The 115,343-nt window shown below is 49.5% G+C and carries 99 protein-coding genes, 3 tRNA genes and 1 pseudogene (2 of these 103 cut by a window edge); 18 read left to right on the top strand and 85 right to left on the bottom strand.

From position 1 onward, the window contains the following. The 19 genes from rfbC to LK436_RS08355 all read right to left on the bottom strand — a co-directional run. Positions 1-260 carry the start of a dTDP-4-dehydrorhamnose 3,5-epimerase gene (gene rfbC, locus LK436_RS08450; protein ID WP_008395228.1) on the bottom strand. Its footprint begins 346 nt before the window's first position, so 260 of the gene's 606 nt are visible here — the first part of the coding sequence; its start codon is at positions 258-260; its stop codon lies beyond the left edge, outside the window. Positions 261-288: 28 nt separating this feature from the next. After that, the gene (rfbD, locus tag LK436_RS08445) at positions 289-1,203 is read right to left on the bottom strand and encodes a dTDP-4-dehydrorhamnose reductase (RefSeq protein WP_008395229.1); all 915 of its coding nucleotides are present in this window, start codon (positions 1,201-1,203) and stop codon (positions 289-291) included. Positions 1,204-1,224: 21 nt separating this feature from the next. Then, positions 1,225-2,298 (bottom strand): dTDP-glucose 4,6-dehydratase, encoded by a 1,074-nt coding sequence (rfbB, locus tag LK436_RS08440; protein WP_008395230.1) that lies wholly within the window; start codon positions 2,296-2,298, stop codon positions 1,225-1,227. 24 nt (positions 2,299-2,322) lie between these two features. Further along, positions 2,323-3,219, bottom strand: a complete 897-nt coding sequence (gene rfbA / locus LK436_RS08435; protein ID WP_008395231.1) for a glucose-1-phosphate thymidylyltransferase RfbA — start codon at positions 3,217-3,219, stop codon at positions 2,323-2,325. A gap of 436 nt (positions 3,220-3,655) precedes the next feature. After that, positions 3,656-4,669 (bottom strand): acyltransferase family protein, encoded by a 1,014-nt coding sequence (locus tag LK436_RS08430; protein WP_008395234.1) that lies wholly within the window; start codon positions 4,667-4,669, stop codon positions 3,656-3,658. Between the two features lie 453 nt (positions 4,670-5,122). Next, complete coding sequence (locus LK436_RS08420; protein WP_008395236.1) at positions 5,123-5,569, bottom strand: glycosyltransferase; 447 nt, start codon at positions 5,567-5,569, stop codon at positions 5,123-5,125. A gap of 122 nt (positions 5,570-5,691) precedes the next feature. Continuing rightward, a complete protein-coding gene (locus LK436_RS08415; RefSeq protein ID WP_008395237.1) occupies positions 5,692-6,201 on the bottom strand; it encodes a pyridoxamine 5'-phosphate oxidase family protein in 510 nt (169 codons plus the stop codon). Between the two features lie 74 nt (positions 6,202-6,275). Continuing rightward, a complete protein-coding gene (locus LK436_RS08410; protein ID WP_008395238.1) occupies positions 6,276-7,211 on the bottom strand; it encodes a nucleotidyltransferase family protein in 936 nt (311 codons plus the stop codon). Positions 7,212-7,293: 82 nt separating this feature from the next. Continuing rightward, positions 7,294-9,441 (bottom strand): hypothetical protein, encoded by a 2,148-nt coding sequence (locus LK436_RS08405; RefSeq protein ID WP_147594734.1) that lies wholly within the window; start codon positions 9,439-9,441, stop codon positions 7,294-7,296. A 217-nt stretch (positions 9,442-9,658) separates the two neighbouring features. Then, the gene (locus LK436_RS08400; protein ID WP_008395241.1) at positions 9,659-10,276 is read right to left on the bottom strand and encodes a hypothetical protein; all 618 of its coding nucleotides are present in this window, start codon (positions 10,274-10,276) and stop codon (positions 9,659-9,661) included. Positions 10,277-10,332: 56 nt separating this feature from the next. Beyond that, positions 10,333-11,376: an LCP family protein gene (locus LK436_RS08395; RefSeq protein WP_008395242.1), complete on the bottom strand. Its 1,044-nt coding sequence runs from the start codon at positions 11,374-11,376 to the stop codon at positions 10,333-10,335. Beyond that, entirely contained in the window at positions 11,373-12,788 is a 1,416-nt protein-coding gene (locus LK436_RS08390) for a sugar transferase (protein WP_227910190.1), read from the bottom strand. Before LK436_RS08390 ends, LK436_RS08395 begins: the two co-directional genes overlap by 4 nt. Then, positions 12,778-13,020, bottom strand: a complete 243-nt coding sequence (locus LK436_RS08385) for a hypothetical protein (RefSeq protein ID WP_008398681.1) — start codon at positions 13,018-13,020, stop codon at positions 12,778-12,780. Before LK436_RS08385 ends, LK436_RS08390 begins: the two co-directional genes overlap by 11 nt. 84 nt (positions 13,021-13,104) lie before the next feature. Next, a complete protein-coding gene (locus LK436_RS08380) occupies positions 13,105-13,806 on the bottom strand; it encodes a CpsD/CapB family tyrosine-protein kinase (RefSeq protein ID WP_008398680.1) in 702 nt (233 codons plus the stop codon). 2 nt (positions 13,807-13,808) lie between these two features. Further along, positions 13,809-14,513 (bottom strand): YveK family protein, encoded by a 705-nt coding sequence (locus LK436_RS08375; RefSeq protein ID WP_008398678.1) that lies wholly within the window; start codon positions 14,511-14,513, stop codon positions 13,809-13,811. Between the two features lie 6 nt (positions 14,514-14,519). Then, positions 14,520-15,260, bottom strand: a complete 741-nt coding sequence (locus tag LK436_RS08370; protein WP_015574488.1) for a CpsB/CapC family capsule biosynthesis tyrosine phosphatase — start codon at positions 15,258-15,260, stop codon at positions 14,520-14,522. A 198-nt stretch (positions 15,261-15,458) separates the two neighbouring features. Beyond that, positions 15,459-16,304 carry a tyrosine-type recombinase/integrase gene (locus tag LK436_RS08365; RefSeq protein WP_044931645.1) on the bottom strand — a complete coding sequence of 282 codons (846 nt, stop codon included), beginning with the start codon at positions 16,302-16,304 and terminating at the stop codon, positions 15,459-15,461. Between the two features lie 223 nt (positions 16,305-16,527). Further along, entirely contained in the window at positions 16,528-16,761 is a 234-nt protein-coding gene (locus LK436_RS08360) for a hypothetical protein (RefSeq protein ID WP_008398674.1), read from the bottom strand. Positions 16,762-16,764: 3 nt separating this feature from the next. Further along, entirely contained in the window at positions 16,765-17,598 is an 834-nt protein-coding gene (locus LK436_RS08355; protein WP_008398672.1) for a TatD family hydrolase, read from the bottom strand. A gap of 258 nt (positions 17,599-17,856) precedes the next feature. On the opposite strand from LK436_RS08355, the gene LK436_RS08350 reads away from it, so the two are divergent. Beyond that, the gene (locus tag LK436_RS08350; protein WP_044931642.1) at positions 17,857-18,750 is read left to right on the top strand and encodes an aldose 1-epimerase family protein; all 894 of its coding nucleotides are present in this window, start codon (positions 17,857-17,859) and stop codon (positions 18,748-18,750) included. 41 nt (positions 18,751-18,791) lie between these two features. Here LK436_RS08350 and LK436_RS08345 read toward each other — a convergent pair whose 3' ends face one another. The 3 genes from LK436_RS08345 to LK436_RS08335 all read right to left on the bottom strand — a co-directional run bounded on the left by LK436_RS08345 (position 18,792) and on the right by LK436_RS08335 (position 22,882). Beyond that, positions 18,792-20,183 (bottom strand): YfcC family protein, encoded by a 1,392-nt coding sequence (locus LK436_RS08345; protein WP_083794781.1) that lies wholly within the window; start codon positions 20,181-20,183, stop codon positions 18,792-18,794. Between the two features lie 122 nt (positions 20,184-20,305). Then, a complete protein-coding gene (locus LK436_RS08340; protein ID WP_008398666.1) occupies positions 20,306-21,454 on the bottom strand; it encodes an amidohydrolase family protein in 1,149 nt (382 codons plus the stop codon). 15 nt (positions 21,455-21,469) lie between these two features. Next, positions 21,470-22,882, bottom strand: coding sequence for a YfcC family protein (locus LK436_RS08335; protein ID WP_021966343.1), 1,413 nt, complete (start codon positions 22,880-22,882; stop codon positions 21,470-21,472). A gap of 291 nt (positions 22,883-23,173) precedes the next feature. On the opposite strand from LK436_RS08335, the gene LK436_RS08330 reads away from it, so the two are divergent. Continuing rightward, positions 23,174-23,920 carry a MerR family transcriptional regulator gene (locus LK436_RS08330; protein ID WP_008398663.1) on the top strand — a complete coding sequence of 249 codons (747 nt, stop codon included), beginning with the start codon at positions 23,174-23,176 and terminating at the stop codon, positions 23,918-23,920. A 236-nt stretch (positions 23,921-24,156) separates the two neighbouring features. Here the strand turns inward: LK436_RS08330 and LK436_RS08325 are convergent, their stop codons facing one another. Continuing rightward, positions 24,157-25,413: an FMN-binding protein gene (locus LK436_RS08325; RefSeq protein ID WP_049932343.1), complete on the bottom strand. Its 1,257-nt coding sequence runs from the start codon at positions 25,411-25,413 to the stop codon at positions 24,157-24,159. Between the two features lie 368 nt (positions 25,414-25,781). Here LK436_RS08325 and LK436_RS08320 point away from each other — a divergent pair, with 368 nt between their 5' ends. Both LK436_RS08320 and LK436_RS08315 read left to right on the top strand, forming a co-directional pair. Next, positions 25,782-27,923: a 5'-nucleotidase C-terminal domain-containing protein gene (locus LK436_RS08320; RefSeq protein ID WP_008398660.1), complete on the top strand. Its 2,142-nt coding sequence runs from the start codon at positions 25,782-25,784 to the stop codon at positions 27,921-27,923. Between the two features lie 301 nt (positions 27,924-28,224). Beyond that, positions 28,225-29,421, top strand: coding sequence for an IS256 family transposase (locus tag LK436_RS08315; protein ID WP_008399502.1), 1,197 nt, complete (start codon positions 28,225-28,227; stop codon positions 29,419-29,421). A gap of 469 nt (positions 29,422-29,890) precedes the next feature. On the opposite strand, the gene LK436_RS08310 is transcribed toward LK436_RS08315, so the two are convergent. The 20 genes from LK436_RS08310 to LK436_RS08210 form a co-directional block, all read right to left on the bottom strand. After that, positions 29,891-30,508, bottom strand: coding sequence for a hypothetical protein (locus LK436_RS08310; RefSeq protein WP_008395622.1), 618 nt, complete (start codon positions 30,506-30,508; stop codon positions 29,891-29,893). Between the two features lie 628 nt (positions 30,509-31,136). Continuing rightward, positions 31,137-31,523, bottom strand: a complete 387-nt coding sequence (locus LK436_RS08305) for a hypothetical protein (RefSeq protein ID WP_008395626.1) — start codon at positions 31,521-31,523, stop codon at positions 31,137-31,139. Positions 31,524-31,535: 12 nt separating this feature from the next. Continuing rightward, positions 31,536-31,760 (bottom strand): hypothetical protein, encoded by a 225-nt coding sequence (locus LK436_RS08300; RefSeq protein WP_008395627.1) that lies wholly within the window; start codon positions 31,758-31,760, stop codon positions 31,536-31,538. Next, the gene (locus tag LK436_RS08295) at positions 31,761-32,711 is read right to left on the bottom strand and encodes a hypothetical protein (protein WP_008395629.1); all 951 of its coding nucleotides are present in this window, start codon (positions 32,709-32,711) and stop codon (positions 31,761-31,763) included. It abuts the gene before it with no gap. Between the two features lie 678 nt (positions 32,712-33,389). After that, positions 33,390-34,181 (bottom strand): RnfABCDGE type electron transport complex subunit B, encoded by a 792-nt coding sequence (locus LK436_RS08285; RefSeq protein WP_008395633.1) that lies wholly within the window; start codon positions 34,179-34,181, stop codon positions 33,390-33,392. A gap of 15 nt (positions 34,182-34,196) precedes the next feature. Further along, positions 34,197-34,805 (bottom strand): electron transport complex protein RnfA, encoded by a 609-nt coding sequence (locus tag LK436_RS08280; RefSeq protein ID WP_008395634.1) that lies wholly within the window; start codon positions 34,803-34,805, stop codon positions 34,197-34,199. Between the two features lie 13 nt (positions 34,806-34,818). Further along, positions 34,819-35,673, bottom strand: a complete 855-nt coding sequence (gene rsxE, locus LK436_RS08275; RefSeq protein ID WP_021966309.1) for an electron transport complex subunit RsxE — start codon at positions 35,671-35,673, stop codon at positions 34,819-34,821. A gap of 15 nt (positions 35,674-35,688) precedes the next feature. Next, complete coding sequence (locus LK436_RS08270) at positions 35,689-36,303, bottom strand: FMN-binding protein (RefSeq protein ID WP_008395636.1); 615 nt, start codon at positions 36,301-36,303, stop codon at positions 35,689-35,691. Further along, positions 36,303-37,238 (bottom strand): RnfABCDGE type electron transport complex subunit D, encoded by a 936-nt coding sequence (locus LK436_RS08265; protein WP_015544163.1) that lies wholly within the window; start codon positions 37,236-37,238, stop codon positions 36,303-36,305. The genes LK436_RS08270 and LK436_RS08265 overlap by 1 nt, the downstream gene beginning before the upstream one ends. Positions 37,239-37,251: 13 nt before the next feature. Further along, entirely contained in the window at positions 37,252-38,577 is a 1,326-nt protein-coding gene (gene rsxC / locus LK436_RS08260; protein ID WP_008395638.1) for an electron transport complex subunit RsxC, read from the bottom strand. 356 nt (positions 38,578-38,933) lie between these two features. Next, positions 38,934-42,119, bottom strand: coding sequence for an AAA family ATPase (locus LK436_RS08255; protein ID WP_044930611.1), 3,186 nt, complete (start codon positions 42,117-42,119; stop codon positions 38,934-38,936). Continuing rightward, positions 42,116-43,303, bottom strand: a complete 1,188-nt coding sequence (locus LK436_RS08250) for an exonuclease SbcCD subunit D (RefSeq protein WP_008395640.1) — start codon at positions 43,301-43,303, stop codon at positions 42,116-42,118. Before LK436_RS08250 ends, LK436_RS08255 begins: the two co-directional genes overlap by 4 nt. Further along, positions 43,300-43,764, bottom strand: coding sequence for a hypothetical protein (locus tag LK436_RS08245; RefSeq protein ID WP_021966306.1), 465 nt, complete (start codon positions 43,762-43,764; stop codon positions 43,300-43,302). Before LK436_RS08245 ends, LK436_RS08250 begins: the two co-directional genes overlap by 4 nt. Before the next feature lie 203 nt (positions 43,765-43,967). Then, complete coding sequence (locus LK436_RS08240; RefSeq protein WP_008395643.1) at positions 43,968-44,294, bottom strand: cupin domain-containing protein; 327 nt, start codon at positions 44,292-44,294, stop codon at positions 43,968-43,970. A gap of 33 nt (positions 44,295-44,327) precedes the next feature. Continuing rightward, positions 44,328-45,341: a reverse transcriptase family protein gene (locus tag LK436_RS08235; protein ID WP_044930613.1), complete on the bottom strand. Its 1,014-nt coding sequence runs from the start codon at positions 45,339-45,341 to the stop codon at positions 44,328-44,330. 1,265 nt (positions 45,342-46,606) lie between these two features. Continuing rightward, positions 46,607-47,440: a PRD domain-containing protein gene (locus tag LK436_RS08230; protein WP_008395650.1), complete on the bottom strand. Its 834-nt coding sequence runs from the start codon at positions 47,438-47,440 to the stop codon at positions 46,607-46,609. Between the two features lie 23 nt (positions 47,441-47,463). Then, positions 47,464-49,695 (bottom strand): PTS transporter subunit IIABC, encoded by a 2,232-nt coding sequence (locus LK436_RS08225; protein WP_021966357.1) that lies wholly within the window; start codon positions 49,693-49,695, stop codon positions 47,464-47,466. A 408-nt stretch (positions 49,696-50,103) separates the two neighbouring features. Beyond that, positions 50,104-51,903 (bottom strand): hypothetical protein, encoded by a 1,800-nt coding sequence (locus LK436_RS08220; protein WP_147594797.1) that lies wholly within the window; start codon positions 51,901-51,903, stop codon positions 50,104-50,106. A gap of 160 nt (positions 51,904-52,063) precedes the next feature. After that, positions 52,064-52,573, bottom strand: a complete 510-nt coding sequence (locus LK436_RS08215; protein WP_008395655.1) for a CarD family transcriptional regulator — start codon at positions 52,571-52,573, stop codon at positions 52,064-52,066. 153 nt (positions 52,574-52,726) lie between these two features. Beyond that, complete coding sequence (locus LK436_RS08210) at positions 52,727-52,864, bottom strand: hypothetical protein (protein WP_156796955.1); 138 nt, start codon at positions 52,862-52,864, stop codon at positions 52,727-52,729. 156 nt (positions 52,865-53,020) lie between these two features. On the opposite strand from LK436_RS08210, the gene LK436_RS08205 reads away from it, so the two are divergent. Beyond that, a tRNA-Glu gene (locus LK436_RS08205) sits at positions 53,021-53,092 on the top strand. A 328-nt stretch (positions 53,093-53,420) separates the two neighbouring features. On the opposite strand, the gene LK436_RS08200 is transcribed toward LK436_RS08205, so the two are convergent. The 5 genes from LK436_RS08200 to LK436_RS08180 form a co-directional block, all read right to left on the bottom strand. Then, entirely contained in the window at positions 53,421-53,945 is a 525-nt protein-coding gene (locus LK436_RS08200) for a nitroreductase family protein (protein WP_008395658.1), read from the bottom strand. A gap of 229 nt (positions 53,946-54,174) precedes the next feature. Continuing rightward, positions 54,175-54,246 (bottom strand) — tRNA-Glu (locus LK436_RS08195). Positions 54,247-54,452: 206 nt separating this feature from the next. After that, the gene (locus LK436_RS08190) at positions 54,453-57,122 is read right to left on the bottom strand and encodes a hybrid sensor histidine kinase/response regulator (RefSeq protein WP_008395659.1); all 2,670 of its coding nucleotides are present in this window, start codon (positions 57,120-57,122) and stop codon (positions 54,453-54,455) included. A 242-nt stretch (positions 57,123-57,364) separates the two neighbouring features. Continuing rightward, the gene (locus LK436_RS08185; protein WP_008395661.1) at positions 57,365-59,989 is read right to left on the bottom strand and encodes a heavy metal translocating P-type ATPase; all 2,625 of its coding nucleotides are present in this window, start codon (positions 59,987-59,989) and stop codon (positions 57,365-57,367) included. A 374-nt stretch (positions 59,990-60,363) separates the two neighbouring features. Further along, positions 60,364-61,758, bottom strand: a complete 1,395-nt coding sequence (locus LK436_RS08180) for an MATE family efflux transporter (RefSeq protein ID WP_008395663.1) — start codon at positions 61,756-61,758, stop codon at positions 60,364-60,366. A 364-nt stretch (positions 61,759-62,122) separates the two neighbouring features. Here LK436_RS08180 and LK436_RS08175 point away from each other — a divergent pair, with 364 nt between their 5' ends. Continuing rightward, a complete protein-coding gene (locus LK436_RS08175) occupies positions 62,123-62,581 on the top strand; it encodes an Lrp/AsnC family transcriptional regulator (protein WP_008395667.1) in 459 nt (152 codons plus the stop codon). A gap of 82 nt (positions 62,582-62,663) precedes the next feature. Here the strand turns inward: LK436_RS08175 and LK436_RS08170 are convergent, their stop codons facing one another. The 3 genes and pseudogenes from LK436_RS08170 to LK436_RS08160 all read right to left on the bottom strand — a co-directional run bounded on the left by LK436_RS08170 (position 62,664) and on the right by LK436_RS08160 (position 64,685). Then, positions 62,664-63,485 (bottom strand): hypothetical protein, encoded by an 822-nt coding sequence (locus LK436_RS08170; protein ID WP_008395668.1) that lies wholly within the window; start codon positions 63,483-63,485, stop codon positions 62,664-62,666. Between the two features lie 127 nt (positions 63,486-63,612). Further along, a pseudogene (locus tag LK436_RS08165) lies at positions 63,613-64,305 on the bottom strand (ABC transporter ATP-binding protein); the annotation flags it as partial. After that, positions 64,302-64,685 carry a GntR family transcriptional regulator gene (locus LK436_RS08160; protein ID WP_044930733.1) on the bottom strand — a complete coding sequence of 128 codons (384 nt, stop codon included), beginning with the start codon at positions 64,683-64,685 and terminating at the stop codon, positions 64,302-64,304. The pseudogene LK436_RS08165 and the gene LK436_RS08160, both read right to left, overlap by 4 nt. A gap of 386 nt (positions 64,686-65,071) precedes the next feature. Between LK436_RS08160 and LK436_RS08155 the strand changes: the two genes are divergently transcribed. From LK436_RS08155 to LK436_RS08145, 3 genes are all read left to right on the top strand, one after another. After that, positions 65,072-65,659, top strand: coding sequence for a GNAT family N-acetyltransferase (locus LK436_RS08155; protein WP_008395673.1), 588 nt, complete (start codon positions 65,072-65,074; stop codon positions 65,657-65,659). A 75-nt stretch (positions 65,660-65,734) separates the two neighbouring features. Next, on the top strand, positions 65,735-66,286 hold the full coding sequence (locus LK436_RS08150; RefSeq protein ID WP_008395675.1) for an adenylate kinase: 552 nt from the start codon (positions 65,735-65,737) through the stop codon (positions 66,284-66,286). Between the two features lie 84 nt (positions 66,287-66,370). Continuing rightward, positions 66,371-66,781 carry a nucleotidyltransferase domain-containing protein gene (locus LK436_RS08145; protein ID WP_008395677.1) on the top strand — a complete coding sequence of 137 codons (411 nt, stop codon included), beginning with the start codon at positions 66,371-66,373 and terminating at the stop codon, positions 66,779-66,781. A 299-nt stretch (positions 66,782-67,080) separates the two neighbouring features. Here the strand turns inward: LK436_RS08145 and deoC are convergent, their stop codons facing one another. From deoC to LK436_RS08095, 10 genes are all read right to left on the bottom strand, one after another. After that, positions 67,081-67,740: a deoxyribose-phosphate aldolase gene (gene deoC / locus LK436_RS08140; RefSeq protein WP_021965832.1), complete on the bottom strand. Its 660-nt coding sequence runs from the start codon at positions 67,738-67,740 to the stop codon at positions 67,081-67,083. A 77-nt stretch (positions 67,741-67,817) separates the two neighbouring features. After that, positions 67,818-69,020, bottom strand: a complete 1,203-nt coding sequence (locus LK436_RS08135; protein WP_008395682.1) for a phosphopentomutase — start codon at positions 69,018-69,020, stop codon at positions 67,818-67,820. Positions 69,021-69,291: 271 nt separating this feature from the next. Next, positions 69,292-70,083 carry a uridine phosphorylase gene (udp, locus tag LK436_RS08130; RefSeq protein WP_044930621.1) on the bottom strand — a complete coding sequence of 264 codons (792 nt, stop codon included), beginning with the start codon at positions 70,081-70,083 and terminating at the stop codon, positions 69,292-69,294. Between the two features lie 510 nt (positions 70,084-70,593). Then, on the bottom strand, positions 70,594-72,045 hold the full coding sequence (locus tag LK436_RS08125; RefSeq protein WP_008395685.1) for a M20 family metallopeptidase: 1,452 nt from the start codon (positions 72,043-72,045) through the stop codon (positions 70,594-70,596). Positions 72,046-72,095: 50 nt separating this feature from the next. Further along, the gene (locus LK436_RS08120; RefSeq protein WP_044930734.1) at positions 72,096-72,821 is read right to left on the bottom strand and encodes an amino acid ABC transporter ATP-binding protein; all 726 of its coding nucleotides are present in this window, start codon (positions 72,819-72,821) and stop codon (positions 72,096-72,098) included. A 1-nt stretch (position 72,822) separates the two neighbouring features. Next, positions 72,823-73,467, bottom strand: a complete 645-nt coding sequence (locus tag LK436_RS08115) for an amino acid ABC transporter permease (protein WP_044930736.1) — start codon at positions 73,465-73,467, stop codon at positions 72,823-72,825. 111 nt (positions 73,468-73,578) lie between these two features. Beyond that, positions 73,579-74,517, bottom strand: a complete 939-nt coding sequence (locus tag LK436_RS08110) for a transporter substrate-binding domain-containing protein (protein WP_021965836.1) — start codon at positions 74,515-74,517, stop codon at positions 73,579-73,581. Between the two features lie 341 nt (positions 74,518-74,858). Further along, entirely contained in the window at positions 74,859-75,242 is a 384-nt protein-coding gene (locus LK436_RS08105; RefSeq protein ID WP_008395691.1) for a VOC family protein, read from the bottom strand. A gap of 27 nt (positions 75,243-75,269) precedes the next feature. After that, positions 75,270-76,658 carry an MATE family efflux transporter gene (locus LK436_RS08100; RefSeq protein WP_044930740.1) on the bottom strand — a complete coding sequence of 463 codons (1,389 nt, stop codon included), beginning with the start codon at positions 76,656-76,658 and terminating at the stop codon, positions 75,270-75,272. A gap of 125 nt (positions 76,659-76,783) precedes the next feature. Next, on the bottom strand, positions 76,784-78,433 hold the full coding sequence (locus LK436_RS08095) for a putative polysaccharide biosynthesis protein (protein ID WP_008395694.1): 1,650 nt from the start codon (positions 78,431-78,433) through the stop codon (positions 76,784-76,786). 447 nt (positions 78,434-78,880) lie between these two features. Here LK436_RS08095 and LK436_RS08090 point away from each other — a divergent pair, with 447 nt between their 5' ends. The 3 genes from LK436_RS08090 to LK436_RS08080 all read left to right on the top strand — a co-directional run bounded on the left by LK436_RS08090 (position 78,881) and on the right by LK436_RS08080 (position 82,788). Beyond that, positions 78,881-80,518: a Na/Pi cotransporter family protein gene (locus LK436_RS08090; RefSeq protein WP_008395697.1), complete on the top strand. Its 1,638-nt coding sequence runs from the start codon at positions 78,881-78,883 to the stop codon at positions 80,516-80,518. Positions 80,519-80,561: 43 nt separating this feature from the next. Further along, a complete protein-coding gene (ytvI, locus tag LK436_RS08085) occupies positions 80,562-81,692 on the top strand; it encodes a sporulation integral membrane protein YtvI (protein WP_008395698.1) in 1,131 nt (376 codons plus the stop codon). Positions 81,693-81,879: 187 nt separating this feature from the next. Then, the gene (locus LK436_RS08080) at positions 81,880-82,788 is read left to right on the top strand and encodes a DUF4397 domain-containing protein (protein WP_008395699.1); all 909 of its coding nucleotides are present in this window, start codon (positions 81,880-81,882) and stop codon (positions 82,786-82,788) included. A gap of 76 nt (positions 82,789-82,864) precedes the next feature. Here LK436_RS08080 and LK436_RS08075 read toward each other — a convergent pair whose 3' ends face one another. Both LK436_RS08075 and LK436_RS08070 read right to left on the bottom strand, forming a co-directional pair. Further along, positions 82,865-83,980: an FUSC family protein gene (locus LK436_RS08075; protein WP_008395701.1), complete on the bottom strand. Its 1,116-nt coding sequence runs from the start codon at positions 83,978-83,980 to the stop codon at positions 82,865-82,867. Then, positions 83,967-84,500, bottom strand: coding sequence for a MarR family winged helix-turn-helix transcriptional regulator (locus LK436_RS08070; RefSeq protein WP_008395702.1), 534 nt, complete (start codon positions 84,498-84,500; stop codon positions 83,967-83,969). The genes LK436_RS08075 and LK436_RS08070 overlap by 14 nt, the downstream gene beginning before the upstream one ends. 485 nt (positions 84,501-84,985) lie before the next feature. Here LK436_RS08070 and LK436_RS08065 point away from each other — a divergent pair, with 485 nt between their 5' ends. Genes LK436_RS08065 through LK436_RS08055 form a run of 3 tightly spaced genes read left to right on the top strand, consistent with a single transcriptional unit; the run spans position 84,986 to position 87,618 of the window. Next, a complete protein-coding gene (locus LK436_RS08065) occupies positions 84,986-86,119 on the top strand; it encodes an ABC transporter substrate-binding protein (protein ID WP_008395705.1) in 1,134 nt (377 codons plus the stop codon). A 16-nt stretch (positions 86,120-86,135) separates the two neighbouring features. Beyond that, positions 86,136-86,906, top strand: coding sequence for an ABC transporter permease (locus tag LK436_RS08060; RefSeq protein WP_416207815.1), 771 nt, complete (start codon positions 86,136-86,138; stop codon positions 86,904-86,906). A gap of 55 nt (positions 86,907-86,961) precedes the next feature. Continuing rightward, positions 86,962-87,618 carry an ATP-binding cassette domain-containing protein gene (locus LK436_RS08055; protein WP_008395708.1) on the top strand — a complete coding sequence of 219 codons (657 nt, stop codon included), beginning with the start codon at positions 86,962-86,964 and terminating at the stop codon, positions 87,616-87,618. Between the two features lie 96 nt (positions 87,619-87,714). Here the strand turns inward: LK436_RS08055 and LK436_RS08050 are convergent, their stop codons facing one another. The 3 genes from LK436_RS08050 to LK436_RS08045 all read right to left on the bottom strand — a co-directional run bounded on the left by LK436_RS08050 (position 87,715) and on the right by LK436_RS08045 (position 89,786). Beyond that, complete coding sequence (locus LK436_RS08050) at positions 87,715-88,329, bottom strand: HAD family hydrolase (protein WP_015574453.1); 615 nt, start codon at positions 88,327-88,329, stop codon at positions 87,715-87,717. 151 nt (positions 88,330-88,480) lie between these two features. Next, positions 88,481-88,720: a sodium-dependent symporter family protein gene (locus tag LK436_RS18525; RefSeq protein WP_416207814.1), complete on the bottom strand. Its 240-nt coding sequence runs from the start codon at positions 88,718-88,720 to the stop codon at positions 88,481-88,483. 28 nt (positions 88,721-88,748) lie between these two features. Next, positions 88,749-89,786 carry a sodium-dependent transporter gene (locus tag LK436_RS08045; protein WP_021965848.1) on the bottom strand — a complete coding sequence of 346 codons (1,038 nt, stop codon included), beginning with the start codon at positions 89,784-89,786 and terminating at the stop codon, positions 88,749-88,751. A gap of 322 nt (positions 89,787-90,108) precedes the next feature. Between LK436_RS08045 and LK436_RS08040 the strand changes: the two genes are divergently transcribed. Then, complete coding sequence (locus LK436_RS08040; protein WP_008395716.1) at positions 90,109-90,444, top strand: cyclic-di-AMP receptor; 336 nt, start codon at positions 90,109-90,111, stop codon at positions 90,442-90,444. 86 nt (positions 90,445-90,530) lie between these two features. On the opposite strand, the gene LK436_RS08035 is transcribed toward LK436_RS08040, so the two are convergent. The 14 genes from LK436_RS08035 to LK436_RS07970 form a co-directional block, all read right to left on the bottom strand. Further along, entirely contained in the window at positions 90,531-90,857 is a 327-nt protein-coding gene (locus LK436_RS08035; protein ID WP_021965849.1) for a hypothetical protein, read from the bottom strand. A 199-nt stretch (positions 90,858-91,056) separates the two neighbouring features. Continuing rightward, positions 91,057-91,129: transfer RNA gene (locus tag LK436_RS08030), tRNA-Thr, on the bottom strand. Positions 91,130-91,291: 162 nt separating this feature from the next. After that, positions 91,292-92,080, bottom strand: a complete 789-nt coding sequence (gene phnX / locus LK436_RS08025) for a phosphonoacetaldehyde hydrolase (RefSeq protein ID WP_044930742.1) — start codon at positions 92,078-92,080, stop codon at positions 91,292-91,294. A 145-nt stretch (positions 92,081-92,225) separates the two neighbouring features. Beyond that, positions 92,226-93,326, bottom strand: a complete 1,101-nt coding sequence (phnW, locus tag LK436_RS08020; protein ID WP_015574449.1) for a 2-aminoethylphosphonate--pyruvate transaminase — start codon at positions 93,324-93,326, stop codon at positions 92,226-92,228. Positions 93,327-94,009: 683 nt separating this feature from the next. Continuing rightward, the gene (locus tag LK436_RS08015; RefSeq protein ID WP_008395722.1) at positions 94,010-94,864 is read right to left on the bottom strand and encodes an SseB family protein; all 855 of its coding nucleotides are present in this window, start codon (positions 94,862-94,864) and stop codon (positions 94,010-94,012) included. Between the two features lie 142 nt (positions 94,865-95,006). After that, complete coding sequence (locus LK436_RS08010) at positions 95,007-95,984, bottom strand: penicillin-binding transpeptidase domain-containing protein (RefSeq protein ID WP_156796956.1); 978 nt, start codon at positions 95,982-95,984, stop codon at positions 95,007-95,009. A 437-nt stretch (positions 95,985-96,421) separates the two neighbouring features. After that, positions 96,422-98,110 (bottom strand): recombinase family protein, encoded by a 1,689-nt coding sequence (locus tag LK436_RS08005; protein ID WP_044930627.1) that lies wholly within the window; start codon positions 98,108-98,110, stop codon positions 96,422-96,424. A 30-nt stretch (positions 98,111-98,140) separates the two neighbouring features. Then, positions 98,141-99,145 carry a virulence RhuM family protein gene (locus LK436_RS08000; protein WP_008395728.1) on the bottom strand — a complete coding sequence of 335 codons (1,005 nt, stop codon included), beginning with the start codon at positions 99,143-99,145 and terminating at the stop codon, positions 98,141-98,143. Positions 99,146-99,208: 63 nt separating this feature from the next. Next, the gene (locus LK436_RS07995; protein WP_008395730.1) at positions 99,209-99,394 is read right to left on the bottom strand and encodes a hypothetical protein; all 186 of its coding nucleotides are present in this window, start codon (positions 99,392-99,394) and stop codon (positions 99,209-99,211) included. A 266-nt stretch (positions 99,395-99,660) separates the two neighbouring features. Next, positions 99,661-101,019: a virulence-associated E family protein gene (locus LK436_RS07990; protein WP_008395733.1), complete on the bottom strand. Its 1,359-nt coding sequence runs from the start codon at positions 101,017-101,019 to the stop codon at positions 99,661-99,663. Beyond that, a complete protein-coding gene (locus LK436_RS07985; RefSeq protein ID WP_008395736.1) occupies positions 100,979-101,632 on the bottom strand; it encodes a CHC2 zinc finger domain-containing protein in 654 nt (217 codons plus the stop codon). Before LK436_RS07985 ends, LK436_RS07990 begins: the two co-directional genes overlap by 41 nt. 48 nt (positions 101,633-101,680) lie before the next feature. Continuing rightward, on the bottom strand, positions 101,681-102,925 hold the full coding sequence (locus LK436_RS07980; RefSeq protein ID WP_044930629.1) for a hypothetical protein: 1,245 nt from the start codon (positions 102,923-102,925) through the stop codon (positions 101,681-101,683). A gap of 494 nt (positions 102,926-103,419) precedes the next feature. After that, the gene (locus tag LK436_RS07975) at positions 103,420-103,725 is read right to left on the bottom strand and encodes a hypothetical protein (RefSeq protein WP_008395740.1); all 306 of its coding nucleotides are present in this window, start codon (positions 103,723-103,725) and stop codon (positions 103,420-103,422) included. Beyond that, complete coding sequence (locus LK436_RS07970) at positions 103,709-104,002, bottom strand: hypothetical protein (RefSeq protein ID WP_044930631.1); 294 nt, start codon at positions 104,000-104,002, stop codon at positions 103,709-103,711. Before LK436_RS07970 ends, LK436_RS07975 begins: the two co-directional genes overlap by 17 nt. Positions 104,003-104,364: 362 nt before the next feature. On the opposite strand from LK436_RS07970, the gene LK436_RS07965 reads away from it, so the two are divergent. Together LK436_RS07965 and LK436_RS07960 are read left to right on the top strand one after the other, a co-directional pair. Then, the gene (locus LK436_RS07965) at positions 104,365-105,213 is read left to right on the top strand and encodes a helix-turn-helix domain-containing protein (RefSeq protein ID WP_008395743.1); all 849 of its coding nucleotides are present in this window, start codon (positions 104,365-104,367) and stop codon (positions 105,211-105,213) included. Positions 105,214-105,286: 73 nt separating this feature from the next. Beyond that, positions 105,287-107,383 carry a hypothetical protein gene (locus LK436_RS07960; protein ID WP_008395744.1) on the top strand — a complete coding sequence of 699 codons (2,097 nt, stop codon included), beginning with the start codon at positions 105,287-105,289 and terminating at the stop codon, positions 107,381-107,383. A 109-nt stretch (positions 107,384-107,492) separates the two neighbouring features. On the opposite strand, the gene LK436_RS07955 is transcribed toward LK436_RS07960, so the two are convergent. The 5 genes from LK436_RS07955 to rlmD form a co-directional block, all read right to left on the bottom strand. Then, positions 107,493-110,498: a type I restriction endonuclease subunit R gene (locus tag LK436_RS07955; RefSeq protein WP_008395745.1), complete on the bottom strand. Its 3,006-nt coding sequence runs from the start codon at positions 110,496-110,498 to the stop codon at positions 107,493-107,495. A 1-nt stretch (position 110,499) separates the two neighbouring features. Beyond that, positions 110,500-111,807 carry a restriction endonuclease subunit S gene (locus tag LK436_RS07950; RefSeq protein WP_008395746.1) on the bottom strand — a complete coding sequence of 436 codons (1,308 nt, stop codon included), beginning with the start codon at positions 111,805-111,807 and terminating at the stop codon, positions 110,500-110,502. Further along, positions 111,801-113,939 carry a type I restriction-modification system subunit M gene (locus LK436_RS07945; protein WP_008395747.1) on the bottom strand — a complete coding sequence of 713 codons (2,139 nt, stop codon included), beginning with the start codon at positions 113,937-113,939 and terminating at the stop codon, positions 111,801-111,803. Before LK436_RS07945 ends, LK436_RS07950 begins: the two co-directional genes overlap by 7 nt. Beyond that, positions 113,936-114,355, bottom strand: coding sequence for a helix-turn-helix domain-containing protein (locus LK436_RS07940; protein WP_044930634.1), 420 nt, complete (start codon positions 114,353-114,355; stop codon positions 113,936-113,938). Before LK436_RS07940 ends, LK436_RS07945 begins: the two co-directional genes overlap by 4 nt. A 157-nt stretch (positions 114,356-114,512) precedes the next feature. Then, positions 114,513-115,343: the 3' portion of a 23S rRNA (uracil(1939)-C(5))-methyltransferase RlmD gene (rlmD, locus tag LK436_RS07935; RefSeq protein WP_008395749.1), read on the bottom strand. 852 nt of this gene lie beyond the right edge of the window; only the last 831 of its 1,683 coding nucleotides appear in the window; the start codon falls outside the window, past its right edge; it ends in the stop codon at positions 114,513-114,515.

The following is a 115,343-nucleotide window of genomic DNA, read 5'->3' as shown; positions in this document are numbered from 1 at the left end:
ACATCGAATACAGAGCCCTTAATCACCCGAACCAGCTTGGTCTGCGGAAAGTTCTTCTGGAAGTGAAGTCCACGGAGCACACCTTTCACACTCATGGACTGGTTGTCCTGAACGAAATTGATGTTGATTCCGTTCTCTTCCATATCCCTCTGGCTATAGGTCTCCATGAAATAACCACGAGCATCGCCGTGGACAGCCGGAGTAATCACACACAGCCCCTCGATGCCACCTACGTTCTTTTCAACACTTATCTGTCCCATTGTCTTTATCTCCAAATCTTTCTATCGTTTACAGCTGTGCTTCCTTCAGGTAACGGCTTACTGAATCCTGCCATGTGGGCAGCGGTTGGAAGCCATTCTCCACCAGTTTGCTCTTGTCCAGTCGGCTGTTGAATGGCCGGGCGGCTTTGCTCAGGCCATACTCCGCAGTAGTCACAGGTGTTACCTTCGTTTTCAAGCCATACTGCTTGTAAAACTCACAGCAGAAGTCATACCAGCTAATATAACCGCCCTCATTCGTAGCGTGATAGTAGCCGTACTTCTCTGTCTCGCACATATCCACCAGAAGCCGCGCCAGATCAAAGCAATAGGTCGGCGTGCCAATCTGGTCGTTAACCACCCGGACCTCATCATGGGTCTTACCCACATTGATCATCGTCTTGATGAAGTTCTTGCCATTCAGACCGAACACCCATGCAATACGAACGATGAAGTACTTCTCCAGTGTGTTCGCCACCGCCAGCTCGCCTTCCAGCTTGGTCTGACCGTAGACGTTCAACGGCTTATAGTCCTTACAGTCCGGCTGCCAAGGCTCCGTTCCCTGCACATCAAACACATAATCTGTGGACAAATAGAGCATTTTGCAGTCGATGGCTTTACAGGCCTCTGCAATATTCTGAGTTCCACCTGCATTGACGGCACGAACCTTCTCCACCTTGTCGTCGTCTTCTGCCATGTCCACTGCTGTCCACGCTGCGCAGTGGATGACGGCGTCCGGCTTAATCTCAGAAATAACCTTCAGCACGGCTTCTTTGTCAGTAATGTCGAGGCCGACATAGGGCATGCTGGTTACAGCCGATCCGTCAGCAATACCGGCATAAGACCCTGCAATGTCGGAACCAACACCTTCATGACCTCTTTTATTCAATTCATTCATCACGTCATGGCCAAGTTGACCATTGACGCCAGTTACAAAAAACTTCATCCTTCCCACAACCTCAACCCTTTAGATTTCCACTTTTGCTTTATACATTGCCTCGTAGTATTTCTGGTAATTGCCGCTGGTCACATTGTTCATCCAGTCCTCATGCTCCAGATACCAGTCGATGGTCAGGACAATGCCCTTCTCAAATGGAGTCTCTGGATACCACCCAAGGTCATTCTTAATCTTAGTAGGGTCGATGCCATAACGGCGGTCATGACCCAGACGATCCTCCACATGCTTAATCAGGTCTTCAGAGATGCCCTCATCCTTCAGGCGGTCATGAAGCTGCTGGATAATGGTCTTAACGATGAAGATGTTGGGGCGTTCGTTGTGTCCGCCCACGTTATAGACCTCGCCGATCTTGCCATCGTTTGCCACCATGTCGATGGCCTTGCAGTGATCCTCCACATACAGCCAGTCACGGATCTGCATACCGTCACCGTACACAGAGAGCTGCTTGTGATGCTTGACATTGTTAATCATCAGGGGAATCAGCTTCTCCGGGAACTGGTAAGGACCGTAGTTGTTGGAGCAACGGGTGATATTCACCGGCATACCATAGGTGTCATGGAACGCCTGCACAAAGTGGTCCGCGCTGGCTTTGGAGGAAGAATAGGGGCTGTGGGGAGACAGCGGAGTGGTCTCAGTAAAATAGCCTTCTGTACCCAGCGCGCCGTAAACCTCATCGGTAGAAACCTGAAGGTACTTCTTGCCTTCTTTCCAGGCTTTTGTCTCCGGGTTATACCAGGCTTCCTTCGCCCGCTGAAGAAGATTGATCGTCCCCATCACATTGGTCTGGACAAAGATTTCCGGGTTGGCAATGCTGCGATCTACATGGCTCTCCGCAGCAAAGTTGATTACATAATCAAAGTCATATTTTTCAAACAGACTGGCGACCAGGTCTTTATCGCAAATATCGCCCTGCACAAAGACATGGCGTGGGTCTCCCTCAACGCCTTTCAGATTTTCAAGGCTTCCGGCATAGGTCAGCTTGTCCAGATTGACCAGCAGAATGTCCTGATATTTTTTCAGCATATAATAAACAAAGTTGGAACCAATAAAACCGGCACAGCCAGTGATCAAATACTTCTTCATACTCTCTTTTCTCCTCTATCTATTTCAGTGCAGCACATCCAGGTATTTGCCGTCCAAGACATCTTTCAAATACTGGCCATACTGATTTTTCTTCAATACCTCATAGACGGCCAGAACCTCCTCTTTGGTAATCCAGCCGTTCAGATACGCAATTTCTTCCAGGCAGGCGATCTTACGATGCTGGTGCTGCTCCATCGTCTTGACAAAATTGGTTGCGTCTACCAGGCTCTCATGGGTGCCGGTATCCAGCCAAGTAAAGCCCTGGCCCAACAGTTCTACATTCAGTTTTCCAGCTTCTAGGTATATCCAGTTGAGGTCGGTAATTTCCAGTTCACCGCGTGCGGAAGGTTTCAGGCTCTTGGCATAGTCCACGACCTGATTGTCATAGAAGTAAAGGCCAATCACGCAGTAATTGCTCTTTGGATGTTCCGGCTTTTCCTCGATACTGACGGCCTTGCCGTTCTTATCAAACTCTACGATGCCGAATCGTTCGGGATCGTCCACATAGTACCCAAACACCGTTGCACCCTTACCGGATTCTGCATTGGCAACAGCCGCTCTCAATCTTTTCTTCAGGCCGTGTCCGGCAAAGACGTTATCGCCCAAGACCATCGCCACAGGCTCGTTCCCAATGAAATCTGCTCCGATAATAAAAGCCTGGGCAAGACCGTCCGGAGAAGGCTGAACCGCATAGGTGAGGTTGACGCCAAACTGATGGCCGTCACCCAACAAGTCCTCGAAACGGGGCGTGTCCTGTGGAGTAGAGATAATCAGAATTTCCCGGATGCCTGCATTCATCAGAACGGACATCGGATAGTAGATCATTGGTTTGTCATAAACAGGCAAGAGCTGTTTGGAAATAACCTTCGTCAATGGATATAATCTTGTGCCGGAGCCTCCGGCGAGTATGATCCCTTTCATTTTGTTTCTCCTCGTCATATTTTTGTCCTGGCTTACCTTCACTGCTCATGAAACCAGCTCTGATTTCATCAACGCTAAAGACAAACACGACAACAAGCCCATACCAGACACTTTCGTGCCTGGCATAGGCTTGCCTCAAACCTCCTATTCAAATTTTTACGCTCTCATGGTTGGGTCAAATAGAGCAGCCAAGAAGCCATCCACTGTTATAGCTTTTATCGTCTCTAAACCCTCTCTGCATAAAAATTTAGATTTGAGATTCGGGTCAAGCCGTCAAAAGCCTTGATTTTACGTGGTTTTTCTTGGTTGTCCCTATTATATCTCCATCACCAAACATTGCAATTTTCAGTTTTTTACTTTCTCCCATCTTAAGTCCACTCCCGCACATTTATAAAATAAAAACACCTTTATTATCGACGCAAAATTATTCTGCATGCTAGAATTTCATTTTTATCAATTTCCCTGGGTAAAGAAAGAATTCTAGCCATTTAGATTTATGCATTATAAACGCTGCTATTATAGGGCCAGCAAAACTTATACCTATTCCTAAAATGAAATGCGGCACAAGATTATATATTCCCAATCTAAGTAATACAATTCGCATCATTGCAGCAAACGGAGTATGCATTACGAAAATTGGCATCGTATATTTCGAGAGAAAGGCAAACAGTACGGATTGATTTCTATTTTTATATATGATATAAATTCCTACAATAATAGAACCACAAGCTAATAAGCCTAGTAAAAAACCTATTAGTCCGTTATCAATTTCCAGAAGATAAACAACTATGCTCAAAGCGAGAAATACAATCCCTGTAACAATCGAGACCTTAATTTTACCAACATCCCATACCTCAAAGTTTACTGCATTTAAACACATCCCGATTACAAACCATATCTCATTTGATAAAACATAAGATATTGCATTTACTCCAAATCCGCCACAGATGATTGAGACAAATTTTAAAATCAATGCTATGACGAATCCTACAAAATTCATTCTTCTATTTCTAAAAGTTGGTGTAATCAAAAAGATAAAGAATAGCGCATACAAATACCAGTAAGCTCCTGTTGGTTTAAAAAATAACGTCTCACCTAATCCACTTATTGAACTATTAGTAGAACCCGAAAAAATAGTTTTCATTGCCCAAGTAAGAAATGAAAATGTAAAGTATGGAACCCCTAAATTTATTGCTTTCTTTAAAATATTATGAGCCCAGCTGGTTATATTGTTCACTTTGCTCAATTTCTGATATAAATAACCAGAACAAATAAAGAACAAGGGTACATGAAAATAGTAAATTGTTTGATTAAACCATTGATATAAATCATTGGCAGGCATTAAATTTGCCGAAACCATACTCTGAAAAAAATGTCCCAACAGAACAAGTGTACATGCGATAACCTTAATATTATCTACCCATATTTCTCTTTCTTTATTTTTTATCATCGATTCACACCTCAACATTTTTTCATATAGCAGGTCACCAGGTAACCTAACTTCACCATCCGAGTGCTGAGTTCTTCGACTACCCCCTCGAAGCCACTATTTCGGCTTCACCTTTTCTGGCCGAACATTGCAATTCTCAACTTCTTTGTATTCTCGCCCATCCTTACTTCACTCCCCCAGTAAGTTACTTTTTCTTCTCCCCTTATTCAAATATCTTCCTTTGCCTTCACTGCTCATAAAACCAATTTTGATTCCATTAACACTAAAGGAAAACACGACAAATAGCCTGTCGGGGACTCCCTACTGGGAGTCCCTCGGCAGGCTCGACTGACCTCCTTCTTATTCAATTTCTGTCCTTACATTTTGGGTAAATGATGATGGAACAGCACCGTAAAACCGCTATCAAGGTCTGGCTGACCGCTGATCACCCGTTCGAACAGAAATTGAGATCAATCAGTCAAGCCGCCAAAACCCTTGATTTATCAGGCTTTTTCCGGTTGTCTCTATTATTTCACAAGCTCCGTGTATCGTTGCGATACAGCGTTTACCAAACAGTTTCGGCAGCCACATCATGGCGCAGGGACCCTCTGCATGGAAATGAACCACATCGTATCTTCCAAGGGCAGCACAGATCGCTCCAAAGAATGAGGACGACATTGCTGCAAGCCCTTTGCAGTTAACCGTTAAGACTGATTTTAGCTTCACTCCCTTGTATGCTTTATGTACATCTCTGTCAAATTCCTTACCGCTGACATGGTGGCCTGACCGGTTGTAACAAGTCACAGAGTGACCCATCTTTACCATCCGCGTGGACAGTTCCTCAACGACAATTTCTATACCGCCTTCCCTTGATGGAATGCGCTTATGTCCCAGCATTGCAATTTTTAGTTTATCCTTCATTCTCTGCGCATCCCTTCCTAAGTATCTTCTGAAAAGCTGTTGTTTGTGGCTGCAGCGTTCACCACCAAACCCGCACCACTATATGCCCCTCTTTGGCGTCCAGCATGATCCTCCGGCTTCCTCTACATCTCCACCGTCTGCCTGACCGAATACCCCAGCTCCAGAAACTCCCCAAACACCCCTTCCATCTTCTCAGGGTGAATCACCAGAAGATAAAGTCCCTGCGGAATCATTGCTCCCTCCCCTTCTTTTTCCTTCCTGTGAATCTGATACTCTTTAAATTCCCTGCTTCCCGGCTCCGCCACCTGGGCGGTTCCGGTTATCTGGATGCCTTTCATGGAGTCAAATCCTGTATAGGGCTCATAGACTGCCGCACTGACCCGGCTGTTGTCTCTCAGTGCTGCAAATTTCAGCCCTCCCTCTGTGAGAATCCACATCCGTCCCCTGAAGTATTCGTACTCCAGCGGAGTACACCGGACGAAACTCCCGCTTCCCGTTGCCAGGGCGCAGGTATTGTGGGAAGTTAGGAATTCCTCCATCTTTGAAAGGAGCTGTCCCGGCTCCATCCGTTTAAGTTCCGATTCCCGGCTTGTCCAGAATGAGGCTGCCCTGTCATATTCCTGTCGGTTCATGGCTTCTCTCCCTCCCGCAGAGTGTACCTGTCTCCGTTCCTCTTTCCTTCTTCTGTTCTTTTCTCCTGCCTCTGCTATCTGCCCGTTTCCTGTACCAATTTCTCCGGATACTGGCCTTCGTCAATCAGCCTCCGGATGGCCTCTTTCACCGCAGGTACATCCTCCTGGTAAGTCATTCCAAACCACCGGTCTTCCGTCTTTAAAACCATGACTGTGCATCGGCCATTCCGAATTTCCCGGTCCACGATATCGGGAAGCAGGTACTCGCTCTTTAAAGGATCCAGCTTAGCGGAGGAGAGGAACTCCGAAAATCCCTTTTCCAGAATTCCCAGAAAATCTTCTGAAAATCCCCACATGTTCATAGATACCAGAGATTGCTGATTCAGGATAACCGGCTCGCCCTTCTGAACTCCCTGGGCAATGCTCCCCATTTCTTTGCGTATCTCATAGGTTTCTATGACCTGTCTTAGCAGTCCCTCCTCTGTCACCCGGCAGATTCCCCTTGTGACGGTTCCGCTGTCACTTAAAGTATTTTTCAGAACAAAGCCTGCCATACATCCGTGCAGAACTCCGTCCTGGGTCCTGAGCTTTTCTGCAGTAAGGAAGGCTGCCATTTTTCGAAAGGCCTCTTTTCCGTAATAGTCATCTGCATTGATCACTGCAAAGGGCTCATGAATCACTTCCCGGCAGCATAAAAGGGCGTGGCCTGTTCCCCAGGGCTTCGTTCGTCCCTTCGGAAGCAAAAAGCCTTCCGGCAGATCCTCCAGCTCCTGAAAAACATAGACTGTCTCTGCCTGCTTCTCAATCCGTTTTCCGATTCGCTCCCGGAAATCCTGCTCCATGCTTTTTCGAATTATGAATACTACCTTGCCAAAACCTGCCTCCAGGGCATCATGGATGGAATAGTCCACGATAAGCTCCCCCTTGGGTCCCACCGGCTCCAGCTGTTTGATTCCTTTTCCGAATCTGGTCCCCATGCCGGCGGCCAGAATAACTAACGCTGGTTTCATTCCTGTTTCCTCCCTTTTGTAAGGATGATGTATCTTCTGCTCACGGCTTCTGATTTTTTGCCGGATCTTTGGTTATCCTCCGCTAGCCTTCGTATGGTACTGTCTCCGGCTCTGTAATCTCTGCCACATAGTCGGAGCCAAATTCCTCGATGGTTCCGCTGGAATTTACCTTCCATCTGCACTTGTCACCGTCAGTCACTTTTCTGCCCTTTACCACCTTGCCGTTTGAGTCAATCAGCCGCAGCCCTTTTCCCGGTACCCGGAATACTTCGTACTTTGCATTCCGGTCTGCAGTCTGGAGTCTTCCCTTATAGTAAAAGCGTCCGTTCTTAATACCTGTCGTCCCTTTTCCGCTTGCTTCAAAATAGTAATCTGCCTTTTCTCCAGTGTCATCAGTAAGCTCACAGGCTCCGGTGACCATGGAATAGTCGCCGTCCGGCTCTCCAAAGTAATAAACTTCCCCATCAATTTCCAGAAGACCGGTTCTGGCGGCTCCCCTGTCGTCGAAGGCATACTTCTTTCCGTCAATTTTCTGAATCACGTACCTTCCTGCCGGAGCACACACAGGGGCTCCATTTCCCTGAAAATACCGCCATTTTTCCCCGGATGCCCCGTCAATATCTTCCGGAAGCTCCGTCATCAGCCAGCAGTCTTCTGCCTTCTGTCCCTGTATAAATCCTTCCAGCCCCGCATATGGAAAATAGTACCGGTACCCGCTCAGAGCCGGGGAAGCTCCCCTCATTTTGACCCAGCCCATCTGCATAATCCCATAGGTGTCAAAGCAGTAAGTAGTTCCGTCTACCCGGCTTTCCTCGAAGCCGGAGCCGCTTTCCCTCTTCCTGCCGTTTTCCGGCGAGAAGTAAAACCAGCCCCACTCCCCGTTCCGATCTGCATATTTTTTTACATTATCGTTGTCGTCAATCCAGTCCTCGTCCAATTGGATCCAATCCCAGCCATGCCTTCTGGCTCCGTCGTCACCGCAGTAGTATTTATCATCATCCAGCCATCCGGTGGAAATATTGCCTCCCGTGTTAAAGTAATAATCTTTTCCATTAATATTCTTCCAGCCGCCGGTCAGAACATAACCGTTCTCACCGGCGTAATACCAGTTGGTATATTCGCTGCCGTCCGCCCGCTCTCCGCTGATGGAAAACCACTGATTCCGGCACATGGCTCCGTTTTCTCCGAAATACTGTTTTTTTCCCTTCTCATCGGTGTACCATCTCTTTTTATACATCGTGCCGTTGGCATCAAACCGGTACATGGCTCCGTCTATTTCATACGCTCCGTCTTTTTTTGCGGAACCAGCCGCATCTGCCCAGTACCAGTTTTCCGTGGTCACTCCTGTGGAAGCGTTGGTGTTTGAGATTCGGAACCAGCCATTCTGCTGAAGGATTCCTTCTTCATCCAGATAGTATCGGTTTTTATCACCGTCCACATACCAGCGTTTCCGATAGGACAATCCATTTGCATCCAGATAATACCGATGGCCCTCCAGATCCTTCCAGCCGTTTCTCGCCAGTTTTCCATCCGGCTCGGCATAGTACCAGTTTTCGTATGCCTGTCCATTTCCGTTTACGCCGGAGACAGAGAACCAGCCCGTCTGCTTTCCGCCCCGTTCGTCCACATGATACCGGGCGTCCTCAATATTTACCCAGTTATTTCTCGGTGATCTTCCATTGGCGTCAAAGTAATACTCCACACCGTCAATCACCTGCCAGCCTCCTGTCCTCAGGCTTCCGTCCGGGTTTGCATAATACCAGCTGACAGAAGAAACGCCGGTAGAAGAATTGACGGTCGTGACAGAAAACCAGCCCTTTTCCGCCCGGGCTCCCGTCTCATCCACGTAGTAGCGCTTTCCGTCCAGATTGAAGAAAACATTTCTGGGTGAATTTCCTCCTGGGTAGAAATAATAATGTTTCCCCTCTATTTCATGCCATCCATTGGTGAGGACGGCTCCGTCCGGCCCGGCATAGTACCAGGTCACCGTCACCTTTGCCAGAGGATTTGCAGGTACGCTTTCTATCGAAAACCAGGTATTTTCATACCGGGATCCGTCTTCCTTTATGTAATATTTTTCTCCTTCTGCACTCTGCCACCGTCCGGCTGCAAGGGCGGGGAAGGAGGCCAGCAAAAGCATACCGGCAGCCAGAGAGACCAGTCGTCTTTTCCATGTTTTTGCTTCCAGTCCGGACAGACACTCCGGTAAATTTAAAAAACGCTTCTTCATACTCGTATTTTTCCTTCTCAGAATATTTTTTCCTTTTGCCTTCTCTATCTCAAAAGCAGCTTTCCCAGTCTGCACATCTGCTGCTCCTTCTTTTCAAAATTCATGCATATATCAATATTTTTTCATCTTTTATATTTATTTTTTTATTTTAACCAGGCCAGGCAGAAAGGCAGCACTGCCTTTCATCAAAACACTGCTGCCCTTCCCTTCCTGTCTCTTAGTTCTTGTATACGACTGTAAGCGGTCCTGCATAATTAAGAGATACCGTTACTGTCTTTGTACCGGTGCTGACAGCTGTAGGCGCTACCAGCTCCCATTTCCCGGTACTGGGATTCTGTATCAGAATCTGAATATTGTTCAGTCCCTCTACCAGGTTCGGCACATAGATGCTGAACTGGATCGGCTGACCGTCAGTGGATGCAGTTGTCTCCATGTTCTGAATTCTGACTAACGGGTTGTACCCTGTCAGATCTGTGTCAGAAGGCAGAGACTGGATAGTGGAAAGCCCCGCATTCACCTGCGCGATCTGGTTGTCTGAAATCGAAGCTCCGAAGTTTTCCGTGAAAGTCACGCTAACTCCGGTATTCGTATTGCCAGACAGCGCCCCGCTTCCTCCGGAAGCCTCAGGCGTGCTGCCGTCTTCGATGGTCGTGAGTCCAGGGCCTCCCGGATTGTAGCTTCCGCCGCCAATCGGTCTGGGACCTGAACTTGAACTGGAGCCGCCTCCGCCGATCGGCCTGGGATTTGTGCTGGGACTTCCGGCCGCAAATGCCATGGTCATTACAGACAGTGACAGCGCTGCTGCCAGAATTCCGGCCTGATACCTGATTTTCATCGTAGCTCTCTCCTTTCTTTTTTATTTCTGTTCTGCAGGCGTCCGGCATTTCTGCCCTACGTTTCCCTGTAGAACAGCTCTATAATCATTTCCTCAAATGCCTCTCCGTCAGGGTAAAACTCGTCATAGACAAGCCCTTCAGTTCCCTCGCCGGGCACTGTGAAGAAGTGATCTCCGCCAAACAGATTTTCTGTACCCATGGCTGCCAGACCTGCATCCAGATATGCATCCTTGTTCAGATCTGTAACCATATACTCCTGCAGCGCGTCAAAGGTTTTTCCAAGAAACTGGCTGTCTTTCTGCTGTTCCTTCTCAGCCTGTTCCATCCATCCCTTCGCGTAGGTCCTGTGGCGATCCATTCTTGAAATGGCGCTCTGTGAAACATCGGTGTCTCTGTAGCGCACATAGGTCTCTGCCTGCTTTCCGTGAAGGGTAACGGTCTCACCATAGGGGAGGCTGGGATCTCTTCCCTCCATGCCAGGATCGTCAATGGTAACCGTAACTCCTCCCACCAGATCGTTCAAAACAGGGATTGCGCTCATATTGACGGAAACATACCCGTCTATCTCCACTCCCCCCAGCAGATTTTCCACTGCCTCTGTGAGAAGCTCACAGCTCTCCTGCTCTCCGTCTCCGTAGCCGTAGGCCAGGTTCAGGTGCTGTACATCCGTTCCCAGATAATTTCCATTCAGATCAAACAGCCTGATCTCTGTCATGGTGTCTCTCGGAATGGTGAGAATATTTACCTCGTCTGTCGCCCGGTTCTGTATCAGAAGGGCCATCACATCTGCCTGCCCTCCCGCGCCGGAAACCTTCTGCTGCTCTACAGCCCCGCTTGTGTCAACTCCCACACAGAGAATCACAGTGTTCAGAGTATTCTGTCTGTATTCCTTTCCGTTATAAACTCTGACAGCCTCCCTGTCTCCTGTCTGGAGGCCATTTTTCTCTCTTTCGCTTTTCCGCATTTCAGCCGTCATCTCTGCTTCCTTTTTTTTCTGATAAGACTGGACTGAAAAGGTGACAAACCCTACCGCCGCGGCAAACACGAAAATTCTCAGAATTGCCGCCAACCATCTCTGCCTTTTTTTATTTTCTGTCATTCTGCCCCCCTGTGGAGAAGGACAACAAAGACTGTCTGAAAGAGGATCTTAATATCCAGCCAGACAGACCAGTTGTCTATGTACTCCAGATCCAGCCTCACCACATCCTCAAAATTCTGGATGTCGCTGCGTCCGCTTACCTGCCACATGCCTGTAATCCCAGGCCGGAGCGAAAGGCGCCTTTTGTGATGCTCCTCATAGCGCTCAAACTCGTCCACGGTCGGAGGCCTCGTTCCCACAAGGCTCATATCTCCCCGCAGCACATTAAAAAACTGCGGAAGCTCGTCTATACTCGTTTTCCTGATAAACTTTCCTACCTTCGTAATTCTCGGGTCGTCCTTCATCTTAAACATGAACCCTTCCATCTCATTCTGCTTCATAAGTTCCTTCTTTCGCTCCTCCGCATCCATGTACATGGAACGAAACTTATAAATCGAAAACTTCCGGCCGTTTTTCCCAATGCGGGTCTGCTTAAAAACAGCCGGCCCAGGAGACTCCAGCTTGATGGCCGGAACGACGAAGAGTCCGATTAAAACGGTCAGGCAAATCCCCACAGCTGCTCCCAGAATATCCATGGCCCTCTTTAATATCAGTTCAGAGGGACGGAAAATTCGGGGGCCGTAGGTCAGAACCCGGTAGAGTCCAAGCTCTCCTATCTGCTTTTCCTCCTCTGAGAGTCCCAGGCTGCTGGCCGCCACATGGACGACAATCCCCATACACTGCAGCTTCTCTAAAAGGCTGCTGATGCATTCCCTGCTGCTGTCCGGCAGGCTGATCAGGGCTTCATCTACTGCCTGGCGCTTGAGATACTCGGTAAGATCAAAGTCTGAAGTGCTTTTCCTCTCATATCCTCCTGTATCTTTTGGCCTGATCAGATACAGCTCAGGGTTCTTTCCCTCACGGTCCATGATCACCAGGGCTATCAGCTCATACATATACAGGTTGGAGGCGGCGAGCCGGCCCATAGCCTTCTGCACATTCGACGGATTTGCAAAGATTAAAAGGCGGGTTCTGTTTTTTTCATTTCCATAGTAATTGAAGATCACTGCCTTGCAGTAAATTCTGCCGAGGTAAAGACATCCAAAGGAAAACAGCACCAGGAGGACGAAAAACAGTCTTGTATCCCCGCCTCTCTGCCCCAGCAAGAACAAGAGGAGGGCAAACAGAAAGGCCATATAGACCGTCTGCCTCACCACGTCCAGAAAAGTTTCCACAGCGCTTTCCTCCGCCAGCGGCTTCTCATGTCCGAAGAACAGATCCGATACCAGATAAACTCCCAGCACCATTGTAAGGCCGTACCATTTCATCCTGGCCGGCAAGGAGCCGTACAGGGCCAGCTGTGTCATCACATACGCCGCCGCCATCGCTGCCAGATCGATCAAAATATAAAAGGAGCGGTTTTTAACCGACATGAGAAGACACGTCCTTTCTCAAACGTTTTCTGCCCTCTCCTCCAGCAGCCAGAGCCAGACCATAGCCCCCCGCCAGCAGCAGTCCTTCTGCTGCTAAAATATCCCATCGCGGGCCTCCCTGTTCTCCGCTGCCGCTGATACCCAAACGGCTGCTCAGCATTGCCGCAGCTGCCCCAATCATCAGCACCATGAATAAAATTATCAGCCTTTTCCTTCGTTTGTTCTTTTTCATACCACTCACTCTTTTCAATTTATTTGAATCTGTTATGACTGGCTTATCTCTCCCCCGCGCTGTCCGTCCGTTCTGTCTGCCAGATTACTTCTCCGCACCATAGCCATAGTACTTCCTGTATCGCTTCCCGTAATAGCCTCCATGCTCTGATGTAACCTTATTAAGTACTGCTCCTAAAATCCGGCAGCCGCTCTTTTCCAGCTGCTCCTTGATTCTCCTCTCAATCCTGCGGCTGACCGTTCCTGCCGCTATCACCAGAACTGCTCCGTCACATACCGTGGAGATGATAGCTCCGTCCGTAATGCCTGCCATAGGAGGCGTATCGATCAGAATATAATCATATTCTTCTCTCTTTTTTAGAATCAGTTCTTTAAACAGAGGCTCCGCCAGAAGCTCTGACGGGTTCGGCGAGTACGGGCCTGCAAAAATAATATCCATCCCCTGGATGTCTGTGGTGCAGATCACCTCCTCCATCTGCCTCTGACCGCTCAGATACTCCGTAAGCCCGTGTACCTCCTGTTCTACCTGGTATCGTGTAAGGAGAACACTTTTTCTAATGTCTGCATCTACCACCAGTACCTTTTTACCAAGCCCTGCCAGGGACATGGCCTCTGATATGGTAATCTGACTTTTTCCCTCGCCCGGCACAGCGCTTGTAAACATAACCGTCTTAATGTCGGGGCCGCTGAACTGGATATTGGTGCGCAGCGTCTTAATCGCTTCCTCAAAGCGGAAATCCCTGTTTTCATCTGTGTGGATATTCACCACCTTCATCATCTTTCCCATAATCAGCGCTGCCCTCTCTTTCCTTTATCCTTTTCCGGAACAGACGCCAGTACAGACAGTTTCAGATATTTCTCCACATCCTCCTCTGTCTTCACAGTGTCGTTCACAATCACGCGGACTGCAACGAAAGCACAGACCAGAAAGATTCCGCCTGCTGCTCCCATAACGGCATTTTTCTTAACATTAGGGCTGGTCGGTGCGACGGCCGCCTCGCCCTCCTCCACAATCTTAGGAGGAATCATCTCCATTATCTCCCCGATATACTCAGAGGAACATTCTGCAACCGTGTTTACAATATCTGCCGCCAGGATCGGATCGGGATCCTCTACCGACAGGGTAAGGATTCTTGTATCTTTCGGATTGTCGATGGTGAGTTTTTCTCTCAGTGCTTTATAACCATATTCAAGCCCCAGCTCATCAACCACCTGCTGCAGAACAGGACGGCTGGTTATCATCACCTTGTAATCCTGAGTCAGCTGGCTGCCTATCTGGAGATCTGCCAGAGATGTCAGAGTAGTTTCTTTTGATAGAACATACATCATGGCTGTGGATGTGTACTTGGGAACAAGAATCATCTTGCTGTACAGTCCAAATGCCCCTCCGCCGATTATGGCTGCCAGAATAATCAGCCACAGCTTTTTCTTTAATTCATAAAATAATTCCAACAGATCAATCTCGTCGTTTTCCTCATATCTGTTTTTTTCCATCTCCCTCTACCTGCCCATTCCTTCTTTTTTCTTAATGATGTAAGCCGGATTTTTCCAGACCATCCAGTACAGCCTGCTCCGTGTGCAGTTTCTGCTCAGCCAGCTGACTGCTTTCTTTATATCCGGTGTTCTCTGATTGATATGGTGCATATCAGTTCCCAGCAGATGCACGTTTCCATCTAAAACCTGTCTCCTGCACCACCTGGTATTTTTGTGAAGGGGATTTCCCTGAAGGCTGGAGAAATTCATCTGTGTAAAATTCCCTGCCTGAATCAGATCCCTGACTCTTTCCCCTCTTTTCAGACACTCATACCGCTCCATATGTGCTATGACAGGCAGATACCCTGCCATCTGCAGCTGCCTGAGGCGCTGGCACATATGGCTGAAGGAAACCACAGGCTGAAATTCTATCAGTATGTACCTGCTCCCTGCCATGGTAAAGGCCCTTCCTTCTTTCAGATCTTCCAGAAGCTCCTCTGAATCCATAAGCTCCTGCCCTAAATAGATTCTAAAATCGGAGTCTATCTTTTCTGCCTCTTTTTTAAGCTCCCGGGCCAGCTCTCTGAGCCGCGCTGTATCCTGTCCCCGCCGGTAGTGAGGGGTTGCGATGATACGTCGGATCCCCTGGTCATATGCCATCTGAAGCATTTGTCTGGCTTCCTCCAGACTTTCAGCTCCATCGTCGACTCCCGGAAGAATATGGGCGTGCACATCAGTAAGTTCTGCTTTTACCTTTCTCCTGAGCATCTCTCTTCTTCCTTTCAGTCCGCCGGTTTCCATTTTTTACTACAAAATAAGAATTCCGTTGTTGACTTTACTGATAGCCTTTGATACAATGAGATATTGAAAAGAAACTTAGGAATTTTTGTTGCTTTATTACTACATTATTCTTATTTTGTCATATTTCGCTGTATTTTCTCGACTTTTTCTTCATCTGACTATTTTTTAGATAATCAGCTCCATATCTTCAAGAACTTTTTCATGTTCAAATCCGCTGATACTTGTATAGATTCTTGTGGTTTCCACACTGCTGTGTCCCAGAATGTCTGCCAGATAGACAATATCGTGATTATTTTTATAGTAAATTCTTGCAAACAGATGGCGGAGGTTGTGGGGAAATATTTTCTTTTCGTTAATCCCTGCTGTTTTGCAGAGGATTTTCATCTCTGACCAGATATTGCTCCTGTCAACAGGCTTTCCTCCTCTTGTGACAAAAACAGGTCCTGAATAAATCTGATTTTCCCTGCAGTATATTTCCATTTTCTCCCTCAGCCTTTTTGGAAGAATAACTACTCTCATCTTTCCCTTTAAGTTTACAGCTGCCCGCCCTGAACTGACTGCTTCTCTGGTAATGCAGACCAGCTCGCTGATGCGGATTCCGGTGGCTCCCAGCGTCTGGAGGATTAGGCTCAGCCTGCTTTTTCCCATCCGCTCTGCCTCTTCCACCAGCCGAATATACTCCTCCCGCTGTATCTCTCTCTCCGGATCACTGACCATGGCCCGCTGAAATTTGAATACCTTTACTCTCAGCTCTTCCAGCCCCATAAAGCTTAAAAAGCCGTTGACTGCAATAATCATGGAATTGGCGCTGCTTATCTGGTACTTTGGAATCAGCTGCCGCTTGTAAAGGAGCACTGCTTCCCGGTCAATGATTTTTTCTTCTGGCAAAAACTGATAAAAATTACGGATATCTCTCAGATATTTTTCAATGGTTGACGGACTTTTTTCTGATTCCATCAGATAAATGCGGTAGGCTTCCATTTTAGCTTCTGTCATTTTCATTTTTTTCATTGCAATTTTCTCCATTTCTTGAAATTTTTTCCAAATTACTATACCATATCAATTATTGGATATATTTCAATAATTAGCTTTCTTTTATACCTTTTTCAAAAATACACAGAAAAAATCAAAAAATTAGCATAAAAAATCAGCCGCCCGGTCTTTCCATAACCGAAGCGGCTGACTGCCTTCCTTCTGTCTTGTTTTATTCTTTTTTTATCTTTCTGTCTTCCTTTTATTTTCCTTTCACACCCGCGATCTGCTTCAGAAGGTCCACATCCTCTGGAAGTATCTTCATATTTGCTGTCATTTCTTTTCCCTCAGAGGTTTTGATGGTAAGCTCCAGAACGGTTCCTGCGCAGAAGGCTCCCGTTTCCGAGGCCTTCTTAAAAAACATCGGTATCTTTGGATGTCTATCCCGAAAGCCGGCCCACATTCCGGCAAATTTCATCATATCCATTGGATTCATCTGTTATCTCCCCTTTTCTATGAGTCTTTTATAGTTTTCTGAAGAAGCATGGATCAGCGTTTCCCGTTCGATTCCTCTCAGGCGGCAGATATGGTCGATCACATGGGTGATATATTTCGGCTCATTCTCTCTGTCCTGAACAGGAGCCGGCGTCAGAGAAGGAGCATCTGTTTCTATCAGAATCCTGTCCATGGGAACCTCTCTCACCGCTCTCTGTGTTTCCTCATCCTCCAGCTCAAAGGTAATATTTCCCGAAAAAGAAATGTACATTCCCATATCCAGGAAATCTCCCATAGCCCGGTATCCTCCGCTGTAGCAGTGCATGATTCCCGGAACACGCAGATATTCTTTCATATAGCTTCGGGTGTCCTCCGTAGCCAGCCGCATATGAATGGAAACCGGCTTTCCCAGCTCATTGGCCAGGCGCATCTGGCGAATGAAGGCCTGCTTCTGCATCTCCTTCGGGACGGGATTCTCATAGGGGTAATAATCCATTCCTATCTCCCCCACCACTTTGATCTGAGGGCTTCGTATAAGCTGTTCCATCTCTTCCCAGTCTCTGTCTGTCACCTTCAGGATATCATTTGGATAAAAGGCTGCTGCCACATCAAACATGGGATCTCCTTCTGCCATTCTGCTGGCCTTTCTGGCCTCCTCCACCTCGGTGCAGACAATGAGGATCTTCTCAATTCCGGCTTTTCTGGCCTCCCTCACCACTTCCTCCCATCTGGGAAAAAGCTGTCTCGAACACAGGTGCGCGTGACTGTCCGTAATCCCCGGCTGCTTTGCGGTATTTCCGGTTTTTCCTTCCTCCATCCATCTCTCAGACTGCTTCATCTGTCTGTACCTCCCTTGTCCGCAGTTGAAGACCTTCTGTAAAGTTTTCCGGTCTCTTAACTGCTCTTCCTGATTTGTATTTTTTCCCTGTCTATCAGTATACCAGAACTCCTCTGTTTCGCAAAGTATCTGATGTTTCTTGATTCTTCTGTAAAAACCAATTATACTGGAACCAGAACCTGTTCTTTCCTCCCAGGACAGCTTTTTCCTGGAGGAATGAATAAGAAGATCCTAAGACAAGCAAGGAGGTTTTCTTTTATGATCTATGAAATCACCAACAATGGTATCTCTGCCCGGGTGGACAGTCTGGGGGCACAGCTCATCTCTTTTATGGACGAGCAGGGCACAGAATATATCTGGCAGCGAAATCCTAAGGTCTGGTCCAGTTGCTCCCCTCTCCTCTTCCCCATTATCGGAAACCTCAGAAACGGAAAAACGATTATCGGGGGAAAGGTATGGGAGATGCCCAAGCATGGCTTTACGAGAAATACTCAGTTTCATCTTTTAAACCGCACAGAATCCTCCGTCACGCTGGGCATGTCTGATTCAGACTTCCCGGAGGACTCGTTTCCCTTTGCCTTCGAGTTTTCCATCACCTACTCCCTGGACGGAAAGACTCTCACCTTTTTCACTGAAATCAGAAATCCGGCAGACCGGGAACTTCCCTTCTGCTACGGACTTCACCCTGCCATCCGATGTCCGCTCTTTGCAGGCGAGTCCTTTGATGACTATGTCATCCGCTTTGGAAGGCCCCAGCTTCGTGGATACAGAGCTTATGACCTTGAAAAGCTCCAGTTTGACAAAAACTCCGAGCACCCCTTCCCCGGAAGTGGGACAGATATTTCCCTGAGTCATTCCCTGTTTTCTGAGGATGCACTCTGGTTTGACCGGCCTGACAGCCACGAGGTGTCCATCATAAATCCGCGATCAGGCCGCGGCATCCATGCTCACTTTGAGGATTTTGCCACCGTAGCATTCTGGACCAAGCCGGTGCCGGAAGCTGAATATATCTGCATCGAGCCCTGGAACGGCTCCTCTGCCTGCTCAGACGAGGATGACGAGTTTCTTCACAAGAATCACCTTCGCATCCTCAAAAAAGGAGAACAGGCTTCCTACAGGCTGAGCCTTGAGATACTGCAGGAGTACGTCTGAACATATCCTGCCGGCTAAACAGTCCTGATTTTTCAGAATGCTCAGACGAATACATACACAGATATTATAATAAACAGCACCTGCAGCACTATCATGCCCCCAAACAGAGGGGTCATAAATTTATACCACTTACTGATCGGAATTCCCATCAGTCCGCATTCCAGGGCACAGGCCGTTGGCCAGAACATGTCGGAAAATCCGTCTCCGAACATGTATGCCAGAACAGCCGTCTGACGGCTGACTCCCACCAGATCGGCCACCGGAGCCATAATAGGCATCGTGATTGCAGCCTGGCTGGAGGAACCGGTAATAAAAAAATTGATAACATTCTGAATCATCAGCATCCCTACCGAGGAAACCACCCGGCTCTGTCCGCTCAGAAGCTGTGACAGATAGAAGACTACCGTATCTGCAATCCTGGCATCCTGCATGACCAGCAGGATGCCTCTGGTAAATCCCACCACCAGCACGGAGGAAATCATTCCCTTGGTGGATTCGATAAAGGTTCTGCAGATCCTCGTAGCCCCATATCCCCCGACGATTCCCGTAAAAATCATCATCATCAGGAACATGGCTGCAATCTCATTGATCCCCCAGTCAAGCTGTGTAGTTCCATAGAGCAGCATTCCAAGCGCGCCCAGAAACATGAGAATACAAATCCACTGACGCACCGTCATGGGCTCTTCCCTCCGCTCATAGGCAGGAAGGATATCTGTCTTCTCCCCCCAGAGCACCGACTTTTCGGGATTTTTCTTAATTCTGTCTGCATACCACATAACGTATAAGATAGCTGCAGTCTGAAACACCACAAAGACTGCTGCGTGGAACAAAAGCCCGGAGAACATCGGAACCCCGGCAATGCTCTGGGCAATTCCCACAGAAAAAGGATTCAGAGTGGCTGCCGCAAAGCCTGTGGCCACCCCCACAAACACGATGGCACCTCCCACAATCACGTCGTATCCCAGAGCCACCGCAATCCCGGCAAACACGGGAACCAGTCCGTAAACCTCCTCAAATATCCCCATGGTGGAGCCGAGCACCCCAAATGCCGTCATTCCCACAGGAATAATTAAAAAGGTTCTCCTCCCCAGCATCCGAATCAGACCATTGATCAGGGCATTTAATGTCCCATTGTCAATCAGCATGTATACATAGCCGTAGGCAAAGATAATCAGAAACAGTATATCCGCTGCATCCACATACCCTCTCTGCAGGGCCAGGAAAATCCCAAACAGTCCCGGCCGCTTTCCTTCCACATAGTGAAAGGATCCGGCCTCCACAATCTCTCTTGCGCTTGCCGGATCGAGTATCCTCGTATACTCCCCCGCCGGAATGATATAGGTAAGTCCCACCACCACAAGAAGGATCATTGTCAAAATAACATAAGTGTGAGGCATCCTGATATTCTGAAGCCTTGTTTTCATCGAACCCATATGCGTCCGTTCCCCCATTTCCTTCTTTTGTCTTTGAGCTGCCCTCTCTCCTTTTACAACGGCCGCAAAGCGTGTCCCCGGACAGTCTCACCCTGTCCAGGGGCACGCTCTCTGTATGCCTTTTATCTTTCTTCGCTCCCTGCAGCTCTTTTTCCCATAATAAAGACAGATTCGGCCTTTGTCTCAAATGCAAAGGGCCTTCCGGACCAGATAACCAGATCTGCATCCTTTCCAGGCTTTATTTCGCCCTTTCTCTCCCCGATTCCCAGAACCTCCGCCGGATTTTTCGTGATGGCCTTCAGTCCCTCTGTCTCGTCCATACCGGCTCGCACGGCCTGGGCTGCATAGACTGGAAGATAATAGACAGGAGTCACATCGTGATCTGCTGTTATGCAGACCTTAAACCCGGCCCGGCTCATAATCCCGGCTGTCTCAAACCCCTTCGCCATACACTCCAGCTTGGACCTGGGATTGATGGTCGGCCCCAGAATAACCGGATAGTCAAACTGCTTCAGATAGTCTAACACAGAAACTCCGTCTGTGCAGTGCACAATCACCAGCTTCAGATTGTATTCTCTGGCAATCCTGACTGCCGTGCAGATGTCATCTGCCCGGTGTGCATGGGCATGGAGAGGAATATTTCTCTCAAGCAGAGGCAGCATATGTTCCATTCCTATATCTGTTCTGAAATGGGAACCGGCTTTTAATGACTCCTCCTTTCTGCGGCGGTATTCTAAGGCGTCTTCGATACATTTCCTGAGAAGCCAGGCATTTCCCATCCGGGACTTAAAACCGTATCCCGCATTTTTCGGATTCTCCCCAAAGCTGCATTTGACTGCGGCCTTCCCCATCAGCAGCATCTGGTCAGCCACCGTGCCGGAAAGGCTTATAACGCTGCACATTCCTCCGATTACGCTGTCACTTCCCGGACAGACACAGACTGAGGTCACACCTGCCTCCACCGCTGATTTTACCGCCAGATCAAAGGGATTGATGGCATCCAGCGTGTCAAGATAGGGCATCACGGCGTCGCTGTAGTCATTGCAGTCGTCGCCCACAGCTCCCATTCCCTCCTCACTGATGCAGATATGGCTGTGAGCGTCTATCAGGCCGGGAGTTACATATTTTCCTGATGCCTCCACCATTTCCTCCCCCTCATCCGGGATAATCTGCTCTGCAACCTCTGTTATTTTCCCGTCTCTGATGCGGATGTCCCTGTTTAAAAATCCGCCCTCCTCAAACAGCAGAACCTGTCCGTTTTTAATAACCATTCTTTTTGCCTCCTCTTAACAGTATCCAATGGCAACTGCGATTGTCATAAACACAAACTCCAGCACCAGCACCAGCCCAAACAGCGGCGTGACAAATTTATACCACTTGTTAATGGGTACGCCCATCAGACCGCAGCCCAGAGCGCAGGAGGTCGGCCAGAACATTTCTGCAAAGCCGTTTCCAAACTGGTAGGCCAGGACTGCTATCTGCTTGCTGAGCCCGATCAGCTCAGCCGTCGGCGCCATGATCGGCATGGTGATCGTGGCCTGGCTGGAGGAGCCTGTGATGAAAAATTTAATAATATTCTGCAGGATCAGCATTCCGTAGGCAGAAACATATTTGCTGGCACCGGAAAGCAGATTGACCAGGTAGTAGACGATGGTGTCTGAAATCATTCCATCCTTCATAATCAGAAGGATCCCTCTGGTAAATCCCACAATCAGCATGGAGGATACCATAGACTTCGTAGACTCAATAAAAGTTTTGCAGATTTCCGTAGCTGAATACCCGCTGACAATTCCCACGAAGATCATCATCATCAGAAACATGGCCGCAATCTCGTTGATGCCCCAGCCAGCCTGGGTGATTCCATAGAGAAGTCCGCACAGCGTCCCCAGAAAGAGGAGCAGGCACAGCTTCTGCCTTGTATTCATCCTTGCACCCGTCAGCTCCTCCAGACTCTTTCTCTGAGCAAAGTCTGTTTCCACCCCATACATAACAGATTTCGTCGGATCGGCCTTTACTTTGCGGGCGTAATGCATGATATAAAGAATCGCCAGCAGCTCAAAGGCAATCAGAACGGCGATCCTGAGGCCAAGTCCCGAGTAGAGGGGCACTCCTGCCACATCCTGGGCAATTCCGACCGTATAGGGATTAAAGGTTCCCGACGCATACCCGATAGCCACGCCCAGGTAGACAATCGCGCCTCCCACCACCATATCATACCCCAGAGCTACCGCAATCCCCACAAAGACGGGAAACAGACCGTAAACCTCCTCGAAAATTCCCATGGTAGAGCTTAAAAGTCCCAGCACAATCATGGTAATCGGGATCATCAGCTGTATCTTTTTTCCCACCAGCCTGACCAGGGTTCCCAGGGCGGCGTCCATGGTTCCGTTCTTCACCAGCATATACACAAATCCGTAGGCAAAGATAATCAGAAACATAATATCCGCCGCATCCACATACCCTCTCTGCAGGGCCAGGAAAATGTCAAAAAAGCCCGGCGCCTCAATGTCCACAAACTCAAAGCTGTCCGGCACCACAACCGTTGTCCCGCTGACCGGATCCTCCACCCTCTGATACTGTCCGGCCGGGATAATATGGGTGAGAATCGTCATAATCACAAGAATCGTGATCAGGATGACATACGTATGCGGCATCTTGACATTCTCAAACCATTTTTTCTTCTTGGCAGCTCCGCTCATACCTTCATTCCTCCTCTGTTCATATTCAGATGTTTCATTTATTTGAATTATAAAGCTTCAAGTAACTTGAGAGTCAATAGCCATCTGCAGCCGCAGCACAGGAATTCACAAAACCCCTGTGTAATCCGTTGGCGGATATGGTATAATAGCGAGGAAAGCGCATGCCATGCTTGCATGAGCATGCATTTGACGAGCAGTCCCATCGAGACGCTAGTCGAGATGGTATAATGACCGTAAAACAGTCATTATACCTGCGCATCTGCGCTGTCTGAAAGGAACCGAGACAATACTATGGAAAAATACTTATCTATCGGAGAGGTGTCCCGTCTGTTAGACATACCGGAGCATACACTCAGGTACTGGCAGGATGCCGGCATCTTTTCCGTTTATCAGGAATTGAACAACTACAGAAAATATACCATTGCGGATCTGCTGAACATTGCAGAGATCGCCTTTTACCGAAAAATCGGCATTCCTGTGCGTGAGATGGAGCATTTCAGCCATTTCAGCCTGGAGGATTACAGCAAGGTGCTGACAGGCGTGGGGGAACAGCTGGAAAGGCAGATACAGAGCCTTGAATCCATGCAGCGGGCGGTGGAGCTGAAACAGAAGCACATAGGGGAAATCGAGTTTCTGAAAAAAGTGGATTTTTCCATGGAACGTGTTCCATTTTCCTCTGTGACACGTTTTCAGTACAGTGATCGGGACAAGCTGGTTCGCTATACCCAGAATCCCTCTCTCTATGTGCGCCTGATCGACACGGAGTATCCAGACAGGGAAGTTCGCGGTATGATTGCCGATGGACTGCCCTGCCAGGGAGAACTGATCTGGAAAAAGACAGAGGACCGCGAGTACGCCGCCTTTTTGATTGAGGAGCTTCCAGATGAGGGCTATGCCAGCAATCTGCTGGAAAAACTCATCCCTATCCGAAGTCTTGGAAAAACCGGCATTATTCTGGCTAATTTTCTCATGAGTGAAATACAGGACGGAAGAAAGGTCGACTATCTGAAAGGATATGCGGAGATTATCCGCCAATGATTCACTGGCTTGATACCTCTGAACAGAAAACAGCCGCCTGAAACAGAAGGCAATCCTCTTTGATATGCTCCTCCTCTGTTTTAGTCGGCTGTTTTTCACAGTTTTTTTATTATTATAGTTTCTGTTATTCTTTCCCTGTTTAACTTTATTTCCTGCTTTTTTCTCTGCTGCTTTTTCTTCCAGCCTTTCCCTGTTTCCGAAAATTTACAGGGCTGTAAAATCAGCTTCCGGCCCGCTTAGCTTACCCTGTTTCCCTGACTCAGACAGCCTTTCAGCGCATTGATAAAACCAGAAATATTGATGCTCACTGAGCTGACTGCATCCGTTGCATAGCCCTCGCTGTCGGACAGCCCCTCTACGGACTGATTCTCCAGCACGTATTTGGCCAGGGTGTCCGCCTGCTCGTACCAGAGGGGGCCGTCCTCCGTCATTTGGTACTGACCGTCCATGGAAAGCTGGCGTTTTCCGGTTCCATCCTCCCCCACTGAATCCCAGACCAGGGCCGCGATGGCATGGTCCTTCACGGTCAGGTCAATGCGGTCACTCATCCCGCTGTCATCCTTTTTCGGGCTTGTATAGCTGTATGTTCCATCCTCTGCCCCTGCAAGCAGCTCTTCCAGAGAGGCAAAGGACAGATCTCCGGAGGCGGCCATCAGACATTTTTTCACAGCGTCCACAAAACCGCCTGGGTAGATGCTCACAGATGCCAGGGCGTCTGTGACCCCTGCGCCTTCCACAACCCCTTCCGTGGACTGGTTTTCAACAACATACTGAGCCAGGGTGTCTGCCTGCTCGTGCCAGAGGGGGCCGTTTTCTGTCATCACATACTGGCCACTCAGGGACTGTTCCCGTTTTCCGCTTCCGTCCATTGCCACTGCGTCCCAGGAGAGAGCCGTGAGCGTGCCCTTTTCAACTGTCACCCGGATCTCATTAAAGTGGCCGGAGCCGTCATCTGCGGTATCCCGGTAAATGTAATCTCCATCCGGCACAGACGGAAGAATTTCTGACAGCTCCGGAAGGCCCCTGGCCTCCTTCTCGCTCCTGAATTCTGCCTCAAACAGCTTCGCTGCCTCTGTCCCCTCTCTGGCTGCCTGCTCCAGACACTGTCCAACTGCTTTCTTGACTGCGTTGCTGGTCATCGTGGCTCCGGATACACTGTCCACGCTGAAAGAGTTAGCTCTCCACATCTCGTTTGAGAGCTGAACCGCAACGGCCTTTCCGATTTCCGGCGTCTCTTCCGGCGCTGAGATACGGACATCCTCAATGGCGTAGTCTGAAACGGTCAGTCTGACTGTCACAGGGCCGCCATACCCCCGGCTTGTCCCCTCATACGTACCTGCATAGTAAACCGGGGTTTCGGACACTTCCCTGTTCCTTCCGGCAACTGCCTTGTAGAGCGGCCCGGAACCGGCTGCCAGCAGACCAGATAAAACTATCATCACGCCTGCCCCTGCAGCTTTGGAGAGGACAGCGCTTCTTTCATTTTGCTTCATTTCTGAATCACCTTTCTCGTTATCTTTCTGTATTTCATTTGAGCCAAAAAACAGTATACAAAAATATCTTCTGCACTGCAACAGAAATTTATACAATCTATAAGCATGCAATTATATCACAACTGCATAAGGGATAATCTATCTCCTGCTGCCTGAAGAGCCCAGCCGGCTTCTTTCTGCCCTGCTCTGACCTCTGCACAGAAATCAGTGTCCTGAGGCAATCCCGATGCCCTTCTGTACAGCAGTTAAAGCCTCAGGTGCTTTCAATTGACAGAATCCCAACCGTCCGATAAAATACCCATTGAGCAGTAAAAGATCTGAAACAGGCAGACGTACTATATTTTAAAGGAAGATAACAGGAGGCTAAAATGATGATGAAAAAGTTTTTATCTGCCGCTTTGATACTGTGTATGCCGCTTTCCATGACCGTTTCCGCACAGACTGCAGGAAACCAGGAGGACGGCGATGCTGTGCAGGAGGTGATTATCTATCACACAAATGATACCCACGGCTATCTAAACGGCGACGGGGAAGAGATTGTTGGCATTGCTCTGGCGGCAGGGCTGAAGGAAAGTACCCCGAATTCTATTCTGGTAGACGCCGGCGATGCAACTCAGGGACTCCCTCTGGCCTCCCTGACAAAAGGAGCAGATGTAATCGAGCTCATGAACCTGGCCGGTTACGATCTGATGACACCGGGAAACCATGAATTTGATTTTGGAACGGAAACCTTTCTGTCCAATGCGCAGAAGGCGGATTTTCCTGTCCTGGCAGCCAATATATACCGAAATGGCAGTCCCCTTCTTAAGGATGTGCAGGAGGACAGTAGCGGCTGCCATGCAGTTCTTGAACAGAATGGGGTTCGGATTGGCTTTTTCGGTCTGACTACGGCAGATACCGCCAGCTCCACCAACCCGGCTGGAATCAAGGATCTGGAATTCAGGGATGAGATAGAGACTGCGAAAACAGAGATCAATCATCTGAAAGAGGAGGGGGCAGACGTGATCGTCGCCATGTGTCATATGGGAAATATGGACGCCTCCTGTACCAGCGCAGATTTGGCAGACGCGATGACCGGGGAGTACCAGGATAAAATTGACGTAATCATTGACGGACACAGCCATACAGTAGAAAATGAAGAGACAAACGGCATCCTGATCGTCCAGACCGGCTCCGGAATGGCAGGTATCGGAAAGCTGACCCTGGAAGTCCGCGGCGATGAAGTATCTGCTTCAGAAGAACTGTTGGGACCCGCTGATTTGGCAGACATCGTCCCTGATGCTGCCGTCGCTGAGCGGCTTAAGCAAATCGAGTCCTCCCAGTCCGATCTTCTCGGAGAAACGGTAAGCACCACAGAAACCACACTCTGGGCCGGACAGGTTGGTGTGGTTGCGCTGACCCGTCTGGTTGAAACAAATTACGGTGACTTTACGGCAGATGCTTTCCGCAGCGCTGCAGAAACCTATCTGCAGACCCTGGGAACAGATACTGATCTGCCGGTGATTGCAGTGGAAAACGGCGGCGGCATCCGCGCCATGTCCCCCAACGGAGACATTACCATGGGCGATCTGATTTCAGCCTTCCCGTTTTCCAATACCATTTACCTTAAAAAGGTCACACCTGCGATCCTCTACGAGGTGATGGAGGTTTCCGGTACGGCTCTGGACGGACAGGATAAGGAAACCGGAATGCTTCTTCAGCAGACGAATTCCGGCGGCTTTCTCCAGATCTCCGGCTTCACGACAGTCTTTAATCCGGATGGGGAAGAGGGACAGAAGGTAGTTTCCATCACGCTGGACGGGCAGACAGAGCCGCTGGATCGGGAAGATACCACTACAGAGATCATGATGGCCAGCAACAATTACATTATGAGCGGCGGAAACGACTATACCATGCTGGCAGACCTTCCCAAATACGGAGAGGCCGGGGGAGAGCTTGAAACCGTACAGACCTATCTGGAAAGCTGTATGAAGGACGGAGTGCTGCAGGGATATGCGGGAACCGGAAACAGAATTCAGATGAGAGGCGACGGGTATGAGCCAAAGGACTATACCGCTTCTGTCCTGATTGCAGACCAGTCCGGAGAGCCGCTGGCCGGCCAGGAGCTGTCATACCGGGTAGATGGAGGTCAGCGGCAGAACGGCATCACAGATGAAAACGGAATCCTGCAGATTACTCTTTCAGACGGGGCTCACGGAGTCCGGCTGGCAGATACACAGCAGGAAATCTATGTAGACAATTATTCCGGATTCGGAATTACCGTAGATGAATTCCGGGAGCAGCCGGTTTTAACCTTCCTGTCAGACGGAAGCTGCGATCCGGTTGATGAGGAAAGAGGCGAATCCACAGAATCCCAAAGCAGCGAAGAGACAGAAAGCGCAGAGGCCGCGGACAGCACCGCTCCGGCTGCACAGCCTGAAAACAGCTTCCCTGTAGTTCCTGTGACAGTAGTTGTGATCGCCGCTGCAGCCGCAGCTGCAGTATGGAAAAAGCGGCAGAATAAGAAATAATCCATCCTTACCTTGGGCTGTAAACAGCCGGATGGTAAGGGGAGTGCCGCAAAATCATTAATACTAAATGATTGAGCGGCACTTCTGCTCGTTACAGCCAAAAATCCGGCGTCTTCTCTGTTTTCAGAGCAGGATGCCGGATTTTTGCCGTACTTTAATAGGACCTCTCGGTTTGTACTTTTTCTATGGATGACGTATAATTAATTTCGCAAAATCAATTTCATAAAAATAGACATGGTCTATAGCCGTTTGGTAAAATTAAGTCACCACAACCAAATCTATCAAAGGAGGCTATAAAACCATGTCTGATAAGATTATACAGCTAAATGAGGATTTAATAAAGCACGATTTAAAGGATCTTGTCCGCAGCAGTGTTGAGGAGACTTTAAATGCCCTGCTTGATAAGGAAGCCGACGAATTAGTTAACGCTGAAAAGTATGAGCGTTCTTCTGATCGCCAGGGATATCGTTCCGGCCATTATAAACGGAATCTCCATACAGCTGCAGGCGAAGTGGAGCTGAAAGTTCCAAAACTCAAGGGCATTCCTTTCGAGACGGCCATTATTGAAAGATATCGCCGCAGAGAATCTTCCGTGGAAGAAGCTCTGATTGAGATGTATCTGGCCGGTGTTTCTGTACGCCGCGTTGAGGATATCACCGAGGCTTTATGGGGAACAAAAGTATCTCCTGGAACCATCAGTAACCTGAACAAAAAGGCTTATGAACATATCGAAACCTGGCGTACCCGTCCGCTTTCTGGAAGCTATCCTTATGTTTACGTAGATGGCGTTTACCTGAAACGCAGCTGGGGCGGCGAAATCCAGAATGTTTCTGTTCTTGTTGCCATTGGCGTCAGCCAGGATGGCTGCCGGGAGATCCTTGGTGCCGCTGAAGGGATGAAGGAAGATCGTGAAAGCTGGCGTTCTTTCTTCGTATGGCTGAAGGAACGCGGGCTTACTGGTGTTCGATTGATCATTGGCGACAAGAACCTCGGCATGCTTGAAACGATTCCAGAAGTCTTTCCGGATGCCAGATATCAGCGTTGTACAGTTCATTTTTACAGAAATATATTTTCTGTTACGCCCCGTAACAAGATGAAAACGGTAGCGCTTATGCTCAAGGCGATCCATGCACAGGAGAGCAAGGATGCTGCTCGTGAAAAAGCGCTCCAGGTATCGGAAAAACTCCGGTCTATGAAGCTTGCCAAAGCTGCCAAAAAGGTGGAGGACGGAATCGAGGAAACCTTGACCTATATGGATTTTCCTACGCAGCATTGGACCCGGCTCCGGACCAATAACGCGATTGAGCGTCTCAACCGTGAGATTAAACGCCGTACAAAAGCGATCGGCGCTTTTCCTGACGGGCAGAGCGCCTTGATGCTCGTATGTGCCAGACTGCGTCATGTAGCAGCAACAAGCTGGGGAGCCAGACGTTACATGAATATGGATCATCTTTTCAATCCAGAAGAGGATCAGCTGTCTGATATCATAGCCGGCTGACTACCGGCTGCCAAACGGCAAGATTTTAATTTTGCGAAAAACTATTGACACAATCTATACTAATTCCATTGTAAAAATAATCTGCTGTAAAATTATACGCTAAATACAAGAGCACCCAGGAAAATTGGAAAAAATAGAGACCAAATCCATTTGATGGAATGGTGAAAGGGATTGTGTAAAAGTAAAAAAAAACTACTAATATGGTTACATCAATAAACATTGCAAAAAAACGTTTCACTCTTATCCACCCCTACTATTATATACCTACTTTTCTTCTAGGTATTATGTTGACATTTCAATAGCCAAAGCTCTTTTTTATATCTGAATCATTATTTCATCGCCCTCTGCCTATAACAGCGCAGATTCAGTCAGAGTCGTTTTTTGTATTTGCGCCATCGGTATATTACCTGATTCCAGACATTTCTCATAGGACCGTGGGTACCAAAGCAGTTCATACTTCCTCTCTCTTTTAAGGTTGTCTGTAATAAAGCCATCCCTTACGTTTCCCATTCAAGGGTCGAATCATAAGTCCTTTGATCTCTTTCATCATATATTTTTCGCCCAAAATTGCAAATGGATGCATCTTTGGTGCTTTTCCCTGTTTCATTTCTGCAGGACCTGCCGATGCATCATCGCCTTCCAGGCCTGTCTGAATCGAACGAATATAAGAAAATTCCCATATTCGTTTTGCCAACTCCATCAGAATTTTCTCGTGTTCCTTTTCGAGGACTCCGCCTCCTTCATGCGTCAGTACCTCATCTTCTGGTATGATAAGCTCATATGTAAAACAGCCCTTCTCCGGATATTGGTTCATCCAAAATCCCCTCACCTCTGAATATCCGTGAAAAGAATACAGTACCTGCTTATAATCATGAGAATAATGTTCCGTAAAGCCCAGTTGAAAATCCTTTTCTAATTTCATTTGATTCCATTGAATGATCTCATTTCGGGAATTTCCATCCGCCTCCCAATAGCCGGACAAATACTGCATCCCCGCCTGTTCCAAAGCCTCGAAAAAATCTTTCACAAAATCAGAATACAGACTCTTTCTTTCAAATTGCAGTGATAAATTAAAATATGCAGGCATCCTGTCCTCCTACCAGTCTTTCCGTATCTATTCTACCTTTTTCGAACTCATTGCTTATCTCCATAGAACATATATTCAAGATGTAATATGGACTATCATAATCTTCGCTCACAGACCAAACATTTTCTTTTTTTAACGCAAATTTTTCGTTTGCCCTTTTTACTAACGCTCATATTATGCCCCTCCAACTTTCGATTCGTCGCTCCGCTAACTTTCCCGATTACTCCCGTCTCATATACAAAAGCGGATAGGGACCGCCCTGTTCATCAATACCCATAAACGCCACGGGTAATCAGAATCTTTCTGACCACCTATGACGTCTTTTTATTTGCATAGCACTTTCAATCCATCTTGTTTTAGACCGCTTTTAATACAGTTTTTTCCCTTTGTTTATGAAATAAGCATATCTAATACACAATCCTCTTTTTCCCCTTTATTTCTGAAACACCTTTAACGGTACAGTTTCCTTGCAATTCCGGTTGGATGTAAAGCAATTTTACTTACAAATAAATCTCCTTCAGCAACTCCACACCCCTATCTCTATCAAAAGGCATTCCCATCTGCAAAAGTCGGACTTCCGATTCATCTACTGCACTGATTTCCTCAATATATCTATGAATACTTTCTGTCACCAGCCTTCTGATTCAACTTTTGTTCCATCTGTAACAATCTGCAGCAGGCGGAATACATCGTATTTATGCTTCTTTAAATCCTTCTCGTTTACATGTTCTCCGGCTCTCTTTCTGTCTAAAAGATTAACCCATGCATACATTTTGAAGGGGATCAAATGTTCTGCTCCCAGAACCCCAATACCATCGACGACTCTTCGGCCAGCCATCATAAACTTATAAAAGTCATCATTCAAAAGGATTGCTGATAAGCTGGAAGTATCATCATCGACATGAATCGGCACGATCCCCTCTTCTATTTCAAGATGATAGCCCGGATTTCTTGAAAATAGTTCGATCATAGTTGGATAACCAAATTTCCCTTCTGTAAAACGATAAAAGTGCATATTTTCTTCATTCTACCATCCGCACTTATAGCTGCCTTCCTTTATGTATTCCCAGAATATACTTGCAAATTCCGGGAAGTTATCTTCCATAATCAAAATCATGTCAATGTCTTTTGTCGCCCGAAACGGAAGGTCTGCCTCTGAAAGCAAAATATCACAGGCGGTTCCACCAATAATAGTGTAATAATCCGTATAATCTTTGAATTTTTCTCTAAAAGAACCTATCCCCGGTACCATTTATAATTCCTCCAACAGTTCTTCAATACTCATTTCTATTCTTTCGTCTTCGTTACCTTTGAATGTACATGCAAGTGAAACAGGATCAACACGCCCTTCTCTTGCAAAATAAGAAGGGTTGTATTTCCATAATTGTACCTTCAGACATTTGTCTGGGTCTTCCGATCTGGCATCCACAATTTCCAACTGATCCACAACTTCCTCACCCTTGTAGATTGCACGTACTTCCATTCTAGGCGGATTCAATTCAGACTCCTGACTGAGAGCAGTTTCTCCTGCGCTAAATGATTCAAAGGTTGCTTCATATCGCAAAACTGTTATTTCTTTTTGAACCGGGTTAATCAAATATGCTTTTGCATTCTCATAATACTCTTTGCGTGAGTAATTCCTCATAACAGTAATCTCTGTCCCAGATTTAATCTGTTGGATGAGCCCCATTTTCTCTAATTGAGCTGTTGCCCTTGTGATAGAGGTTTTCGTAAGATTTAGCTTATTTGCAACCTCACTTTTTAACAAAGATTCCTCATCATCCATATACAAAAGTTCCAGGAATACCATCTGCGTGGCAGGCATCATCTTATCTGCCTTAACAAACTGCTTACGATACACATCCAGCAATACAAGCCCCATAAATGGTAAGAATACATTTCCTGGCAAATCCACAAACGGAACTCCGTTTTTCACCAGAGCATTTCTCATGGACACGCTGTTTAGCACCACTTCATATGCCACAGGACACTGCAATGCTTTCTCATACTTTGCCTTCTGCTTTTTCATTGCGGCAACACTTAGCTCCGTTTCTTTCATAACATCTATAATGGCAAAGTTAACACCATATATTTCAACCATCGTAATATCACGCATAGTCATAAAAATCGGCAATGGCAATTTATTCTTGTATTCTGCTATTTTCACTTCGCAGCCAAAATACTGCTCTAATTGCTTTTTCATATGGCATCTCCTTGTAACATATTTTTATATAAAATAACATATTTTATGTTATTTTGCAATACATTATGTTACTTTCTTGTAATCGGCTTGGTTTTTATACCTGTTTAACTCGATACAAAACTTTTGATTATATAGTGCACAAGATCAAGTTATAATATTATTTTATTTTCTGAAGTTCCATTTTTCTCAAAATACTTGTACGCTCTTTATATTCTGGCTCTTGCTTATAAATCGTTTTTGCTCTAAAATCTTCTGATTCTCTGTCCATTTTATCGCAAAAATCTGCATACACAATCTTCCGACCTATAACCAAAATCGCCGCAGATGATTACGTAGTCTTTCTTTCCCATCATATATTGCTCCAGGAATATCTCCGTGCTGAATCGGCGGTAGTCCCCGTGGCAATCTCCCGTAATGTAAATAGACATGGTGTCTCCCCACCTCTGTTTTTATATCTCGTATTTCATTATATACCACATAAGACCATTTCGTATTGTACTTGCAGTTAAATTATGATCCGTTCGTTCTGTGAAACTCTTGATATACAAAAATAAAAACGCCATAGACAATCAGAGTTTTTCTGACTACCCATGACGTTTTTCTTTTTACATAACGTTTTCAATCTGCCTTGTTCAGGATATAAAAGGAAAGAAACAACTGCCTGAGTTTTTCTGACCTCTACTTGATAACCTTAACCGGGCACTTCTCTGCGCACTTGCCGCAGTTTGTACATTTCTCATAGTCGATGACAGCCACATTGTTGTCCATGTGGATGGCGTCGAATTCACACTGCTTGGTGCACAGGGTACATCCGATACATCCGGCGTCGCATTTTGCCTTGACAGCCGGCCCCTTGTCGTGGGAATTGCACTGTACCAGATGCTCTGCCTTGTAGGGAACAAGCTCAATTAACTTCTGCGGGCAGGCAGCTACACATTTGCCGCAGGCCACGCATTTTTCCTTGTCCACAACTGCAATGCCGTCGACAACATGGATGGCGTCAAACTGGCAGGCAGCCACACAGGAGCCAAAGCCCATGCATCCGTAAGAGCAGGCCTTATCTCCGGCGCCAGGCACGACAGATGCCTTCTTGCAGTCCCGGATGCCGTAGTAATTGTACTGAACCCTTGTCTTGTCGCAGGTTCCCTTACATTTTACAAAGGCAACCTTCTTCTCGCTGGTACCTGCCTCCACGCCCATGATAGCTGCAATCTTAGCTCCTACCGGGGCGCCTCCTACCGGACAGGCGTCAACGGCTGCTTTTCCCTCGGCGATGGCCTTCGCCAGACCGTCACATCCGGGATAACCGCAGCCGCCGCAGTTGTTTCCCGGCAGCTCTTCTCTGACGAGAATCTCTCTCTCGTCCACTTCTACTTTAAACTTTTCACTGGCAATCCCGAGGAGCACACCGATGATGATACCGGTAGCGCCGACGATTACGGCAGCGATAATAATACCTGTTACACTCATCCTTCGTTTCCTCCCTTAAATTAATCCGGAAAATCCGAAAAATGCAATTGACATCAGACCTGCAGTGATAAGGACAATCGGTGAACCCTGGAAATTGTAGGGCACATCGTTGTGCTCGATCTTCTCGCGCACGCCTGCAAGCAAAATAATAGCAATTGTAAATCCGACGGAAATACCGATACCGCTGACAACGCTCTGGATGAAGTTATATCCGTCTGTTACGTTATTCAGGGCAACACCGAGTACCGCACAGTTTGTTGTAATCAGAGGCAGGTAAACACCCAGGGACTGATACAGGGAAACCATGTTCTTCTTCAGGAACATCTCCACGAACTGTACTAAAGCTGCAATAACAAGGATAAATACAATCGTCTGCAGATAATTCAGATCGACATGCTGTCCGCCGATGACGATAATATTCGTCTCCGGGTTCAGGAATACTGTATAAATTATGTTTGTCACCGCAGATGCAATGGTAATAACGAAGATAACGGCTGCGCCCATTCCGGCAGATGTCTCTACCTTTTTGGATACGCCAAGGAACGGACAAAGTCCGAGGAACTGGCTTAATACGACGTTATTTACCAGGGCCTGGCCGATGGCAATTAAAAGTAATTCTTTCATCTATCCATTCCTCCTACTCTGTCTTGGAAGCGTCAGCTTCCTTTTTTGCCTCTGCTGCAGGAGTCTCCGCTTTCTGCTCCTGCGCTGCTTTTTCAGCTGCTGCCTTCTTTGCTGCTGCCGCCTTTTCAGCTGCCGCCTTCTTCTCTGCTGCCTTTCTCGCAGCCTCCTCAGCTACCTTCTCGGCAATCAGGGCGTGGTTCGCAGAGCATGCAGAGCCCTGGCAGTGAAGACAGTCGCCTCCGCAGACAAGCTCAGAGCGCTTTACGGAACCATTTGTGGCAGACGGAGCCTTAAACTTGTTCTGCAATGCCTGCAAAATAGAAAGTACGAAGAAAGCACCTGGAGCCAGAACAAAGATGGAAATGCGGAAATCTTCCGGGATAAAGGTAAATCCAAATACACCTCCGGAACCTAAGATCTCACGCACGGCACCGATACATGTCAGAGCAATGGTAAATCCAAGTCCCATTCCAAGTCCGTCGAAAGCGGAGGAAAGGGCATCATTCTTGGAAGCATATGCTTCTGCACGGCCCAGAATGATACAGTTTACTACGATCAACGGGATGTATACGCCCAGAGCCGTGTAAAGGGAGGGCAGATAACCCTGAATTAAAAGCTGTACAATAGTTACAAGGCTGGCTACAATAACGATAAATGCCGGGATACGAACACGATCCGGAATAATGTTTCGCAGCAGCGCAATAATCAGGTTTGAAAATATAAGAACGGCTGTGGTGGAAAGTCCCATGCCCAGACCGTTGACGGCCGATGTGGTTACAGCCAGGGTCGGACACATACCTAACATCAGGACGAAGGTTGGGTTTTCCTTGACAATACCGTTATATAAACGCTCCATACATTTTCCCATGAATCCCACCTCCTGTTAGTTTAAATAATTGTGCAGGAAATACAGAGCTGCATTTACTGCATTTGTTGTTGCACTGGAAGTGATAGTAGCGCCGCTGATGGAGTTAATCTCTGTCTCTCCGGCGTTTCCTGACTTCGTTACTGTAAGTGCATCAGCATTCTTTCCCACATACTGATCCTTGAATGCCGGCTCCTTGGCCTTTAAGCCCAGACCTGGAGTATCATCAATGGCCAGGAAGCCAATAGCGGAAATGCTTCCCTCTGCATTAAAGCCTACAGAGATTTCAACCGGACCGCCGTAGCTGTCGTTAGAATGTGTATTAATCACATATCCTGCCTCTGCTCCGGAGCTGTCTTTTGCAATAAGAACGCTGTCAACGCCTACATTTCCAAAGTCCATCCCGGCAAGCTCTGTATTGCAGGTTTCAATGGAAGATGCCAGGCTTGTATCTTCCTCGAAGCTGCTGGCCTCAGGAAGAACAGACTGGTACGTTGCATTATTTGCCGCAATAGTTGCCTGTTCAATAGGTTCCTTTGTTACCTCATATACGCCTCCCAGTGCAAGACCGGAAATGAGGGTGATTGCAAACAGGATGAAGGCGTCTTTCATAAATCCAGATTTTCCTGCCATTATTTCTTACCTCCCTTTTTTCCAAATGCTGTCGGAAGGGTATATTTCTCAATCAGCGGAGTGAGAATGTTGCAGAAGATGATCGCGTAGGAAACGCCCTCTGCAGAACCGCCGAAGATACGGAACAGAGCCGTGAGAAGTCCCAGGCAGATTCCGAATACATACTGTCCCTTTGGAGTAATCGGGCTTGTAACATAATCTGTTGCCATGAAGAAGGCACCGAAGATCAGTCCGCCGCCGCAGATGTGGGCTGCCACATAGTACATATCAAAGCCGCTGTAAATCGCCGCAAATACTGCCACAGTGGCAATGTATGTAAGCGGGATTCTGAGGGAGATGACTCTTCTCCAAACCAGGTATGCAGCTCCGATTAACAGAGCGATCACAGAAACCTCACCGATGGTTCCCGGAATCCGTCCGACGAACATGGCCATCACGTCAACAGTTTCCCCTGCCTTTAACTGTGCAAGAGGTGTGGCACTGGCAACAGCGTCAGAAAACGGTTCCGTAAAGGTTGTCATCTTTCCTGCAAAGGAAATCAGGAGGAAGCATCTGGCTGCCAGAGCCGGGTTCATCCAGTTCTGTCCAAGTCCTCCGTAAAGCTGTTTTACAACGATGATCGCGAACACGCCTCCCAGACACGGCATCCACAGCGGAATCTGCGGCGGCATGTTGAGGGCCAGGATCATACCTGTTACAACAGCACTTCCGTCGGAAATGGTGATCGGCTTCTTCATCAGTTTCTCATATACATACTCGGAGAGCACGCAGGCAACTACTGTCGCAATCAGCACCAGCAGGGCGTGCATTCCGAACTGCCATACACCGTATACACTCGCAGGAATCATAGCAATCGCCACGTCAAACATGATGCTCTGCGTGGTGATCTTGTTTCTCACGTGAGGTGATGACGATACGTTAAATAATTTTCCCATTTCTTCACACCTCCTACTTTCTGCGGCTTGCCGCAACAGCCTTTCTCATTTCCTTGAAGGCCTGAGTTAACGGCCTCTTGGCCGGACAGGTAAACGCGCAGCATCCGCACTCCACGCACTCCATGCCGTTTAATTTCTGGAAGCCCTCCAGATCGCCTCTCTCGGCAACGGACATCATAAGCTGTGGAACCAGGTGCTCAGGACATACATCCACGCAGCGCCCGCAGCGGATACATGGAGTCGGCTCCTGTGCCGCAACCTCATCCTTTGTGAAAGTAGTCAGCGCAGAGGAGGTCTTGGCTACCGGGAAGTCTGTGGAGAACAGCGCCTGTCCCATCATGGGGCCTCCGGAAATCATTTTTTCCGGCTGCTCCTTAAAGCCTCCGGCTGCCTCAACCAGACGGTTGTAGCTTGTTCCCAGCCTTACCTCAAAGTTCTGCGGATTTGCAATGGCATCGCCGGTTACTGTGATAATCTTTCTGATAAGCGGAGTGGATTCGCACACTGCATTATAAATAGAGACAACCGTGTCAATGTTGTCCACCACGCAGCCTGCATCCGCCGGCAGCATGGAGGAGTTGATCTCTCTCTTTGTCACCGCGTAAATCAAAGTACGCTCGCCGCCCTGGGGATACTTTGTAAGAAGAGGACATACCTCGATTCTCGGCTCATCCTTCACCATCTCGGTAATCTTCTTAATCGCCTCCGGCTTATTGTTTTCAATACCGATCACGCCCTTTGCATTGTCAAAGAGCTGTAAGATGACCTTCAGTCCGCCGATAATCTTCTCCGGCTGCTCCATCATAAGCCTGTAATCGCTTGTCAGATACGGCTCACACTCAGCGCCGTTTACGATTACTGTGTCAATGGCAGCGTCGTCCTTTGGAGTCAGCTTTACATGTGTCGGGAAGCCTGCTCCTCCCAATCCGACAATTCCTGCATCCTTAATGATGCCGCGAATCTCTTCCTTGGAGAGCTTGGTGTAATCCCTCTTCTCACCGAATCCTTCTGCCGCGTTGTCCTGTCCGTCGTTCTCCACAACAATGGAGTCAACCATGGCGCCGTTCGCCACCAGCCTAGGCTCAATCCCCTTCACCGTGCCGGAGACGGAACAGATGACATTGGCAGAAATAAAGCCGCCGGCCTCAGCAATTATCTGGCCTTTTAATACCTGATCGCCCTTCTTAACAAGAGGACGGGCAGGAGCGCCGATGTGCTGGGACAGCGGGAATACCATCTCTTCACCCTGAACCGGGGGAAGAATCTGAATCGGTTTATCCTCAGACAGTTCTTTGCCCTCGAATGGATGAATACCGCCTATAAATGTAGCCAAACCCATCTAATAAACCCTCTTTCTCTAGTTTATTTTCTTCCCTGTAAAAAATGTGAATTATATGTCACAATTTCACAGTAAGAACCATCGAAAATAGTATACCATAGTGAAAAAAAATTAACAATTGGAAAATTTAACGTAATCATAATAATCGGTGTATAAATTTCAGTACACCTGAGCCGTGCGAAGGGAAAGAAAGGAAAAGCAGGCGGGGAGCTTGCTCACCGTATGCTTTCTCCTTCTTTCCCTTCATGGGGCGAAGCCCCTAAGCGAGGAAAACCATAGGTTTTCCTCGCTTTCTGCACGGCGGGCTAACGCTTTCCCGCCGCTTTTGCTCCTGCGAAGGAAACCTCTTCTCCCGCCTACTCTTCCGTCTCCAGACGGATGAAGCTACCTTCCTCCCCCTTTTTCACTACGATTTTCCTTCCCATCTGCTCTCTCAGCTCTGCCACGTGGGAGATAATGCCGATCATGCGCTTTCCGCCTGACAGCTCTTTGAGAACGGAGATCGCCCTGGCTCTGGCCTCATCATCCAGCGAGCCGAAGCCCTCGTCGATAAACAGCGCATCCATCTCCACGCTCCCCGCCGTATTCTGGATCACATCTGCCATGGCGAGAGCCATGGAAAGGGCCGCCAGAAAGGCCTCGCCGCCGGAGAGGGTTTTCACATCCCGGACGCTGTCTGTGTCCACACTGTATACATCCAGATCCAGGCCTGCCTCCCCGCGCAGGCTGAGATCTCCAAACTCCCGGCACCGAAGGAGAAACTGCCCCTGCGTCATCCGCCTGAGCCTGATGTTTGCCGCATGGATCATCTGGGAAAAGTACTGTCTCTGCACATAGGTCTGGAAATCCATCCGCGCCGTGCCGCTCACCTTCCCGTCTGCAGCCAGGCAGAGACGGTTGACCGGCCCGTATTCTTCAAGAAGCCTCCTTCTCTTTCCAAGGAGCCTTTCAAGCTCCCTGCAGGCTCCCTCATTTTCCGCCAGTCTGGAGGCTGACTCAGAAAGCCTGAAAGAGGCAAGCCGCCGCTCCTGCTTCATGGCCTCTTCCTTCTCGAGGAGAGGCGAAAGCTCCTCCTCTTCTAATCCCTCCAGGCTTTTTTGGCACTGCAAAAGGGCGGAAGAGGCGGCAGTAAGACTCTGCTCGTACTGTGAAATATCAGCTTCCAGGCGCTCCTGTTCCCCCTCCTTAAGAATCGCACTCCTGTATTCCTCCTCTCCTGAAAATCCCATTTTCTGGAGAAGCTCCTGCCACTCACCGTAAATCTGCTCTTTCTGACTAAGAAGCTTCCTCTCTTTTTCCTCCTCGGAGGCCAGCCGCCCCTTCAGAAGACCGGTCTGCCTTCCAAGCTCCTCCTTCCTTTTTTCCGCCTTCTCCTTTTCGGCCAGGAGCTTTCCGGCAGCCTCCTGTATCCTGGAAAGCCTCTCCTCTGCCTGCTCACCTGTCTCAAAGAGGAGCTGCTTTTTCTGCTCCTCGTATCTCGCCTTCAGGCTGCTCAGCCTGGACTCCGTCCCTGCCAGCTCTCCGGAGAGTTCCTTTCTCTTCCTTTCCAGATCCTCTCTTTTTTTCTCCTCCTTCTCCATCAAAACGTCAATCTCTGACAGGCGGATCCTGGCCTTCTCCCACTCTTTTTCTTCCCGCTCTCTCTGCCTCTGCTCTTCCTGAAGTTCAAAAAACAGCTCTCTCATTTCCTGAAAGGCATTCTGCCTGTCAAAGACCGCGTGTTCTTTAACTTCATCCGCCCCTGGCTTTCTGATGGCCTCATACATAGCTTCACACTGGCTTTTTACTACCCCTGTCTCGGCTTTCAGGGCCCGCACACAGGCTAAGCGCTCTCTCGCAGCCCTGTCAGCCGTTTCTCTCACTTTCTTTGCACGATCCAGCTGTTCTGCCGTCACGCGCTCATCCAGAAGCCGGGCAGGGCAGGGATGGCTTAAGGAACCGCAGACCGGGCAGGGCTTTCCCTCCCTGAGCTCCTCTGCCAGAAGCCCCGCCTGGGACAGTATAAATATCCGGTACAGCCTGTCGTAGTCAGCGGCGGCCTGCTCATAGTTCCTGCTCTCCCTGCCCAGAATATCCTGCTCCTCTTTTAAGCGTTTCTCCCTCTCTTCCAGCTCCTTTAACTTTCGTCCAAGCTGGGTAACTTCGTCCTTTCTCTTTTTCAGCCGCTCTATCTCAGCCCTGCACCGTTCCAGGTTCAGGCCGCTGTCTCTTTTTTCCTCTCTCTCCGCCTTCAGGGCAGCCAGGCGTTTCAGACAGTCCTCCTGCCCTTCAGCAGAAGCCTCCTCCTCCCTCTTTGTCCTCTCCCTGCGAACCTCCTCTGCACGGATGGAGGCCATGCACTGTTCCAGCTCACGGTAGAGAGGAAGGGAGCGTTTCAGTTCCTGCTCCTGCTCTAAAAGCCCCGGCTGTTCTGCGCGGTATCTGCTTTCTGCCTCCCCGCTGTCCTTCTCTGCCTGCAAAAAATCTTCCGAGAGCGCTGAGAGTTTTTCCTTTATCTCCCCGAGCCTCTCCCCCGCTTCGATCCACTCTCCCTCCTTTTTCCTGGCTTCGTCCTCCTTCTGCCAGACCGGCGCCGCCTGCCTGCCCAGTTTTAGCCTTCTCTTTTTCTCTTCAAACACCTCCTGAGAACTCTGGAGCAGGCGCAGGTGTTCCTCCGCCGCTTTCTCCTGCTCTTTAAGCTCAGACACGCGCCGGGCTCTCTCAATCCTGCTGCCCAGCCTGTGCAGCTCATCGACCAGTCTCTCATCCTCCCTGCGCTCCTTCTCAGCCTCCATCCTGCTGAAGCTGCACGCCTCCTTTGAAACAGCCAGAATCTCCTCCGGGCAGCTCTCCAGGCTGGAAACTGCCTGCTCCCACCTGGGGGCAAGTCCGCTCTCCTCGGGCACACGGATGCGCTCAGCTTCCCGCAGGCAGAACTTCCCATTGTCCTCCAGCTTCTTTGCAAGCTCGCTGTTTCGCTCTCTGAGCTTTCGCTGAATCCGCTCATACACTCCTGTATCAAAAATTCTCGAAAAGATCTCCTTTCTCTCTCTGGAGCCTGCTGTTAGAAGCCTCATGTACTCCCCCTGGGCAATCATAGCCGTCTGTGAAAACTGCCCTCTGTCAACTCCCACAATCTCCCGTATTTTTTCATTGACATCTGAAATCTTTCCGGGAAATTCCGAGCCGTCCGGAAGAAACAGTGATACTCTGGCCGGCTGGGTCGTCATGGCCTGCTCCCCGTCCTTCTTCTTTCTCAGACTCGGACGTTCATAGGAGGGGCTTCTCACAATCCGGTAAACCTCTCCTCTGTCTGAAAATACCAGTTCCACCCTGGTCTCCTGCTTTGGTAAGGCAGACTGGCTGCGCATCATAGAGCCGTCCCTTCTCTGGCCGCTGGTCTCCCCGTAAAGGGCAAAGGCTATGGCATCAAAGATGGTGGTTTTTCCGGCTCCCGTATCGCCTGTGATCAGAAAAATCCCGTCCCCCAGAGCTTCAAAATCAATTTCCGTCTGCTTCAGGTAAGAGCCAAAAGCAGACATGACAAGTCTCAGCGGCTTCAATCCTCTTCCTCCTTCGCTTCCTCAATCACCTGGGCCATGAGCCTCTCCTCCTCCTCTGTCAGATCGCTGTTCAAAATCATGGAAAAGAACTGGCGAAACGCCTCCATGGGCTTTAACACGGGAATCGGCTCTTTTTCGTCTTCAAGTCTCCTTCTCGTCCTCTCATTGTCAATCCTTATCTCCAGAATGTGATCGTATTTCTCCCTCAGCTGTTCCCTGAAGTTGGCCGGTTCCCTCTCATCGGTCAGGACAATGCTTACAAAATCATGGCAGGACGGTTCAAAAGCCCGGCTCAGGACCTGTTTAAGGGTTCCTCTCTCCTTTCGCACGTCCTGAACCCCGGCTAAGGGCAGAAACGAGAGAAGGGGCTCCTCCCCCTTTCTTCCAAGCTCCACCATAACCACAGCCTTCCTGTGGCGCTCCTCACTGACGGAATACTTATAGGGTGTTCCGCAGTAGCGGGCGGACTCTCTTCCCACCCTCTGGGAGCCATGGAGGTGCCCCAGAGCGGCATAATCAAAGCAGTCAAGGGCTGAAATATCAATCTGGTCCAGCCCTCCCGCCATGAGCACAGCCGTTTCTGACTCACAGGTGTCCGGCTTTTCAGAGGCGCTCACAAAAAACTGGTGGCAGAGGATCACATTTCTCCTGCTGCTGTCAATCTCCTCCCTCTCAAGCATCAGCCGGAACGCCTGATCATAGGTGAGGCTCTGAACCGATATATCCTCCTGCTCACCGCTCTCTGCCGCCAAAAGCCGGCGCACGTACCCGGGTCTCATAAAAGGAAAGAGGTAGAAATCCACCTCCCCCCACCTGTCGGACAGCGTCACCCGCCTCAGGCGTTCCCCCTTCTCTGACGGAGGAAATGAACTGATAAAAATACGCTCCTTCTCGAGAATCTGCCCCGCAAAGCTCAGACGCTCCGGGCTGTCATGATTTCCGGCAATCACAAGCACCGGAATCCCGATCCCTGCCAGGCGTTCCAGAAATCCTCCAAATATGGAATATGCCTCCCCGGAGGGGACAGACTTGTCATAGATATCCCCGCAGATCAGAACCGCATCCGGCCGGTATTCCTCTGCATACCTCACTATCTGTCCCAGCACAGCCTCCTGGTTCTCCCTGAGGCTCCACCCGTTCAGCTGTTTTCCGATATGGAGATCGGAAAGATGAAAGAACTTCACGGTTCCACCTCCCTTTCCTCTCCGCTGCCCTCATAAACGAAATTGCCCGGCAGCGGCTTTTCCCTGACCTCCCCGGCCATCTCCTGTCCTGCTGTGTCGGACAGCACGCCCGCCGTCTCCTCGCCGCCTGTGCTGCCGTCCTCAACGATTATGCGGAGAACGGCATTTGTCTTCTTTCCGTCATAATAAACCGGAACCGTATATTCCCCCGGCTGTTCCAAACTGCATCCGCTCAGATCATATTCGAACAGATCCAGGGAAAGCCCCTCAACATCCGGAAAAAAGTCCGCCGGATCGATGGCCGGCTCCTGGCCGGTCTCTGTATGTATATAAATATCCGTCCTGGAATTCTCATCAAACATGAGCTGTTTATCCGGCCTCTTCCCCTGAAGAGCCAGAAAAAGAAGGATGAGAACCAGAACCCCGCTGTATATGGTAAATCTGAATCTGTGTCGTTTCACTCCCTGCTCCTTTCGCTGTCCCTGCTGTTTTTCTGCGGCACTGTCTTTCTGCCATACTGTCTTTTCTGCCGGTGAGCCTTTCGTCTCTTCCGGCTTTTGCATGCCCGATCACAAAGGCCTGACATCCGGAACTATGCCGCATTCCTGCGGATTTTCATTCCACGATGCCAGGCTGGCTTTCCTGCTCTGCGCAAAATTTTATCTTAATCCGGAATAATCAGAGCCATAAACACCAGCTCCTCCTCCGTGTTATTTGCGATCCCGTGCCCGCAGCCGTCAGGGGTAAAGGTACGGTCTCCCGGATTTACAATCCTTGTGGTTCCATTGTCATTATACTCGCCCTGCCCTTTTACGATATAGTAGGTTTCGCTCTCCCTGCTGTGAACATGGTAACCCAGGGAACACCCTGCCGGGATCGTCACCTCGGCAAACATCTTGCACTTTCCATTTAACTCCTCTTCATTCAGGATGCGCTTAACAAAAATCGTTCCTTTTCCTCCGTTGGCATTCTCTCTTCTCTCAATCTCCATGATCTTGTCCTCCTTATTGGATGGGTGAACCGCTCATCCCTTCTGATTTTTCTGTGCCCTTCTCTCTCTGAGGGCTTTCAGCTGCTCCCGGAAATACTCCCTCTCCTGTTCAAACTCCTTTGCGCCGGGGCTGACGCTCAGAGCATATTCAAGCCTTCCTAAAAGCCTCATCAGAAAGTGCTCCTCACTCTCACTTTCTGCCAGGCCCAGGCGCTCCATATGGCTCTCCGTCCCGAATCTGCGGCAGTAATAGCATTCCATGCGAAGCTGTCTTCTCAATTCTTTTGGAAGCTGCACCTTCTCATTGACCGTAAGGCCCGTCACCTCCTGGCGGCAGTTTTTCCCGTAAACTCCCGTCTTTTTCCAGTTCAGCCTCATGCCCCTCTCAGACAGAAAGCCGGAAACCTTCCGGATGACTTTGCCCGCATCAAAGCTGCCGGAAAAGGTCATGTCGTCGCAGTAGCGGCTGTATCTGATATTTCTCTCGCGGCACCAGAGTCCCATATGCTCATCAAAGGGCCGCATCACCAGATTGGAAATGGCCGGAGAAGCAGGAGAGCCCTGGGGAAGCCTTCCTCTCAGACAGCACAGGGAAGTCAGAAGACCTCTCACCTGGGGAGGGAACACAGTTCCTGGAAACGCCAGCCCATAGACGCTGGAGCTGGTTATGCTTCCGAAAAAGTCATGAATATCCAGCTTGAGAATCTTTTCCTGCCCCGTATGGACAGCCGCATTTTCCCTGATTCCCACTCCCTTCCTGTAGGCGTATGCCTGTTCAGAAAGTTCAAGTCCGGAGAGAACATTCCTAAGAATCCGCCGCTGTACTGCCTTCAGTGTGCTGTCTGGAACCATCAGATGCCGGACACCTCCCGTCCGTTTCGGGATCACCGCCTCCCTGTAATGGCGGGACGCATGATTGCTCAGTTCGTAGAGGACAGAAAGCTCCTGCTCCTCTGTGAGGGAGGCATAGCCCAGAAGTTTCATTGAGAGAATCATCTCCACGCACTGCCTGCTGCTGCAGTGATTCCACAGCCCTGTCTCTCCCATCTTAAATCCCTTCCTCTCCTGTACAGTCACAGCCTGCAGCCTCAGTCAGTCTCACAGCATTCAGGCGGGCGGCACTGTCACAGCAATGCCGAATCTTCGGAGCCGTACTGAATATCCCCGCAGGGGATACCGGCGTTCATGCACCGCATGGGCGCTCCCTGTACGGTGCAGATGATTTGGAAGGCAGACAGCGCTGCCTGCCCCTCCCTTCTGACAAAAAGAGCGACTCGCTCCTTTGGGAACCCTTATGTTCCATTCGCTGCCGCGCGCCTGTTTTTTCCAGGTCTTACGCTTTCCCGGCGCTTTGACCTCCCGGAATGCTTCAGCGGCAGCCCGGCCTGATATTCTCAGGACGCAGGCCAGCCGCATCTGGTATCATCTTATCACACCCCTTCCAAAAAAGAAAGTAGCTAAATTCTGCCCGTTCACTGCCTCCTTTCTCCCGGGCTGTATTGTTCATAATTTCTTCACAGCTTTTACATATTTTTTTCACACTCTCCTGTTATGCTTAGGACAGTTAAAAAAGTCACTGCTTTTTTAGCTGAGGGGCAGGAATTCTCCTTCCTTAGGGAAGACAGAACCCTGCCGGCACTATCGTTTGATTGAACGCGGCGAACAGACGACTGTTCCCGCCTTCATGAAACAATCCGTCTGCAGACTTGCCTGTTGATAATCTCAGATGGGTTGGAGCCGTTACAAATTCTTTTTCATACACGCCGGCAGTCAGAGATGGCTGCCGGCTCCTCCCTTTTTTAGAGATTTTTTCTGCATTTTCCTATTTTTTAACGAAAAATTTCTATTTTTTTCTTGAAGCTGTCCTGACTTTCGCTTATAATAGACAACAGGCGCACAGAGTATCTCTGCGCGGCCCATCTGCCCCGGTTCCGAAAGGAGTGCAGCCTTCCCGGGCTGTATCGCAGGTGTCCAGTCTCACTCTTTCTTATCCTGGGAACACACTGCGGCCGGGGCACTTTTATATTTCCCTCCTTTTTATTTTATTCCTCTTTCTTTCCTTCCTCTTTCTTACCGTTCCTTCCTCCTGAACTGGAATCTCAGGTTAAACGGCAGCCCACCGGCCCGAAGCAGCAGGCGGCATCACAAAAATGACCAGACGCCGCCATATTCCGGCTCTCTTTTGCATCTGCGAAGAAAGCCCACAAGGCAGCTCTGGTCATTTCCTTTTAAAACAGCTTTTTTATGTTTCAGATCACTTATTTTTCATCACTTATTTTTCGCTTCTGCAGTCCGGCCTATACACGCTTCAGTCACTCCTGCTCCATCTGTGCGACCCGCTCTATATGGATTCCCAGAAAACCCACTTCCTGCTGAAGCATGGGCTTTTTTAATTCCTCTTCCATATAGCGGCAGATCCTCTCGGCCAGGGCGTAGGCTCTGGGGAAGCTGGTGCGGGCGTACTCCTCCATATCCAGGTTTACCCTTTCTCCCCGGAGTGTCCGAATCAGCATATACCGGATATGGCTCACCAGACGGTTGTAGCCCAGGGACTGAACAGGGATCCGGATTCCCATCCCCTCCTCGATCATGGCAACGCTCTCTGTCACCAGACGGGCAGTGGTCATGGACTGCTCCACATCCTCATCGGAGAGGGCAGAATGAATGTGGAGGGTAATAAACCCTGCCTCATCCTCGGAAATCTTCTGCCCTGCAAACTGTTCGAGGAGCTTCCTCCCCTTCTGGGCAACCTCGTATTCCTCCGGGAACAGGGCTCTGATGTCCTGGTTAAAGGGGTTTAAAAATTCTCTGCCCTCCCTGGCCCGCTGAACTGCCAGGGCAATGTGATCTGCCAGAGGCAGCAGGATATCCCTGCTGACATTTTTAAACCTTTTTTCCGCCTCGTCGATAATGCGGCCTGTGATTTCCAGAAACAGCGGATCCATCCCGTTGACCACCTGGAGGGCAGTATCCTCGCTGTGTCTTGTCTCCGCGGTATAGACATTGGCCTTTCCCGCGTCCTCGAAACGCTCCCCCGTCTTTTTTCCAAAGCCGATGCCGTTTCCGAGGAAAATCACTTCCTTTTTTCCGTCCATATCGTAGGCCAGGACTCCATTATTATTCAGAACCTTAATCACCCGGTACATTTCCGTTCCCCCTGCTTTACAGATTATCGGAGCTCTGCCGCAGCGTCCAGGGCCTCTGCATGGGAAACTGCTGTACAGATTTCCTCTCCTTCCTTCAGTCCCGTAAAGACAGTCAGGCATACATCAGACGGCGCGTGCTCTCTGATATATTGTAAATCAAACTCCATGAGTTTGTCACCTCTTTTTACGCTGTCTCCGTCTTTTACAAACACCTCAAAGCCCTTTCCATCCAGCTTAACCGTATCGATTCCGATGTGGAGAAGAAATTCCACTCCGTCCTTTGTCTTTAAGCCGATGGCGTGCTTGCTGGGGAACACGAACACAATCTCTGCATCCTCCGGTGCCAGAACAATTCCGTTCTCAGGCTCTACCAGGAAACCATCTCCCATCATTTTACCTGCAAAGGCCGGATCCGGAGCCTCCGTGATAGGCTTAACCGTTCCCGTAAACGGGGAGTAGAGTGTTCGGCCCTTTTTCACTGGTGATTCGGCCTCCTGTGATTCGGATTTCTGTGATTCGGCCTCCTGCACCCCGGCCTTCTCCCCGCTCTTTGCTTCGGTCTCCTCCACGCCTGAAGAAACTTTCTCCTCCACGGCAGCCGCTTTTTCGCTGTACTCTGTGTCAGGGGCTGCCGCCAGGTAGCTTTCCAGGTTGGACTTAATGACAGACACCTGAGGACCGTAGATCACCTGGACTCCCTGGCCTTTTTTGATCACTCCCACTGCCCCTGTAGCCTTCAGCAGCTTTTCATCCACCAGCTCTGACTTTTCCACAGAGCAGCGAAGTCTTGTGGCACAGCAGTCTACAGACGTAATATTTTTCTTTCCTCCCAGGGCATTTGCAATGGCCTCGCTGCGGCTGTCTCTGCCGTCCCCGGCTGGGCTGTTTCCTCTTTCGTCCTTCTGAGCTTTTCTGGCATTGACATCTGCCTTTGTGTAGAGCTTTGTCTCCTCCGTGTCATCCTCACGTCCCGGTGTCTTTAAATCAAACTTCTTAATCAGGAAGCTGAAGATAAAATAGTACAGGAAGAAATAAATAATTCCAGCCGGGATAATGCGGATCCAGCTTGTCTTGTCATTTCCCTGAAGGATGCCAAAGATCAGAAGATCCAGAAATCCTCCCGAGAAGGTAAGTCCCACGGCTATGTTCAGCATGTGGGCAATCATATAGGCGGCTCCCGCCAGCACTACCTGGACGGCAAACAGCATGGGGGCTACAAACAGGAAAGAGAACTCGATGGGTTCCGTAATTCCCGTAAGCATACAGGTCAGGGCCGCTGACAGGAGAAGTCCGCCCGCTGCCTTTTTCTTTTCAGACTTGGCCTGGCGGTACATGGCGAGCGCTGCTCCCGGAAGCCCGAAGATCATGAAAATGAACTCGCCGGAGAAATATCTCGTGGCGTCTGCGCTGAAATGCACCACATCCGGGGAAGCTAACTGGGCAAAGAAAATATTCTGGCCGCCCTGGATCAGCTGCCCGTCCACCATCATCGTTCCGCCTACAGCTGTCTGCCAGAACGGCAGATAGAATACATGGTGCAGTCCGAATGGAATCAGCGCCCTCTTGACAATTCCGAAAATCAGGGTTCCCAGGTATCCGGTTCCCGTTACAAGGCCGCCCAGGGCGAAAATGCCGTTCTGAACAACCGGCCAGATGAAATACATGAGAATTCCCACAAACAGATACACAACGGTTGAGATAATCGGCACAAACCGTGAACCCCCGAAGAAAGAGAGCGCGTTGGGAAGCACAATTTTATGGAACCTGTTGTGCAGCGCCGCAACGCCCAGTCCCACGATGATGCCTCCGAACACTCCCATCTGCAGTGTCTGCATACCGCAGACGCTGGCGATGGTTCCGTCTAAGACTCCCTCTGCCACGCTTCCGTCAGACAGCACCTTTCCGCTGATCAGCAGCACCGCATTGATGGAGATATGCATAACAAAAAAGGCGATCAGGGCGGACAGGGCGGAAACCTCCTTCTCCTCCTTAGCCATACCGATGGCAACGCCCACCGCAAAGATAAGGGGCAGATTGTCAAAAATGACATTTCCCGCCTTGCTCATAATCAGGAGCAGGGCATTTAACACAGTCCCATCGCCGAGAATGCTCTCCAGGTGATAGGTTGAAATCGTTGTGGCGTTCGTAAAGGAGCTTCCGATTCCGAGAAGCAGTCCCGCCACAGGCAGAATCGCGATGGGAAGCATGAAGCTGCGCCCCACTCGCTGAAGTACGCTGAAAATCTGGTCTTTCATACTTTTCTTCCTTTCCTCTTTTTCTTTTTTCTTTTTCATAGTGTTTCCCCGTTTTCTGCCATCATAAACGCCAGAAAAGCCTTCATACCTTAAAAAGGCCTCCTCTGTTCAGCGTCTTTTCCCGGCGGAAAATGGGCAGGAATTTGCCAAAACAAAAAGGCATTAACCATCCGGACTGTGTCTCACAGCTTCAGATACACTGACAGCGTCTGAAACACAATCCAAATAGTTAATGCCTGCCTTACCAGTAACACACTATGACAATATGAGCGGAGTCTGTACAGCCCGTGCGGCCTCACAGAAAACCTCCGTTTTTTCGGTTCCCAGTATAGCGGAGAAACGGCTGTTTGTCAATATGGAATCTCTATAAGAATGAAGAACCAGGACCCCGGGCTGTCTGCTGCCCTTCTATGGCTCCAGACAGCCTAAGAGGGTGCAGATGCGCCTGGCGCAGGCCTCTGCCTCTGCCGCCTCCTCTGTATCCAGGCGGCTAAAAGCCTCTGCGATACCTTTCTCTCCAAGTCCCTGTATCCATTCTGCCATCTGAATGAGAGATTCCGCCTTCTCTTCCTCGAACGGCCGACCCCGGAAGTGCTCCTGCCGCTTTCCTCTTTCTCCGACTATCTGGAAGAAAGAAGCTGCCCCTCCAGTCACGGCCTTTCCCTCCTGATCCTCGCAGGGCCACAGAAATCTCTCCATCTCCCTTGCACATGAATATTCCGACCCTGTGTCCAGACTGCATATCACGAACAGATTGGAATTTCTGCAGCCTTCCCGGAGAGCCGGATGCACAAACAGAAAGCTCTCTGGGCGGTCAAAGGCTTTTAACTCCTCCCCCTCTCTCAGAAGTCTGCCGATTCCCCGGTTTACATCCTCCGTGAGCCGTTTCCTCCAGCTGCCGCTCTCCTTACTGTCCCATCCGTCAAGCTCCCTCTCTCTGCCCCTTCTGTCCAGGCCCAGAAATACACGGCGCACCGCTCCCGGCTGCCCTGCCGCCTCTGGAATCTGAAGCGTCTGGAAAAATGGCCTCAGCTCTTCCTGGTGCCTGGCAGCCGCCTCTATGTATTCCCGGTCAAACTCTGCCAGAATCTTCTCCCTCTGCTCCTTTTTGGCTTCCGTGAAAATAAGAGTCAGGGCCTTCACCCTCTTTCCCTCTCTGAAGAGAGAAAGCTGCGCCTGAAAGTGAAGCTCTACTGCTGCGCGAATTCTCTCTGTCTGTTTTTCTGTCTCTGCCTGCTTTTCTGTCTCCGCTTGCTTTTCTGTCTCTGCTTGCTTTTCTGTCTCTGCCTGCGGATTTTCTTCTGATATCTCTCCAGGCATCTTCTGAGGCACAGGCACTGCAAGGGGAGCCCTCACCGCTCCCTCTGCCAAAGCCTGTTTCAGAGGGAAGCTGAAGATCTTGTTGCACTCCTTCCACGGCTCCGACTCAAACCGCATGGTAAACAGCGGATTCAGCTCTTTCATGGCTTCCAGGGATTTGGAACTGTAGCCGCTGCCCTCGATTCGGCAGGGCTCATCCACCATAACAGCCGGGCGGACGGCACATATATCTTCCCAGAGAACCTGTCCGTACTCATCCTCTGCTCTCAGCCGGTTGGTCGCCCGGTTAAAGGCCTGTATGTTCATAATGCAGACAGAAAGATCCTTCGATTCCACAAACCTTGTGCTGATCTCTCCTGTGTGCTCACTGTTAAATGAAAAAACACATTTCTCCGGATCCGGATACCCCAGGTCTGTCATATATCCTGACAGCTTTCTCACCGACTCCTCCAGGCTCAGTCTGGCCGCCACAGAAGGCACAGCCACAATAAATTTAGTCAGCCCCAGAGCGCGGTTCATCTCCAGAATCATACGGAGCATGACAAAGAAACGTCCTTCTCCCTCCGGCATTTCCATGGTAAAGCAGCGTTCCTCCTGCGCAGAAAGGCCTGAGTTCATGGGGATGATTCCATTCTCCTTCTGAACCCGTTTCAGATTTTTTTCCAGGGCCTGCCCGTCAGCCATCGTTGGATTTCCCACCGGAATTCCAAAACCTGGAAAACAGATCCGGCCTTTTTCCTGAACCGCTGTTTTCTCGCCGGAAGCGTCCGTTTTCTCATCCTCTTCATCCGTCTTTTCAAACAATCCTCTGAACAGACGAAGCGCCGTCTTTACCGCCTCTGTCTGCCACCCGGCCTCTTTCCCCTGAACCGCCCTGTATCGCCTCATATCCTTTCCTCCCGTCCCTGTCATTCTCACCTTCAGGATATAAGGAAATTATACCATTTTCGACAGGAAAATAAAATATTTGACAGCCGGAAGATTTTACAGAGATCAGAAGCTGTCCGGCGCCTGCAGCCATCTTCCCATCTTCCTCTCTCTGCTGCACTCAGGCCTCCCCGGCGCCTATCTTTTCCTCTATGAAATCTTTTACCTTGTCACGCTCCAGATCCAGCGAGACGGCCAGCTCTCCGTACAGATTATCCTCTGCCAGTTTAAAGTAGCGGCTGTCTGCCGCTGTAATCTTTTTCCCCTCGCTCATCCGCTTCCTGCGCCGCAGATAAATGGTTTTGATAATCCGCACAAGCTCTCTTCCGTCGCAGGTGCGCACTGCTTCCCGGTATTCCTCCTCCCTCTTTCTCTCATTCTGAATCCAGAGGGGGCTTATCTCCCGCATCTGCCCTATCAGATCCATCGCCTCCTCCCTGGTCATCACAGGGCGCATCAGCACCTTCTGATTGTCCACGGGAGTGAAGATCGTGCTTCCCGGATCCCTGCAGGGAATCAGCGTATAGCAAAGCCGTTCTTCCTTCCCCGAGCCATAGGGAAGAATTCCCACCCGCTCCACCTTGCAGGCTCCGCTGCTCCCATAAATGATATACTCGCCTTCCTGAAACATAGTTTCTCATCCGCTCCTTTCTTTCATCTGTTTTTCTCAATACTCTGTTCTCCTCTTCCAGAAAAGCTTTCTTTTAAGAGATTTCTTAATTAGGAGGCTTTTTCAAGGCCTTCTTTTAGAAACTTTCTCATAAAAGATTATAAAGGACTTTCTTTAAGAGGCTTTCTTTAATTTTATCATCGATTTTTCCGTCATGTAAGCAGTTTCCGGAGCTTCGACAAATTTTTGTTCACTTTTCTCGCGTATCACGGTTCGGGATTTTGGGGGTTTTTGTGCAATTTTCTTATTCAATTCTCCCGCCTCCCTGGAGCATATTACAGCTCCCACAGAGACATTTTTAATTTTTTTATTTTTGTTAAAAAAACACTTGCATTTTTCCGGAAATATGATATACTATCCAAGTCGCAGGTGATACGGCAAAGAAACAGTAAATTAAAGAGTAGATAAGGCCTGTTGGTCAAGCGGTCAAGACGACGCCCTCTCACGGCGTAAACCCGGGTTCGATTCCCGGACAGGTCATTTAAAATGGACATCACAGAATTGTGATGTCTTTTTTCTGTTAGAAACCACAGCCCTTACCTGTATCCTTTCGCCCTATCCCCTCATGCTCTTTTTCCTCTGCATCTCCCCTTTCAGTTCTGCTCACAGGTATTTTTATATATTATTTCCAATTTTTAGGTTTTTTTTACACTCTGATAACAAAGAGGACACACTTTTTCGGTATGATAATCTCACAAACAAGGCAGAGCGCCTTTTCACATAAATTCTTTTTCATACTACTTCCCCTTTTCTGGCAGCCAGAGGCTGCCAGTTTTTCGTTTCAGAGAAGCCCTTAGGGATGGATGGCTCAGAATGTTCCGTAATGAACCTTCCCGCGCTCGGCCTCCTGCAGCAGATGAGGTTTCGGATGTTTCTCTGTAATTCCTACTGAGAGCACTGCCTCCAGGGCCAATCCCTCCGGCACTCCAAACAAACGGCGGCAGAATTCCTCTGTGCTCTCTCCTCCATCGGCCTTTCTAAGCCTTCCCTGAATCCAGCAGCTTCCAAGACCCAGGCTTTCTGCCATCAGATGCATGTTGCTCACAGCTATGGCACAGTCCTCCGTCCACACATCCGTTTTCTGAGGGTCTCCAAACACCAGAATGGCGCAGCCCGCCTTTTCCAGCATTTTCACTCCCCCCTCCCGGCATCTGGAGAGCCTGAGCAGAGCCTCCTTATCCTCCACCACCAGAAATTCCCATGGTCTCCTGTTACGCCCCGACGGAGAGAGCAGTCCGGCCTCAAGAATCTTTTCGATCTTTTCCTTCGGAACCGCCTCTCCCGTATATTCCCTGACACTCCTTCTGTTCAGCAAAAGCTCCATAAAATCCATATTCCGTCCTCCTTTTTACAGTTTGTTTTGCCCTTTTCCCCTGCGTTTCCATCCCGTCTTTTGTTTTTCGGATATTCCCCGCAGAATCTATAAAAATCTTACCACTCAGGCCTGCCTTTTGCAAGAAAGGCTTCCCGCGTCAGGAAGAAGGGCTTTCATCCCGCAAAAAATCCGGAAAAATCTGTACACGACAAAAAAGACACCACAACTCTGTGATGTCTTCCTCGAATGACCTGTCCGGGAATCGAACCCGGGTTTACGCCGTGAGAGGGCGTCGTCTTGACCGCTTGACCAACAGGCCTTATATGTTTTTTGCTTTACTGTTTTTTGCCGTATCACCTGCGACTCAGATAGTATATCACATCTCCGAAAAAATGCAAGTGTTTTTTTCAAAAAAATTAAAAATTTGTAACAGTTCAGCCATATATCTTCTTGCCCGCTTTCCAGCCAGGGCTGCTGCAGTTTCACCCAGCAGCCCTGGCCGGCTTTCTGCCCATCTGTTTTGGGCTAACCTTTTCCCCTCTTTTTCAGAACCCTCTCAATTTTCTCAACAACCTCTTTTAAATCAATAGGCTTGCTGATATGACCGTCCATGCCGCAGGCCATGCTCTTTGCCTTGTCCTCTGAGAAGGCATTGGCCGTCATAGCCAGGATGGGAATTTCCCGTCCGTCCTCCCTGTCCAAAGAGCGGATAATTCTTGTGGCCTCATATCCATCCATCACCGGCATCTGCACATCCATCAGAATTAGATCAAAAAATCCCGGCTCTGAGGTCTCAAAGGCCTCCACAGCTTCCTTTCCGTTTACTGCCGTTTCCACTTCTGCCCCAAAGGAGGAAAACAGCGTGACGGCGATTTCCCTGTTCAGATCATTGTCCTCCACAACCAGAAACCTGAGTCCGCCGAAATTTCCCTCCGGGAAGTTCTGAGATTTCTGAGCGGTTTTCTCCTCCTGCTTTTCCTCCTGCTTCTCCTGCTGTTTCTCTTTCAGCAGCTTTGTCAGAAGGGCGGAAAGTGTGGACTCAAACAGGGGCTTTTCCACCACGCAGGCTGCGCCGGCCAGCTCCGCGTCCCTTCGGATCTCGTCTGTGTCATAGGCTGTCACCAGCGCGGCGGCTATCTTTCTTCCAGGCAGCTTTCTGAGTCTCCTGATTGTCTCGACTCCATCGCCGGAGGGCATCTTCCAGTCTGCCAGGCAGACATCGTAATCCTCCCCGGCACTGTAGGCCAGACGGGCCTTTTCAACTGCCTCCTCGCAGGATATGGCCGTATCAGCCTTAGCTCCCAGCTTTTTCAGGAGGAGTTTTATATGAGTCAGGCAGTCGGGGTCGTCATCCACTGCCAGAACCCGCAGGTGGCTGAAGTCCGTCTCCCGCCTCTCACGGCTCTCACGGCTTTCCCTCTTCTCCACACGGCCAAAGGGCATGGTCAGAGTAAAGGTGCTCCCCTTTCCAACCTGGCTTGAGACGGTAAGCCTTCCATCCATCAGCTCAGCAAATCTTCTGGAGATAGACAGCCCCAGCCCGGTTCCTCCGTACACATGGCTGATGTCCTCATGTTCCTGCTCAAAGGGCATAAAAATCTTCTCATAGTTTTTCTCTTCTATTCCGCATCCTGTGTCGCTGACCTCAAACTTCAGCCAGACAGTCGTACTGTCCTCATCCATCTTGGCTATCCGCAGGACAATACTTCCTCCCTCCGGTGTAAATTTCAGCGCATTGGAGAGCAGATTCATGAGAATCTGGTTGACCCGCAGCGCATCCCCGAACAGCTCCTCTTCCATATCGCCCAGAAAGATCACATCGAAATTCAGCCCCTTATCTCTGGCCTGCCCGCTTATGACATTGCTGACAGACTCCAGAAACAGCCGGAAGTCAAACACATCTCTCTTTATCTCGATTCTTCCGCTCTCGATTTTCGACATGTCGAGAACATCGTTGATCAGCGTCAGAAGGTGGCGGGAGGAGAGATTGATTTTTCGGATGCAGTCCTCCACACGGCTGCTGTCGCCGAGATTCTGCATGGCAATCATTCCCATTCCGATAATTCCGTTCATCGGCGTGCGTATCTCATGGGACATGCGGGAAAGAAATTCGCTCTTTGCTCTGTTCGCCTTCTCAGCCTGCTGGATGGCAGCCTCCAGCTCCTTCTGGGTAGACAGAATCTGCGTCTGATCCGTCAGAACTGTGATGAAGCGATCCTCCCCCTCTGTCCATATCCGGTAGGTCTGCAGCAGGAAAATCCGCTCCCCGGCCAGGGCAGGATGACGGTAATGAAAGGTACAGCTCCAGTAGCTCTCCCCCACTGTGTCAAAGACCCGTTTTACCTTTTCTCTGTCCTGCTCATCCATATATTCAAACAGAATCGTCGGGGAAACCTTCTTCGGATCCGGTTTAAAGCCCAGAATTCTCCCGGCATTTTCTGAGATGTAATTCCGCTCCGGGTGGTGCAGATCATTGATCATGAAGATATTGTCAATATTTCTGGAGAGCAGCTCAAAGAGCTGATTCTGTCTCTTCAGCTGCTCTGTCTGTCTTCCCAGCAGATATTTATAGATGAAGAGAATGATCAGGGCTGCCCCGAATACCAGGCAGGACGTCAAAATGGCAAAAAAGCAGAAGCGGTCCGCCTCAAAGTAAAAATACTCCACCTTGTTTCTGGCAAAGTCGAGAACCTCCCCCAGCTGGCTGTCAAACTCCTGATACAGCTCCTCCAGGTGTCTGGTGCTGTAGCTTACAATCTCATCCTCGCTCCTGTCATCTGCGGCCGCATAATCCAGAAATGCATCCTGCTCTTTCCCGATCTCATCCATGAGCTCTGACAGGTTTTCCAGATCCTCCTGGTCTCCCAGATAGCTTTCCCTCAGAATTTCCATCTGGCGGTCTGTGTCCTCATAAATAAGGGAAATTTCACCTCGGATCTCCTCTACAACCTTTGGCGTATTAATGTGCTTTAACTGCTCAAAGCTGTTTCTGATCCGGTCCATATCATTCTGCAGCGTGCCGCCTGCATCCATCACCTGGAAGGGGTGGCGTCTGATATCATCCAGCCGTTCCATCAGATGGCGGACACTGAATATCGTAAACAGCACAAAGACGCTCAGCAGCACCACCAGGACCCAGCCGGAAACTTTTGAGATTTTCTGACTTTTGGCAAGCCTCTGTTTTTCTCTTTCCATCTGCGCTCCCCTCTTCTCTTTCTGTTAATCCTGAACTGTAACATCATACCACCTATCTGCAGGTTTTTCCAGTCCTGTGCCCTTCTTTCTTTTACTTCTCTCAGGTTTCCGGAGCTTTTCTGAAATTTTTCTGTTTTTTACCCGGTTTTTGCCAAGGATGGCGCCCCGCCGGGCACACCAAAAAACCGCCGTACAGGTTATCCCATACGGCGGTGCATCTGCCTGTGCGGCCTGAGAGGCTGCTACTGAATTCCAGTCACCTTGTAGTCCTGAGCCTCCACTGCCTCTTTTAACACATCGTCGGCCACCTGAGCGCTCATGGAAACCACAGCAGTTCCCTTCTCATGGCTTACCTGGGCCTCTGTCACTCCCGGAATGGCCTCCAGTGTCTTTTTCACCCTGGCCTCACAGTGTCCGCACATCATTCCCTCAATTGTCATTGTCTTTTCCACTATCTTTTCCTCCTTTTCTGCCCCCTGGCTGTTTCCATCCGGCCTCTCTGCAGGCTGACAGCTGCTTTCACAGCTCTCATTTTTAAACATTGCAGCCGTCTCTTGGCCATGGTGCTTTTTCTTTAATTTTTTATCCTTCGCCCCGTTCCTGATATCGAAAAAGTTCAGGCGCAGAGCGTTTGATACGACGCAGAAGCTGGACAGGCTCATAGCCGCAGCTGCGAACATGGGATTCAGCTTCCATCCAAACAGCGGGATCCAGACGCCGGCTGCAAGGGGAATCCCGATTACATTGTAGAAGAAGGCCCAGAACAGGTTCTCGTGGATATTTCTGAGAGCAGCCCGGCTCAGGCGGATAGCTGCCGGCACATCGCTCAGGCGGCTTTTCATCAGAACCACGTCTGCCGCGTCAATCGCCACATCCGTTCCTGCCCCGATGGCAATTCCGATATCCGCCCTGGTGAGAGCCGGGGCGTCATTGATTCCATCGCCTACCATGGTCACCTTCCCCTGTTCTCTGAGCTTTCTGATCACAGCCTCCTTACCGTCCGGAAGGACTCCGGCAATTACCTCGTCCACTCCGGCCTGGGCGCCGACGGCTTTCGCCGTCCTCTCATTGTCTCCGGTCAGCATGACGACACGGATTCCCATATTCTGAAGCTCCTTCACCGCCTTCGGGCTGTCCTCCTTGATAATATCAGCCACTGCGATGATCCCCGCAAGGGTCCCGTCTGCCGCAAACAGAAGAGGCGTTTTTCCCTCTCCGGCAAGCTCCTCTGCCCGGTTCCTCATCTGTTCAGAAACAGCTGCCTGACTGCTTACAAAGGAAAGGCTTCCTCCAAGCAGCTCTTTCCCGTCCAGCTTTCCTGACAGCCCGTTTCCCACAAGAGCCTCAAATTCCGTGACCTCAGCCCCGTTCAGCCCTTCCTCCTCCGCCTTCTTAAGCACTGCGCGGGCAAGAGGATGCTCGCTCTTTTTCTCCAGGGCACAGGCAAGGGAGAGAAGCTCCCGTTCTGCCACGCCTTCTGCAGGGATCAGGTCCGTCACATTCGGTTCACCAAGGGTAATCGTTCCCGTCTTGTCGAGAGCGACAATCTCTGTCTTTCCCGCCTCCTCCAGGGAAACAGCCGTCTTAAACAGAATGCCGTTTTTTGCCCCGATTCCATTCCCCACCATGATAGCTACCGGGGTGGCAAGGCCAAGGGCGCAGGGGCAGCTGATGACGAGGACGGAGATCCCCCTTGCCAGAGCAAAACCAAAGGTCTGGCCCAAAAACAGCCACACAAGAATCGTCACCGCTGAAATGGCAATTACCGCCGGGACAAAGACGCCTGACACCCGATCCGCCACCTTGGCAATGGGGGCTTTCGTCGCAGCCGCGTCGCTGACCATCTGGATAATCTGAGAAAATGTGGTGTCCTCACCGACTCTTGTGGCCTCGCAGCGGATAAATCCCGACTGGTTCAGGGTAGCCGCAGACACCTTATGGCCGGGCTCCTTGTCCACGGGAATGCTCTCCCCTGTCAGAGCCGACTCATTGACCGCGCTGCTTCCCTCTATAATCACTCCGTCTACCGGGATATTTTCTCCGGGACGCACCACGAAAATATCGCCCTTTGCCACCTCTTCAATGGAAACGGTCTCCTCCTTCCCGTCCTTTATGATGCAGGCAGTCTTGGGAGCCAGTTTCATCAGATTTTTCAGAGCATCCGTGGTTTTTCCCTTGGAGCGGGCCTCCAGCATCTTCCCGACTGTAATCAAGGTCAGGATCATGGCGGCAGATTCAAAGTAGAATTCATGCATATACCCCATCACCGCAGCCATGTCACCCTTCATCTGGGCATCTGTCATGGCAAACAGGGCGTAGGTGCTGTAAACGAAGGATACGCCGGAGCCGAGAGCAACCAGGGTATCCATGTTCGGCGCCCTGTGCCACAGGCTCTTAAAACCGCTTATAAAAAATTTCTGGTTAATCACCATCACCGCGATTGTCAGAAGGAGCTGCAAAAGCCCCATAGCCACATGGTTTGCGGCGAGAAAGGCCGGAACCGGCCACCCCCACATCATATGTCCCATGGAAAAATACATGAGAACGAGGAGAAAGCCAAGGGACCAGAGAAGCCGCCTTTTCAGCACAGGAGTTTCCCTGTCTTTCAGCATCTCCTCCCCCGTACTGGAACCTGCTCTCCTCGATGACTCCTTTGCGCTGCCGGTGCCTCCCTTTAAGGAAGCTCCGTAGCCTGCAGCTTCCACAGCCGCAATTATATCCTGAGGCTTTGCTGTACCTTCAACACCCATGGAATTTGTCAGAAGGCTAACGGAGCAGGAAGTCACGCCCTCCACCTTTGACACAGCCTTCTCCACACGGGTGCTGCATGCAGCGCAGCTCATACCTGTCACAGTGTACTGTTCCATCTGTATACCTCCTTTTCTGATAACATTGTATACCCTATTAGGGTATATGTCAAGAGATATTCCTCACTTTCGGATCCTTTCCAGATAGTCTGCCTTTTTAAAGGCAATTCTACGCATCCGGGCGGCTGTGATGTGATTGCAGAAGCAGGAGAGCGGTCCCGCCTGCATAAAAATCAGATTTCCTGCAATTTTCCTGCAATTTTTTTGCAATTTTCCTGCTGCTTCCCTGTACGTAAAGCTGCCTCCGATTTAAGCTCCTTCTCAGAGAAGTCCTGTTCAACCGTCGGGGGCGATCAGACAAACGGGGCCGGCTTCCCAAATATGGCTGCCGGCCCCGTTTTCCTGATTCACCGTCATTGCTGACTTTCATTATTTCAAGATATTGCTTCCCTCTTCTCCTTTCTATCCAGTTTCCAGAAATATGCAAATCCTGCAATATCCGCCAGAAACCAGCCAATAGGCACTGCCCACCAGATCCCAAGAAGGCCCACTGCCGGTATGGGGGAGAGCAGATAGGCGAGGGCAACTCTGGTTCCCAGGGAAATCACTGTGAGAATAACTGAAACCCCCGCATGCCCAAGGCCTCTGTAAAGCCCGTAGAGCAGGAACAGGCACCCGATTCCCACATAGCAGGCGCCCTCCACGTGAAGATACTGGGCGCCGATTCGGATAATCTGTGTTTCCTCAGGGCTGATGAAGATAGTCATCAATCTCCCTCCGAATGCCACAACCACAAAGGAGATTACAAGACAGAAGGCCCCTGAACTCAGCACTGCTGCCCGAAGGCCCAGGCGTATCCTTTCTTTCCTGCCGGCCCCGTGGTTCTGGGCAATAAAGGTAGAAAAGGCATTGCCGAAATCCTGAACCGGCATGTAGGCGAAGGAATCAATCTTCACCGCTGCCGCAAAGGCCGCCATAACCGTGACTCCGTAGCTGTTAATCAGCCCCTGTACCATCAGAATGCCGAAGTTCATCACCGACTGCTGTACGCAGGTGAGAAGGGAATATCTCGTAATTTTTTTCAAAATCTCCGAATCCCGGTAGAAATGGCGCCTGCCCGGCAAAAGATGGGGCATTTTTACCCACACATAAATTCCAATTCCCAGGGCGGATAAGAACTGCGCTGTAATGGTGGCCCAGGCCGCCCCGGCCGTGCCCATATGAAATTCCAGGATCAGCACCAGGTCCAGCACAATATTTCCCAGAGCCGACACTGCCAAAAACATCAGCGGCACAAGAGAATTTCCCAGGGCCCTTAGAAGGGCTGCAAAATAGTTATAGACAAAGGTGAATACAAGACCTATGAAAATAATCTGCAGATAGGCTTTTGTGTCCTTCAGGATATCAGCGGGAATCTGGAAAACTGCAAGCATGGGATCAATCAGAAGCAGGGCCAGCCCTTCCACCAGGCCCGTCACCAGGGCAATAAAGAAAAAGGACTGGACAAAGCTGTTTTTCATCCTCTCCGTCTCCCCGGCCCCGCAGAGCATGGAAAACAGAACTCCGCTTCCCATGCAGAGCCCCAGAATCACCGAGGTGAGAAATGTCATGACCGTGTAGGAGGATCCCACCGCCGCCAGGGCCCCGGCCCCCAGAAAACGACCCACGATCAGAGTATCTGCTACATTATAAAACTGCTGAAGCAGGTTTCCAGCCATCAGAGGCAGGGCAAACAGCCACATGGAGCGGGCTACCGGGCCGCTTGTCAGATCAATGCTGCGGCCAGCTGTCAGTGTTTCTCTCATGGTTTTGCTCATGGTTTTGCTCATGGTTTCACTTCCGTTTCGTAAGAGTGTACTTTCGTTTTGAAGAAAACATTTTGTCTATCATAGCAGAAAAAACGGAGGTGTGTCAACAAAAAGAGGCACTGGCCGCCGCAGCTTTGACCAAACCAGTTGTCCGGTTCCTCGGCTGTATGGTATAATGACTGCGGATCAGTCATTATACCTGCGCATTCCGGTTTCAGCATTCACTGCTGAAAGCCGAGCGCTGGATTTTGGTCCAGCCAGGGCGGGTAAACTCCTGCTCTTTTTCACAAACTCTGTCACAGAATGGCCTTGGGCAGGAGCTGTAAATACTGCTGTATCATGCAGAATTATACAAGCAATTTAAGATTAAGAAAGGAATCACCTCATGTTTCTGGGAAATCTGGACGACACGGATCAGAAAATTATTACACTTTTAACGGAAAATGCGCGGATGTCCTACTCCGACATAGGCGTCAGGGTGGGGCTCTCCCGGGTTGCCGTAAAAAGCAGGATACAGGCTTTGGAGGAGCGCGGAATTATCGAGGAGTATACGACCATTATCAATCCTCAGAAAATCAGCGGCGCTGTTTCCTGCTATTTCGAGATGGAATTTTCTCCGGACGGCTTTTCAGAAAGCTGCAGAAAACTTAAGGACTGCGATATTGTCACCCAAATCTACCAGGTTTCCGGCCGCTGCCGTCTCCACGTTCACGCCGTCGCCGCCAGCCAAGAGGAGTTGGAATCGTTTTTGAATGAAACGGTTCTCACACTGCCGGGGCTTTCAGATTTATCCTGCAATATTATTCTGTCGAGGATTAAGGATATTAAGGGGCTGCGGCTGTAAGAAAAAGGACCCGGGCCTCCCGCCTGAGTCCTTCTTTAAATCGCAGATGCGTTCTCCTTCTCTTCCTTTCTTCCCTGAAGCCTTACTCCAGATTCAGCCTCCGCTCCAGCACATAGCCGGTTCCTCCCATGAGAAGCGCAAGGCTCACCGCCTGCATGGCCAGAAGGCCGAGGCCCAATACATGGAGAAATGCCACTCCGTTTTCCATTCCGTCTAAAAACCGGACAAATAAAGATGCATTTCCCATGAGCACCATGGAGATAAAGTTAAATACTGTGCTCACTGCCACGAACCACAGGACAGACCATATAATCTTGTGATTTCTCGACATCTGTCCAAGAGCCATGGAAAAATACAGCTCATAGATGGAGGACAGTGTTCCCACTGCCAGAGCTAGCAGAAGCTCCACACCGAAGACCATGCAGTGAAGAAACAGCGTCCTGTCGGCGGCCATTCCCTCCTGTATAAATTCCACTATCAGTCCCGGTATCTGGAACAGTGCCCCAAAAAAGTCGATTCCGCCAAACATTCCCAGCGACAGGATTCCAACTGTCAGAGAGCAGAACGTGGCTGCCAGGGAAACGCAGGCCTTGGAAAATACAAGCTGCCAGGTTTTGACAGGAAGGGTAAACATCAGATATCCCTCCTGCCTTAAAAGGCCTTTGTAAAACCGCTGGATCACCATAACTGCCGTGAATACTCCCATTGCCGCCATCACAAAGATATAAAGCGTCATCGTCGCTATCCTGGTATATTCCAGAAGCGCCGGCGTCTCTGAACCAGTCCCAAATACGTTCTGGAACAAAAAGCCATTGATCAGGGCAACTGCCAGTGTGGCTCCGTAAATGGGCAGCATGGTCCGCATCATTGCCCTCCACTCATATTTTAACAGTTTTCTGAACATACTAGCTCTCCTCCTTCTGATCCTCGTGTACGGTTTTCTCTGTCTTTTCTTCCTCCTGATCATGCAGCCCAGGCTTCACCGCCGGCTCAAAAAGGGGATTTCTGCCCATCTGCGGCCCCCGTACGGCAAAGATTTCCCGGAACAGCCGGTCTACCGATTTCCCTTCCTTCTCCCGTATATCATCGACACTGCTGTGGCGCACCAGCCGTCCTTCCTTTAAAAATATAGCCTCATCTAAGACCTTTTCCACATCTGCAATCAGGTGGGTGGAGATCATCACCGACGCATCCTCTGAATAATTGGTAAGAATGGTTTTCAGAATATAATCCCGTGCCGCCGGATCAACGCCTCCGATTGGCTCATCGAGGAGGTAAAGCTTTGCCTGCCGGCTCATGACCAGGACAAGCTGTACCTTTTCCTTGCTGCCCTTGGATAAGGTCTTCATCCTCTCCTTTTCGGAGATATCCAGAGCCCTCAGCATGGAACCGGCCTTCCCTCTGTCAAAATCTCTGTAAAAATCAGAAAACATGGCCAAAAGATCAGAAACTCTCATCCAGTCTGCAAAATACATCTGATCCGGCAGATAGGATACCACCGACTTCGTGTGCAGTCCGGGCCTGCTCCCGTCTATCTCGATCCATCCCTCCTCAGGCTTCAGAAGCCCGTTAGCCAGCTTCATAAGCGTGGTCTTTCCGGAGCCGTTTGGCCCCAGGAGCCCGATAATTTTCCCGCTCTCCACCCTGAGCTCCACATCCCTCAGCGCGTACCTGGTGCCAAACCGTTTTCCCAGGCCGCTGCAGATAAGTATTTCCTTACTCATAGTTCCCCCTCCTCTGTCATGCTCTCCAGTGCTTCCTCCAGTACCTGGCGTATCTCTTCCTTTGTATATCCCAGCGTTCCCATCTGCTCTAAAAACCGGACAGCCTGTTCTCTGGCCTGCCCCGAGCGCAGTTTTTTAATTTTTTCCATATCCTGTGTCACACACCTTCCCGCTGTTCTGTTCGTTATCACAAGCCCCTGGCTTTCCAGGTCTGCCATGGCTCTCTGCATCGTATTCGGATTCACCCCCGCCTGGGCCGCGCACTCCCTGACGGAAGGCAGCCTCTCCCCGGGCCTGTAAGCCCCGGCTGCAATCTGGGCTGCCAGCTGTTCAGAAAGCTGCATCCAGATAGGTCTGTCATCCGTAATCTTCCACTCCATCGCCTCACCTCCGCTTTTCTCTGAGTATTTTTCTGACATGATGGCAGCTACAGTGCGCTTTTTCTCCTGCTTATCACGCCATTGTATTTTTGTATTAGTTGCTTAATACAGTTATACAATAAACAGAACCGATTGTCAACCCATTTATCATGAAACTTATCAGCCGTCTGCCTCACGCCCTGCATCCCTTTTCCCTTTCCCTGGACTTCCCCATCTTCCTCTGCTATAATGCTTCTGCAGAAGCTCTCCCAGGTGCACTTTCCCTGTACAGGCAGGTACAATTCCTGCCAGGCCTTCCAGGGAGCAGGAAGCACCCAGGGAACCTGTGGACGGTGAAGCCGCCTGAAAGCAGCTAAAAAAAGGTAAAAATAATCGGGAGCAGCAGGATGAATACGCCAACGACAGAAACAGAGAGACTTATTTTAAGAAAATTTACGGAGGATGATCTGGAAGCCCTGTATCAGATTTACTGTGATGAAGAGGTCAATACCTTCCTGCCATGGTTTCCTCTGAAAACAATGGAAGAAGCCAGAATATTCTATGAAGAGCATTACGCAAAGAAATACCGCCAGAACTGTGCATACAGCTACGCAGTCTGCCTAAAAAAGGATAATTTCCCTGTGGGCTATGTAAACGTCAGTACAGAGGACAGTTATGATTTCGGCTATGGACTGAAAAAAGAATTCTGGCATCAGGGGATTATCACAGAGGCCGGCAGGGCGATTATCGGTCAGTTAAAAAAAGACGGCATTCCATATATAACAGCCACACACGATATCCATAATCCCCGAAGCGGCGAGGTCATGAAACGGCTGGGGATGAAGTATCAATATTCCTACAAGGAGAAATGGCAGCCCAAAAATTTTTTCGTTATATTCAGAATGTATCAGTTAAATCTCGACGGAAATGAGGACAGGGTCTACCGGAAATACTGGGATATCTCTCCTGTTCATTTTAAAGAAACAGACATCTAGCCTTACCCTCTGCAGAAACCCAGCCAGAACAGAATCCGAAAAAGCATATACCATTAAGATTTAGGAGGACAGAAATTGATCGTACTCATTACGGGGGCCTCCCATACGGGAAAGACCTTATTATCCCAGAAACTGCTTGAAACATATCATTATCCCTATTTATCCCTTGATCTCCTGAAAATGGGGTTAATACGGAGCAGAAACACCAGTCTGACCCCTGAGGATGACAGGGAACTCACCAGTTATTTATGGCCGATTGTGCGGGAAATGATAAAGACCGCTGTGGAAAACAGGCAGAATCTGATTGTCGAGGGATGCTATATCCCCGGTAACTGGAAAGAAGACTTTTCTGAAGAATATCTGAAGGAAATCCGCTACTGCTGCCTTGTCATGAGCAAAGCCTATATTGAACGGCATTTTTCAGATATAAAAGAACACGCCAGTGACATTGAGAAGCGCATCGATGACACTTGGTGTACGAAGGAATCTGTGCTGGAAGACAATGCAGAATATCTTGCTATGTGCAGAAAGCATGGTTATCCTTACCTGCTGATCGACAGCGAATACAAGGTGGAACTTGATTTACAGCAGCCTGACCGGCAGACGTCAGATTTGATGGAAATTTGATGGAAAATTCAATTCCATTTCCATTCACAGCGTTGATGCAGGGAATAATAAAAATCGGAATTTTAAAACAGGAGAGGTAACTGTATGATGGAAGATTTTATCAGTGCTCTAAAAGCGTTTTCTGAAAACAACTCTTTTATAGAGAGTGTTATTCTCGTAGGCTCTTATGCGAGAGGTACGAATCAAGAAGATTCTGATTTGGATATTGTGGTTATTACACCGAATAAAGCGGAAATGGTTGCCAATCAGGACTTTGTTCAAAATTTCGGAAAAGTTTTATCAAAACAAACAGAGTATTATGGCGCGTGTACCTCTGTCCGTGTGTGGTATGAGAACGGACCGGAGGTCGAGTTTGGAATTGCAGAACCCTCGTGGATAGAAAGACCTTTAGATAGGGGGACATACAAAGTTTTAAGCGATGGCTATCAAATTATTCTGGATAAAAAACACTATTTTGAAAATCTGACGCCTGAACCATCTCCGTCCTGCAGATAAACGCAGCCTTTCTCAGACTGACGGAGTGATCCGCCCCCGGCGGTGAAGGGAAAGTCTTTTTTCAGAACCCTTTTTCAGAAGTCCTTTCAAGAGGTTCTTTCCAGTTTTTTCATCCGGAGCAGCCAGGCCGGTTTGGCGTTCTCCTGAATCTGAACCTCTGCCGGGAATATGCTGGGAATACAGAGAAACCATACAGAGCGAAGGCTGAATTTAATTCTGCAATGGAAAAAGGCGAGGCAGAATCACCCGTCAGGCTGATTCTGCCCCGCCTCTTCCTTCTGACTGTCAGATTGGCAGCTCTAATTTCCCTCTTCTGCTTCCAGAAGCCGGATCAGCCGGCTGGTTCCCAGGCGGTCTGCGCCAAGTCCGATGAACTTCTCTGCATCCTCCACGCTTGCGATCCCGCCGGCAGCCTTTACCTTCACATCCTCTCCCACATACTTTCTCATCAGCGCCACATCGTCAAAGGTTGCGCCTCCCGTGGAAAATCCGGTGGATGTCTTAATGTACTCTGCGCCGGACTCTGTCACCACGCGGCACATCTCAATTTTCTCGTCTTCTGTGAGAAGGCAGGCTTCTATAATCACCTTCAGGAGTTTTCCTTTGCAGGCAGCCTTCACGGCACGGATCTCGTTTAGAACTCCTTCATAGTCCCCTTCCTTCACCATACCGATATTGATCACCATATCGATCTCATCGGCTCCGTTTTTCACCGCGTCCTCTGTCTCAAACACTTTTGCCGCCGTTGTCATATATCCGTTGGGGAACCCGATGACCGTGCAGATGGGGAGCCTTTCCCCCACATACTCCTTGGCCCTCTTTACAAAAAAAGGCGGAATACAAACGGAAGCCGTGCGGTACTTCATTCCCTCATCGCAGAGTTTCCGAATCTGCTCCCAGGTGGCAGTCTGGGTGAGCAGTGTGTGATCCAGGCGTCCTAAAATTTCCTGTCTGTCCATTTTTTTCTCTCTCCATTTCACTGTCTGTTTAACAAGCTGCTTTTTGCAGTTTATGTTTACAATTTACTTTTTACAGTTTACTTTGCAATCTCATCAAGCCTGGAGCGTCCGATTGTCCCCTCCGGCATCTGTACGCCAAAATTGTCTGCTATGGTTGCTCCTATCACCGCGAAGGTATCGCTCTCCTCCATGGCTCCTGCGCAGGTCATCGAAGGGGACCAGGCGATAAAAGGAACCTTTTCTCTGGTGTGATCAGTTCCCGTGTAGGTGGGATCGTTTCCGTGATCAGCCGTCAGAATCAGAAGGTCATCTTCCTTTAACAGGGGCAGCAGCTCTCCCAGCTTCCTGTCAAACCGCTCAATCTCCTTTGCGTATCCTTTCACGTCTCTTCTGTGTCCCCACAGGGCGTCGAAATCCACCAGGTTTACAAAGCAAAGGCCTGTAAAATCACGCTTTGCAATCTCGATGGTCTGCTCCATTCCGTGGACGGAGCTCTGGGATTTGTTGGACTCTGTCAGACCTTCTCCGTCGAAGATATCAAAAATCTTTCCCACTGAGATCACGTCGCAGCCGGCATCCTTTAAGGCATTCAAGGCTGTCTGCCCATAAGGCTTTAACGCGTAGTCGTGGCGGTTGGCAGTGCGCTTAAACTCACCCTTCTTCTTTCCCACATAGGGTCTTGCGATCACGCGTCCCACCTTCCACTCGTCCCTGAGAGTCAGCTCCCTGGCGATCTCGCAGTAGCGGTACAGGTTGTCAAGCCCCATGGTTTCCTCATTTCCGCAGATCTGGAGAACGGAGTCAGCGGAGGTGTAGACGATCAGATGGCCTGTGGCGATCTCCTCCTCTGCCAGCTCGTCTAAGATCTCCGTTCCGCTGGCGCTCTTGTTGCCGATGATTTTCCGTCCGGTTCTCTTCTCCAGCTCGTCGATCAGCTCCTTCGGAAATCCTGTCTCCGTAAAGGTCTTAAAAGGCGTCGTAATATAGAGCCCCATCATCTCCCAGTGGCCTGTCATCGTATCCTTGCCGCAGCTTTTCTCCCTCATCTTCATGTATTTTCCGAGAGGGTTCTCTGCCTTCTCCACCTGCTTTAAGGGATGGAGGTTGGCCATTCCCAGTTTCCTCAGGTTTGGAATCTCAAAGGTGTCCACAGACTCTGAAATATGTCCCAGAGTGTCTACGCCGATGTCTCCGTACTGGGGAGAGTCCTCCATGGCTCCTACTCCCAGGGAATCCAAAACAATTGTGAAAATTCTCTTATACTTTTTATACTGTCCCATCGCAAGTTCTGCCTCCTTCTGACTGCAATTGATTCTTCTCCTGCTTCCGGCCTTCCGGCTTTCGTTTTTCATGGTCTTTTCTATCTGCGCTTTCGTTTTTCATGGTCTTTTCTTTCTGCGCTTTCGTTTTTATAGCTTTTTGGAGCTGTTTTGTTTCAACGCCTTCTCTTTCTGCCTTTCCAGCCGTGCAGGTTTTACGGATTTTCCTATGAAGTACAGCATATTTTACCACAGCCTGAAACAGAGTGACAAGCCATTTCCTTCCGGTCTCCTATTTCCTCTTCTCTTCCAGACGATCTGCCTGAATCAGACGGCGGATAGCCTCCACCGCCACCCGGATAGGCGCCTCTGTGTTGTGCTTAATGGGGTTTTCCATTCCCAGCTTCTCCCTCTCCTGGTTTCCCACCACCAGGAAATCAGAGCCGCAGCGCACGCCCAGGTGGGCAGCTACAATAAACAGAGCCGCCGATTCCATCTCGGAGGCCTTGCAGCCCAGGCGCTTCCATGCCTCCCACTTGTTTAAAAGCTCATAGCTCACCGGCATGCGCTCCGGATCGTGCTGGCCGTAGAAGGCGTCCTTGCACTGCACCACACCTGTGTGATACTTCATGCCAAGCTCCCTGGCCGCCCCCACCAGGGCGTTTGTCACATCCAGATTCGCCACTGCCGGAAATTCAATGGGCGCGTACTCCCTGCTGGTTCCCTCCATGCGGACGGCGCCTGTGGCAATGACAATATCTCCGCCCACGACTTCTAAATCCATGCCCCCGCAGGTTCCCACACGGATGAAGGTATCAGCCCCGCACTGAACCAGCTCCTCCATGGCAATGGAAGCCGAGGGACCGCCGATTCCGGTTGAGGTGACACTCACCTTCTCCCCGTCAATCGTTCCTGTGTAGGTCACATACTCCCTGCTGTCCGCCACCAGAGCAGGGCTGTCGAAAAACTCCGCGATCTTTTTGCACCTCTTGGGATCTCCCGGAAGGATCACATACCGTCCCACATCGCCCTTCCTGATCTGCAAGTGATACATTAATCCGATTTCTCCTGAATAGTTCTGCATATCTTCTCTCCTTTCCTCCAGAAGCTGTGAGCTCACAGCTGCCCTCTGAGCCCTCCCCCGCTGTTTTCCCGCTGCGTTTCTCGTCCCGCTGATAGTTGTATCATATCATCAGCCCTGCCTATTTTCAATCCTCAATTCCTCTCTGCTCCCGCCCCCAGGCAGAACCCAGACAGAACCGCCTGAAGGCCCAAAAAAGACAACCCATGGTCTTTCCCGCTTCCCGGCCGGCCATCTGCCGCAGCCTGACTCATGGCAGATCTCTTTGTCCGACTGCAGCAAGGGCGCTGTAAAACTTCTCCCTCACAGGATACAGTTTTCCGACTTCTGAAGTCTTTCTGTATTCTCTGAGAGATGATTTTACAGCGCCCCCGGCTTTCTGTATTCAGACACGTTTCTCTGCTGTAAGCGCGTCTTTCCCGGCCGCTTTTCCACAGCTTTTTTACGTCTTCTTTTCCAGGTTTTTGTGTCTGTTTGTTCTGTTTTTTTATGTATGTTTTCTGAAGCCTCTCTCTACATCTGTTCTCCGGCTAACACCGGCTTTGCGCCGTCCGGAATGGGACAGTAGTAGCCGCCTTTTGTCTTCTTCTCAAACTCCTCTCTGGCAGCAGCAAGGATTTCCTGGTTTTCAAACAGGTCAATGGCTGTTCCCGCGATAACCTTTCCGGCTGTCAGAGTACCCTTGTGTCCGATGGAGGTGGCGCCGCAGGAAACATTCTGCCAGCTGTGTCCCGGCGCAGCCGACGGGAAGCAGGCCACCCGGATCTGGGCTGTCGGTGTATTCCAGCTCACATCTCCCACATCTGTGGAGCCGGCCTTCATTTTCTCGCTGTAGAAGTAGGGGATCAGGAAATCATTCATGGCCTTTGTGCCGTGGTTGCTGGCTTTGTCCACAAATTCCTGAAGCTCAAAGCTCTCGTCTGTGAAGGAACCGGGCAGAGCAGTCTTTCCCAGCTCGCAGGAAGCATTGAGCTTTTCGGCGAAGGCAAGCTCCTCTTCTGTGTAGGACGGCACGCCGATCTCCTCAAAATTTTTATAGAACAGCTTTTCAAGCGGGCGGTTTGTCACTGTGTTGGAGCAGCCGTCAATGAATTTTTTCTTCACCGTAGTTTCCGTCATCATGGCAGCTGCCTCAGCAATCTTATCGACCCGGGCCTGGAGCTCCATGGCCTCCTTCATGAGCTTGGCGCGAACCATGTAGAGTACCTGTGCCTTCGGCTGCACCACGTTGGGAGACTGTCCGCCTGCGTCGGTGATAGAGTAATGGATCCGGCACTCGCTTCCCATGTGCTCCCTCAAAAACTGCACGCCGATATTCATCAGCTCCACCGCGTCCAGGGCAGAGCGTCCAAGCTCCGGCGCCCCGGCTGCATGGGAGGCCAGTCCTGTGAACTTATATTCCGTCTGGATGCAGGAATTGCAGGTTCCGCTTGTCACCTCATTCTCCGTTCCCGGATGCCAGGTGAGGGCGGCATCCAGCTCATTGAATCTTCCTGCCTTTGCCATAAAGGCTTTGGAGGCGGCTCCCTCCTCTCCGGGGCAGCCGTAGAATTTGACGGTTCCGCTTCCCTCTCCCTTTTCCTCCAGGTAATGCTTTACCGCCAGGGCCGCAGCCATGGCTCCTGCGCCCAGCATGTTGTGTCCGCAGCCGTGGCCGCAGCCGCCTGGTATCCTCTCTTTCCGCTCCACAGCTCCCGCCTCCTGAGAAAGGCCGGAGAGAGCGTCATACTCTGCAAGGATCCCGATCACAGGCTTCCCGCTCCCATAAGTGGCAATAAAGGCTGTGTCAATTCCGCAGACAGGAGTTTCCACGGAAAATCCCTCTTCCCCTAAAACCTTCACGTAGAGCTCCGATGACTGATGCTCCATCAGGGACAGCTCTGCATAGCCCCAGATTTTATCTGATACCTCTGTGATCAGCTCTGCCTTGCTGTCAATATATAAAAGTGCTTCCTTTTTTCCCATTATTTTCTCCCTTCCGGCCGGAGTGCTTTCTCCGGCTCCGGCGCAGCATTCTAGTACAGCACCTTGCCCAGGAACTCCCTTGTTCTCACATTCTGCGGATTTTCAAAAATTTCCTTCGGAGTTCCCTTCTCGGCAATCACGCCTCCATCCATAAAAAATACCCGGTCTGAGACCTCTTTGGCAAAGCCCATCTCATGGGTTACAATCACCGTTGTCATTCCCGTGTCCACAAGCCCCTTGATAACATCCAGAACCTCTCCTACCATCTCCGGGTCAAGAGCGCTGGTGGGCTCGTCAAACAGCATGACCTCCGGCTCCATGGCAAGGGCCCGGACAATAGCCAGCCTCTGCTTCTGGCCGCCGGACAGTTTTCCCGGATACTCGTCAAACTTCTCCAGAAGCCCTACCCTGTTTAACAGCTCCCTGGCCATCTCGTCTGCTTCCTTCTGTGTCTTTTTCCTGAGGAGAACAGGCGCCATGGTGACATTCTTTCCCACACTCATGTTGGGGAATACGTTAAAATGCTGGAACACCATTCCCATCTTCTGGCGATGGATGTTGATATCCACGTGCTTATCGGTAATGTCGGTTCCCTCGAAGAGAATCCTTCCCTCCTCCGGCGTTTCCAGAAGATTCAGGCACCGCAGAAATGTAGACTTTCCGCCGCCGGAAGGCCCTATGACAGAGACTACCTCTCCTCTTGCGATATGCTCCGTCACGCCCTTTAATACATGGAGGGAGCCGAATTTCTTATGTAAATTTTCCACTGTGATAATGTTATCGCTCATTTGCCCTCATTCTCCTCTCCATGAAATTGATTCCCTTGCTCAGGCTGAAAGTCACAATAAAGTAGATGCAGCCCACGATAATCAGCGGCTCCAGGGAAAGGTAGAGTACACCTCTCACGGTCTGCCATACTGTCATCAGTTCTCCCACAAAGAAGGTGGAAGCCAGGGATGTGTCCTTGATCATCATGACGAACTCATTTCCCAGAGCCGGCATGATATTTTTAATCGCCTGCGGCAGAATTACTTTCACCATAGCCTGGCGGTGGTTCAGCCCCAGAGAGCGGGCCGCCTCCATCTGCCCCTTGTCAACCGCCTGGATGCCAGAGCGGATAACCTCAGAAACGTATGCTGCAGAGTTCAGGCACAGGGCCACTGCGCAGCAGACGATGGGGCTTAAATTCATACTCGGAAATGCCATGGGCAGCATAAAGTAAAAGAAATACAGCTGAAGCAGCATGGGCGTGCCTCTGACAATCTCCACATAGATTCCGGCCAGTGTATTTAACGGCCTGATTTTTACAATTTTCCAGTTGCTGAGCCTGAGCATCGCCAGCAGGAACCCGAGAAGGGTTCCCACAATCACGATCACAAGGCTTAACAGGAGGGTAACTCCCAGTCCCTGCATAAACAGCATCCAGTACCTATCCCAAATCTGAACTATTTTCTCAATCAAAACTATCTCTCCCCGCCTGTTTCCTTCCGGCGCTTATTTCTGTTTTTTCCTGTTTCCGCTTTCAGCTGACGCCTAGTTCATATCGATTCCGAGAGCTTCGGCCTTCTCCACAGCTTCTTTATGCCACTCTGTGTAGAGATCCTGCTCCATCACCTCATCGACTGCCTCGTTGATGACTTCCAGAAGAGCCTCCTCGCCCTTGGGAACTGCGATTACATTTCCGTCGTCATCTGTCTCAAACCAGAAATCAGAGAACTGAAGCTCCGGGTAATTGGCAATCATGGTCTCTCCCACAGAGGTTGCCACAGCTACCGCGTCCACCTTGTCTGTCTGAAGCATCATCACTCCGTCATTGACATTTGTGATTGTCTCCATCTGCGCATCCGGAAGCTGTTCCTGCACCAGTGACTGCTGAAGCGCTCCGTTCTGGGCCGCCACCTTCTTCCCGGCAAAGCTCTCTGCCGTGTTGAGTGTATCGGCGTCCTCTGCCAGAATCAAAATTCCCTGTGTGCTGGGCTGCTCTCCTCTGTCGTAATCGTACTTATTGGAAAGGCCCATGCTCTGCGCCCTGTCCTCTGTGTAAGAGAAGCCGGAAATCGCCATATCCACGGAACCGGAGGTGACGGCTGCCTGAACTGCTGCGAAATCCATCGCCTGAATTTCCAGCTCAACGCCCAGCTTTTCTGCAATATATTTTCCAAGCTCGATGTCGCATCCCACATACTCCATCTTTCCGGAGCTGATATCCTTAAACTCGAACGGTGCAAAATCCGGGCTCGTGGCCATTACGATCTTTCCTGATTCTTTAATCTTCGCAAGACGTCCCTCGGAAGCTGCATCCGCTTTCTCTGTCTCACCTGCTGCTGCAGTGCCGGCCGTCTCCCCGGCTGCCTGTGTATCTGCCTTTGACGCCTCTGTAGCTGCCGTCTGTGAACCGCCGGAGCATGCTGTCAGAGATGCTGCTGCCACCAGACCTGCGATTGTAAGAACTGCCGTATGTTTCATTTTCATAATCATATCCTCCTCATTTACAAAACTAATTTTTATACATTTAATTTGCATATATATGTAAGATGATATGTATGATACCGCTTAAAATACGATTTGTCAATAATAATTTTAATATTTTTATGTATTTTTATTCATTCATTTTTGCCATTATTCTTCCTTTTCCTCCCTTTTCGCCCTCTTTTTGCTGTCTCAGAAGCAAAGCAGGCAGGCCGCATCAGTTCCCCGCCCTCTCATGGGTGAAGGCCTTTTTCTTCGCTTCGCGCCGGCTGGGGCTGCGAAGCGGCAGCCTTTATGCGGGCGAGTGCGCATCCAAAGCGAAGCGTGTCCTGCACTTTTTAATTTTACACCGTAATTTCAATCTGGTTGTCCTCAAAGCCCAGCACACAGCTCTCATAATAGCCGTCTCCGGTTACTCTGGGGCCGCTCAGCACCTCATAGCCTGCCCCGGCCAGCTCTTCTGTCAGACGATCCACCGCCTCCCTGCTCCCGGCGCTGAAGGCCAGGTGGATATAGCCGGTGCGCATGAGCCCCTTCTCCCTATCTTCCATCTCCGGGCGGCTCATAATCTCTACCCTTGCTCCGTCTCCGAAGGAGAGAAAGTACGTCTTAAGACCCGTCCTGGGATTGTGGTACGCCTCGCCTGCCTCAGCCCCAAAGAAACGGGTAAAAAACTCTCTGGCCCCTTCCAGATCCCTCACGTATAATGCAATATGCTCCACTTTCATACTTATTCCTCCTGATAAACCATTTCCTTATTTACTCAGCTGTCCTGCTGTGTATTTTTCCTCATTCTCCTCAAAGTTCTTTTTCATCCTCCTCAGGCAGTGGGAGAAGGCGGGAATCAGGAAAATATCCGCAAACACCCAGGCAAGGGGACTTCCAAAGCAGGCTGCTATATAGCCGAATACAGGGACCAGGAAAAGTCCCACAAGACCTCTGGCAGCCATCTCGAACACACCTGCCAGAATGGCGAAGGTACTGTAGCCCATCCCCTGAATGGCAAAGCGCACTACATTGACAAAGACGAGAGGTATGTAAAAAGCACTGTTGGCAGTCAGAAACAGGGAGACGCGGCTGATCGTCTCCGTTTCCCCTGCGTCCATAAACAGAAGCGCTATCTTTCCGCTGAACAGAAGCAGCACAAGAAAGGCAGCCGCAGAATAGATACAGCCGATGACAGACGCACTCTTTACTCCCTGTCTGATCCGCTCCAGCTTCTTTGCCCCCACATTCTGTCCCGCATAGGTGGCCATGGTACCGCCCAGGGCATCGAACGGACAGCAGAAAAACAGGCTGACCTTGCTTCCTGCAGCCACCGCCGCCACTGCCATGGAGCCTAAGGTATTCACAGAGGCCTGAAGGATCACGCTTCCAATGGCAGTGATGGAATATTGAAGCCCCATGGGGATTCCCATTTTGCAGAGAATTTTCATAATCTGGCCATCTATCTTCCGCTCGTCCTTCTGAAGCCTCAGAATCTCGAAATGCTTCTTCATATAGAGGAGGCACAGGACACCGGAGACTCCCTGGGAGATCACCGTCGCCCAGGCAGCCCCGGCAGGACCCATTTTAAGGACAATGATCGTAAACAGATCAAGGACTATATTAATCACGGAGGACAGCAGGAGGAAATAGACCGGTGTGCGGCTGTCCCCCAGAGAGCGGATAATGCCGGCTGTCATATTGTAAAGATAGGTCACCGGAATTCCCGCAAATATAATAAAGATGTAGCTGTGCGCCTGGTCAATAATGTCCTCCGGCGTCTGCATCCAGAGAAGGATCCTGCGGCAGAGCACGCAGACCGTGACAGCCATTGCTGCAGAAAAAAACAGGGACAGCCAGGCCGCGTTTGCCGCAAACTTTCTAAGCCCTCGATAATCTCCTGCCCCGAATCTCTGGGCCACCGGAATGGCAAATCCGCTGCACACTCCGGTACAGAAGCCGATAATCATAAAATTAATAGAGCCGGTGGAACCGACGGCGGCTAAGGCCTTCACGCCCAGATACTTTCCCACGATAATTGTATCTACCATGCTGTAGAACTGCTGGAACAAAAGTCCCAGAAGCATAGGAACCGCAAATCCCAGAATGAGTTTAAAGGGCGAACCTGTCGTCATATCCCTTATTTCGCTTTTTGCCATGTTCTTCATTTCCTTCCTGTCCGTTTTTCTTCCATAGCGATTATCCCCCGCATTTTGTCCGCCGGCCCGACGCCTGCCGTGATTTTCTATTCACACTTCCCATTTCAAAGGCTTATCTTAAAGGTTTATCTCATAAAGCGCAGAAGCAGCCGCCCCATGGGCATGCCTCTCAGCTCCTTCTCACTGACTGCCCTGGTGACCACAAGCAGCCAGCCGTAGAGAAGGGCCCCGACGCCTGCAGCAGCCAGAACTCCCAGAGTATTGGAGGGCACAAAATGGCAGATTCCCTCATAGACCAGGCGGGCTGCAGCCCCCATAACTGCAGAGCAGGCGAGAGGCAGAAGGAAGGTAGTTTTCACCTCCTGCCTGTACCGGAGCGTCCGGCCGATAGAAACCCAGTTTAAAATGCAGACCGCCAGGGCAAAGGTCACATTTCCTATCACAAGCCCGTATACTCCCCAGTTCAGACGCTCTAACATCACATAGACAAAAACCACATGGATCGCCAGGGAGACAGCCGAGTGGGTCACTGATTTTCTCATCTGGTCAATGCCCTGAAGCACCGCGTTTGTCACCGTGGAAAGGGAGAAGAAAATTACGGCACAGGAACCTAACATCAAAAGATCCGAAGTCATTTTTCTGCCGTCTGCGAATACCAGACGCATGATCGGGGAGGAGAGGGCAAACATGCCAGCCGCGCAGGGGATGGCCAAAAGCATATTGAATTTGATGGTCATGTAGATTTTTTCCTTTACCTCCCCGGGCCGCTTCATGACACGGGACGCCACAATGCTCGGGATCATGGACGCTCCCAGAGAGGATGCGATAGCCACAGGCACATTGGTGAGAAGCCTGTATTTTCCGCCGTAGATTCCCAGCAGGGAAAGCCGTTCTGCCTCGCTAAGGCCCTTCCCTCCCATAATAATGCCAAACATGGAATTGTCCACCGAACCGCTCAGCTGGTAGACAAACTGGCTCATAATGATGGGGACAAAGGTCAGAAGCAGAAGCTTCATAATCTCTCCGTATCCGGAAACGTCCTCCCGATCTCCCCTCTCCTTCTGTGCTCCCGATCCCTTGGCCGCTCTCCAGTAGCCTCCGGCATTTCCGTGAGATTTCGCCATCCAGAATGCCAGAATAATGAAAGCAGCCAGCGCTCCCACCAGAGTTCCCAGGGTTCCCCCTGCGGCTCCGCAGGAGGCTGGATTCTCAGTTCCTGCATAGCGGTTCATAAAATCCCAGGAGGCCCAGATACTCACAGCCGCATGCACCACCTGCTCTGCCACCTGGGATACGGAGGTGGGGATCATATTGCCGTGGCCCTGGAAGAATCCCCGAAACACTCCCATCACTGCAAAGACGAGAATGGTAGGAGCCATCACGCGCAGCGGCAGGGCGCTTCCCGGACTGTTAAAAATGCCCGAGGCGATCCAGTCTGCACAGAGAATCAGAAATGCGCTCATCACTCCGCCTGCAAACACCCCCACAAAGATGCCGCAGCAGAACACACGTCCTGCATCCCGTCTTCTTCCCTCCTGCTCCTTCTTCGCAATCAGCTTTGATACCGCCAAAGGAAGACTGTAGGAGGAAAGGATCAGACCAATATTATAAATTTCGTAGGCGGTATTATAGTATCCAATCCCTTCATCTCCCAGAATCCGTGTCATGGGGATTTTGTAGAGCAGACCAATCAGCCGCACCAGAATCCCTGCGGCTGCCAGAATGCTGCCCTGGAGCAGAAAGTTTCCGCCAGCCTGTCCCTTTTTTTCATTCATATGTTTATTCTCCTCTGTTCATTGCCAACTTTAAAGCACAAAAAGCGCAAAAACCGCCCTTATTTTACTACATCTTCCGCAAAATTCCTAGACCGTGTTTAAAAATTGCGTTCATTCCCGTAACTTGGGGCTGTCTCCATCCGGCGGGAGGCTGTACGGCGTCATCTCTCCACAGGAAATTTTCTGTATTCTTCCGGGCAATTTTCAGTTAATTTATATCCGGCAGGTTTAAAATTAATACTTCTATATTTTTAAAAATTCTTCTTGTCTTTTGGGCCGCTTTTTCATATGATTAAGTGGGTGTATTTCGACATTTTTCCGCCTTTTCGCAGCGGATATTCTGCATGTTTCTGAATCTGAAAACAGCAGTCAAGCTGCAGGGCGGACAAGCGGAAATTCACCTGGATTTTCACTTTAAATGAATATTTCAGGAGGAAAACAGTTATTATGAATGTAACAGACCTACTTGGCCTTCTCGGAGGCCTGGCTCTCTTTCTCTACGGAATGCAGATGATGAGCGCCGGACTGGAAGACGCGGCAGGCAACCGGATGAAGCAGATCCTGGAACGCCTTACGGCCAACCGCTTTCTCGGCGTGGCGGTAGGCGCCGGAATCACCGCTGTCATTCAGTCGTCCTCAGCCACTACCGTCATGGTTGTCGGATTTGTAAATTCCGGCATGATGACGCTGAAGCAGGCAGTATGGATTATCATGGGAGCAAACATTGGAACTACCATCACGGGCCAGCTCATTGCCCTCGACGTGGGAGCGCTGGCACCGCTCTTCGCCTTTGTGGGAGTTGTGTTCATTGTATTTGTAAAAAAGGTCATCTTCCACCATTACGGTCAAATCATTGCCGGACTGGGTATCCTGTTCATAGGAATGGAGATGATGAGCTCAGCCATGATGCCTCTTCGCGATTCAGCGGCTTTCGTGGATCTGGTGTCCAACTTCAGCAACCCGTTTATCGGCATACTGGCCGGAGCCGTCTTCACTGCTCTGATCCAGTCCTCCTCCGCTTCCGTAGGTATCCTTCAGGCCTTGGCTGTCAGCGGAGTTATCGGACTTCCAACTGCAGTGTACGTTCTCTTTGGCCAGAACATCGGAACCTGTATTACAGCCGTCCTGGCCTCCATCGGAACCAGCCGGAATGCAAAGCGTACTACTGTGATCCATCTGATGTTTAATATCATCGGAACTGCCCTCTTCACTGCTGTCTGTATGGCCACGCCTCTTACAGCCTTTATGGTGTCGCTGACTCCCGATAACCCTGCGGCTCAGATTGCCAATATGCACACGCTGTTCAACATTGTCACAACGCTGCTGCTTCTCCCCTTTGGAACTTACCTGGCAGAGCTGGCCACAAAAATCCTTCCGGATCGCGGAGCAGAGGATACAGACATGATGCATCTTGCCTACATACATCCAATGGAGTCCTCAAAGGATCATCAGATCGGTTCCTCCGCTATCGTAATCGGAAGTGTCCGCCGGGAGCTTGGCCGTATGGCTTCCATGGCTGCCGATAACGTAAGCCGCAGCTTCCAGGCTGTGATCGACGGAACTCCTGACTCACTGCCCCAGGTGGAGGAGACAGAGGAGTACATTGATTTCCTGAACAAGGAGATTTCCAAGTACATCTCCCATTCCATTGCCTTTGAGGCCAATGAAAAGGACTCCGCTCTCATCAGCGCTTTCTTCAAGATTTCAGGAAACCTGGAGCGAATCGGCGATCACGCAGTCAATATCTGCGAATACACAAAGCGGATGCAGGAAAAGAGGATCTCTTTTTCCGAGCAGGCCAAAAACGAAATTTCCCAGATGCAGGCTGTCTGTGCCTCTTCCATGAAGCTGCTTCTCTCCATGGAGGAGTTATCCGTATCTATTCTCTCTGAAGTGGCTGCCCTGGAGCAGAAGATCGATGATATGACGGATCTGTTCCGCCAGAACCAGTTTAAACGCATGCAGAAGGGAACCTGTTCAGACGAAGCGTGCATCCTCTATTCTGAAATGCTCACAGACTTTGAGCGGATCGGAGATCACATGCTGAATATCGGACAGGAGCTGGCCCTCTCTTCACCAGAATAAAGGGGCAGGGCTGCAGCTTTTTATTATCTCAGAAAGGACTTACATGGAAATACAGAAACGCAAGAATTTCATTATTAATTTTTTATATTTCACTATCATACTTCTGGCCGCCTTCATTCTCATCAAATACGGCCTTCCCATGGTCGCTCCGTTTGCGGCAGGGTTTGTCATCGCCTATCTTCTCCGCACTCCGGTCTGCTTTCTGTCCAAGCGGCTGCGGATGAAAAAGAAGGCTGCGGCAGTCCTCACTGTGCTGGTTTTTTACTGCACGGTCGGCCTTTTGATCTTTCTCATGAGCGTCAAGGCATTTTCGGCTGTAAAAGGTTTTCTGTTTAATCTTCCTGCCCTTTACGCCGCCCATGTGGAGCCGATTTTAAGCGATATCTACAGCGGAATTGAACAGTCCTTTCTCCACATGGATCCTGCGCTCTTAACGGCCCTCGAGGAGTTGATGACTCAGTTTTCCCAGTCTCTCGGACAGATGGTTTCAAGCCTTTCCAGACTTGCCATGGGCTATGTGTCCGGTGTGGCCTCCTCCCTGCCGGGAATTTTTATCAGCCTTTTGCTGTTAATTATTTCCACCTTTTTTATTTCTGCAGACTACGATCGGCTGACCGGTTTCTGTCTGCTTCAGCTGGATGAGAAAAGGCGGGAGATATTTTTGCTCATTAAGGAATATGTGGTGGGAACGCTGTTTGTCTGTATCCGCTCCTATGCTCTGATTATGAGCATTACCTTTCTGGAGCTCTCTATCGGGCTGACTGTGGTGGGAGTGGAAAATTCCATTTTCATCGCCTTCCTGATCGCTATCTTCGATATTCTTCCGGTTCTGGGAACCGGAGGCGTTATGATCCCCTGGATCGTTCTGGAGGCGCTCAAGATGAATTTTTCCATGGCTCTGGCCCTGCTTCTTGTCTACCTCTTTGTCACGGTAGTCAGAAATATCATCGAGCCAAAAATCGTCGGCGCCCAGATTGGGCTTCACCCGGTTGTCACCCTGTCCAGCATGTTTGTAGGCGCGCAGCTTTTCGGTGTTCTGGGCCTGTTCGGTTTCCCTATCTGTCTGTCCCTGCTGCGCTATCTCAATGAAAACGGAGTAATCCGGCTGTTTCGGATGGAGGAAAACACGAACAGCCGCCAGGACAGGGGAAACGCATCTGATAAAAAAATCTGACAGGATCTGATCCACTGCCGGCTGGAGCTGCAGCGCTCCGCCCGGCAGTTTTTTCTGCTTTCTCCCCCCAGCCGGTTCCCCTGTTTAAACGTTTCCTTACTGTTTTTCTTTTTTTGCCCCCTCCCGTCACCTTTCGGTCTTCCGGTGAATATTCTGTTACATAAGAAATCATCGGAGGATTCTGTCCATGAAAGAAGTTCCCTATTCTTTATCCTTAAAAGTTCAGGAAATGGAAGAAGTCGATCCCGACTTCTCTATGCCAGGCGGCTCGTCCATTCCGCCGTTTGACGAAGAGATCGATCCTGGCTTCTCCGTCACACCGGAAGAGCCCACCACACCTTCGACTCCATCTACGCCTTCTACGCCCAGCATACCCTCGACACCTTCTACGCCCAGCATACCCTCGACACCAGTGTATCCTTCTACACCATCCATTCCCTCTACCCCTACTGTTCCCAGCATCCCGTCCACAGGTCAGATTCCCATCTATCCCTGTCTGTTCTGTGGGGGGGATCCCTGGATAGCTGGAGCCATCCGCCTTCTGAATACTGCTGTGGGCTACAACTCTCTGCGCATTTACATCGATGGGATGCTTGCCGCTACTGCTCTGGATTTTGCTCAGCTGACGGGCTACAGACGCATATCCCGCGGCTACCACACCTTCCTGGCTGTCGATGAAGCCCAGAACATAAGCACTTCAAAGTCTATCTATATTGACAGCGGAATGGCCACGATTGCGTTCACAAACGGACCGGCCGGCCTTAACATCCTCTCAATTCCGGATCCGTCCTGCCCGGCTTCATTCCCCGGCGGATGCCTGCGAGTCTGCAATCTGGCCTGGTACAGCGGAAATCTCAACGTATCCGTGGGCAATCTTACCTTCCAGTCCGTCTCCTTCGGTCAGCCCACTTCCTTCAGCAGCCTGAATTCCGGCAGCTATCCGCTTCGGATTTCCCGCTCTGAACGCCCGGGAAATACCCTTATCTCTTCCACCCTGCGCATAACCTCCGGGCGCATTCACACTCTCTATGTCTTTAACTGGAATCCTTCACCAGATACCATCCAGACCCTTCTCACTTCGGACAGGAGAGGATAAGAACCGTCTGCCGTCATAGGGCTGTTCCAAATCATCAGAATTCTGACAAAATGGGGGAGGCAGGGAAGAAAGCTTCTTACCCGGCCTCCCCGGCCGGTCCCTGATTTTCTCTCTGCATGCTGTCAGCTTCTCTTTTTTTCAGGCGTTCCAGCAGGGCGCAGACTGCCCGGACTGCCTTTTCATACACCTTGAAAAACAGCAGGCCAAAGGCAATCCCCAACAAATTGTTTACAATGCGGACAGATACCGCCGCTGAAAGGCCATAGGTACCGGCTGCCATAAGCAAAGCTCCAAAGCAATTTAAGACAGTCTTGGCAAAATAGCTGGAACAAATCCCCAGGCACAGTCCGGCTGCAGGGCCTACCATGAACAAAAAAGACTCCGGAATGTGCCGGTAAACAGCAGCAAACAGCAGGGAGCCCAGAACAATTCCTCCTGCTCTTTCCGCCAGTCTCCCCCTCAGATTGACCGGATAAGAAGAAAGGAGGGAGGAGCAGGCAAAGCCTGCCCACATAAATCTGTTCAAATTCAGGGCTCTGTTCAACAGAAACAAAAGACTTAATCCAAGAGCCAGCCGAAGCTGCCACTGACATTTTGGATCGTAAATGCTCATGCGGCCGACGACATGCAGAAATGATACATTTTTATGCTTCTTACGGTGCCTGAAGAACAAGAGCGCCCCGCATAATCCAAAACCGACAAGTGCCATCATGGCACGGCCGGCAAGAGCAGAGCCCTCGACTGGATTTCCGGCCAGAAAGATATATCCAAACAGATAAAGTCCTCCGTTCCCCATCTCAGGGTATTCACACGTAATCACAAGAATCAGGGAAAGGGATATAAAATGAACTGCAAAGCCTGCCAGAGGGCCTAGGTGCTGGGCATACACCGGAGAGACCGTCAAAATTCCAAAGACTGCTGCCAGATTGATCACGGAATGCTTTGCCTTGTATCCGAAACTGACAAAGCGAATGCTGAGCAGGATGCAGAAAATTATGACAGCCATGGAGCTGTTTTCCTGTCCAAACACTGATGTGAGAAACAAAATAAAGACAATAGCAAAGGCAACAAGCAGCACGTCCCGCACGAGAAGAGCGGTCATAAACCAGAGCCGTTCCCTGCCGTCAGGCGCTTTTTTAATCCTGTCTTTCAGTACTGCCGGATCCAGCTGAAGTGCATCATAAAACCTCATTTTCCTCCCCCTTCTCACTGCTTTCTGCCTGTTTTTTCTCCCTTTCCTGTTCTGCCTTCGAAAGAAGCCAGTTGGCTTGTTCAATCAGGGCCAGCAGCTCTCTGGTTTTCTCCCCCATCTCTCTTTCAAGTCGGTACAAAGGTCCCAAAAACAAACCGCAGTCCTTCTTCAGAAGCTCTTCCCCCCTCTCTGTGAGAGTAATCAGGACACTTCTGGCATCAGACAGAAGTTTTTTTCTCCTGATACACCCCTTCGCCTCCAGAGAGCGAAGCGTTCGGCTGACTGCTTCAAGCTTCATACCAGTTGCCCTGCTGAGTCTCATAGGTGTTGTCTCACTCTCCAGACTCACCACTGCAAGTACTTCCATCTCCCCCATCGTTAACTCCCTGTTCTGCTGCTGTTTTGTCATATTTCTGGAAAAGCAGTGAATCTGCTGCATCCATTTCCACATCACCCGCCAATCCGGTGAAGCGCTGCGGCCATCCGGACTTTCCACATTGCGTTCTCCTGCGTCCTTCATAATCTTCCCTCCTGGAATCTGTTTTTCTAATTAACGGGATAAATCCCTTTTCTGTCTGCCGACTGCCGACTGATTTATCTGAAGATGCAAACTGCTGTCTCTGCTCTTCACGAAAGGCAATTTCCGCCAGGCCATTTAATTAACATTGTTAATTATATTTTTCTTCTCTTGCCCTGTCAACTACATTTTCCTCTGACTTTGGACTGCTCTGACCTTTCTCTTGTGTTGTGTTTTTCTGTCTTTCCAGTCCTTTACCCACTCTTCTCTGCTTTTCCCGGCTTTTCAGAAGCCTCGGGAGCAGAATCAAGTTTCCACCGCAGCTTTTTCAGAACCTGCAGTGTCTGACAGGCTGAAATATTGATATTTATTCCGATTTCCTGTATACTTACAGTCAGCACAGGCTGCCTTTAGCTGTGCCCGATAACGAAAATTCATAATTATAACTCTATTAATTTATGGCTTTATGAGAGAAAGAGGAAAATTAAATGAAAAGCAGAAGATTTCTTCATTATTTAACTACGGACAACTCCAGGGGAGGCAACAGGGCTGCCAGACGTTTCGTCTCCGTCTCTGCGGCTCTGGCCATGACGGCGGCTCTGGCCGGCTGCTCTGCATCAGGCTCCCGGAATGTCTCAGAGACCACAGGCCAGACAGAGGCTGAGAGTGTAAGTGAGGCTTCCTCTGAACAGAGTCAGGAAACGGAAGTCTCACAGAGCCGCGACCTGATCCGTGTCGGTTCCCTGAAAGGCCCGACTTCCATGGGACTTGTCCACATGATGAATGATGAGAGCCTTTCGGAAACCTATGACTTTACTATGGCAGCCGCGGCTGACGAGCTTTTGGCTTCCATGGTATCCGGAGAGCTGGACATTGCCCTGCTGCCGGCTAACGCGGCCAGTGTTCTCTACAATAAAACGGAGGGCAAAATCCAGGTTATTGATATCAACACCCTGGGCGTCCTGTACCTGGTTTCCGGCGATCCTTCTATCACCTCCTGGGCTGATCTGGCCGGAAAGACTGTCTATCTTACAGGAAAGGGAACTACCCCGGACTATGTTCTCCAGTATCTCTTAAGAGAGCAGGCTGCTGCCAATGGTTTTGATGCCGGCGACGTAAAGCTGGAATACAAGTCAGAGGCTACCGAAATCGCCTCCCTCCTCAGTGAAAATCCAGACGCCGTCGGCCTTCTTCCTCAGCCGTTTGCCACGGTTGCCATGAGCCAGAACGAGGCTCTGAGGCTCGTCTTTGACATGACCTCAGAGTGGGATAAGGTCCAGGGTGAGGGCGGCAGCCGGCTGGTGACAGGGGTCACTGTGGTGAGCGACAGTCTGATTGAGACAAACTCGGAGGCTGTCGCAGAATTTCTGGATGCCCACGAGGAATCTGCCGCACTGGCTTTGTCGGAGCCTGATGAAACGGCAGCCCTCGTCGTCAAGGAGGGTATCATCGAGAAAGAGCCTGTGGCCAAAAAAGCCCTTCCCTACTGCAGTATTGTGTATATTGAGGGCGAGGAGATGAAATCCGCCCTGTCCGGTTATCTGGAGGTTCTCTTTGAGCAGGATCCAAAATCTGTAGGCGGCGCGCTTCCAGGCGATGATTTCTACTATCTGGCCCAGTAAGCGGGAGGTGAACGCGGTGACTTTTTCTGGCCGCAGCGAAACGGGAAGGCCCAGACTTCGCCGTGCCGCTGTCATCTTATTCTGGATCTCGCTGTGGCAGGCAGCCGCGGTCCTTATAGAAAATTCCATCATATTTGTAGGGCCTCTTGATGTGGTGCGGGCGCTTTTCCTCCAGCTTCCCACGGAAGAATTCTGGCTCTCTTTGAGCTTTTCCGTTCTCCGGATTACGGCAGGCTTTCTGCTGGCTTTTTTTCTGGCTGCCATTGCCGGCACCGCCTCTTTTTTCCTGCCTGTCCTGAAGGAATTCCTGGCCCCTGCAGTCCTGCTCATGAAATCCATCCCCGTAGCCTCCTTTGTCATTCTGGCTCTCATCTGGATTGGCTCGGAAAATCTTTCTGTGTTTATCTCCTTTATGGTGGTATTTCCCATGATTTACGAGTCCACCCTCTCCGGCCTATCGGGGGCAGATGCGCAGCTTCTGGAAATGGCCTGTGTGTTCCGCATTTCCGGCCTCAGGAAGTTTCGCGCTATCTATCTTCCTGCCCTTCTTCCCTATCTGGCCGGAAGCTGCCGTTTTGCCCTGGGCATGGGGATCAAATCCGGGGTAGCCGCCGAGGTAATCGGCCTCCCCAGCTTCTCCATCGGAGAGCAGCTCTACACCTCAAAAATATACCTTGAGACAGCGAACCTCTTTGCGTGGACCCTTGTCATCATCGCAGTTACAGCCCTCCTGGAAAGACTGTTTCTGCTGCTGATGAACTGTCTGCTGAAAATGCAGGGAAAATAGGCTGGGAGAACAGGCCTTGAGAAACCATATATCTTTTAGGAAAGCAGGAAATTTTATGTCAGTGAAGCAACTCTTACCCGGGCAGCTCCCATTCAGTGAGGGCTCTGCCGATTCTGAAAACGCCTCTCAGCGCGAAAACTGTATTTCTGTAAGCGGGCTTTTTAAATCCTACGGAGAGCTTTCTGTGCTTTCCGATCTCTCTTTTTTTGTGGAGGTCGGGGAGATCTGCTGCCTGATGGGGCCCTCGGGCTCCGGCAAAACCACCCTGTTTCGCATCCTCATGGGACTTGAAGAGGCAGACAGCGGAAGAATCTCTGTGCCGGCGCGGCTGGGAGCCGTCTTCCAGGAAAACCGCCTCATCGAGCACCTCTCCCCCATTGAAAATGTACGTCTTGTCATGGCTCCGGGCCCGAAGGCAGAACAAAAAAAGCAGATTGCTTCTGCACTCTGTGAGATTCTTCCAGCTGAGTGTCTCGGCCGCCCTGCCCACACCCTGAGCGGAGGCATGAAGCGGCGTCTGGCGGCGGCCCGCGCCCTGCTCTCCGACTGTGATGCCCTTATCATGGACGAACCCTTTTCCGGCCTTGACGGGGACACCAAGCATCAGGTTATCCGCTTTATCGAAAAATACAGAAACAGCCGACCTCTCCTTCTGTCCACCCACACTCCTGAGGATGCCGCTCTGCTGCATGCCAGAGTTCTGTCCTTTTAGCAGACGGATCTCTCCGGAAGAGAAGGAAGAAAGAAAACACAGGTTTAAAAATGGGGAACCGGAGCCACTGGCTGTCCGCTTCCCCATTTTTCTCTCTTATATTCCCAGCTGTTCTCTCAGCCTTTCCACATTCCCGTCTGCATAGCAGTATCCATCCATGCCGCAGGCTTCTGCACCTCTAATATTTTCTTCCAGGTCGTCAATGAAGAAGGATTCCTCAGGCCGTATCCCGAATTTTTCAAACAGCCTTTCATAGATCTCCCTCTCTGGCTTCAGACAATGCTCCTCGGCAGAAATGAGAACGCCGTCCATCAGCCCGATACCGGGAACCTCGTTTCGAAATTCGCGAAACCGAAGGGATATATTGGAGCAGATATACGTCCTGTAACCTTTTTTCTTCAGATCCCGGACAACCTCCTCCATTCCAGGCTTGGGGCTGATATTGTACTGGTGCCAATGTGCCATGCACTGTTCTGCCATATCTCTCATATGTTCATCCGGCATGCGCCCTTTCATCCTCTCCACAGCCTCTTCCTCTGAAATAGCGCCGCGGTCCAGCAAAAGCCACTCTTCCGATTCAAACACATTTTTTCTGAGCAGCTCTGTCTCCTGAGGGTCAGCCATGAAATGTCTGGCCACTCCAAGAGGATCATAGTCCAGCAGCACCTTTCCCATATCAAACACAATGTTTTTAATCTTTTTTCCTACCATAAGCTCTACCTCCTGCCAGAAGACCGATGCCTGATGATTCCGGTTTCGCTCTTCCATTTTTTCTTATTTTCTGCTTCGTTTCAGCTCTTTCTCTGTCTGGCTTTTCCTCAGCCGGATACTCCTTCTGCCGATTTCTCTTCCAGAGAATTTCCTATGACAGTCCCTGACCTTTTCCCACTGTGAAATACAAGATCACAAGAATAAAGGCCGGAGCCACAAACTTTACAATCGCGCCCCAAAGCCTTTTCAGGCCAAACCGGCAGCTTCCCTCCGCCTCAATCTCTGCTTCTGCTTTTCCGATTCCCCAGACCCATCCGGTAAAAATACAGAAGAAAAAGGCTCCCACAGGAATCATCAGATTATCGGTAAATTTCTCCATCACCGCATTCATGGGCAGCATCTGCAGTCCGTCTGCAAAGTCAAACCACGGCAGCCTTCAGCCTGGAGACCTTCCACTCTTCTGTGATAAAAGCGCAGCAGCTTTCCAGAATGCTGATGGCACTGGTGAGAGCGGCCAGAAACAGAAGGATGAAGAATGCCAGACCAAACAGAACGCCGCCGGGGAAGCCCGCAAACACCTCCGGAAGCGCCATGAAAGCGAAGCCTCCGCCCATTCCAAGTCCCTCTGCGCCCAGGGTCACAAATACCACTGGGATAATGGCAAAAGCTGACAGGATTGCCACCATGGTATCCAGAAAACAGATCCAGGCTGCACTCTTAACCAGATTTTCCTTCTTCGGCACATAGGAACCGTAAGTAACCATAATCCCCATTCCCACTGACAGTGAAAAAAAGGCCTGTCCGAGGGCTCCGACCAGAGTATCCCTGTTAAAATCCTCCGGGTTGACCGTCAGCATAAAGGCAACTCCATCCGCTGCGCCCGGAAGCGTCACAGCCCTCACAACGCAGGCAATTAAAATCAGAAACAATACCGGCATCAGGATTTTGCTCATCCTCTCTATTCCAGCCGACACACCTCTGACTACCACATAGATGCATATCACAAGAAACAGCAGTCCCCATATGAGCGGTTCCACCGGCTTCTCGATGAAATTGACAAAATACGTCTGATAGGCATCTGCCCCCTCTTCAAAGCCTGCTCCCATTAAATAAACAAAAATATACTTCATAACCCATCCGCCTACTACTGCATAGTAGGAAAGGATCACAAACAGCGTCACCATTCCGATTCCGCCTGCAAACGTCCATTTTCTGTTTAACTGGTGAAACGCTCCCACCACATTTTTCTGTGTCGCCCTTCCCATTGACAGCTCAGCCAGCATAACCGGAAACCCTATCAGGGCTACCATGGCAATATAGCACAGTATAAAGGCGCCGCCTCCGTAAGCTCCCACCTTTCCCGGAAACTTCCAGATATTTCCCAGCCCTATGGCCGAGCCGGCCGCTGCCAGGATAAAGCCCAGATTGCTGGCCCACTGGCTTCTGTTCTGATTCATACTGCTCTCCTCCTGATGTAAAACTTTTTCTCTTATGTCCTCCTGTCTTTCAGACACAAACAGCTCCATCATACCAGACTGACAGCAAAAAATCTATTCTCCCTCTGTATTTATCCATATCTGTTTGTTATCTCTCCTATAAAGAATAGTTATCAAATGTCTTTATGCAAAAGACATCATGCGGATTTCAGTCCTAAAATTCCTATTTTTGACTCCTTTTCAAAGACTTTTACAAAAAAATGAAATTTTTATTCGTTTTTTATATCAATATTCTTGATTTAATGGTAAAATAATAAAATGTAATGAACAGGAGGTGCTGCATATGAAAATGATTATTGCGATTATCGGAAGTGAAGATGCCGACGATTTGGTCTATGAGCTGAACCAGAACTCGTTCTTCGTTACAAAACTCTCCACCATGGGCGGTTTTTTGAAAAAGAAAAGTACCACTCTGATGCTGGGTGTGGACAACGCCAGAGTTGACGAGGCCATTTCCATTATCAAAAAAATGTCCGGTCAGAGAGAGCAGCTTGTATACACTCCACCAACCATGGCCGGAAACTGCTGCCCAACTGTCAATATGACAGTTCCCATGAACATGAAAGTCGGAGGCGCTACTGTATTCGTGCTGGACGTAGAAAACTTCCAGAAATTCTGATAACACTTACCAGATGCTTTACAAAAGCTCCGGTTTCTGCACCGGAGCTTTTCTGCTTCGCAGGTCCCTATTTTTTCACGGGCTCCCTATTTTTTATCCTTATAGCCTGTTCTCTCCCAGATCTCCTTCAGCCGCTCCCATCCATCCATAGATACCAGGGCCACGATAAACGCTGCCAGAATACTGGCAAATATCATATACCACTGAATAGGCTGGTCCAGCCAAGCCATGGCCGCCACCAGAACTGCCGGACAGAGAATCAGGCTCAGAACAAGCACCACCGCCGAGGTGGGCAGCTTGGAAAGTCCCGGCCAGCTCTTAATTACCTGGGTGATTGCCGATACTAAAAAGGCCATCACGCCGATCGCGATCAGTCCATAGGATATATACTGCATCAAGGTTGTAACATCCATCTGCTTTTCCTCTCTTTTTTCCTTAGTATATTGAGATGCCGAGCAGAGCGCTCCTGTGACAGTATCCTCAACGCTGCAGGAGGGACCGACAGCCTGCGGCGCGCTGCGAAACAGAGAGGTTTTCATACGATTTCGCCAGATACGCAAAAACCCTTGTAAATACAGGAAAAATCCAGTATTTACAAGGGCAAAAGAAAAAAGCTGCTGACGGGAATCGAACCCGTGACCTCCGCACTACCAATGCGACGCTCTACCTACTGAGCTACAACAGCACTTCCCGGCTCCCTGAGCCGAGATATATCATATCACAGGAGGACTCTTCTGTCAATCAAAATTTAACAAATCTTATCAAAAAATTGCCAAAATTTCATTTGAAGTCCAGACGCTGTTTCAAAAACTCTGTCCGCCTGTTCCGAAATGTTCTTGTATCTTCTTTAGACAGACTGTCCCTCAATCTCGTCGATGAGATCGCACAGGCAGCCCATATGGTCAATGACATAGTCTGCCCCTGCCTCCCGGTAGCTCTGGGTCAGCCTCTCCTTAGCCGCTTTTTTGCCAGCTTCAGAAAGGGCCTCGTACTCCTGTTCCGTCAGTCCCATCTCGGAACTTCCCTCCAAGACTCCCACAGAGATCACGCCTGCATTTACTCCCTCCTGAATATCTGAAATGGTATCTCCCACCTTCATAACGGTATGCACATTCCTAAGTCCAAGCTGTCTCATGTTTTCAAAGATCATATACGGATAAGGACGCCCCATATTGCCCACGCTGTTCGGGGAGATCCAGAAATCCGGCTCATATCCGTTTTCTGCTGCCTTTGGAACTACAATCTCCATCATCTGATCCGTATATCCCGTTGTGGATCCGATTTTTATTCCCCTGTCTCTCAGCTGTCGTACTGCTTCCAGAACATAAGGCTTTACTTCTGCATATCCGTGGAGAATCCCCAGCAGTTTCTCCGAAAATTTCTCGTGCATCTCGTCCACATCCCGGTCCGTCCACTCCCGTCCGTGAACCTTCACCCACTCACTGTGAATCCGGTCCATAGACAGCATGGTTTTAATGTGATCCCATTTCAGCATCCCCATGGGCTTCCTGGTCTCTTCCATGGTCGCATCAATCCCATATTCCCTGAAAATCTCCATAAATGCCCTGACCGGTGCAAAGCATCCATAGTCTACTGTCGTGCCGGCCCAGTCAAAAATAACACCCTCTATTTTCATTCCTGTCCTCCCGGCAGATATTATTTTCTCTGCCTTTTCTTCCTCAAATTTCCTGTTCATTTCCGTTCAGCCGCCCATCCTGCTGTCCTGGGACAGCCGGCAGACCTGCTGCCGTTTCCGTGGTAGCTTTTGTTTTCCTATGGTTTTACTGCTGTTCAGTCTTCTCCATGTACTCCTGCATGATCTCTGTCAGCTTCTGGATATCCTCCTCATAGATCTCCCCGATCACGCCAATCCGGAAGGTATCTGCATCCGTCAGTTTTCCGGGATAGATTGCATATCCCCTCTCCTTGATGTAGTGGTACATATCCTGGAAGTCGAATTTTCTTCCCTCCGGGTACAGGAAGGTGGCAATAATCGGCCCCTGCCATGCCTTGTCCACATAGAGCTTAAAGCCCAGCTTTTCAAAGTTTTCCACAAGGGTATCCATATTTTTCTGGTAGCGGGCATGCCTTGCCTCGATGCCTCCCTCGTTTTTAAGCTCCTTTATGGCCTGATCAAAGGCGAGAACTACGTGGGTCGGGGATGTGTAGCGCCATTTTCCGTCCTGTTCCATGCCTGCCCACTGATCGTAGAGGTCAAGAGAAAGGCTTCTCGCGCACCCCTTAGACTCCATCAGCAATTTTCTGTTGGCGATAATAAAGGAAAATCCCGGAACTCCCTGGATACACTTATTGGCGGAGCTTACGAGAAAATCAATGTGCCAGTCCCGAACCGGAATGTCAACACCTGCAAAGCTGGACATCGCATCCACAATAAAGACCTTTCCATAAGTATGAGCCAGCCCGCCGATGGTCGCAATATCATTCAAAATTCCGCTGGTGGTCTCACTGTGAATCATCATCACATGGGTAATTTCAGGGTGGTTCTTTAAGGCCTCCTCTGCTTTTCCTGCATCTGGTGTCTTGTCGTAAGCCTGCGTTATGTGAATACAGGAAATATGGTGATATTCGCATATTTTAGCGGCTCTCTCACCGTAAGCGCCGTTGCTCAGCAAAAGCACTGTTCCATCCTGCGGCACTACGCTGCTGAGTACGCTCTCCACTCCAAAGGTTCCTGAACCCTGCATCAGCACTGCCGTATACTCTTCCTCGGTGACATGAGCCAGTTCCAGAAGCTCTCTGCGAATTTTCTGAGTGATCTGCTTATAATCGTCATCCCATGTACAGTGATCAAACATCATCACCTGTTTTACCGTGTCCGTAGTGGTGAGAGGACCTGGCGTAAGTAATTTGTAGTTTCTCATCTCTGTTCTCCTGTGAATTTTTAAAATTTCCATACTGAGGAATCAGCGGATCCGTCAGGCCGAATGTTCAGCCGCATGTTTGGCTTCCGTTTGCTTTCAGCCTGTCTTCCGTTCCTTCTCTGCTTTGTTTTTAAATTTTTCTCCAAACAAAGCTAATTCTACCTTAAAATTCTAAAAATTCAAGAGAAATCTTGTTTTTTAACTATCTTTTTATCTTCGTTTTACATTTTATAAGAACAACACTTACATTTTTTATTTTCTATACAATCCCTGATCTATTTTTTACATTCCTCTGTTTTCTGTCTGCCCCATGTCATCAGCCTTTCTGCCTCTCCCATGTCCGGAGAGACAGGATCCCTTTCTTCTGAAAATCCTTTTCAGCGGCAAAACAGCCATGCCTTTCGATTGTCCCTGCACATACGGAGAGAAAGCCTTTTTTCCTGTTCTCTGCCCTGCACAGAGATTTTCTCCCGGTTCTCCTTCCTCTGGCCTCCTCCTTCGCAAACAGGCCCGCGATATACGGATCTACTCTGCATCCAGCAGGTCTGCAGCACAAAGAAATGTGCCTGAAGATGTGTTAAAAAATGCCGCGCTCACAGCCAGCAGGCGGGCTTTTTGGCGCAAGAAAAAGCAGGCGGAATAATATTCCGCCTGCGTCCTTTCATCCGGGCTCAGAAATTCCTCTATGCCATTGTGGGCTCTTCTCCCTCTGTCGGGGCAGTCTCCACCTGACCTGCCTCCACCTGTCCCTCAGAAGCCTTTGGTCCTGCTCCTGCCGGCGTTCTGTTAATGGTAAACGGCAGGTTAATACTCATAATATTCAGCACAACGCCCTTGGCATCCGGAACCAGAAGTGAAGCCAGCTTCTCGGCCGGAACGGCAATCGGGCGGAATTTGTTTTCCCTGTTGAATTTCTGGAATTCCAGTGCATCCGTAAAAACCGGCTGATACAGGTTTCCGTCCTTCATCTTTGCCAGCGGAACGCCCTTCTCCTCCTTCTGCACTGCCATAATAAATTTGCCCTTTTTGAAATCTGCCAGAAGCTCGTCAAGAAGCCCTGCCGTATTTGCATCATGCTGCGGGTTTGGCTGCTTCCTCATCTCCTGGGCATAGTAGAGAGAGGTGAGCTGAAGCTGAGGATTCTCAATCCACACCGTTCCCTCCGGCTGCTCCTCCTGGCTCTTCCTTCTCACCAGCTCCTCAAGCTGCAGAAGCGTCTCCTCGCCGCCATTGGCCATGAGGATCGCGTTCACACCCAGCGTAAAAAGGCTTGTGAAAAACAGGAGCTTCTGCTTTTCCTCCACCCTCACAATCGAAACAGGGATCTTCTCTTCCAGAAGCGCCTTTCCCTTTTCTCTTGCCTCCTCCTCTGTGAAAAACATCAGAATCTCATCATCAAAGGTTTCCGGGTCACAGACCACATAGGGCTGTTTCGTGCATACAGACATCAGAACGTAAAGCTCCGGCACATTTCTCATCTTTAAGAGCAGCTCCTTTTTTTCCAGAACTGCCGTATTTTTTTCTTCATTGCTCATCATATCTTCTCCTTCCGCCTGCTTTCCGCGGAAGGCCCACTGAAAAGCGCGTTTTTTCTCTAATCAATTATAAGCAAAAGAGATTTTCGTGTCAATAAAAAGGAGGGGCTGAACAGAACTCCCGGCGCGCCCGAAACAGGAAGCATTAAAAATTATCCTTTATCAGTGAAACAGCGATTTCTCTTGCCCGGGAACTAGACACATTTTGACCGGGTGTTTCTCCCAGATAAATACAAAAATAGATGCGGTGTCCGACGTCTGCAAAGCCTGTATACCAACAGTCTACTACAGTTCCTTCCGATTTTCCCATCCCCGTTTTTCCGTAGACCGCACAGCTTTCATCACTCCCCTCTGAATAAAACATAGCTTTTTCAAGAAGAGCCCTGGTGTCTGAGGAATATTTTGAGGAACTTCCAAAAATCCTCTCCATCACTTCGGTCTGTTCTCTCGGTGAAATTTTCAGGGATGATTCGATCCAAAAGCCGGTGAGGGCCGGATTGCTGTTGTTATTGTTCAGATGCCCCTCCCAGTCTGATATATCGCAGTTACCATATTGAAGGTCATCGAGAGCGCGTTTCATCCCATCCGAGCCGATTTCATCAATCACTTGCCGGTAATACCAGACACACGAGGTCTGGAAGGCAGAGAGAAAGTCGATATCCCTGTTCCAGTCGTCATTCCAGAAAATCTCACCGCTCCAGGATCGGGTGGAATTCTCCGGATCAATGACACCGTTTTCCAGGCCCACCAGGGAAGAAATAATTTTGAAGGTGGAGCAGGGAGAACGGCGGGTATCTGCCAGGTCTTCATTATAAATCTGAACTGTATATTCGTCCGGAGCAAATATGACGGCGGCGCCGTTCAGCTCCCCGAAATAAGATGCCCAGTCAGGACAGAGCACTGTGGCTGGCGATACTGAGGCCGGTGCTTCCGTTTCAGGCACAGTCTCTGCAGACGGCAGCTTTATTTCTTCTGACTCTGCGGCTGTTTCCTCTTTCTCCCGGACGGCCGAAGCTGTCTCATTCTGGAATGACGGCGATTTCTCCTGCTCAGACTCAGAAGCACAGCCAGACAGCATTGCAGACAGTGTGATGGCAGCAGCCAATAGACGGATCAGTTTCATTTGATACATTTCCTCCTGATCTTTCTTTTTCTCTTATAAATCTTTTAGTATTCTGTCTTCTGACCTAATATTCTGCTATCCCCGGCAAATCATAGAAGCAAACGAAAATCGGATATGGTTCCGGCCGATTTCTCCTACCCCGTTTGGGAAAGTGCTTTAAAAGTGCGGTTCTGCCCTACCTTATCTCAGGGCAAAACATTCCTCCCGCACTGTAGCAAGGCCTTCCGTGCAGGTTTTCCCTGCGCCGACTGATAATATCCGCCAAGGGAAATGAGTTTAACATCGGACAGCAAAATTTGGGAGGTGAGCGCAGCTCAGGGCTTTGGCGTCTGAAGATTCGTCTGCTTACGGGGACATATTCAGATATATTCAGATAGCTTCATAAAACATGGCTACCGGCTTTACCTTATCTCTTGCCGAACTCGGCTTTTACGCTATTATGCTGTCTGGGTTTTGTGGGAGAGTAAAACAACCGTCTCGACTTGTTCTTCATTGTCCAAACTAATACTCATGTCTTCCTCGATAATCGGCAGCTTAAATTTGATGGATTTTAACCACTGTCCATTGGCTTGGCGTTCCGGGTAAATCTGAATCTCAGAGATCAATGCCTCAATCAACTGCCGCCGCTCCGCTTCGTTCATCACGCCGTACAGTTTTTCAAAATAGATCAGCACTTTATAGATATTGTCACCGGTCAGTTTTTCCGCTTCAATGGCCTGCTTTTTGGCTCTGGCCGCAATCAGCAGAGATTCGGTATCCTCGATCTTATCATACATCTTGTAGAGCCGGTCATCAAGGTCTGCCTTGCGCCGCACATAGTGCCGGTCGTCCGGGTCGAGAGAATCAATCTCCTCCGCCAGCTTCGCCTTGACGGAATAATGCTGGCGCAGCTGCTTCTCGTAATTGGCAATCTCCTGGTCAATGGCGGCAGTATCCACTTTCATATTGATTTTTTCCTGCATCATGGCAGAAAACTTCGGATTGCTCACCAGCTTTACAATGACTTCTGCCACGGCATCGTCCAGCAGTTCTTCCCGAATCTGCTTTTTGTAATCGCACTTATGCCCACGAATCATAGAGCGGTGCTTGCAACCGTAGTAGTAAAAATCCTTGTACTTGGTGCCGTCCGCTTTGTGCTTGATGCTTTTGTTCCCGTACATTCCGGCTCCGCAGACAGGACACTTTACAATGCCGGAGAGCAAATGTACGTGTTCATCCTTCCCACGGTTGACGTGTTCGTATTTCTTGGCCTGTGCCAGCAGCTTCACCTGCGCCGCCTGCCAGACTTCTTCCGAAACAATAGGCTCATGCAATCCTTCTGCCAGCAGGTAGTTGTCCTGCTCCACCAGCTTATACTCGTTCCTTGTGCCGCGCACTTTTTCCGTTTTGCGGCGTCCATAGGCAATCTTGCCGCAGTACACCGGATTTTTCAAAATCAAGCGAATCAAATGTGCGTCAAACAGGGGATTCTTCCCATTCTGCCGGGGAATCTTGCGGATACCGTGGTTTTCCAGATATTTTGCAATTCCGTTTGCGCCAATATCCGTGTGCACATATTGGTCATAGATGACTCGGATTGCCTCCGCTTCTTCCTCGTTGATCATCAATTTCCCATCCACCAGCCGATACCCATAGGGAGCAAAGCCACCGTTCCAGCGGCCCTCCCTTGCTTTTTGGATTCGGCCCTCCATGGTTTGGACACGGATATTTTCACGCTCAATCTCCGCCACGGCAGACAGGACAGAGATCATCAATTTGCCCGCATCTTTGGAAGAATCAATGCCATCCTCAACACACACCAGATTAACGCCAAAATCCTGCATGACCTGAAGGGAGGAAAGCACATCCGCCGCATTTCTGCCAAAGCGGGACAATTTGAACACCAGAACATAAGACACGCCGTCTTTGCCGGATTTGATATCCTCCAACATCTGGCCGAATTGTGCCCGCCCTTCAATGGATTTGCCGGACTTTCCCGCATCCTCATATTCACCGACGATTTCATAATCATTGTAGTCGGCGTAGGCCTTCATTTTGGCCTTCTGCGCATCCAGCGAGTAGCCGTCCACCTGCATAGCGGTGGAGACTCTGGTATAGGTGTAAACCTTTATCTTCTCTTTTTCCATCTGCCTGCTCTCCATAGGCACTACAGCCCCTTATTTTTTCTCTGTCTTCTGTTCTAACATCTTAATGGAATCCAGATAGTCCTTTTCCACTTCACTAAGCGTTCTGGCCTTGTACTTCTTGTATTCGGCAGTCGCTTTATCCACGGCCTGTTTATGGCTCACGCTCCCATTTCCTTGCAATAGCTGCTCACCGCTCATCGTAAGAATACGGTCCAAATGCTCTGCCCAATCTTTCATGGTCATAACCTGTTTCCGTTCCGCCTGACGCTCCGCGAAATCCAGATACCCAGAAACAAGCTGGCCCATTGCGCGAAGCTCCTTTTCGTTCAGGTAGTTCTTCGCTACCACCGCTTCTTTCAGTGTGGGCTGTTTTCCGGCAAATGCGGTAAGGCCCATAAATTCCTTTTCGGCATCTGCTCTCGTGTAAATGACCTCAGCCGCTGTTTGACCATGAATGGCATAGTGGATCTTATTCTGGACTTTCCTGAAAAACTGGACAGAAATCTCTGCATGAGGGTCATAGTCGATGCTGGTGGCGTAAATTTCCAAAACCTGCCGATAAAAAACCTTTTCAGATGCACGGATATCTCTGATCCGCTCCAGCAGTTCCTTGAAGTATCCGCCGCCGCCCAGATTTTTCAGCCGCTCGTCATCCAAGGCAAACCCTTTTCGCATATACTCTTTCAGAATCCCGGTTGCCCAGATACGAAACTGTGTACCGCGTTTGGACTTTACACGATAGCCGACCGATATAATCACGTCTAGATTATAGTATTCAACCTGATAGGTTTTCCCATCAGCGGCAGTTGTTGCAAATTTTGCAACAACTGAATCGCGCACGAGTTCACCCTCTGAAAAAATATTCTTGATATGCCTTGAAATCGTGGATTTATCCCGCTGGAACAGCTCAGCCATCTGATCGGCAGAAAGCCAGACAGTATCGCCGTCAAAGGTCGTCTCAATTTTAGTTAAACCATCTTCCGTCCTATAGATCATCATTTCGGAACCTGGCATTTTATCATTTGGGTGTTCCATTCGCATTCACCTCAGATTTTAGTTATCGTATTTTGTTTGGACTTTATTATCACGTTAATTATATCATGCAGCAATTTGGCCTGCAACTACTTCATACTCAGGATTAGGATCTTTTTTATCAACCGCTGTACCGTCTTGCTCATCATGCATTACCGATGGCAACGGAAGATTCTCAACATCCAGTTCTGAAGCATACTTTTCAATCAAACTAGCCAGCAGGTCTGCAAAACCGCTCCATTCATCTACCATAGGCTACCTCCATAGAGTGACAGGTCAGAGGGCAGCACCGGCAACGAAGTCCGGCAACGGACCTCTGAAAACCTGTAAACTATCGTCTGACCTGCAAATCTTACTTTATAAATTTTCTTGAAAATCTCGTTGCTTTCGTTGCCGGAAATATAGATAGATATTAGAAAATGCCTTATTTACAGGCTTTTTCCGTATCCAGACCGGAAAATCCCCGGCAACGAACCCGGCAACCAAGTGACAACCATCCCGGCAACAGACTGCTGATTTTATGCGATCCATTCCTGTGGAAGTTCCAACTGGCAGCATTCTTCCTCGCTCAGTTCCACAAATCCATCTTCGTTGCCGGGCAGTTCGTTGCCGGAAACGTCCCGTTCCCAGCCCCTCTGCCTGCCATACCCGGCGAACATCCGGGGATTGGAGAATGGTTTCCAGCCTGTCACCACCGTGTTCATGATCTCGTTGATATTGTGCAGCTGCCACCGCTTCGGCTCGTCGTAGATGTGGCCCAGGGCCTCCCTAAAAAGCTGTTTGGAGCAGACCATGCTGCCGGTGTAGTGTTCCAGAAAGCCCTGTATCTGCCCGGCCTCGGTGTCCTCCGGCATGAAATCTTTCTGCACTTCCACCAGCTGACGCTGGATGGACTTGCTGAATTTCATGGAATACTTCCCGCTGCGGTAAATCGTCATAGCCTCCGCCCATACCTGCAAAAGATAGACTCTGGAGGCGTCCTCGTCCTCCAAAATGTGAACCTCCGTATTCTCCGGGTAAATCATGATCGGCAGGAAGCGCCGGTTCCCGGCCCGGTCAAGGGGCAGGAAGTCCAGCGTGTTGGATGAACCGCCGAATACACACTGCCGCAGCCGGTCTTTGGGCTGGGCCTCATAGGGCGTCCGGTAGGTTTCCTTCTGGCGGCTGATGAACGAGCGGATTTCCTCAATGCTTTTGGCGTTGCTGGTAGCCAGCATCTCCGACATCTCGATGATCCAGTGTCCTTGCAGCTTCAAATACACCCTGTCATCGTCCAGCTTTTTCAGATCATCGGAAAACCACTCATCCCGGATCGCCAGCAGTCGGAAGAAGCTGGACTTGCCAGCGCCCTGACCGCCCACCAGACAGAGCATTTCCTCATATTTGGAGCTAGGGCGGAATACCCGGCGTATGGCCCCCAGCAGGAAGTGCTTCAGCATTTCTTCCACATAGTCGTTCTCGTCCGCACCTAAGAAGTGATGGAGACAGGAGCGGATGCGGGGCGTCCCGTCCCAGACAAGGCCGTTCAGCACGTCCTGTATGGGATGGTAACAGTTTTCATTCGCCACGATGGAGAGCGCCGCCGTCATCTTTTTCTCACTGGTCAGGTCGTAATTCTGCTCAAAATAGAGAAGCAGATACTTCACGTCCGTATCCGTCAGGGCGCTGGTATTCCTGCGCCAGCCCAAATCCCGTACAATGTCCACCCGGTCAGTCAGAAGGTTCAGGCGGATCGCCCCACGCAGGAGAGGGTCATGGCAGAACACCGTCCGACAGTTGCCGATGGTGTTGGCGGGCTGGCCTTTCTCCGTGACAGACAGGCTTTCCCGTACTTCGTCAACGCTCTGCTCCGGCGCTAAGGCTTCGGCTGCGCTCATGGCGGCCTGCCGGGTGGCTGGCGGTAAACTCTGATATTCGCTGCTCAATCTTCCTCACCTCTTTTCCATACTCAGCGACCACACAGGCACGTTCCTCCATGCTGCCGGACAGGAGAATATCCAGCAGATACTCCGTGTGCGCTTTCTTTTGCAGGGCTTCCACAAACAGCGGATTCCACGTTTCCTCCGGCGTCTGCGGGGCGTATTCCTTCTCCCAGCATTCCAGCAGATGCAGATAATCGCAAAGTACCCGGAAACATTTCTGCTCCGCCTGCCGGTAGCGCAGTTCCTCGCTGATTTTCCGTTTGACCGGTCTCCTGCGGGGCGGGTCATGGCCTTTGGCGTCATAGCGGACAGAGAAATCCTCCGCCAGCTTCAGCGCCGCCTCCTTGCTGCTCAGGCTAAACAGACGGGCGGTAAAATCAATCACATCCCCGTCCGCCTGACAGCCGAAACAGTGGAACCGGCGGTCGACCTTCATGCTGGGATGCTTGTCATCATGGAAAGGACAGCAGGCCATCCCGTTCTTGCCAATCTGCACCCCGTAATATTCCGCAGCCTGCCTTGTGGGGACAGACTGCTTCACCGCTTCAAATACATTCGATTTTCTCACCTCCAGACAGGGAAAAAGGCACCCGGTTTCCGCAGAAAATCAGGTGCCTCATAACTCCATATCGTGTTTCTTTTTCGGAGCGATCCGCCCCTCCCGTTCCCAGCGTTCCCGGTTATCCCGGTCAGCGTCCACCTTGCCTTTCGCCAGCTTCTCCAGGATAGATTCTCTGGCCTTCTCCTTAATCTGCTCCTTACCGGCCTTCTTGACCTCCGGCTGCATAAGCGTTTTCTGGATTTTTGCCAGGGCGTTCTGCATGACCCGCTTGATTTTGGTAATAACGCCATCCAGCCGGGCGGCTGCGTAGTCACGTTCCTTCTTCGGTGCCTTCCGCTCCGGCGACAGCACCCATTTTTTGGATTCTTCCACCAGACGAATATCTTCCTTGTGGGTTTCCAGCCGGACGGTATCGGTCACCACCTCCACCGCCTTGTCATAGGCCGCATCGGAAACATCGTCCAGCAGCGTTTCCACATCCTCAATTTTGAGCGTTAATTCTTCCAGCTTCTGCTCCTGCGCCGCCAGCTGCTCCTTCTGTTTCATCAGGATATAGTCCTGCTTTTCCAGATACTCCCGCCCGCCGTAGGACGGCTCCTGATCCAGATGCAGCCCATGTAGCCTTGTGATGTCAAACAGGATTGTCCGACAGACCGCATCGAAGGTCTGTTTCCGGTTGTTATGCCTGCCTTTTGGCTTCTCCGGGTTCGGGAGAGGAATGCCCAGTTCTTCCAGCGCTTTTTCCTGCTGGGGGCACAGTTCCCCGTAGCGGTTCTGGCAGTCAAACACATGGCGCTCATGGATATGGGGCGTCCCCTCGTCCAGATGGAGCGCCCAGTCTAAAATGTGGATATGGGAACCGAAGCGGCGCTCGAATTCCTCATAGAACTCGTTGACGATACGAAAGAGTGTTTCCGGTGAGACGGATTCTCCCAGCGTGCCGATCTGGTAGATGCTTTCCTCCGGGCAGGTCTTGTGGTTTTTCAGCAAGTCCTCCACGGTGCGGTTGCGCTCGGTGTGCCGGGTTTTCTCATTCCGGGCGTTCTGCGCCTCCACATGGTCAGAATAATGCTCGTAGTAATACATCCGCTCGATTTCCTCAAAGCTGAAATCCGGCTGCTCCGGGTTCTCCCGGAACTCATGTGTCGTGAAGCCCCGATAGCAGTCCCAGTAGATATTTTGTCTGGCCCGCTCTGCGTCAATGTGTTCGCTGTTCTCCACATCGAACCGGCGGTCATTGTGGCGGGGATTGTAGGTGCCATGCTTGCCGGAGCGCCCGTTGTGTCGTGTCAGTTTCAAACAATTTCCCTCCTTCCTGCGAAGATGTTCCGGGGCCGGGGAAGGGCGGCGAAGCCGCAAATCCTGTGAAAGTCTGCGTCAGGTAATATACCCAGTACAAGTTGACGCAGGCATCAACTTTCCCTGGGCAAGGCGCTTCGCCCTTGACCCGATGGGGCGGCTGCCCTCAACCCGCCAATGGGCGTTAGTCTCGGCTCCCGCCTCGGTCGGTGCTTTTGCGGCTTTGCCGCAAAGGTCGTCACTGGCGACCCGCACCTCTTGACCCCAGCAGTGCGCTGCCGCCCCTGCACCCAGGCACAAAGGGCTTGCCGCCCTCTGTACTCCCGCCCGGCGAAGCTGGCTTCCACCGCCGAAGCGGTTTCCGCCAGTTTCACCGGCTCCGCATCCACACAGTTACGCCTTTCGGCGGGAAGTGGATACGGAATACGCCTGCGGGGATTGCCGGTCAAAACATCGGGTGCAGACCCGTCATTTTTCCCGTAAACGTCCCGATTTCAGGCGATTTTTTCTTCCGCCGTCATCACCTGAAAGCAATGCTCCTTTGCATAGGCGCTGGCAGCGGCTTTCCGTTCCTCGCTGTAAGGCGGGATGAGCCGGATCGACAACCGAGCCTTGTCCAGAACATAGGTCACGCTGCCCTCCGGTGTACTGCGCTCCAACCGGCACAGCAGCGGGTACTTCCGGCTGAACTCCGCCAGCCTGCGCTTCAAGCTGGCGTTGAAGGTATAGACGCTAGCAAGGTTCTCCGCCTCGTTCCAGTTGATGATGGTTTCTTTCTCATACTTAGACAGCTTCCTCATACAGATCCTCCTTATAATCAGTGTAAGATTTCAGCACACGCAGGCTGCGCTTGAGACGGCGGTACTCGTCCATCTCCATGCGCAGATGGTGGTAAAAATCCTCGTACCAGCTTTCGTCCACCTCCGTCTCCACCTTCCGGGCCAGTCCAAGCATCCAGCGTTTGGCCTCCGGGTCAACCGTCAGGGACGTCAGCCATTTCAGCCGTGTCACCGTATTGTGGTGGCTGGGACAGCCGTAAGCGTAGAGAATCTTCTTTTCTTTCATACTCAGTGTCATAATGATTTCCTCCATTTCTTTGCTGCGGAGCCATGCGCCCCGCATGATAAACTTGTTTCTGTCCGCCGGTCTGCCTGCAAGCCGCTCCTGCCCGGAATTTTTTCCGGCGTATCGGCCTCTTCGGTGCGCTCGATTTCTGTCATGGCGTCACTTCCCCGGAGGCCATACTCCTTGCAGCCGGTCATTCGATTTTCAAGGTTCAGTGCCTGTCTGCAAGAACCATTCTATCGAAAAAAGGGGGCTGCTCCCGTATATCCAAGACGTTGGAAAAACGCTCGAAATCCGCATATTTCCACGCTTATGGAATCGTGCTATAATGGGTGTATTCACTGAAAAAACAATAACGAGAGAGGGGGCATTGGATGTACACAAAGCTGTCAATCCCGGAGCGGCTCAAAGACCTGCGGGTGGTGGACAAGCACCTGACGCTGGAACAGCTGGCGGAGCAGACCGGCCTTTCAAAATCTGCGCTGGGAAAATATGAAAGCGATGACTACAAGGACATCAGCCCGTTTGCGATTGCAACGCTGGCAGAGTTTTACGGCGTGTCCACCGACTATCTGATGGGGCTGTCCGAAAATAAAAATCACCCAAACACAGAGCTTCAGGCTCTGCATCTGAGTGACGATATGGTAGAACTTTTGAGCAGCGGCAAGATCAACAACCGGCTTCTCTGCGAACTTGCCACGCATCCGAACTTCCGGCGGCTGATGGTGGATATGGAAATTTGTATCGATCGGATCGCCAATATGCGGGTGGAGCAGATGAATCTGGTGATGGAGGCCACCCGGCGGACCGTCCTCAGCAAGTATGCGCCCGGAGAAGATGACCTCTATATGCGGACGCTGGAGCTGGGGCAGGTGCAGGAAAGCGACTTTTACAGCCACGTCATGCACGATGACCTAGACAGCATCGTCCGGGATATACGGGAAGCCCACTTGAAGGACAAGACCACCGCCGACCCGCAGCCCACGCTGGAGGATGTCAAGGAAAAGTTTGAACGGGCGCTCGAACAGGGTAGCCAGGAGGAAATGGCGATCCATGAATTTTGTGACAGGATGCAGATACCCTTCGAGAAAATTTCCTCGGAGGACTTCTCGGCGTTCCTGAGGATACTGAGCCTGTCCAAGCTGCTCAAAAATCCCAATAATATGCGAGGAAAAGCAAGGCCAAAGCCGTATTATGCGTCTAAAAAGAAAAAGCAAAAATGATTTAAGCAAATAGCAATTTGCCTGCTAGTTTACATACGAGATAATTCAAAAAGAAAGGGACAAGAGACAGAAAATGAACAATAATCAAACAATGATTAGTGCAGCAATGCTAGAAGCCGTATGGCAAAGTCGCAAAAAAGACATGATCGACCTTATTACCCCTTTTGTAATGTATGCGACCGCTACTCTCACATCTCCAGGTGAAAAAGTAGACATACAAAAGGTGCAAAATTATGTGCAACATAATTTTGCGTATACAGATATGCCAGAAGTCATCATAAAGAAAGTGTTTGCACGTAAACCTTATTCATCTATTGAAAGAAGAAATCATAATTATTATCTTGTTTCTCCAATCGATTCGGAGATTTCTCAAATGGATTCTCGACGGAAAGATTGTGAACGCTACTTACATGTTTTAGGAGAAAAATTATCAGTATACCTAAATGCACATTGTAAAAGAGCAGGGAATTTTACCGACAGTCGGGCGATTAACTGTTTACATACCTTTTTTTCCCGATACGGTCTTCAGATTGGCACAAATGATCTGGCAAGTGTCAGTATCTCACCAAAAGATTATGAAACAGATTACTATATCGCAAGATTCATTTTCGAGTGCAAAGATGCGAGTAATGAAGAATTTGAGTATCTAAACGATTTAATTAAAGGATACTTTTTACGTTTAGCGCTCTATATTCAACCAGAGAATGGAGATATAAAATCAGCCAACTATTCAAATACAACGTTCTTTTATGATACACCATTTTTAATAGACTTACTGGGATATAGCGGCAGCGAAAGAGAACATAACGCCCTATTGCTTCATAATATGCTGCAACGGCAAAATGGAAAATTTTGCTATTTTCCCCATATAAGACAGGAAATAATTGATATTTTATCTGCATATAAGTACTCTTTGAGTCCAACGGCAATATCCAATGGCTATCGTACTCTAGACGGTTTAAACGCTCACAACTACAACTCCAATGACGTCGATAGAGAGATTAAATTACTACCAAGTAAATTGGAAAGCCGTTTTGGAATAGTTGAACACGATATTCCTCCATATGACACAAAAGACGATGGTTCCGTAGATGAACAAAAAATGTTAGGAGAGACAGAACTCAAGCAGTTTATTAAAGATAATACTCCGCATTATACAGAAGCCAATTTGGAAAATGACGTAAAATCCGCACTGGCCATTCATCGCCTTAGAGGAGATTATACAAGTAACGATATTGAAACATGCCGTTTTATTTTTGTCACAAATAATTATGATTTTACAAGAGCTTTTAACACATACTATAAAGAGAACATAAGCAAGAGAACCTTTCAGTTAATTATTTCTGATAGTAATTTATCAGCAATTACTTGGATAAAATGTGGTGAGGTAAATAATTTGCCAGAAAGCGAATTACTAAAGAATGCGTATTGTGCATTACAACCCATCCCAGAAATAATGAAAAAAGTCGATGAGGTTCTCCAAAAACTTAAGCTATCTGGCAAGTTGACACCAGAACAAGTTGTGGCGTTACGTGCTGACCGGGTATTTCGGAATGAAATCTGGTTAGGCTCTTTTGGGGAGGTTGATAGCATCACCGAAACATCTGTACAAGAAGCTCAAAGGAAATATGAAGAACAATTAATAGCTGAAGAAACAGCCCGCCACCAAACTGAACTAAACGAAAGAGAAAAACGGCATCAAATCGAATTGAACCAACTAAACAAAGAAATGGAAAGAGCTTCGCAAAAACATACTCAGGAATTGTCAAATATCACTTGTGAACTTCGCAAGCAAAAAGAATCTGAAGAACAACAGCGGAAAATGCAAGCTGAGAAGAATCGAAAGTCAGCCGATTCATATGCGAAACAAGCTCGTGAAAAATGGATTTCTCCTCGTAAGAAACTATTATCCGTTGTCATGTTTGCATTATCGGTTTTAGGTGTTTTGGGCACAGTTTTTTCCTTTACTACACATTCAAACACGCTATTTACAATTGCATTAATTATTGCAACTATATTAGCAATAATTTCTACGATTGATACCGTATCGGTTGGAAAGCGTTTTCTCGTACAGTTTCTGGAAAAAAAGGCAAATCAATACGAGACAAAGGTACGAGAAAACAAATTAAAGGAGTACAATTCCTTGACACAACGCGAGAAAAGTGAATAAGATTTGTTTTAGGACATTTGCAACAGGCAGATAGAAAGTTTTGAGTTGTAACCAATATAATAGCGCCCATCGACATTGTAGTCAGTGGGCGCTGTTAATTGACATAAGGTTAATCACTACGCAAATGCTTATATACATCCTCCAGGAACACCTGCATCAGTTCACGCTTCTTCTCGTCATTATCCAGCAAAAGTGCGAAGAAATCTTGGTTCTGCTCATACCCGGCAATCAGAGCATCCTGTACAGCGTCAAAATAGGCGAAGCGGAAGTCTTTCAGCGAGTTATTCCGTGCACTGTCCCTCAGATGTCCATTCTTCAGCAAAATGTCCCTCATTTGCAGAGCGGACTTGGAGGCCACGCCGATATCAAAGTTTTTGTTATACGCTGCATTGATCTCGTCGATGATCTCGGACAGCTTCTTTTTCACGGCTTCATCCATAAAGACCTCATTGGGTGTCGGAAGGCTGACCTCCGGCTTGGATTCAATTTCGTGTGTATTTTCCCCGGTCTTTTTCTGACGGAAATTGGAGGCAGTGATTTTGTCCGCAATATCAAAATCATTTCCACCGCTGCCCACTTCGATTTCTTTAACCAGGTATGAAAGGAAATTGTACTTCTTGTGCAGATCCACGCTTTCAAAGCAGGTTGCCTGAATCAGGAAACTGTAAAAACGCAAGAAACGCTTGATCGTCGCACGGATTTCCTGCTTTTCCAGTTCCGGGTGGCGATTGATGATTTGCAGGGATTTATCCAGCAACGCCCACATTCGAGCCTTTTCTTTAGAGGTTCGTTTATCCTGATACAGGTATCCGTTAAATTCCTCAATATCGTCAATATCCAGGAAATTATACTGATCCACCTGAGCTTCCACCGTTCGAATATCCGAAGGGGTGATCGTCTCATTTAGAATCGTTTCAGTATAGAATGGGGCAAAGGACGCTTGAATATCTTCATATTCATTTTTGAAATCCAGCACAAAGGTTTTCTTATCATAGGGCGCACAAATACGGTTCAAGCGAGAAAGGGTCTGCACAGCATTGACTCCCCGCAGACGTTTGTCCACATACATGGCACAGAGCTTCGGCTGATCAAAGCCTGTTTGATACTTATTCGCCACCAACAGTACCTGATAGCTGTTGCTGTCAAACACTTCCGGCAAATCTTCTTCCTTAATGCCGTTCATCACCGCTTCGGTGTATTCGTGGCCGTCCAGAGAGACCTTGCCTGAAAACGCCACCAGTGCACGAATACCCGTGTACCCATGCTTGGAAATATAGGTTTCAAACTCGTTCCGGTATTTGACTGCTGCCTGCCGTGACGAAGTAATGACCATGGCTTTTGCTTTGCCGCCTAACTCCTGCATGATTCTGTTTTTGAAATGCTCAATAATGATCTCAACTTTCTGGGCAATGTTTGTATCATGCAGTTCAATATACTTGGCAATCTTACGCTTTGCGGCAATCGTTTCCAGTTCTGGATCGTCCTCAATAGCCTTATTAATTTCAAAATAAGTCTTATAGGTCACATAATTTTGCAGCACATCCAGAATGAAGCCTTCCTCAATCGCTTGCTTCATGGAATATAGGTCAAAGGCAACCTTTTTTCCTTCTTCGTTCAGACAGCCGAACAACTGCAAGGTAGTCGGTTTCGGAGTTGCGGTAAAGGCAATCATGGAGACATTGGGCTGCTTTCCGCTACGGGCAATTTCGTCCTCGATAATATCGCCCATAGATTTTTCTTCTTCTGACACATCAACAGGGGTGGCCTCGCTCAGTTTGCGGCTCTCTGAAAGAGCATATGTCACCGCTTCCATGGCAGTTCCGGCGGTAGAGGAATGCGCCTCGTCGATGATTACGGCAAAAGTCTTGCTTTTCAGCTCCTGCACAAGTTCCTGAATGTACATGAACTTGTGGATGGTAGTCACAATAATTTTTGTATTGCCGTTGAGGGCATCCGCAAGATCTTTGGACGTGCATTTTTCATCCATGACCTTGATCAGACCGGCCTTGTGCTCCAGTGACAGTACGGCATTCTGAAGCTGACGGTCTACCACGATACGATCAGTGATGATGCAAACCGTATCAAAAATGACTTTGTTTTCCCTGTCGTGCAAGGAGGCAAAACGGTGGGCCAACCATGCAATGGTATTGGTTTTGCCACTGCCCGCCGAGTGCTCAATCAGATAATTTTTCTCGCTATGGTGTTCTACGACGTCTGCCACCAACTTGCGCACGGCATTGAACTGGTGATACCGGGGGAAAATCAGCGTTTCCTTGGTAACACGCTTACCGGTATCCGGGTCTTTCTTGGTTTCTTTTTGCAGGAAAATGATTTTATCAATCAGATACAGCACCGTATCTTTTTTGAGGATATCTTCCCACATATAAGAAACATTGATGCCGTTTTCGTTGTGGGGGTTGCCCTTACCAGAGTGAATTCCAACACCACAGCCCTTATTGAACGGCAGGAAAAAGGAAGATTTTCCTTTCAGATTGGTGCACATATAGACTTCGTTCAAGTCCATAGCAAAGTGGGCTAGGCAGCCCGCCTTGAATTTCAGCAGACGAGTCTTGTAATCCCGCTCAAACTTATACTGACGGATCGCATCCTCATAGTTCTGTCCGCTGGTGTTGCATTTCAGTTCAAAGGTAAAAATGGCAATACCGTTGAGGAAGATTACAAGGTCAATGCGCTCGCCCTCCTTGTGCCAGACTTCCTCCATCACCGAGAGTACATTCTGCTGATACAGCGCCTCCGCCTTTTGGTTGAAGGTGGTGGCAGGCTTTCGGTACATAAGGGTTAGAGAGACGCCGTTGTCAAACTCCACGCCGTGCTTCAGTACATCCAGCAGGCTGCGGCTTTTCTTGTTGACCTCATTGTTGATGTAGTTGAGGATGGTCTGACGGGTCTTATCGCCATAGAGTTTTTCCAGCCGTGCCAATGTATCCGGCTGGGTTGCCTGCAAAAAGGAGAACAGCAGCTCCACATCCATACCGTAGCCGGGATCGTAAGCGGTAGAGGGACGCACCTGATAGCCGTTTTCCTCCCGCAACATTTCCAGAATGTATGCCTGATAATCTGTCCGTTCTTTTAATTGTCCTGCTTTGATTGCCATCTCACCGTACCTCCTTTACTCGTTTTTTGCCAGTGACATATTCGTAGATAAGAGATTTTTTGTGTTGCTGAATAGTAGAGAGTTGCTTCTTTTTCCCAATAACTAAATTGTCAATTTGAGAGCAAATGTTATTTAAGTATTTAACAATAGCCTTTTGTTCTTCGACCGGCGGGATACAAAACTTGTACTTTCCTAGATTATCTGCTGATAAATTTGGTTGTGCGGTACCATTATCCCACAAATATCGCTGAACTTCCTCTATGTGAGAGTTCAAGCAATAATAAAGATACTCGGCTAAGATTCTCACACTGCGAATTGCCACTAATGATGAAGCAACCGTTCCCTGATTCATATCAACAATGGCATTTTTCCCGACACTTCCTCGCAAGCAATATAAGATATCTCCCGGTCTAAGCTTAACGCCGCCCATTATGCGATACTTTTCTTCAGAAATATAATCCATATTATCCATATTAAGGCCATCACCCTCAAGATGACCTGCATTTATGAATGGTATTCCTTCAGATTGTAATTCGCTTTTAGAGGGATAGTTTTCTCCTCTGTCGCCATTGTGGAATGTGACACGATATTTGATAGGTTCTACATCCCAATGCTCAGGAATTTTCCCAATCCACTCAACCCCGCTGTCTTTCATCGGCACAGACTTATCCAACCCCTTGGTTACCGTTTCAGTAATCAGGGATTTTTTATATTGCTGCAAAAGAGCAATCTGTTTTTCCAAATCTGCGGCAATGCTGTCAATCTGGGCACATTCTTTGTCGAGGTAATCAACGATGGATTGTTGCTCGTTTGAGGATGGTAGAGTTACATACAAATTGCCCAATACACCCATTCCGATATTTTGTTGTGTACCGTAAGACCAAGATTGCTCTACTTGGTGTGTGAAAGAATAGCAAAGAGAGTAGTAGTATATAAATTTCTGTAAAACAGAAATATTATCACAACGAATGAGTGCTAATGGAGACCATATGCTAAATTCTTCATCGGTAGTCACTATGCCGCAGTTCCCGGTTGTCGCTCCAGATTTCACTATAAATATATCATTTTTTTGTGGCCTAACTTTTTTACAAAACAATTTATGATCAGATAGTGAAATATATCCTCTTTTATAATTGAAATCAAGTATGCCGTTTTTTACAGATTCAGCAGATAAAAAAGGAATTCCTTCATCTAATAATTCGGGAGTTTCATGAGGTCCATCTGTTATCGGAGTAGATACTATGTATTTTAACTTTTTCTTTTTAAATGTGTGTCCATTTTCTTCTTCCCAAGTCATAAAATCTACCATTGCTCTCCCTCGCTTTCCTGCAATGCTGCAATTTTTTCGGAGAGGGATTTTTCCAGTTCCATAAACTGTGCCAGCAGATTATCTGCCTTTTCCGGCTCCTTGTACTCGTAAAAGAATCGGGTAAACGGGAACTCTGCGCCCAGTTTTTCTTTATTGGTAGCGCTCTCCTTTTTCTCCGGGTCAAATTCATAGGCCCAGATAGCATCCGGTACATGGGGATACACTTCCGCCTCAAAATATTTCTCTGGGTCCTGGGTGAGCTTGATGATCTCGGTATCCTTAGTGGTAGTGTCCTTGATTATTTCGCCTTTTCGGTCTTTTTGCACCACGGCGGTTTTGTCCATCACCGCCAGCACCATGGCAATGCCAGTCAACCGGCTGGCAGACATCCCCTCGACCTTGCCCAGCAGTGATTTCAGATACTTTTCAAACTCGCCATAATCCATAAACACCTGGTCAGAACGGTTGGCTTCCAGAATGTTCAATACATCCGCTACAAACTGCTGCCCCGCCAGATATTTCTGGTATTTCTTCTCGTCGGCAGCACTGCGGGGGTTCATCTCTTTCAACTGCTCAAAATCCGTCTCATTGAAAATGCTGGAGTTACTGGTGAAGTAGCTGCTGGTCCGCAGTCGCTCAATACTTTCCGCATCCAGCACACCCCGGCGCTGTAACGGCTGATAGACCGCATACTCCTTGTACATAAACTCCTCGTTGGGGAAAATCTTGCAATACTGGTTTTCCTCAAAGTTGGAGTACAGCTCGGTGATTTTTTTCATGCTATCCCGGTCAATTTCCCGACGTTTTTTGCCCAAAGATTTGCGAAGGGGTTTCCACATATCCACCGCATTGATCAGCTGCACCTTTCCACGGCGGTCAGGGCGCTTATTGCGGGACAGAATAAAGATATAAATGCCGATATCGGTGTTATAGAAAAGCTGGGTAGGCAGGGCAATAATGGCTTCAATTAAATCTTCCTCCAGCATCCAGCGCCGAATTTGGCTTTCACCGCTGGTGGTTCCGCCAGAGAAAAGAGGCGAGCCATTGGTAATGATCGCTGCACGCCCGTTTTTCTCATCCAGCTTATTGATGGCGTGCTGCATGAATAGCAGCTGGGCGTCACCCGTTCCAGGCAGACCATGTTCAAACCGTCCGCCCTTCTTGTTTTCCTCACGGACTTTCTTCTCTTGTCCTTCCGGTGCATCTTTGCCACCCCAGGGTGTACCAAACGGGGGATTCATAATCACCAGCCGCATCTTCTGATCCGGGAAGCAGTCCGTTTTCAGGGTGTTAGCTTCCTCATCACCCATAATGTTTTTCACATCCTGGCCTTTGATGAGCATATCTGCCAGACAAATGGCGTAGGATTCGGGATTGATTTCCTGTCCAAACAAGCGCACATCCACATAGGGATTTTTGCGGCGCAGGAAATCATAGGTAGTGGACAGCATACCGCCCGAACCACAGGCAGCATCCAGTACGGTGGCAATTTTACCCTCATCCGTCAACAGGTCGTTGCAGCCCTCTGCCAGCAGTACATTGACCATCAGACGAATTACTTCACGGGGCGTATAGTGATCACCGGCCTCAGCGTTTTCAGAAAAGCGGCGGATAATATCCTCGAAAATGTAGCCCATCTTCATGCTATCCACATGGGCGGGATACAAATCCAAATCCGAGAACTTTTTAACCACGCTGTAAAGGCGGTTGCTCTTATCCATTTTGTCGATCTGGGTGCTGAATTTCAGCAACTTTTCTAGAATCAGTTGGATGTTAGCAGAAAAGCCTTCAATGTAAGACTTGAGGTTGGACGCAATGCTGTCGCTGTCATCCAGAAGGCGTTTCAGGGTAAATTCATTGGTGTTGTAAAAGGGATATTTGGACACCTGGCAAAGAAGCGCAGCTGGGAGGTTAGGGTTCTGCTTGTACTTTGCCACAACTGCATCTTTGGTTTCCTCCAAAGCGCACTCAAACCGGCGGATGATGACCATGGGGATAATAACGTCCTTATATTTATCCGAGGTATAGGCACCACGGAGCGAGTTGGCAATGGACCAGACCAATCCGACTTCCTTGCTTACGTCAATGGACGTATCATCAAACATTACTTCGTAAAAATACTTATCTCTCATTTTATGGGTTCTCCTTCTCTATTCTTTTGAAAAGACGCAAACAGGGCGGAAACACTTTCAATCTGGTCGGGAGTCAGATTACAACCTTCTAACTTCCTCATTGCATCCACTAAATCCTTGTTTTGTGTGATGGTTCGGCAAACATCGGGCGGAGGAACTTTCCGAATCGCCATATACAAATGATCCATGTGGTGGTGCGTCTGCAAATCCGGCTTTAGCTCCTTAATCAGCTTGTCATAGACATCCGCTGTCGGAGCGTTGACACCATCCTCTATGTATTTCATGTTGGAACGGGGCAGGCCAACCCTTTTGGCTAATTGAGATTGGCTGAGCGTTCCACGGCAATCACGAATCAATAAACCAAGTTCGATGATCATATCTTTAGCTCGTTGATCTACAGCCACCTTGTTGGGCAATTCGGCACCTCCTTTCTGGAAATTGTTCTATGTTCTATAACATAGAACAATTATACTATATTCACTATTTATAAGTCAAGTTACACGGTCTCCCTTAACAATAAAAACACGCTACCGACTAAGCCGATAACGTGTTTTTAAGTATGAGTCGCTATCCTTATATCATATGAAAATGTTTCAATGCCTCTACAATTGCCGCTTCCTTTTCCGGCGGGCACTGCGGCACTTTTGCATCTTCCTTCTTTGAAAGGTTATAGTTCTGTCCCATATCCAGCCCACACTTCCGCTTGACCTGGGAGATATACAGGCTGGACACTTTCAACCCATACTTCTCCAGCACATAGGCTTTGATCTCGTCATAGGTAGCCTTGCTCTCCGCCGCTGTCAAATCCAGCTCGTCCAGATTCAGCTCCACCTCAATATGCTGCTTGGTATTAAGTTTGGACAAAAGTACAACCGTCTCAACATTCCCCGTCCCCGGAAACATATCCACGCAGCACGCTCTCTCCACCGCATACCCTCTCGCCGTCAGTATTTCCAGGTCTCTTGCCAGGCTTGTAGGCTTGCAGGACACATACACCATCCGTTCTACACCGAAGTCAATGATCTTTTCTATAGCCTTTGGATGAATCCCATCCCTGGGCGGATCGAGCACGATCAGATCCGGCTTGTCGGTCAGCTCTCCCACTACCTTGAGCACGTCCCCTGCGATGAATTCGCAGTTGGAGAGTCCGTTTCGCTCAGCGTTTACCCTGGAGGCCTCCACGGCCTCCTCCACAATCTCCACGCCTACAACCTTCTGCGCCACAGGTGCCAGAATCTGGGCAATGGTTCCCGTGCCGCTGTACAGGTCGAAGACTACCTTCCCGTCCACGCCTCCTACATACTCTCTGGTTTTCTCATAGAGCACCTCTGCTCCCAGAGAGTTGGTCTGGAAGAAGGAGAACGGAGAAATACGGAATTTAAGCCCCAGAAGCTCCTCGTAAAA

This window comes from Clostridium sp. M62/1, assembly GCF_020736365.1.
In the GTDB taxonomy this organism is placed as follows: Bacteria; Bacillota; Clostridia; order Lachnospirales; family Lachnospiraceae; genus Otoolea; species Otoolea saccharolyticum_A.
Note: the sequence above shows the minus strand (reverse complement) of the source record. Positions and strands in the feature narration are given on the sequence as shown.

Excerpts from the sequence above, each read along its gene's own strand:
- rfbD (WP_008395229.1), bottom strand. The coding sequence starts at position 1,203 with ATGAAGTTTTTTGTAACTGGCGTCAATGGTCAACTTGGCCATGACGTG.
- rfbB (WP_008395230.1), bottom strand. The coding sequence starts at position 2,298 with ATGAAGAAGTATTTGATCACTGGCTGTGCCGGTTTTATTGGTTCCAAC.
- rfbA (WP_008395231.1), bottom strand. The coding sequence starts at position 3,219 with ATGAAAGGGATCATACTCGCCGGAGGCTCCGGCACAAGATTATATCCA.
- LK436_RS08430 (WP_008395234.1), bottom strand. The coding sequence starts at position 4,669 with ATGATAAAAAATAAAGAAAGAGAAATATGGGTAGATAATATTAAGGTT.
- LK436_RS08420 (WP_008395236.1), bottom strand. The coding sequence starts at position 5,569 with ATGAAGGATAAACTAAAAATTGCAATGCTGGGACATAAGCGCATTCCA.
- LK436_RS08415 (WP_008395237.1), bottom strand. The coding sequence starts at position 6,201 with ATGAACCGACAGGAATATGACAGGGCAGCCTCATTCTGGACAAGCCGG.
- LK436_RS08410 (WP_008395238.1), bottom strand. The coding sequence starts at position 7,211 with ATGAAACCAGCGTTAGTTATTCTGGCCGCCGGCATGGGGACCAGATTC.
- LK436_RS08405 (WP_147594734.1), bottom strand. The coding sequence starts at position 9,441 with ATGAAGAAGCGTTTTTTAAATTTACCGGAGTGTCTGTCCGGACTGGAA.
- LK436_RS08400 (WP_008395241.1), bottom strand. The coding sequence starts at position 10,276 with ATGAAAATCAGGTATCAGGCCGGAATTCTGGCAGCAGCGCTGTCACTG.
- LK436_RS08395 (WP_008395242.1), bottom strand. The coding sequence starts at position 11,376 with ATGACAGAAAATAAAAAAAGGCAGAGATGGTTGGCGGCAATTCTGAGA.
- LK436_RS08390 (WP_227910190.1), bottom strand. The coding sequence starts at position 12,788 with ATGTCGGTTAAAAACCGCTCCTTTTATATTTTGATCGATCTGGCAGCG.
- LK436_RS08385 (WP_008398681.1), bottom strand. The coding sequence starts at position 13,020 with ATGAAAAAGAACAAACGAAGGAAAAGGCTGATAATTTTATTCATGGTG.
- LK436_RS08380 (WP_008398680.1), bottom strand. The coding sequence starts at position 13,806 with ATGGGAAAGATGATGAAGGTGGTGAATATCCACACAGATGAAAACAGG.
- LK436_RS08375 (WP_008398678.1), bottom strand. The coding sequence starts at position 14,513 with ATGGAAAAAAACAGATATGAGGAAAACGACGAGATTGATCTGTTGGAA.
- LK436_RS08370 (WP_015574488.1), bottom strand. The coding sequence starts at position 15,260 with ATGCTCAGGAGAAAGGTAAAAGCAGAACTTACTGATGTGCACGCCCAT.
- LK436_RS08365 (WP_044931645.1), bottom strand. The coding sequence starts at position 16,304 with ATGAAAAAAATGAAAATGACAGAAGCTAAAATGGAAGCCTACCGCATT.
- LK436_RS08360 (WP_008398674.1), bottom strand. The coding sequence starts at position 16,761 with ATGAATCCAATGGATATGATGAAATTTGCCGGAATGTGGGCCGGCTTT.
- LK436_RS08355 (WP_008398672.1), bottom strand. The coding sequence starts at position 17,598 with ATGAAGCAGTCTGAGAGATGGATGGAGGAAGGAAAAACCGGAAATACC.
- LK436_RS08350 (WP_044931642.1), top strand. The coding sequence starts at position 17,857 with ATGATCTATGAAATCACCAACAATGGTATCTCTGCCCGGGTGGACAGT.
- LK436_RS08345 (WP_083794781.1), bottom strand. The coding sequence starts at position 20,183 with ATGGGTTCGATGAAAACAAGGCTTCAGAATATCAGGATGCCTCACACT.
- LK436_RS08340 (WP_008398666.1), bottom strand. The coding sequence starts at position 21,454 with ATGGTTATTAAAAACGGACAGGTTCTGCTGTTTGAGGAGGGCGGATTT.
- LK436_RS08335 (WP_021966343.1), bottom strand. The coding sequence starts at position 22,882 with ATGAGCGGAGCTGCCAAGAAGAAAAAATGGTTTGAGAATGTCAAGATG.
- LK436_RS08330 (WP_008398663.1), top strand. The coding sequence starts at position 23,174 with ATGGAAAAATACTTATCTATCGGAGAGGTGTCCCGTCTGTTAGACATA.
- LK436_RS08325 (WP_049932343.1), bottom strand. The coding sequence starts at position 25,413 with ATGAAGCAAAATGAAAGAAGCGCTGTCCTCTCCAAAGCTGCAGGGGCA.
- LK436_RS08320 (WP_008398660.1), top strand. The coding sequence starts at position 25,782 with ATGATGATGAAAAAGTTTTTATCTGCCGCTTTGATACTGTGTATGCCG.
- LK436_RS08315 (WP_008399502.1), top strand. The coding sequence starts at position 28,225 with ATGTCTGATAAGATTATACAGCTAAATGAGGATTTAATAAAGCACGAT.
- LK436_RS08310 (WP_008395622.1), bottom strand. The coding sequence starts at position 30,508 with ATGCCTGCATATTTTAATTTATCACTGCAATTTGAAAGAAAGAGTCTG.
- LK436_RS08305 (WP_008395626.1), bottom strand. The coding sequence starts at position 31,523 with ATGCACTTTTATCGTTTTACAGAAGGGAAATTTGGTTATCCAACTATG.
- LK436_RS08300 (WP_008395627.1), bottom strand. The coding sequence starts at position 31,760 with ATGGTACCGGGGATAGGTTCTTTTAGAGAAAAATTCAAAGATTATACG.
- LK436_RS08295 (WP_008395629.1), bottom strand. The coding sequence starts at position 32,711 with ATGAAAAAGCAATTAGAGCAGTATTTTGGCTGCGAAGTGAAAATAGCA.
- LK436_RS08285 (WP_008395633.1), bottom strand. The coding sequence starts at position 34,181 with ATGAGTGTAACAGGTATTATTATCGCTGCCGTAATCGTCGGCGCTACC.
- LK436_RS08280 (WP_008395634.1), bottom strand. The coding sequence starts at position 34,805 with ATGAAAGAATTACTTTTAATTGCCATCGGCCAGGCCCTGGTAAATAAC.
- rsxE (WP_021966309.1), bottom strand. The coding sequence starts at position 35,673 with ATGGGAAAATGTATGGAGCGTTTATATAACGGTATTGTCAAGGAAAAC.
- LK436_RS08270 (WP_008395636.1), bottom strand. The coding sequence starts at position 36,303 with ATGGCAGGAAAATCTGGATTTATGAAAGACGCCTTCATCCTGTTTGCA.
- LK436_RS08265 (WP_015544163.1), bottom strand. The coding sequence starts at position 37,238 with ATGGGAAAATTATTTAACGTATCGTCATCACCTCACGTGAGAAACAAG.
- rsxC (WP_008395638.1), bottom strand. The coding sequence starts at position 38,577 with ATGGGTTTGGCTACATTTATAGGCGGTATTCATCCATTCGAGGGCAAA.
- LK436_RS08240 (WP_008395643.1), bottom strand. The coding sequence starts at position 44,294 with ATGGAGATTGAGAGAAGAGAGAATGCCAACGGAGGAAAAGGAACGATT.
- LK436_RS08235 (WP_044930613.1), bottom strand. The coding sequence starts at position 45,341 with ATGGGAGAGACAGGGCTGTGGAATCACTGCAGCAGCAGGCAGTGCGTG.
- LK436_RS08230 (WP_008395650.1), bottom strand. The coding sequence starts at position 47,440 with ATGTACCGGGTGATTAAGGTTCTGAATAATAATGGAGTCCTGGCCTAC.
- LK436_RS08225 (WP_021966357.1), bottom strand. The coding sequence starts at position 49,695 with ATGAAAGACCAGATTTTCAGCGTACTTCAGCGAGTGGGGCGCAGCTTC.
- LK436_RS08220 (WP_147594797.1), bottom strand. The coding sequence starts at position 51,903 with ATGAGGCGATACAGGGCGGTTCAGGGGAAAGAGGCCGGGTGGCAGACA.
- LK436_RS08215 (WP_008395655.1), bottom strand. The coding sequence starts at position 52,573 with ATGTTTCAGGAAGGCGAGTATATCATTTATGGGAGCAGCGGAGCCTGC.
- LK436_RS08200 (WP_008395658.1), bottom strand. The coding sequence starts at position 53,945 with ATGGATTTTATGGAGCTTTTGCTGAACAGAAGGAGTGTCAGGGAATAT.
- LK436_RS08190 (WP_008395659.1), bottom strand. The coding sequence starts at position 57,122 with ATGGAAAGAGAAAAACAGAGGCTTGCCAAAAGTCAGAAAATCTCAAAA.
- LK436_RS08185 (WP_008395661.1), bottom strand. The coding sequence starts at position 59,989 with ATGGAACAGTACACTGTGACAGGTATGAGCTGCGCTGCATGCAGCACC.
- LK436_RS08180 (WP_008395663.1), bottom strand. The coding sequence starts at position 61,758 with ATGAGCAAAACCATGAGCAAAACCATGAGAGAAACACTGACAGCTGGC.
- LK436_RS08175 (WP_008395667.1), top strand. The coding sequence starts at position 62,123 with ATGTTTCTGGGAAATCTGGACGACACGGATCAGAAAATTATTACACTT.
- LK436_RS08170 (WP_008395668.1), bottom strand. The coding sequence starts at position 63,485 with ATGTTCAGAAAACTGTTAAAATATGAGTGGAGGGCAATGATGCGGACC.
- LK436_RS08160 (WP_044930733.1), bottom strand. The coding sequence starts at position 64,685 with ATGGAGTGGAAGATTACGGATGACAGACCTATCTGGATGCAGCTTTCT.
- LK436_RS08155 (WP_008395673.1), top strand. The coding sequence starts at position 65,072 with ATGAATACGCCAACGACAGAAACAGAGAGACTTATTTTAAGAAAATTT.
- LK436_RS08145 (WP_008395677.1), top strand. The coding sequence starts at position 66,371 with ATGATGGAAGATTTTATCAGTGCTCTAAAAGCGTTTTCTGAAAACAAC.
- deoC (WP_021965832.1), bottom strand. The coding sequence starts at position 67,740 with ATGGACAGACAGGAAATTTTAGGACGCCTGGATCACACACTGCTCACC.
- LK436_RS08135 (WP_008395682.1), bottom strand. The coding sequence starts at position 69,020 with ATGGGACAGTATAAAAAGTATAAGAGAATTTTCACAATTGTTTTGGAT.
- udp (WP_044930621.1), bottom strand. The coding sequence starts at position 70,083 with ATGCAGAACTATTCAGGAGAAATCGGATTAATGTATCACTTGCAGATC.
- LK436_RS08125 (WP_008395685.1), bottom strand. The coding sequence starts at position 72,045 with ATGGGAAAAAAGGAAGCACTTTTATATATTGACAGCAAGGCAGAGCTG.
- LK436_RS08115 (WP_044930736.1), bottom strand. The coding sequence starts at position 73,467 with ATGCTGTTTATGCAGGGACTGGGAGTTACCCTCCTGTTAAGCCTTGTG.
- LK436_RS08110 (WP_021965836.1), bottom strand. The coding sequence starts at position 74,517 with ATGAAAATGAAACATACGGCAGTTCTTACAATCGCAGGTCTGGTGGCA.
- LK436_RS08105 (WP_008395691.1), bottom strand. The coding sequence starts at position 75,242 with ATGAAAGTGGAGCATATTGCATTATACGTGAGGGATCTGGAAGGGGCC.
- LK436_RS08100 (WP_044930740.1), bottom strand. The coding sequence starts at position 76,658 with ATGGCAAAAAGCGAAATAAGGGATATGACGACAGGTTCGCCCTTTAAA.
- LK436_RS08095 (WP_008395694.1), bottom strand. The coding sequence starts at position 78,433 with ATGAATGAAAAAAAGGGACAGGCTGGCGGAAACTTTCTGCTCCAGGGC.
- LK436_RS08090 (WP_008395697.1), top strand. The coding sequence starts at position 78,881 with ATGAATGTAACAGACCTACTTGGCCTTCTCGGAGGCCTGGCTCTCTTT.
- ytvI (WP_008395698.1), top strand. The coding sequence starts at position 80,562 with ATGGAAATACAGAAACGCAAGAATTTCATTATTAATTTTTTATATTTC.
- LK436_RS08080 (WP_008395699.1), top strand. The coding sequence starts at position 81,880 with ATGAAAGAAGTTCCCTATTCTTTATCCTTAAAAGTTCAGGAAATGGAA.
- LK436_RS08075 (WP_008395701.1), bottom strand. The coding sequence starts at position 83,980 with ATGAGGTTTTATGATGCACTTCAGCTGGATCCGGCAGTACTGAAAGAC.
- LK436_RS08070 (WP_008395702.1), bottom strand. The coding sequence starts at position 84,500 with ATGAAGGACGCAGGAGAACGCAATGTGGAAAGTCCGGATGGCCGCAGC.
- LK436_RS08065 (WP_008395705.1), top strand. The coding sequence starts at position 84,986 with ATGAAAAGCAGAAGATTTCTTCATTATTTAACTACGGACAACTCCAGG.
- LK436_RS08055 (WP_008395708.1), top strand. The coding sequence starts at position 86,962 with ATGTCAGTGAAGCAACTCTTACCCGGGCAGCTCCCATTCAGTGAGGGC.
- LK436_RS08050 (WP_015574453.1), bottom strand. The coding sequence starts at position 88,329 with ATGGTAGGAAAAAAGATTAAAAACATTGTGTTTGATATGGGAAAGGTG.
- LK436_RS18525 (WP_416207814.1), bottom strand. The coding sequence starts at position 88,720 with ATGAATGCGGTGATGGAGAAATTTACCGATAATCTGATGATTCCTGTG.
- LK436_RS08045 (WP_021965848.1), bottom strand. The coding sequence starts at position 89,786 with ATGAATCAGAACAGAAGCCAGTGGGCCAGCAATCTGGGCTTTATCCTG.
- LK436_RS08040 (WP_008395716.1), top strand. The coding sequence starts at position 90,109 with ATGAAAATGATTATTGCGATTATCGGAAGTGAAGATGCCGACGATTTG.
- LK436_RS08035 (WP_021965849.1), bottom strand. The coding sequence starts at position 90,857 with ATGGATGTTACAACCTTGATGCAGTATATATCCTATGGACTGATCGCG.
- phnX (WP_044930742.1), bottom strand. The coding sequence starts at position 92,080 with ATGAAAATAGAGGGTGTTATTTTTGACTGGGCCGGCACGACAGTAGAC.
- phnW (WP_015574449.1), bottom strand. The coding sequence starts at position 93,326 with ATGAGAAACTACAAATTACTTACGCCAGGTCCTCTCACCACTACGGAC.
- LK436_RS08015 (WP_008395722.1), bottom strand. The coding sequence starts at position 94,864 with ATGATGAGCAATGAAGAAAAAAATACGGCAGTTCTGGAAAAAAAGGAG.
- LK436_RS08010 (WP_156796956.1), bottom strand. The coding sequence starts at position 95,984 with ATGAAACTGATCCGTCTATTGGCTGCTGCCATCACACTGTCTGCAATG.
- LK436_RS08005 (WP_044930627.1), bottom strand. The coding sequence starts at position 98,110 with ATGGAAAAAGAGAAGATAAAGGTTTACACCTATACCAGAGTCTCCACC.
- LK436_RS08000 (WP_008395728.1), bottom strand. The coding sequence starts at position 99,145 with ATGGAACACCCAAATGATAAAATGCCAGGTTCCGAAATGATGATCTAT.
- LK436_RS07995 (WP_008395730.1), bottom strand. The coding sequence starts at position 99,394 with ATGGTAGATGAATGGAGCGGTTTTGCAGACCTGCTGGCTAGTTTGATT.
- LK436_RS07990 (WP_008395733.1), bottom strand. The coding sequence starts at position 101,019 with ATGAGCGCAGCCGAAGCCTTAGCGCCGGAGCAGAGCGTTGACGAAGTA.
- LK436_RS07975 (WP_008395740.1), bottom strand. The coding sequence starts at position 103,725 with ATGAGGAAGCTGTCTAAGTATGAGAAAGAAACCATCATCAACTGGAAC.
- LK436_RS07970 (WP_044930631.1), bottom strand. The coding sequence starts at position 104,002 with ATGACACTGAGTATGAAAGAAAAGAAGATTCTCTACGCTTACGGCTGT.
- LK436_RS07965 (WP_008395743.1), top strand. The coding sequence starts at position 104,365 with ATGTACACAAAGCTGTCAATCCCGGAGCGGCTCAAAGACCTGCGGGTG.
- LK436_RS07960 (WP_008395744.1), top strand. The coding sequence starts at position 105,287 with ATGAACAATAATCAAACAATGATTAGTGCAGCAATGCTAGAAGCCGTA.
- LK436_RS07955 (WP_008395745.1), bottom strand. The coding sequence starts at position 110,498 with ATGGCAATCAAAGCAGGACAATTAAAAGAACGGACAGATTATCAGGCA.
- LK436_RS07950 (WP_008395746.1), bottom strand. The coding sequence starts at position 111,807 with ATGGTAGATTTTATGACTTGGGAAGAAGAAAATGGACACACATTTAAA.
- LK436_RS07945 (WP_008395747.1), bottom strand. The coding sequence starts at position 113,939 with ATGAGAGATAAGTATTTTTACGAAGTAATGTTTGATGATACGTCCATT.